The sequence below is a fragment of the Streptomyces sp. NPDC101165 genome, from assembly GCF_044768135.1.
Lineage (GTDB): Bacteria > Actinomycetota > Actinomycetes > Streptomycetales > Streptomycetaceae > Streptomyces.
In genome coordinates this window covers 1-112,500 of the sequence record NZ_JBIWPG010000014.1, presented here as the reverse complement: position 1 = coordinate 112,500, position 112,500 = coordinate 1, and the positions used below count along the sequence as shown (strand labels likewise).

Sequence of the window (112,500 nt, the reverse complement as noted above, 5' to 3'; positions counted from 1 at the left end):
AAGAACCGCCCTGGCGGGCCGAACTGCGCAGGATCGCCCAGGCGTTCGCGTATGTCGTGCACGCCCACCCCGAGATCCTCCCTGTGGTCGCCACCCGGCCGCTCGCCGTGCCCGTGGCCCGCCGCCCGCAGTCCTGGCTCCAGCTCACCGAGCACGTGCTCGCCGTCCTGGCGCGCGCCGGATTCGACGATCCCACCGTGCTCACCGTCTACCGCACCTTCGTGGCCTGGACCCTCGGCTGCCTCCTCGTGGACAAGCGCCAGGTGGTGGACGACAGCGCCGAGCCGGACCTCATGCTCCGGCTCGGCCTGCACCGGCTGCCCGCCGCCGACTACCCACGACTGCGCGCCCTCGTCCCGCACTTCGCCGAGTACGACGACGAGCGGGAACTGGCGGCCGGCCTCGACAGGCTGCTGAGCGGCCTGCCCGAGGTCCCCCTTGACGCCTTCTATCGCGGCGGAGCACCCTGAGAATACGACGTACATATATGGCGTAAATGCCATCAAACGTCATCCGGCGTTGTTCAACGTCACCGATTCAACGTCACCGATCGTCGAAATCCGCACGGTCCTCACACGCGGCACTCGCGCCGCCGGGTGGCCTTGTGGCGCGCCCGGCGGCGCCGGAAGAAGCGGTCATGTCCAGCACATCCCAACCCGTCCTTCGCGTGCGCGTCACCGCCCGGGACGAGGAAACCCTGCGCGCCCTCCTGCGCGACGCGCATCCCGACGTCGGCGGGAGCCCCCGCCGAGCCGATGACGGCAGGTGCAGCATCGACGCCTACGTCACCGCCGAACAGGCCGAGGCCCTCGAACGCGACGGGGTGTCGGTCACCACGGTCGAGAACGCCACTGCCAAGGGACTCGCCCGCCAGGCCGAAGTCGGCGAGGGGGACCGGTTCGCCCCCGACGACGCCGTGCCGCACGGGCTGGCCGTCAAGGCATAGCGCCCGGGAGGAGCGCCATGACGTACCTGAACATCACCGAGGTCGAGTCCGCCGTGACCAGCCTGGCCACCGCCTTCCCGGCCACGAGCCGACTCATCGACCTGCCCGAACCCTCGGTCGAGGGCCGCGCCGGTCACGCTCTGCGGATCGGCGCAGCCCCGGCCGGGACCCGCGACTGCGCCGTCCTGATCGGCGGCGTCCACGCCCGGGAATGGGGCAGTTGCGAGATCCTGGTCCACTTCGCCGCCGACCTGCTGGAGGCGTACGACGCGGGAACCGGCCTGATCTACGGAGGGACGAGCTTCACCAGCGACCAGGTGCACAGGATCCTGGACGAGCTGGAGATCGTCGTCTTCCCGCTGGTCAATCCCGACGGCCGGCTGCACAGCCAGACCGCCGAGCCGATGTGGCGCAAGAACCGCAACCCGGCACAGTCGGACGGCGACCCCGACCGCATCGGCGTCGACATCAATCGCAACTACGACTTCCTCTTCGACTTCCGTACCGCGTTCGACCCGGACGCGGCTCCCCGCGTCTCCGACGACCCCGGCGAACTCGTCTACCAGGGGCCCCACGCCTTCTCGGAACCCGAGACCCGCAACGTCCGCTGGCTGCTCGACACCTACCCGCGCACCCGCTGGCTCGTCGACGTGCACAGCTACTCCGAGGACATGCTGACCGTCTGGGGCGACGACGAGAACCAGTCCGCCTCCCCGGCCCAGAACTTCCTCAACCCGGACTTCGACCACCGGCGCGGATTGTCCGGTGACACGTACGCCGAGTACCTGCCGAAGTCCGACGCCGACGACGCCGTGGTGCTCGCCGAACAGTTCTGCACGGCACTGAACGGCGTACGGGGCCGTGCCTACACCCCGATGTCCGCCTTCCACCTCTACCCGACCTGTGGAACCAGCGACGACTACGCCTACTCCCGGCACCGCGCCGACGAGCACAAGGGCAAGATCCTCGGCTTCACCATCGAGTGGGGCGACGAACCCGGCGGCTTCCACCCGCCGTGGCCGGAGATGGAGCGGATCATCCTGGACGTCGACGCAGGGCTGGTCCAGTTCTGCGCCACGGCACTCGACTGACACCCCCACAGCAGGAGTCGAGGCGCCCGCCGTGCGGGTGCCTCGACCACGACCGGGTCCAGGGCCCTTCCTGCGGGCGCATGATCCGGCGGGCGGCGCTTGGCCCCCGCGTGGCCCGCCGTCCCGGGATCGGCGGGCCGGCGTCTCGAAGGACGCCGACGCGGGGTAAGCGGAACCTACTCTTTCGATTGTTGAAACGGAAGCCCCTACTCCCATTGACCCTCGACCTGCGCAGATGCAACCTGGTCCGCACGCGCAGCGAGGGAGCACAGCATGAGCCGAGCCACCGACACACATCGCGTCATCGAGTACTGGACGGACCGGGACACCCACGTGATCTTTCCCGTCGAGCGAAGCGAAGAAGTCGACCGCATGAGCGATGCCCAGTTGATCTCGAAGTACGGCAACCCCGAGGACGGGGTTGCCACGCGCATCGTCCACTAGTGCAGGGGACCGGTCACCCGAGATCTGCCTCGGCGCGGGCCACCTCTGCGTCGTACTCGTTCGCGTCGAAGTCGAATTCCAGCAGTCGGCCCTCCCCGTGGGGAACCTGCCAGCCGGACCACTGGACGACATTCGCCATGCGCTGCACGACCACGGTGGGGAAGCCGCAGCACCCCCCGGTGCACTCCGGCTCGCCCAACTGCACACGGCGCGGCTCGGACGTCGCCCGCAGCGGGCTGGGGAGCCCGACGGGAAACGCTTCCGCTGCCAGGGGCCCTCGGCCCCCAGGGCCCAGCACCTGCTCCATCACGTCCTCGCCGTTGACCCAGAAGCGCAGTTGGGCAGGGAAGCGCGGTCCCGGCGGCAGCACCGTGATCTCCAACCGATCGAACATCAGGCCACCCTATGGCTGCCTGGGCGACTTTTGTCCAAGCCTGAGTCAAGGCCACGACTGATACTCTCCGTGACAATTTCTCGAACCGGGTGGAGGGTGGCCGGAGTGCTTCGGTGGGGTCCTTGTGCCTCATGCCGGGATCGAGGTGAAGGGGGGAGGGCTCCGGCGTTCGGATCGGCCCCTCGTCGCCGTGACCACTTTTGAGCAGGTCTTTTCGATCTCTTTCGGGTCGGATCGATGAGTGTGGCACGGTTATCGGTCTGTCGTACGAAGCCTCATACCAGAGCGGGACCCTCTCCGGGTGACTTTGTCAACTGCCCACCGCACTTGATGCGCAGGCGACTACTGTGAGTGTCCGGATGGCAGCCCGACGGACCAGTACGAGGACGCAGATGTCTCACCTCCGTGCACCGGCCGCCCGCGCCGACCGCCGTGAGGGCGGCCGGCACGGACGACCGGTCGCCCGACCCGTTCCCGCACTGCCCGAGACGCACATACGGCCTCAGCTCATGCGGCTCGCCGTGCTGCCGCCCGTCGCGGTCGCGCTCAGCGCCAGTGCGGCGGTCCTGTTCAGCATCCGCTCCACCGGCGTACGCCCCGCGCCCACCCTGTGGGCCGTGCTCGCCGGAGCGGTCGCGGTGACCGTCGCGGGCATCATGATCGCCGCCGTCGCCGCGGACCGGGCCGCCCGCTCGGTCAGCGACCGTGTCGGCGCCCTGCGCCGCAGCGCCGCACGCGGCGAGGCCGATCTGCGTGCCCTTGTCGAGGCGCTGCGCCACGGCGAGACCCCGCCGCAGCGGGGGCCGCGCCGCCGGCCGCCGCAGGACGCCGACGACTTCGAGCTGCTCGCCGCCGACCTGGCCCACGCGTACGACGGCGCCGTCACCGCCGTCGTGCAGGCCAGCAAGCTCTCCAGCCAGGCGGGCAGCGAGCAGAAGCTCGAGGTCTTCGTCAACCTCGCACGGCGGCTCCAGTCCCTGGTGCACCGGGAGATCTCGATCCTCGACGACCTGGAACACGAGATCGAGGACCCCGCACTCCTCAAGGGCCTGTTCCACGTCGACCACCTGGCCACCCGGATCCGACGGCACGCCGAGAACCTCGCCGTGCTCGGCGGCGCCGTCTCCCGTCGGCAGTGGAGCAACCCGGTGAGCATGACCGAGGTGCTGCGCTCCGCCATCGCCGAGGTCGAGCAGTACTCCCGGGTCAAGCTGGTGCCGCCCATCGACGGCGAACTGCGCGGCCACGCCGTCGCCGACGTCATCCACCTGCTCGCCGAACTCGTCGAGAACGCCACGGTGTTCTCCGCCCCGCACACCCAGGTGCTGCTCCGCGCCAACCTCGTCACCTCCGGGCTCGCCGTGGAGGTCGAGGACCGCGGACTCGGCATGCCGGTCGGCGAACAGAACAAGATGAACGCCCTGCTGGCCGACCCCGACCAGGTCAATGTCGCGAGCCTGCTGGCCGACGGCCGGATCGGCCTCTACGTCGTCTCCCAGCTCGCCCGGCGCCACGGCATCGGCGTGCGCCTGCAGACCAACATCTACGGCGGTGTGCAGGCCGTACTCGTGGTCCCGGAGGCGTTGTTGGGCACGACGCGGGGTGTACCCGGGGCAGCACCGCAGCCCCAGGACACGGTGCGGAGCCCGCAGGTGCCCCAGCAGGGGCGTCCGGCATCCGTGGAGCACCGGCCGGGAACCGTGGCCGGGGCGGGCCCGGTGGGCGCGGCCGGCACGAGTGACCCGAGCAGCGCCCGGGCCGGAGGGCAGGGCGGGACAGGACCGGACCCGGCGGCCGGACGGCGGCGGCACGCGCCGTACGGATCCGAGCACAGCGGTATCCCCGCGCACGGAGGCATGCAGAACGGGGATGACCGGAACGGGGGTTCACCGGCTGCGGGCTCGCCACCCCCGCTGCCCGTGCGCGGCACGCATGAACAGCGGCCCAACATCGCCGAGGCCGTCCCCGGCGTCAACGCCGAGGACCGGTCGGTGCTCGAAGCCCACGCGGGCACCCTGCCCAGCCCGCGCACCGGTGCGGTCCGCGGCACCATGGGCAAGCCCCAACTGCCCCGCCGGCGCGCCCAGGAGCACATCGTTCCCCAACTGCGCGGCGGCCCGGTTCCCCGCCAGGACGGCGACGTCGTCCCGGGCCACGACCCCGGCCTGATGGCGGCCTTCCAGCGCGGGATCGGACTGGCCGAGGCACAGCAGAACATGGAGTCGGCATACGGGGATTCACCCCGTGCGGAGGCCGCACGCGGGGTGCCCGGACACCTGGACGCCGGCCCGGCCCACAGGACACCGGCCACGGTGTCGCCCCAGGTGCGCCCCACACACGTCGACGCAAACCCCTTGGGCACCAACCCCATGGCTGCCCACCCCATGGACGCGGCCAACCCACTGGCCCAGACGCCCATATCCCAGATGCACACGCACGCGCCCGTGTCCGAGGGCACCGGCCGGTCCGACGGGAGCGCACCGGCCGGATGACCACCCTCGTCAGTCCCGCACCACCCCCCACCCCCAGCGCTCCCGCTGACCTTCGTACCTCAAGGAGTCGATCCACCATGGCGAGCGACGCGCCGACCGCCCAGGCATCCGACCTCGACTGGCTGCTGAGCGGCCTAGTGCAGCGCGTACCGCACACCAACAGCGCGGTGCTCCTGTCGTGCGACGGACTGGTGAAGTCCGTGCACGGCCTAGACCCGGACAGCGCCGACCACATGGCGGCCCTGGCCTCAGGCCTCTACTCCCTCGGCCGCAGCGCGGGGATCCGGTTCGGCGACGGCGGGGACGTCCGCCAGGTCGTCGTCGAACTCGACTCGACGCTGCTGTTCGTCACCACCGCCGGTTCCGGCACCTGCCTCGCGGTGCTCGCCGGCCGCGAGGCCGACGCCGCCGTGCTCGGCTACGAGATGGCGATGCTGGTCAAGAGCGTCCGCCCGTACCTGGTGACTGCGCCCCGGCAGCACGCCGTCGAATCCACGGCGATGAGGCCTTGAACGTGGCCGCAGCCGGCGACGGACCCTGGCTCGACGACGCGGCCGGACGGCTGGTGCGCCCGTTCACGGTCAGCAACGGCCGCACCGAGCCCAGCATCGCCCTCGACCTGATGTCGCAGGTGATGGCCACCGGTGTCACCCCGCTCGGCTACCTCGGCCCCGAGCACGCCCAGGCGCTCGACCTGTGCCGCGCGCCCGTCTCGGTGGCCGAGGTGGCCGCGCATCTGAAACTGCCCGCCGTGGTCACCAAGGTGCTCCTCTCGGACCTCGTCGACTGCGGGGCGCTGACCACCAAGCCCCCCGCGTTCCACCACAACCCCACTGACCGGTCTCTGCTGGAGGCAGTGCTCGATGGACTACGACGACAGCTCTGACCCGTTTCCGACCGCCCTCAAGATCCTGGTGGCGGGCGGGTTCGGGGTCGGCAAGACCACCTTCGTGGGAGCGGTCAGCGAGATCGCCCCGCTCAGCACCGAGGAGCTGCTCACCACGGTCAGCGCCGCCACGGACAACCTCGACGGCATCGAGAACAAGGTCGAGACGACGGTCGCCATGGACTTCGGCCGGATCACCCTCGATCCGGAGCACGTCCTGTACCTGTTCGGCACGCCGGGGCAGGAGCGGTTCTGGTTCATGTGGGACGAGCTGTCGGAAGGGGCGCTCGGCGCGGTCATCCTCGCCGACACGCGCCGTCTGGAGGAGTGCTTCGCGGCCGTGGACTTCTTCGAGGAACGCGGCCTCGCCTTCATCGTCGCCATCAACGAGTTCGACGGCGGCTACCGGTACGACCCGCAGGAGGTGCGCGTGGCCCTCGACCTCGACCCGGAGATCCCGGTCGTCTGCTGCGACGCCCGCATCTCCAGCTCCGGTGTGCAGACCCTGCTCACCCTCGTACGCCACCTCATCGCCCACGCCCCGGCGCCCGCGCCGAGCCACGGCGCCCACATGTGATCCAGCCATACCGCCCACGGAGCCGCCCCATGCGACACGCCCACAGCGCCGGAGCCCGGCCATGAGCTACGAGCCGCCCCGACCGGTCCGGGGTCTGCTGCTCACCCCCGAGGACAGGGAGGCGCCCGCCCGCATCTCCCGACTGCGCCGACTCGGCCTGGGGGAGCGACCCGAAGCCGCTCTCGACGCCTTCGCGCATCATCTCGCCCAGCTCACCGGCGCGCCGTACGCCATGGTCAACTTCGTCGGCGAGGACCACCAGTACTTCGCCGGCCTGCGCACCCCGGTGGCCGCGCCGGTGGTCCGGGAGGACGGCAGCAGGCCCGAGGTCGGCCGTGTCCTGCCGCGCGACCACGGCTTCTGCCCGCATGTGGTGGTCCGCCGCAAGGCCCTGGTGCTGGAGGACGTCTGCGACTATCCCCGCTTCGCCGGCAACCCGGTCGTGGACGAGTACGGCATCCGCTCCTACCTCGGCGCCCCGCTCATCGACAGCTCCGGCATGGCGCTCGGCACCGTGTGCGCCTTCGACGTCGCCCCCCGGGCCTGGGGGAGGTCCGGGCTGGAGACCATCAAGGCGCTGGCCGCCGAACTCGTCGTACGCATCGAACGGTCCGAGGCCGACGGGCTGCCGATCTGAGGTGCCCGCGGGGACCGACACGACCGTGGGAATCCGGGAGGCGTGAAGGAAAGCTGAGGCCGCGGTTAAGAAAAGCTCGATGGACCCCGGCTCGCGCGTCCGGCAGATTGCAGGGTGATTCCACCCCTCTGACCTGGTGCGGGCTGCTTCGGTATGCCTGCGGCCGGGACCTCACCCACAGGAGCCGTAGCGTTGAAGGCGCTGGTCAAGGAGAAGGCGGAGCCCGGCCTCTGGCTCGCGGACGTACCCGAGCCCGAAATCGGTCCCGGGGACGTACTGATCAAGGTCATGCGGACCGGTATCTGCGGCACCGACCTGCACATTCGGGCCTGGGACGGCTGGGCGCAGCAGGCCATCAGCACTCCGCTCGTGCTCGGGCACGAGTTCGTCGGGCAGGTCGTCGAGACCGGCCGCGACGTCACCGACATCCGGGTCGGCGACCGGGTCAGCGGCGAGGGCCACCTGGTGTGCGGCAAGTGCCGCAACTGTCTGGCCGGCCGCCGTCACCTGTGCCGGGCGACCATCGGCCTCGGTGTCGGCCGGGACGGTGCGTTCGCCGAGTACGTCGCGCTGCCCGCGTCCAACGTCTGGGTGCACCGCGTCCCCGTCGACCTCGACGTCGCCGCGATCTTCGACCCGTTCGGCAACGCCGTGCACACCGCGCTGTCCTTCCCGCTGGTCGGCGAGGACGTCCTGATCACCGGTGCCGGGCCGATCGGCCTCATGGCGGCGGCGGTGGCCCGCCACGCCGGCGCCCGCAACGTCGTCGTCACCGACGTCAGCGAGGAGCGCCTGGAGCTCGCCCGCAAGATCGGCGTGAGCCTCGCCCTGAACGTCTCCCGGACCTCGATCGCCGACGGGCAGCGGGAGCTGGGTCTGCGCGAGGGCTTCGACATCGGCCTGGAGATGTCCGGCCGCGCCGAGGCCATGCGGGACATGATCGCCAACATGACGCACGGCGGCCGGATCGCGATGCTCGGCCTGCCCGCCGAGGAGTTCCCGGTCGACTGGTCCCGGATCGTCACCTCGATGATCACCATCAAGGGCATCTACGGCCGGGAGATGTTCGAGACCTGGTACGCGATGTCGGTCCTGCTGGAGGGCGGCCTGGACCTCGCCCCGGTGATCACCGGCCGGTACGGCTACCGCGACTTCGAGGCGGCCTTCGCCGACGCGGCGAGCGGCACCGGCGGCAAGATCATCCTGGACTGGACTGCGTAACCCCCTTCTTCCGCCAGCACCTTCAGAGGAGCCCCCTCATGTTCAGCTCTGTCCGTGACGACCTGCGTGCCACCCTCGACGAGATCCGTGCCGCCGGCCTGCACAAGCCCGAGCGGGTCATCGACAGCCCGCAGTCCGCGACCGTCAACGTCAGCGCCGGCGGCCGCCCCGGCGAGGTCCTCAACTTCTGCGCCAACAACTACCTCGGCCTCGCCGACCACCCCGAGGTGATCGGCGCCGCCCACCAGGCCCTGGACCGCTGGGGCTACGGCATGGCCTCCGTGCGCTTCATCTGCGGCACCCAGGAGGTGCACAAGGAGCTGGAGGCGCGCCTGTCCGCGTTCCTCGGCCAGGAGGACACGATCCTGTACTCCTCCTGCTTCGACGCCAACGGCGGTGTCTTCGAGACCGTGCTCGGCGAGGAGGACGCGGTGATCTCCGACGCCCTCAACCACGCCTCCATCATCGACGGCATCCGCCTGTCCAAGGCCCGCCGCTTCCGCTACGCCAACCGCGACCTCGCGGACCTGGAGGCCAAGCTCAAGGAGGCGACCGAGGGCGGCGCGCGGCGCAAGCTGATCGTCACCGACGGCGTCTTCTCCATGGACGGCTACGTGGCCCCGCTCGGCGAGATCTGCGACCTCGCCGACCGCTACGACGCGATGGTCATGGTCGACGACTCGCACGCCGTCGGCTTCGTCGGCCCCAGCGGCCGCGGCACCCCCGAGCTGCACGGCGTCATGGACCGCGTCGACATCATCACCGGCACCCTCGGCAAGGCGCTCGGCGGTGCCTCCGGTGGCTATGTCGCCGCCCGCGCCGAGATCGTCGCCCTGCTGCGCCAGCGTTCCCGCCCGTACCTGTTCTCCAACACCCTGGCCCCGGTGATCGCCGCCGCCTCCCTGAAGGTCCTCGACCTGCTGGAGTCGGCCGACGACCTCCGTGTCCGGCTCACGGAGAACACCGCACTGTTCCGCCGCCGGATGACCGAGGAGGGTTTCGACATCCTCCCCGGCGACCACGCCATCGCCCCCGTCATGATCGGCGATGCGGCCGAGGCGGCCCGTATGGCGGAGCTGCTGCTGGAGCGGGGCGTGTACGTGATCGGCTTCTCCTACCCGGTCGTCCCGCAGGGCCAGGCCCGCATCCGCGTGCAGCTGTCCGCCGCGCACTCCACCGAGGACGTCGACCGGGCCGTGGACGCCTTCATCGCCGCCCGCGCGGAGCTGGCGGCCTGACCAGTGCGGACACCCTGAGATAATTGGTCCCATGATCGAAGCCCGGCGGCTCCACATCCTCCGTGCGGTGGCCGACCACCGCACGGTCACGGCGGCAGCCGCCGCGCTCTATCTCACCCCGTCCGCCGTCTCCCAGCAGCTGGCGGCCCTGGAGCAGGAGACCGGGCACCGCCTGGTCGAGCGCAGCGCCAAGGGCGTACGGCTCACCCCGGCCGGCGAGATCCTGCTCGGCCACACCAACGCGGTCCTGGCCCAGCTGGAGCGGGCCGAGGCGGAGCTTGCGGCCTACGGCTCGGGGGAGGCCGGCACGGTCACCGTGGCCGCCTTCGCGACCGGCATCGCCCAGGTGGTGGCGCCCGCGGTGGCCCGCCTCGCGGCCGCCGCGCCCGGCATACGCATCCGCGTCCAGGACGCCGAGGGCGACGCCAGCCTGCCCATGGTCCTGGACCGGCAGGTGGACGTCGCGGTCGCCGTCGAGTACCGCGGGGCGCCGCCCGCCGACGACCCCCGGCTCACCCACGTGCCCCTGTACGCCGAGCCCTTCGACGCGGTCGTCCCGCTCGGCCACCGCCTCGCCGACGCCCCCGAGGTTCCGCTGGCGGAGCTGGCCAAGGACCCGTGGATCGGCCCGTACCCCGGCAACCCCTGCCACGACGTGGTGGTCCTCGCCTGCGAGAGCGCCGGGTTCCAGCCCCGCCTCGAACACTCCTCCGACGACTTCCGTGCCGTCGTCGCCCTGGCCTCGGCCGACGCGGGCGTGGCCCTCGTGCCGCGCTCGGCCCTGCGCGGCATGGACCTCACGGGTGTCGTCGTCCGCCCCGTCGACGGAGTGGCCCCGACCCGACGGGTCTTCGCGGCCGTACGGCGAGGAGCCGAGGGACACCCCCTGATCCGCCAGGTGCTGGAGGCATTGGGGGAGGCGGCGCAGGCGTGAGCCTTCCGTAACATGCGCTTCTCATATCCGGGATAGCGTCCCGGATATGAGAAGCGAAGATCCCGACCCCGTCGACGCCCGGATCGGTGCGCGGCTGGCCGAACTCCGGGCTCGACACGGCTGGTCCCTGGGGGAGCTGGCCGAGCGCAGCGGAGTGAGCAGGTCGACCCTGTCCCGGGCCGAGCGCGCGGAGATCAGCGCCACCGCGGTCGTCCTCAACCGCGTCTGCCACGTCTACGGACGCACCATGTCCCAGCTGCTCAGCGAGGTCGAGGCGGAACCGGCCCCGCTGGTGCGGGCGGCAGAGCAGCAGGTGTGGCAGGACCGCGCCTCCGGGTTCGTTCGCCGGTCCGTGTCCCCGCCGCACGCCGGCCTGCGCGGCGAACTGGTCGAGGGCCGGCTCGCCCCGGGCGCCGACATCGCGTACGACCGCCCGCCCGTGTCCGGCCTGGAACAGCATCTGTGGGTCCTGGAGGGCGCGCTGGAGGTGACCGTCGGCGACACCGGCCACCGTCTCGACGCGGGCGACTGCCTGCGGATGCGGGTCTTCGGGCCGACCAGGTTCCGCTGCGCCGGGCCGGAAGGGGCCCGCTATGCGCTGGCGGTGGTGCGACCGTGAGGGTGCTGCGCTGGAACGAGGCCCAAGTACGGGACGGCAGCGAGGAGTTGGCGGGACTGCTGGCCGACACCGTGGCCGGGGGCGCCTCGGTCGGCTTCCTCGCGCCGCTCGGGCGGGCGGAGGCGGCCGCCTGGTGGCGGGAGCGGGCCGACGCGGTGGCGACCGGGCGGCTGGCGGTGTGGGCGGCCGTGGACGACACGGACCGCGTCGCCGGCACGGTGAGCCTCGCCCTGCCCGACAAGCCCAACAGCCGCCACCGCGCCGAACTCGTGAAGCTGATGGTGCACCGGTCCGCGCGCGGGCAGGGCCTCGGCCGCAGACTCCTCACCACCGCCGAGGACGAGGCAGCCGCCACCGGCATCACCCTCCTGCACCTGGACACCGAGACCGGCAGCCCGGCCGAACACCTCTACCGCTCGGCCGGCTGGACCGAGGCCGGCACCCTCCCCGACTACGCGGCGAACCCGGCGGGCGAACTGCGCCCGACGACCCTCTACTACAAGCGGGTGGGTCCGCCGACCGGGTGACTGTCAGTGGCAGGGGCTACCGTGCGTGGCATGCCGGACGCTGAAGACGTACGCCGTATCGCCCTGTCCCTGCCGGACACCACGGAGAAGATCGCCTGGAGCATGCCCACGTTCCGGGTGGCCGGGAAGATGTTCGCCACGCTGCCCGAGGACGAGACGTCCATCGCCGTGCGCTGTCCCAAGGAGGAGCGCGACGAACTGGTCATGGCCGAGCCGGCGAAGTTCTGGATCGCCGACCACGAGGCCCAGTTCGCCTGGGTGAGAGCGAGACTCGCCGCGTTGGAGAACGAGGACGAGCTGCGCGACATCCTCGCCGACTCCTGGCGGCAGGCCGCCCCGCCCCGACTCCTGGATTCCTACCCGGAGTTGGGCCTGCCCGGCGGCAGCTGAAAATCCCTCGGCGGAGGCAGGGGCGGCGTGACATGATCCCGCGCGGCGGGGATCCCGCGGGGCAGGGACGGGGGCGTACGAGTGACGGGTACGGACGCACGGCGTGACACCGAGGGCATCGTCTCCCGGGTTCGGCGCAAGGCCGGTGCCGAGCCCCCGGCCGTCTGGTCGCGGGACTTCGCGCTGTTCTTCGTCGCCCGTGCCGTCGCCCGCCTCGGCGACACCATGCTGCCCGTGGCGCTCGCCGCCGGTCTGCTGGAGCACGGGTACGGCGCGGGCGCGGTCGGCCTCGCCATGGCCTCCTCCGTCGCTGCCTTCGCCGGACTCGTCGTCCTCGGCGGGGTCATCGCCGACCGGTTCAGCACCCGCAGACTGATGATCGGCGCCGACCTGGTCCGGCTCGTCACCCAGTCCTTCGCCGCCGGTCTCTTCTTCACCGGGCACGTGGTCCTGTGGCAGCTCTGCGCCATCGGTGTCGTCAACGGCGCGGCCGCGGCCGTCTTCCAGCCGGGCGTGGCCAGCACCGTGCCCCGTCTCGCCCCCGACGTCCAGGGGGCGAACGCCGCGATCCGCATCGCCGAGTCGTCGGCACAGCTCGCCGGCCCGGCCGTCGCCGGCGTCCTGGTCGGCTTCGTCTCGCCCGGCGGCCTGTTCGCCGTGCACGCCACCACCTACGCCACCAGCGCCCTGTGCCTGCTCCTCCTCCGGCTGCCCGCGCTCCCCGCGGCCGCCCGCGCCGCCGGCCCCGGCCTGCGCGCCTTCCGCGCCGACATGGTCGAGGGCTGGCGGGAGTTCCGGTCGCGTACCTGGCTGTGGGGCGTGATCGCCGTGTGGTGCGTGTACATGATCGCCGTCTGGGGGCCGACGGTCCCGCTCGTCGCCACCGAGGTCGTCCAGCACCACGGTCCCCGTGCCTACGGCCTGGTCAACTCGGCCCTCGGGGCCGGCACCGTGATCGGCGGACTGCTCGCCCTCAGACTGCGGCCCCGCCGCATGCTGCGGGCCGGTGCGCTCGCCCTGTTCGCCTTCTTCGGCTTCCCGGCGACCGTCGGCGCCGGCCTCGGCGTGTCGGCCATGGCGGCCGGGGCCGCGGTGGCCGGGGCCGGGATGTCGTTCTGGGGGGTGATGTGGTCGACCAGCGTGCTGACCCAGGTTCCGTCCGACGTCCTCAACCGCATCCACGCCTACGACGTGGCCGGCTCCCTGGCGATGATGCCCGTGGGCCAGGCCCTCGCCGGCCCGGCGGCCGCAGCCCTCGGCGCCGACCACGTCCTGCTGGTCTCCGCCGTGATGAGCGTGCTGGTGGCCGCGGCCCTGCTCTCGGTCCCCGCGATACGGGGCCTGGTACGAGCGGAGGCGCAGACGCCGACGCACTGAGCAGGCGCCGGGGCCGGGCTCGTGTGGCTCCGTGGGTGCTCTCGACCGGGGTGCGATGGCCGCGTTCGCGTGGCTGTCGTCCACGTACTGAGGAGGCGTCGCGGCCGGGCTCGTGTGGGCTCCTGCGCGGGTTTTGGACGAGGACGCCGTGATCTGGTTCGCATCACCGCCGTCCGCGTACCGAGCGGGGGCCACCGTGGACCGGGGTGGGCTCCCACGCGGTTCTGGACGGGGGTGCCTTGGCTGGGTTCGCATGGCTGCCGTCCGCGCACCGAGCGGGCGCCGTAGTCGGGCTCGCATGGGTTGTTGTCCGTGCCTCGAGCCGGCGCTGCAGTCGGGCTCGTGTCGGCCCTTGGCCGCGGCCCCGAGCCGGCGCCGCAGCCGGGCTCGTATCGGTCCTTGGCGCCGGCGCCGCAGTCGAGCTCGCATCGGCTCTCGTCCGCGCACCGAGGCGGCGCCAAGGTTCGGCTCGCATGGCTTCCCGCCCGGGTGCCAGAGTGCCGCCGGCCTCACGCGCGCACGGACGCCCGCCCCGCCCCCACGAAGGCTCCGATCCGCTCCCGCAGACTCCGTGCGTCGAGCCCGTGTGCGGCGACGTGCTCCGCGATCGTGCCGTACCGCCGCAGCTCACGACGTCCCACGCCGAGGCCGAGCACCCGGTGCGGGACATCCGCCAGCGCGTCGCTCACTGCTGCCGTCGACGTTCCCGCGAGGTAGGGCTCGACGAGGACCACGTCCGTGCCCGCGGAGTCCGTGGCCCGGCGCAGTCCGGCCGCGTCGAAGGGCCGTACGGTCGTCGCGTACAGCACGGTCATGTCCAGGCCCTCCGTCGCCGCGAGCACCACGTCCAGCATCGGCCCGACCGCGACGACCACACCGGCGCGCCCCTCGCGGGCCGTCAGGAAGTGCTCCCCGTCGACCGCCAGCGCCTGCTGGTTGGCCTGCGCGGAGAGCCGGACGTACACCTTGTCGTCCCCCGCGGCGACCGCGTGCCGCAGCAGCGTCTCGGCCTCGTCGGGATGTCCGGGCACGTGCACGGTCCAGCCGTCCAGGGTGTCGAGCAGCGCCACGTCGCCGGGCGCCATGTGGGTGTAGCCGCCGGCCGGCCAGTCGAAGGAGGCGGCCGCGCTCACCAGCACCGCCCCGGTGTCCTGGTGCCCGAGGTCCAGCTTGACCTGCTCGAAGGGCCGCTCCACGAGAAAGCTGGCGAAGGTGTGCACGACCGGCCTGAGCCCGGTGAGCGCGAGCCCGGCGGCGGCCCCGACCAGCAGCTGCTCGCGGATGCCGACGTTGATCACCCGGTGCGGATGGCGGCGCAGGGCCTCGGCGAAGCCGTCCTTGCCGATCTCGGCGAGGACGACCGCGACCCGCGGATCCTGGTCGAGCAGCCGGGAGACGACGGGAGCGAAACGGTCACGCATGGTGTCCATGAGGGCTGGACCCTTTCCACTGAGTTCTGACGGAACGGACGGAACGGACGGGATGGACGGGATGGACGGGACGGACGGGGGATCAGGCGTTCTTCGGCTCTACGCGGGCGACGACCACATGCGGGCGCCCGGGGTGCGGCGCGATGAACGCGGCGTACAGGGCCTCGTGGTCCCGACCGTCGACGGTCACCGCGGACCAGCCCGCGGCCTCGAACCGGGCGGCGATCCCGCCGGGCCGGGCATGGCTGGCGGAGGAGTTGTCGATCACGACGGTGTGCAGCCGTTCGAGCCCGGCGGGCCCGGCGAAGGCGATCGCCTCGTGGTTGCTGCCCTCGTCCAGCTCGGCGTCCCCGATCAGTACCCAGACGCCCGGCTCGTGCAGCCCCTGCGCGCGCAGCCCCAGCGCGCTGCCCACGGCGATCGGCAGCCCGTGTCCCAGCGAGCCGCTGCCGATCTCGGCCCCCGGCACCAGGACCCGGTCGGGGTGATGCCCGAGCGGGGAGTCGTACGCCCCGAACCCCGGCAGCCACTCGACGGGCACGAAACCCTTCGCCGCCAGCACCGCGTAGTACGCCATCGGCCCGTGCCCCTTGCTCAGCAGGAACCGGTCCCGGGTGGGATCCTCGCGCCGCTCCGGCGTGACCCGCAGAACCCGGTCGTACAGTACCCACAGCGCGTCGAGCGTGGAGGTGGCCGCGGGGCCGTGCTTCTCGTCGCCCGTCATGAGTGCCATGAGCCGGGGCAGGTCGTCGTAGCCGTAGGTGCGGATGTCGTCCGCTGCGATCTTCATGTGGAAGATCGTGCAACCTCAACCAAGCTTGAGGTCAACCGGAAAGGGTGCGCGACCACCGACCCGAGTGCGGTATTGTTTCCCTGCGCGTTTCGACCGGGGAAACCCCAGGTCAAACGGGCATCGGGACGTGGCGCAGCTTGGTAGCGCACTTGACTGGGGGTCAAGGGGTCGCAGGTTCAAATCCTGTCGTCCCGACAGTTCGATGGACTGTCATCGCAGATCAGGGCCTTGGATCACTTCGGTGAGACAAGGCCCTTGATCGTTTCTAGGTTTTCGTCTCACATTTTCTCACCCACAGATGAGCCTCTTGCCTGGAGCACGTAAGCCTCCGGCACAAGCTAAGTGTGTGGCTGGCTGCTCATGAAACGGTCACAGACGAACGACGACGAGGGCGATGTCGTCCCGGCTGCCGCCGGTGACGCCCAAGTGGGACAGCAGTGCGTCGGCGAGTTCTTCCACTGGCAGAGTGCTGTGCTGGGCGAGGGCGTCGGTCAACCGGGCCAGGCCCGTATCGATGTCTTCATCACGGCGTTCAATAAGCCCGTCGGTATAGAGCACGAGGGTGTCTCCCCGGGTGTAGGGCAGCCCGGCCTGGGGGCGGGGGACATGATCTGGTCGAGCACCCAGCGGTGGGTCGGTCGCCTGGTCCAGCAGCTCGCAACTGCCGTCTAGATGGAGCAATACCGGCGGTGGGTGACCGGCGTTGCTGTAGATGATCAGTCGGCTGCGCGGGTCGATGAGCACTTTTGCGACGGTGGTAGCCAGTGCTCCGTCGACTGCCCGGGCGTACAGGCCCAGTACCTCCAGGGCTTGCGCGGGGCTGGGAACGGCCCGAATGGCAGCGCTCAGAGCGCTGCGCAGCATGCCCATGACGGCGGCAGCATGCAGGCCGTGACCGACGACGTCTCCGATGGCGATGGAATAGCGATCGGGCGGCAGATCGACCACGTCGTACCAGTCGCCGCACACGTTGAGTGATCCAAGTGCAGGCAGGTAGCGCACGGAGATGTCCCGGTGTCTATCCAGGTCGGGCGAACGCAGCATGACCTCCTGTAGCGTGAGGGCGACTTCGCGTTCGCGGGTATGCGCCTGGCGCGACCTCGACCGCATCATGGGGCGTTGAATGGAAGCAGACGATGTTTCGAGCCGTGAGGACACCACGCCTGTTCACGTCCAGGCCGGGCTGGTCAAGCTGATTCATGTACTGGTGGGCGAGGACAAGCTTGGCGCCGTACTTTCGCCCGCCGACGAAAAGCTTGACAAAATCGCTGGTGACGAAGTTCTGGAACTCGTCCACGATCAACGTGTAGCTATCCCTCCAGTCCTTGTCCCGCTCGTCAAAGGTTGTGGCGTAGATGAGCGAGAAGAGCGCGACTCCGACAAGGCTGGCGGCCTCTCCTGTGATGTCGGCATCGACAGGGAGCTTGACGAGAAGACTCCGACGTTGCTGGACAAGCTTCGTCACATCCAAGAGTGGCCCTGGACAACACAGCAGGCGACGCAACAAGTCGTCTGAGAGGAGTCGGCCGAGCCGGTTAAGGAACGGCTCTGTCTGGATCGAGCGCTCACGGGCAGATAGTGACAAGAGGTCATGCTCCCAGAACGCGCGGGTGTAGCCGTCCTGGATCTCACGCAGGGCTGGAGCAACAGCCTCGGGTGTACGGAACCATCCAGGAACGTCAGCCAACGTGCACTCGGGGTGGTAGATGAGCGTGTTGGTGACGTGCCGGAGGATCTTCTCGGCGTACTGGCCGGTCTCGATCTCCGGCCAGATGCGGCGGAATACCCGAAGCACTCGACCACGGGTACGGGCTCGCTCTGTCTCGTCTGCGGGCTCCACGCAGTTGAAGAGGTTGAGGTGGAACGGGAAGTGGCGCGCATCTGTAAGGTCGAGGAGATACGTGTCCTGGCTACGGTCCTTGGGCATCCGGGCAATGACGTTATCGACCAGCTGTCCATGGGGATCAATCACCATGACGCTGTCGCCCTGCTCCAGACGTCGAAGGGCAATGTGCTCAAGTAGCGAGGACTTGCCCGCACCTTGCGTGCCGAGAACGTAGGTTCCTGAACACAGCTCCTCGCCGGAGACAGTGATCTGTTGGTTGGTTGTGAGATCGCGCCCGAGGACAACCGGTTCTGTCGTGACTGCTGCAATGGCCCGTTCCTCGACTTGCTCCTCTTCGAGGAGGCGAAGCCAACGCTCAAGAAACGCACGCTGGGAGCCTGAGTATCGCCCTTCGGTGATAGCCTCATGCACCTTCCCAGCAAGGAAATCTGGGGGCCGATACAGCTCGTTACACGCACTGCACTCTGCCCGCGCGCAGTCACGGCTTTTCCTCCTGCTGTCATCGCATGCCGTTATCCTCGGTGTTGCAGGAGGCGCTACTATCCCACCTGTTGTGGTGGGCAGTGTCAGGTTGGCGGTACGAAAGGTACGCCCACAGTGCTGGAAGCAGGGGACACGCTTTCGAAGATACGGCGGCAGCTCCTCATCTGGAAGAGGCGGCTTAAGTTCAAACGTGCCAGCCTTCTCGGCCTTTTGACGCGTATCAACGTAGAGGATGAGTACCGTCCCAAGCCCGAAAAGCTCACGGGTTGACTTTCTCTCCTCTTCAGTCCTGATCTGTCGCGCATGCTCAAAGATCGCCGACGACACCTTGTTAAGGGGAAGCGTGTCAAGGAAGCGAACGAGGAAGTCTGGATGTTCATCGCACCATTTACGATTCAACAGGAAGTCGTTCATGGGTTCAGACCTCGCCGGTCCGATGCGCGCTAACAGACTACAGAACCAGGCTACGAGCAGAGGGTGATGGCCGCAAGTCGAGAGAGAAAGTCGACGGACGTAATAGGTACGCGGGAGATGAATCCTTCTTACTTACGATCGGAACAGAAACCTCGGACATCGAGGTATCGAGGCTCAGCGGCGAACCACTGCCACTGAGTTGATCTCCCGCGCCGTCTTCATCTCACCGTTTCGTGCCTTGTACTCCCGCTCATGGCGGTAACCAACAACCTCAACCTCGTTGCCCTTGCCCAGCTCTTCGGCCTCAACGCGCTTCTGGATCGCAGCAGCGCGGTCGCCAAAGGCGAGGATGTCGTGCCACTCGGTCTCGCCGTTCTCAAGATGGACGGCGAGGGGGAACTTCCCAATGAGCTTGCCAGCAGCGGTCGTTCGAAAGGTGGGGGTACGGCCAAGCCGGCCGACCAGCTTCACCCGCTGAGCGTCCTCAGCTTCCTTGGCTTCGACGTCGTTCTTACGGGGCTGGTCCTGAGCTCTGATCCGTGCAGCGCGATCGAGTGGGTGCTCCTGCGCGTCCTGCGGCACCTTGGGTGCCGGCTGGACGTGGCCGTTGGTCGTCGGATCAAGCGCTTCGGTACTGACCTGCTGGATCATCGGTCGCTCGTCAGGGAAGGCACCGGGCATACGCTCCAGCTTGGTCTTCTCCGGAGGCTTGGGGCCAGCGACTACGACCGACGGGGCCTCAGGCTCCGAAGGTTCCTCGGTCGGTGTCTGGACGGCCTCGTGGTTGGTAATAATCTGCGCGGTGTCCTCAACGTCGTCGGGAAGACCGGCGACGGAGGTTGGGCCGGTGTCGACCTGGTATCCCAGCGTCAGCGCGCCATCAGAATGTAGAGCCACGGTTGAGTGCTCGTGGTCTGAGTCCTTCTGAAGAAAGACGATGCCCTCGTCCTCAACAGCAGGCAGCATCCCGCCGAACAGCTCGATCCTCGCACCCTTGGTCGTGATGCGAGAAACGCCGGCCTCAGGAAAGGTGTCCAGGCTCAGAAACGCCTTGTCGGAGCGAACTTGGAAGTGCTGCCCCTGGCCGTAGGCGGGATCGGTGACCTCTTGGGCCTTGGTCCCTAACGCCTTGGCGACTGCCTGTTCATCAAATGTAGGTCTTGCTCGTTCTGCCATATGAGGACGGATTATACGAGGCCAGAACGAGGAAAGATGTAAGACGGATTACAAAGCGAAAAAACAAAAAAAGCTCCACCTGCACGTGGAGTCCTAGGTTGTGTCGCCTCAAGTACCCTTAGACATCCCGGTAAAATATCCAGGATTCTTAAGTTTTGGGCTTATTTTGCTCGAAGGTGGAGGTTTATAAGCTTTGGACTTCGGACGCGATGACACCCGCTCCACGTACTGACGAATGTACTCACTTTCGTCAGTCTCTGCGTCGGTGGATTCGGGTGGTGGTACGGAAGTGCCAGTTTCTGTGTTTTCTTTTGAAATAGAGGGCTTTCTCGAACTTGTCGACCTATTTTCCCCAACCACGAAAATCACCACCACTTTAACTAAGTGGTCCGAAAATTCCAGCGAGGCAGCGGCCTTATCTGGCTCTTGTGACGGTATTCCTCCTTCCTTCATCCTGCCGGTCACCTATTCAGGCGTCCTTAACAGTATAACAGGGAAATGTCAAAACGCAACACGTATGAAAGGCTCCTTCTGGGTGAAAAATGAGGCCATCCAGATGCTCCACATCGACCTCCGGTTGCCAATCGAATCGGTACGTATTTCTCTGTTACTGCACCTCGGCGGCAATAAGAAAGTGACGATATGCCGTGATTCTTCCCTCAACCGACATCATGCGAGCCGAAGAAAAACAAAAGAAGGCCGTGGCTATCGATCTCTTGGATGACCCCAGATGGAGACTGCGCGCGGTGGAGCGCATCGACCTAACCAGTGCGAGTTGGACCGACCGAGCAAGATCAATCCAAGCCACCTCTCTTCGTGAGTGGGTAGAAGAAAGCGAGAATTACAGTCACGCGCAGATCTATCTTCCGATCACGAGTTTTCCCAATGGGTTATTGCTCGATTTCAGCGTCCGTGTGGCAGAAGGGCCGGCTTACCTTCTGCCACGCCTCGCGCAAGTTGAGCTGCGCGTCGAATATATGAAACTACTGGCTCGCAGAGCTGGAGTAGAAATCGAGGACAAAATTCGGGCGTTTATGCAAGCCGCCTTCGGGTTTACCACAGCACCTTGGCATGAAATTAGACTGCCGGAATTCGAAAAAGTTCCCCCCACCGATCGCGAATTGATAGATCTTTTCCATGCATACCTTAAAATCACGATGGCTGCGCCTTGGATTAACAGCCTACCCGTGAGAGTAGTTAAGGAATGGATCGAACTCGCTCGCCCGATCAAAGATGTTGCGTATCAAAGGAGTTCCCCCAGTATCGACAGTGCATGCGCGCATCCCCTTCTCGCTCTTCCGTTCGTAGACAATGTGTCATTCGATGATCCGGCAGATGTGAGCCAACTCCTCACGGAGCTTCACGACTTTCTTCATCTTACCAATAAAAGGCAAAATTACCCCCTCGTCAAGAAAAAAGAGCAGGAGGCCGCAAAGCACCTTCTGGATCGGTACGCAGTTTACGGAAACTATTGGGACGCCTTCGTGGAATGCGTCGTTCCGCTAGACGAACCATTCGTGATCAACATCAGTGAAAGACGAGGCCTTCACTTTGGAACTCCTGGCGAGGCTACTCCTAGCTACGGAACTTCTTCCGGATGGGAACTCGCGAAGAGTTCGAACCAACTCGTCGTCTTCAAGGATGCTGGCTCCAATCACGTCAACGTCCGAGTTACCGATACCAACGTGGAATTGATAGGCAGCGCATTCAACCTCAGCGATGATCGGGGTCACAAGGTACGACAACTACCGGATTTCTTTCAGTCCACATCAGAACTATTGATGTTCTCGTCGACCAAAGAAGACAGGCCGGAGCATTTATGGGTGAACATCCCCCTAAAAGCTGCGAGCACGACTGCAGTAAGCCGATGGACAACCGTAGTGATGACTAGCTCAGCACTCATCGGCTTCATCTTCCTCCTCTTTCACTGGCTGAGTGCCGGTGGCAACAAGACGGTAAATGCAGGAGATGTCGTAGTCATTCTTGTACCCACTGCGATCGCAGCATCGCTGCTCTTGGTTCGGGAATCATCGACGCTCAGTGCTCAAATTGCGAAAGAGTGGTCTCGAACCGCGGCTATCTTCTTGCTGCTGCTGTGGCTCTTCACGTTGTTCATGTTCGGCATGAACAAGGTGGATTGGGGAACTAAGCCGGAGCGCTCAACAAGGTCAGCAGAAAATCTAGAAGTTAGGACTCTTGCATCATGACCAATGTGAATCCTGCTCCTGGCAATACTGACACAGGAGAGACTGCCAGCCAAAGAACCAGGAGGGAGATGCTCCTAGCGGCAAACATTCTGGCAGCCGGGCTGCTGGCCATCCCGAGCGTCGGTGCCGTCATCTGGTTTACCCAACCCTCGACTCTGGTGGCGCTTAATAACCAGCCTTGGCGCTACCTTGTCATTGGCATCTTCGTGATCGTCGGCATCATTCTGGCAATCTTCTCTTTCTTTCAAAGTGGCGACAGTAATAGAAGTAACATTCATCAAGCAGCACTCCTAGGCGGACAAGTAGTAGCCTTCGTGGTAGCTCTGGGCATCTTCATCTCGGGGGTGGTATTCGATGGAACGAGTGGCCACCCGAACGTCGCTAACGTCTCAGTAGGGCCGGGATCCGGCACAAAGGTGTCATTCACAGTGCACGCCGATGGAGTTAAGCGCCACGACGTGATCATTGCGGAGGTTTACGGATTCAAAGGCAAGATCTCGCAATCAGAAGATGCAGTGCTCTACCGAACCCTGCTACACCCGAACGATGAGGGACTTGTAGATCAAACCGTTGAATTTTCCTTTGACTCGAAGGGATACAGTCGTCTGACGATCCAAGCACGTCCAGATCACGTAGATGACACTGTAGGCGGAGCCACCTGTAGAGCTGATGAAGCTCCAGAAAGGTTCGGTTGCGCGACAGTGCTCCTAAACCCTGGATCGAATCCATCGTCCTGAGGGTTTGGCTGGTGGCCTGCATAGTGGTGACAGACGGCCACAGAGTATTAGCAACAACAGCCACACTGAAGGCACGGGAGGTTTCACGAATGAGTGACGAAAAAGAAGCAGCGAGTGGTTGTCTCGTGGAAGCTGGGAAGGCGCTTGTACCCGGAGCAGCAGCCGGCACCATCTTCGGCTTCGTGGGTGTTGCCCTCTATGAATACAATGCCAAACTGGAATGCGCCGGAACGGGCATAGGTGATTGTCGCCGCGTCTTAACACTTCCTATCATCGGCCGCGTTGAAAGCGCGGAACAGGCTGGCACAGCGCTGGGCGTTTCCATCGCGATTGTCGTGGCTGTCATTGCGATCGCCTGGCTGTTTTGGCTATCGCACCAGGAAGCTGTACAGAAGCGCAATGAAAAGAATCGGCGGTAGGCTGAGTCGGGTGCATCGTTTCGGCCAGGCGGTCTGCCGGGCGGGCAGACAAAATCCGCACTGCGCCAGGAGACACCTCGGCGCGCCAACGGCCAAAAGGGTCTTGAGAGCCACGTAGATCCACTAAGCAGGGCTTCGCGCCTCACTGATCAACTCGTCGTCAGCTCTCCCAGACCTCGTTTACGAGGCTTAGGTGACTTGCCAACACCACTGTGAGACAGAGCGGCGTCTCACACATTTCTCACAGACCTGCCCACACCACCAGGTGCCTTAGGCCTCTGACCTGGACGTTTGCCGGACTCCCCGGACTGTGTGGACGTCCTGACCTTGGCGTCAGCTACTGGGGGTCAAGGGGTCGCAGGTTCAAATCCTGTCGTCCCGACCAGCTTTGTTGCCGGTCGGAGGCCGTCTTCTCAGAGATGAGGAGGCGGCCTTTTCCGTGTCTGCTTCCGTGTCCGCCTCTGTGTCCGCTTCCGTTTCCGTGGGGCTCTCGGCCTCCCCGTCGGGGAGCATCGGGCGGTGGTCGCCGGTGGCGATCCTGGCCGCCATCTCGGCGAGCTGCCGGCAGGCTCGCGTGATCTCCCGCTGGTCCGTGTTCCGCTCGCTGACGACCGCCGCGAGCAGCAGCGCGGTCAGCGCGGCGGAACCGTTGAACGCCTGCAGGGTGATCATGTTGGTGAGCAGGTCGCGACCGGAGAACGGGCCGGTGTGCCGGCCGGCGGAGATGATCGCGAAGGTCGACACGGCCAGTGCGCAGGGCGCGGCCCCGGCCAGCTGGAAGCGGAAGGCCGCCCAGACCAGCAGCGGGAAGCCGAGGAACAGCAGCGGCGTACGGCTGGTCTCGATGTAACCGATGGTGGCGACGGCAGCCAGGAGCAGGAGCCCCTCCACCCACCGGGCCGACGTCGCCTCCCTCGGCCAGCGTGCCGAACTCAGGACGAGCAGGACCGGCGTCACCACCAGGACACCCATCGCGTCGCCGGTCCACCACACCGACCACGTGGGCCAGAAGTCGCCGGAGGTCAGCACCCCGGACAGGACCAGGGTCCCGGTGCCCGTCGTCGCGCTGACCAGCATCCCGGTGAACGCGCCGAGAAAGATCAGAGAGAGCGCGTCCTGGAAGCTGTCCAGTTCGTTGTGGAACCCGGAACGGCGCAGCAGCCCGTAGGAGCACAGGGGCGCGAGGGTGTTTCCGGCCACGATCGCCAGCACGGCCGGGAGTGACGGCCCCAACGGGTAGTTGACCAGGAACGCGCCGAGCGCGATCCCGGGCCAGACCCGCGGGCCGCGCAGGAGAAGGCTCGCCACCGCGATACCGCTGGGCGGCCACAGCGGCGTGACCTGGCCGCGCACCAGCTGCTGGAGCAGTCCCACTTTGGCCGCGCCGAAATACAGCCCGGCGATGACACAGAACTCCAGGACGGCCAGCCCGGCGCGCCCGAGCCGTTCATGCGGTGCGACAGCCATCGGGCGACCTCCGTGTCCATCGCCCCGAAGCCCATCATCCGTCGGATCCCGCAGATCCTCCACGCCACCGCTCAGGCGTCCGGAGTGCGCAGGGCGAGGATGGCCATGTCGTCGTGACCGTCGCTGGGGTGGTGCTCGGCCAGTGCCCGGACGAACTCCGTCAGGGGCAGGGCGGCATGTTCTGCGGCGAGCTTGGCCAGCTCGGCCAGACTCTCGTCGATGGAATGGGCAGGATGTTCGATCAGTCCGTCGGTGAAGAAGACCACGGTGGAGGCCGGGGGCAGGAAGCGGGAGTGGTCGGGGCGCGTCTGCTCGGTGTCGACCCCGAGCGGCAGTCCTGGCTCGGCGAACAGGAACTCCATCTGATGCCCAGGGGTGATCAGCAGGGGCGGGACGTGGCCCGCGGTGCTCCAGCGCAGCCGCCAGCCCGATCCCTCGGGTTCGATACGGGCCAGGGTGGTGGTCGTGACGGGGTTGTTCGTGGCCTGCAGGGCCCGGTCGAGATGGGTGAGGACCGTGCCGGGCGGATTGCTCTGGTCGAACAGCAGAGCGCGCAGCATGTTGCGGGTGGAGGCCATGGCGGCCGCGGCATGCATGTCGTGCCCGACGACGTCGCCGATGACGACCGCCACGACGTTGTCGGGCAGGAGGATGGCGTCGTACCAGTCCCCGCCGAGCTGACTGGGCTGGGCAGCGGGCTGATAGATGGCGGCGGCGGTGAAGGGCCGCAGGTCGGGCAGGGTGGGCAGCAGGAGCCGCTGGAACTGCTCGGCTCCGACGCGCACCCGCTCGAACAGACGGACGTTCTCGATCGAGATGCCGGCGGCGCTGGCCAGGGCGAGGACGACGTTCTCGTCGTGCACGTCGAAGGGATGTCCGTCGTACCGCTCGGAGAGGTAGAGATCGCCGTAGATCTCGCCGCGCACGGTGATGGCGACGCCGAGCAGGGTGCGCATGCGCGGATGGCCGGGCGGGAAGCCGGCGGAGGAGGGATGGGCCGGGATGTCCTCGACCCGCAGGGGTTCGGGGTGGCGGATCAGATGGCCGAGGACACCCCGCCCCCGTGGGAGGCCGACGTTGGCCAGATCATTGCGTTCCTGCTCGGACAGTCCGGCCGTGATGAACTTTTCCAGGCGCTCCCCGGACTCGTTGAGCACCCCCAGTGCCCCGTAGCGGGCGCCGACCAGGTCCATGGCGGTGGTGACGATACGGTGCAGTACCGCGGGCAGCTCCACCTCACGGCTGATGGCCACGACCGCGTCCAGCAGGCCCTGCAGCCGGTCCATGGCGGAGAGCAGGTCGCGGAGCTGGTCGTCGATCCGGCCCAGCTCGGAGCGCAGCTGCACATGCAGGTCGGGCAGGTGCGGCTGCCTGGGCGGTCTCCCCTCCCTCTCCCTCGCCATGGTGTTCCGGCCTCCTGACACGATCCGATCAAGCGGCTGCGTCGCCTTTTGATTGTGGCATCGTTGAGCGGAATCAGGCGTTCTGGACATCCCGCCGGGACAGTGCGAGGTAGCCGACCAGCGCGAGGATGGCCACCGTCCAGGACAGCGTCACCGGGCCGAGGCCCAGTCCGAGGCCGCCCCGGTGCGGCTCCAGTGCCATCCAGTCGGCGATCGAGGCGCCGAGGGGGCGGGTGATGACGTACGCCGTCCAGAACGCGGGCACCGCGCCGAGGGTGCCCGCCCCGTGGGCGAGAGCCGGGACGCAGATCGCCACGGCGAACAGGACCGCCGAGCCGAGGTAGCCGAAGCCGATGGACGCGGTGAGGTCGCCCGCGGCCGTGCCGAGCGCGAACGTGGCGAGGACGGCCGCCCAGTAGAACGTCTCGCGGCGGCGGGTGCGGATGCTGTGGATCGACAGGGTCCGCTCGCTCGCGTACCAGAGGGCGAAGACGGCGGCCAGGGCCACCATGAAGAGGGGCGTCGAGAGGGTGTAGGGCACGCCGATGCCCACGTGCAGGACGTCGGCCGCCATCGTGCCGAACACGCTGACCATGACGATCGCCGTCCAGTAGACCCAGGCCACGTACCGGCGGACGGCGAACTGCACCGCGAGCGACGCCACCAGGGCCAGACCGCCGAGGCCGACCGCCGGGACCGGGCCGAGCAGGTGCGCCAGGAGGTCGGACGCGGTCTCGCCCATGCCGGTGGTGAGGACCTTGATGATCCAGAAGTAGACGGTGACCTCGGGCACCTTGTTCGCGCCCTCACGGATGCGGGCGCGGGCATGGTCGTGGGACCGCTGGTCGAGGACGTGCTCTGTGCTCATGGCCGCACCCTCGCACGGACAACTGCCTCTTCCCCAGACGCCTTTGCCATAGTTTTGGGGCTTCTGGTGCAGGTGTTGCCACGTGCCGCCGCAGAGCTGAACACAACCTGAACGCGTCCGGGAACGCCCTGGTCAGAGACCTGACTGGCCTGATAGGCAGGCCAGTCACCCGGGCGACCTGTGTCAGGACACGACACCCACGTGGGCCATGGCCTGCTTCAGCAGCACCCCGTGCCCGCCCGGCATCTCGCTCTGCACGGCCGGCGAGGCGGCCTCCTGCGGGCTGAACCACACCAGGTCCAGCGCGTCCTGCCGGGGCCGGCAGTCGCCGGTCACCGGGACGACGTAGGCGAGGGACACGGCGTGCTGGCGCGGGTCGTGGTACGGCGTGATGCCGGCCGTCGGGAAGTACTCGGCGACCGTGAACGGCTGCAGGGAGGCCGGCACCCGGGGCAGCGCGACCGGGCCGAGGTCCTTCTCCAGATGGCGCAGCAGGGCGTCACGGACCCGCTCGTGGTGCAGGACACGGCCGGAGACCAGGGTCCGGCTGACCGTTCCGTCCGGGCCGATGCGCAGCAGCAGTCCGATGCTCGTGACTTCGCCGCTGTCGTCCACGCGCACGGGCACGGCCTCGACGTACAGGATCGGCATGTGGGCCCTGGCCATTTCCAGCTCGTCCGTGGTCAGCCAGCCGGGCGTGGTTTCGGTCATGTCAGACATTGCTTGATCATACTTTCCGGGTGGGGCGCGCGCTCAGTCGCGGGCCGGATCGTTTGCGGGAAGTCCGTACAGGCGGCGGGCGTTGTCACGGCCCGTCCAGGCTGCGATGCGCAGGGCGTCGGGCAGGCTCAACTCGTCGGCGTCCACCCGGGATTGGAGCATTCCGGCCAGCCCCTGCCGGAAGGACAGTGCGCCCAGGTGGTGGAACTCGGCCACACCGTAGGCGTCCGAGCTGTACAGCAGTTTGCGGAACGGGGTGATCTCCAGTGCTTCCTCCAGCACTGCCCGGGAGCGGGCCGGGCCGGTGTAGTGCAGGGCCAGGCCGACGTCCAGGTGCACCTGCTCGAACACCGTGGCCAGGTAGGCCGCCTGGCGGTGATACGGCCAGCAGTGCAGCAGCAGGACCGGGATCGTGCAGGCCGTCAGGTGCAGCCAGTCGGTGAGCAGGGCGGGGTCGGCGCGGTGCAGCCGTAGGTCGGCGTCGCCGAAGCCGGTGTGCAGCTGGAGGGGCAGGCCGAGGTCGACGGCCGTCCACAGCAGGTGCCGTACGAGGACCGGGTCGGTCAGGCGTCCGCCGTCCGCTAGCCAGCGCCGGGCGGCCTCCGTCACCTCCGCCTGTGTGGGGCGCTCGGGGGCGAGCGCGAAGCCGGTGCGATAGGCGGCGACCGACTTCACCGCGACCACTCCGGGCCGCCGTACCGCCTCCTCGGCCGCCGCCGGGAACACGGCCGCGTACTCGCCCGCCTCCACGCCCCGCGCGGCCACGGCCTCGGCGACCTGTTCGAGCCGTACGACCTCGTGGGCGGCGGCGCCCGCGGCCTCGGCCAGTTCGGCGGGGGAGGTGACGGGATGCGGGGCGTAGCCGGTGTCGACGCAGAAGACCTCGGCTCCCGCGGCGGTCAGGAACCGGCGGTTGACCTCACGCCAGCCGAGTTCGGCGCGCCGGGCCAGGTAGTCGGCGGGAGGCGTGTGCCGGGGCAGGTCCAGCAGGGGTGCGCAGTGCCGGCGTACGGCCACGCCGACCGGGCTGTCGAAGGTCGAGCCGCCGGGCCAGGCCTCACCCTCGGTGATCAGCGACTCGAACTGCTCGGGCGCGAGATCGGCCGTGACGGCGCCGTGGCAGTGGTGGTCGACCAGCGGCAGCGTGGCGAGCGCCTCGTGGACGGGGCCGGGGGCGGGCATCGTCAGTACTTCCAGCGGTAGGCGGCCGCCACCTGCGCGTCGTCCAGCCCGTCCACGGTGGCCGCCTCCCCGAGCCGTACGGCGGTCACCGCGTCCGCCAGGACCGGGCCCAGCGCGGCCCGCAGGACCTGGTCGGTACGGAACTCCTCGACGGCCTGCGGCAGCGAGGTCGGCAGGCGTTCTACCCCGAGGGCGGCCGCCTCGTCCGGGCCGTACCGTACCGGGTCCCCGGTGATCTCCCCGGGCAGCGGCAGGGACGCCGTCATCCCGTCGAGGCCGGCGGCGATGACACAGCCCAGCGCGAGATAGGGGTTGGCGGCCAGGTCGACCGGCTTGATCTCCATGTTGGCGTCCCGGTCCCGGCGGCCCGCCGTGCCGGTGACGATCCGCAGCGCGGCCTCACGGGTCTCCCGGCCCCAGGCGGTGAACACGCCCGCCCACCGGGAGGGTTTGAGCCGCAGATAGCTGGCGGGACTCGGCGCGGTGACCGCCGTCAGCGCCGGCAGGTGGGCGAGCACCCCGGCCACGAACGACTCCGCCTCGGCCGTCATGCCGTACCGGCCCTCGCCGCGGGAGTGCAGGTTCACCCCGCCGCGCCAGCAGGACAGGTGCAGATGGCCGCCGTTGCCGACACTCTCGGGGAGGAACGCGGGCGCGAAGGAGACCCGCAGCCGGTGCCGCTGCGCCACCGCCCGGACCGTCTGCCGCACCAGCACGCTGCGGTCGGCCGCCGCCACCGGGTCCAGCGCGCCCACCGAGACCTCGAACTGCCCGGCCGCGTACTCGGGATGGATCTGGTCGACGTCCACACCCTGTGCCGCGAGTGCCGCCAGCAGGTCGGCGGTGTAGTCGCTCAGCTCGATCTGCCGGGCCGCGCCGTACGCCGGTCCCGAGACCGCCGGGACGAACTCCGCGGCGGGCGCCGCGTCGAGGCCGACCGCCCACTCGACCTCGACGGCCGCCTTGAAGGCGAGGCCGTGCCGGTCGGCGGCGTCGGCGACGATCCGGCGCAGAAACGTCCGGGCACAGCCGGGGTGCCGCTCACCCTCCTGCGTGATCCGGTCCACGGGCGCCCACGCCCAGCCGGGCTGCCCGGCGAGGACCACCAGCTGGTCGAGGTCGGGGTAGAGCCTGAGGTCGCCGTCGGGGGAGCCGAGGACGTCGGTGGTGACGATCGAGTCGTCTGCCAGGAACGTGTCGAACACCGGCGACATGCCGACACCCCAGGACACGGCGGCCTCCAGACGCGCCGTCGGGATCGTCTTGACCCGGCCGATGCCCGCCGTGTCCACATAGGCCAGGACGATCCCGTGCACGCCCCGGGCGGCCAGCTCGGCGGTGAGCGCGGCCACCCGCCGCAGGTCGCCGGGGCGCCCGCCGGGCACCGGGTCGGCAAGGGTGGTCATACGTCCTCCTCGGCGGGCCAGGTCCTGTCGTCAAGCTCCCGTCGTAGCCCGGAGGGCGGCCCCGCGGCGTCAGGTGCGTCGAGTGGGGGTCCCCCTGCTCGAAGAGTTTGGGGGGGAGCGCGCATGGCGTCGCGGGGCAGACGGGAGCTTGACGACAGGGCCTAAGCCCCGGTGTCGTCGGGCTCAGGGTTTCACGGCCACCGCGCCGTACTGCGGTACCACCGCGGCATCGGGCTCGGCGCGCCATCGCGAGCACGGCACCAGGCCCGGTTCGACCGGCTCCAGACCGTCGAGGAACGAGGCGATCTCGGCGCCGCTGCGGGCGGTGATCGGCGGGGTGGCGTTGGCGTTCCAGAACTCCATCGCGGCGATGTTGCCCTCGCCGCCCACCTCGGTGTCGAAGGTCGGGTGGGTGAGCACCAGGTGACTTCCGGAGGGGACCGCCGCCATGATCCGCCGCACGATGTCCCGGGCCGCCTCGGTGTCCAGGACGAAGTTGAGGATGCCCAGCATCATCACCGCGACCGGTCGGTCCAGGTCGAGCGTGTCGCCGGCCCGGTGCACGATGGTGTCCGGGTCGTGCACGTCGGCGTCGATGTAGTCGGTGACGCCCTCGGGGGAACTGGTGAGCAGGGAACGGGCGTGCACGAGCACGATCGGGTCGTTGTCGACGTACACGATCCGCGACTCGGGCGCGATCCGCTGGGCTATCTCGTGGGTGTTGTCGACCGTCGGGAGCCCGGTGCCGACGTCGAGGAACTGGCGCAGGCCGCGCTCCTCGGCCAGGAAGCGCACCGCCCGGCCCAGGAAGTCCCGGTCCGCACGGGCCACCGACCGGATCACCGGGAACATCCCGGCGACGTGGTCGCCGACCTGCTGGTCGACCTCGTAGTTGTCCTTGCCGCCGATCCAGTAGTTCCAGACCCGTGCGTTGTGCGCCACGGAGGTGTTCAGCCTCGCCGGTCCGGCCGTCGGGGAGTCGCCCGCGCTCACGTCGCCGCCCTTCTCCTGTGCGGTTGTCGTGGTCATTGTGCCGCCCGCTGATCGCGCTGTCCCGGGAAACGCGCAGCGTGAGGGCTTGGCCACCCTCCGAGGCACCCGGTCGGATGAGGAACACTGGAACCCTCGGTTCCTACCCGCTCGCCCACCGCGTATCCCGCTCCCGACCGGAAGAAGGACATGCCCGCCACGCCCGCGTCCCTGCTCGAAACCCCCGGCCTGCCCGCCGGCTCCGCCGACATCCGGCTCGTCGTCGCCGACATGGACGGCACCCTGCTGGACGACGCCAAGCGGATACCCGACGGCCTGTGGCCGATGCTCGCCGAACTACGCCGCCGCGGCGTGCTGTTCAGCCCGGCGAGCGGGCGTCAGTACGCCACGCTGGCCCGGCAGTTCACCGAGGTCGCCGAGGGTATGGCGTTCATCGCGGAGAACGGCACCTATGTGGTCCGCGACGGTGTGGAGCTGAGTTCCGACGTGCTCGACCGGTCCGTCGCCGCGGACCTCGCACGGACGGTACGGCGCCTGGTCGCGGACGGTGTCGACGTCGGCGCGGTGGTCTGCGGCAAGCGGTCGGCGTACGTCGAGCGGAGCGACGATGCGTTCCTGGCGGAGGTGCGCAAGTACTACGTCGAGCACCGGATCGTCGAGGACGTCACCGCCGTCGAGGACGACGTGATCAAGGTGGCCCTGTTCGATTTCGGTTCCGCCGAGCACACAACGGCCCCGGCCCTCGACGCGTTCACCGCCACCCACCAGGTCGTCGTCTCCGGCGAGCACTGGGTCGACGTCATGAACCGCACCGCCAACAAGGGGGCCGCCCTGCGCGGCCTGCAGCGCGAGCTGGGCATCACGCCCGCGCAGACCATGGTCTTCGGCGACTACCTCAACGACCTGGAGATGCTGGACGCCGCCGACTGGTCCTTCGCCATGTCCAACGCCCACCCGGAGGTCGTCCGCCGGGCCCGCCACCTCGCCCCGCCCAACAACGAGAACGGGGTGCTGCGGACCATCGCACACGTTCTCGGTCTCTAGCTGCACCGTAAGGCTCACCCGACGCGACATCTCTTCCCGCCGGTGGACGACGGCAACGCAGGGATGCCGCTTGCTGCCGCCACAGCACCACAACCGCATACGCGAAGCGCTCCGTCGTCGTCGGGGCCTTGGTTCGGCCGCTCGGGGGGAGGGCGGGACCGAGGAGCTCGGCACGATCATCCGTGCCGATCGACCGGCAGGAGTGCTGACGCATGGACAACGCAAGGGCCGCCCGGCTTCCGGCGATCGCCCTCGTGGTGATGTCCGCCGCGCTCGCTGCCCTGTACCGGGCGATCGGGGGCAGCGGTGGACCGTGACGGCCGCGCGCGGCTCAGTGCTTCAGGCCGACCGCGCCGTACAGCGAGACCGGTTCGTCCGGGGCGCTCTCGGGGCGCCAGTCCGCCACGGAGACGATGCCGGGATCCAGCAGCTCGAGTCCCTTGAAGAACGTGCCCACTTCGGCCTGTGAGCGGGCCACCAGGGTCACCCCGCCGGCGGCGTACGCGGCGATGCCCTTGTGGACGTTCTCCGGTTCGAAGTCGGCCGTCATCGTGGACAGCACCAGGCAGCTGCCCGGAGCCAGCGCGTCGACCAGCGTGGCGACCAGTTCGTGGGCTCCGTCGTCGTCGGCCACGAAGTGCAGCAGGGCGATCAGGGACAGGGCGACGGGACGGTCGAAGTCCAGGACGCGGGCCGCCTGTTCGAGGATGGCGCGCGGATCCCGGGCGTCGGCCTGGACGTACTCGGTGACGCCCTCGGGGGTGCCGCGCAGCAGCGCGTTCGCGTGGGCCAGCACGATCGGGTCGTTGTCGACGTAGACGACGCGGGCGTCCGGGGCGACGGACTGGGCGATCTGGTGCAGGTTGGGCTCGGTCGGTATGCCGGTGCCGATGTCCAGGAACTGGCGGATGCCGGCCTCCCGGGCCAGCGTGCGCGTGGTCCGGCGCATGAACCCCCGGTTGGCGAGGGCGGCCCGCGGGGCGCCGCCCCCGTCGATCGCCGTGATCTGGCGGCCGAGTTGCTCGTCGACGGGGTAGTTGTCCTTGCCGCCGAGGAACCAGTCGTACACCCGTGCCGGATGCGGCCGGGTGGTGTCGATCTCCTGGGCGGCCGGCTCGGTCCCCGTCACGTCCTGTTCCTCCGTTCGAGAGGCCCCCTCGCCGTCCGGGGGCGTGCGAGCAGTCTGACACGATCTTGGGCTGGGGCGGACGTGGTCTTCGGTCGCTTGTCCGTCCGGGCCTTCCGTCAACGTGCCTGTCGGCGCGGCCGGTTGGGTTCCGATCAGTGGGGGAGCGCGGGATCGACCGGGCGCGCCGGGCCGGTTCGATGCGCCGGATCCGCCGTGTGCGGCCCGCCGGGAGGCAGCTCCGCGTCGAGGAAGCCGAGCACCTGCGCGAAGACGTCCGCGCGGTCCGTCTCGTTGAACACCTCGTGCCGCGCCCCGGCGAAGATCCGCTCCGTCAGCCGGCCGCCGCTGAGGCGCTCCACCCCGACCCGGCTCCCCGGCAGCGGAACCAGCCGGTCGTCGTCCCCGTGCAGCCACAGCAGCGGCAGCGGGCCGATGTCCCCGCCCTCGGCCACGGTCTCCAGGGTGCGGACGAACGCCTGCAGCGTCGGCCGCTTCATCGGGCCGTGCCAGACCAGCGGGTCGGCGGCGTACGCGGCGCCCACCGCCGGGTCACGGGAGAGTGCGCCCGGGCTGATCGGGATGTCGGGGATCTCGGGCAGGGCCAGCAGCCGCCCAGGCAGCTCCCAGACGCCGATCACCGGCCCGGACAGGATCAGCGCGCTCAGCTCCGCGCCGTACCGCTGGGCGTGCCGGGCCGCGATCAGGCCGCCCATGGAATGGCCGACCACGACGAGCGGAAGACCCGGATGCGCGGCGCGGGCGAGGTCCGCCGCCGCGTGCACGTCGGTGACGACGTCCTCGAAGTCCTCGATCACCACCCGCTCACCCGCCGATTTTCCGTGCCCGACGTGATCGGGCCCGTACACCGCCGCCCCGTGCGCGTGGAGAACGCCCGCCAGTTCGTCGTAGCGACCGGCGTGTTCCCCGTACCCGTGCACCACGAGGGCCAGATAGCGCGGCTCCGGGTGCGGCCACTCGCGTACGACGATGCCGTCGAGGATGTGCTCGCGGACGTCGGCCATGTCTCCTCCGGCTGCCTGGGTGCAGGTTCGGGGGGATCTTCCCAGGGAGCCACCCGGAGGTCTATAGTGCAAAACTAGCAGTGCTAATTAAGTGCGCCTGGCGCACACCCGTAGATCCGTGCTGATCCACAGCGTCGTAGGTCAGGAGTCCCAGCCGTGCGTCCCGTCCACTTCGCGGCCGCCCGCCGCACCCCCATCGGCAAGCTCCGCGGAGCCCTGTCCGCCGTACGGCCCGACGACCTCGCGGCGACCGTGATCCGCCACCTGGTCGCCGATGTGCCGGCGCTCGACCCCGCCCGCATCGACGACGTCTACTGGGGCGCCGCCAACCAGGCCGGCGAGGACAACCGCAACGTCGCCCGCATGGCCGCGCTGCTGGCCGGCCTGCCCGAGTCCGTGCCCGGCGCCACCGTCAACCGGCTGTGCGCCTCAGGCCTCGAAGCGGTCACCACCGCGGCCCGCACCATCGCCGCGGGCGAGGCCGACATCGTGATCGCGGGCGGCTCGGAGTCGATGAGCCGCGCCCCCTTCGTCCTGCCCCGCCCCGACGAGGCCCTGCCGCACCGCATCGAGACCTTCGACACCCGGCTCGGCTGGCGCCTGGTCAACCCGGCCATGAAGGACCTGCACGGCCTGCTGGCCATGGGCGAGACCGCCGAGGAGGTCGCCGAACGGTACGGCGTCTCCCGCGCCCGGCAGGACGAGTTCGCACTGCGCAGCCATCAACTGGCCGCCGCCGCACGCAAGAACGGCCACTTCGACGACGAACTCCTGCCCGTGGAGCGTCCGGACGGCGTCATGGTGGAGCAGGACGAGTGCGTCCGCGAGGACACCTCACTGGAGAAGCTGTCCCGTCTCAAGCCGGTCTTCCGCGCGGGCGGCACGGTCACGGCGGGCAACGCCTCGCCGATGAACGACGGTGCGGCCGGGCTCCTGCTGGTCAGCGAGGAGGCCCTGAACGAGCTGGGCCTGGAGTCCCTCGGCCGATACGTCGCCGGTGCCTCGGCGGGCGTCCACCCCGACGTGATGGGCATCGGCCCGGTCCCCGCCACCCGCAAGGTGCTCGCCCGGGCCGGCTGGGAGATCGGCGACCTTCAGGAGGCCGAGTTCAACGAGGCGTTCGCCGCGCAGGCACTCGCGTGCGTCGACCAGCTGGGCATCGACCCCGACCTGGTGAACCCCACCGGCGGCGCGATCGCCCTCGGCCACCCGCTCGGCTGCTCCGGCGCCCGTATCCTGACGACCCTGCTGCACCGCATGCGCCGCACCGGTGGGGAGCGGGGTCTGGCGACCATGTGCGTGGGAGTGGGGCAGGGGAGCGCGGTGCTGGTCGAGAGGCACTAGCGATGCGCCGACGGGGGCTTCCCGGACGGGGAACAACGGGGGTCTGCCGGCTGGCGAACAACGGGGGCTCCGGGAGGTCGAGCACGTCCGGCGGGCCCGCTAGGGCAGCCGCTGAGCCGGGCCCGGCACCCCCGGCGTGAGGACCGCCCTGCGAGACGGTCCTTACGCCGCCGGATGCGTGCGCATAGCATCGGGTCCCGCATGAACACGATGACGCTCTGGCACATATCCGGCTGGGAGTTCGCCGCCCTCGCCTTCGCGGCCCTGCTCGTGGGCTTCTCCAAGACCGCCGTCAGCGGGGCCAACACGGTCAGCCTCGCCGTCTTCGCGGCGGTCCTGCCCGCCCGCGCCTCCACCGGCGTGCTGCTGCCGGTCCTCATCGCGGGCGACGTGCTGGCCGTCCTCACCTACCGGCGGCACGCCCACTGGCCCACGCTGTGGCGGCTGTTCCCGGCGGTGGCGGCCGGCGTGGTGGTCGGCACGCTGTTCCTGGTGTGGGCCGACGACGAGGTCGTACGGACCTCGATCGGCGCGATCCTGCTGCTGATGGCCGGGGTCACGCTGTGGCGGCGGCGCCGGGCCGAGGCGGGGGACGAGCCGGACGCGGTGACGACCCGGGCGGGCCGGATGAAGGCCCGCTCGTACGGCGTCCTCGGCGGGTTCACGACGATGGTCGCCAACGCGGGCGGGCCGGTGATGTCGATGTATCTCCTCTCGGCGGGTTTCCGGAAGCTCGGCTTCCTCGGCACGTCGGCCTTCTTCTTCCTCATCGTCAACGTGTCCAAGGTGCCCTTCAGCGCCGGACTCGGCCTGATCGACGGCCGCTCGCTGCTCCTTGACGCGGCGCTCGTGGTGTTCGTGGTGCCCGGCGCGTTGTTCGGCAAATGGGCTGTGAACCGGATCAACCAGCGGTTGTTCGAGCAGTTGGTGATCGCCGCGACGATCGTGGGCGGCCTGCAGCTGCTACTGCGCTAGCCCGAGCAGTGCCGGGAGGTCCGCGAAGGAGTCCACGACGTGGTCCGGGGTGCCGCTCGCGCTCGCGAGCGTCTCCGGCTGGTACTTCCCCGTACGGACCAGCACCCCCGTGATGCCGACGTGCTGTGCCGCGAGAACGTCCGACTCGACGTCGTCGCCGACCATCAGTGCCCGGTCCGCAGTCACACCCAGCCGGGCCAGTGCTGCCTCGAAGAACGCCGGGGACGGCTTGCCCATGACCTCCGCCTCGACCCGCGCGGCCTTCTCCAGCCCGAGCAGGAACGCGCCCGAGTCCAGCTGCAGCCCGGCCTCGGTCCGCCAGTACAGGTTGCGGTGCACGGCGAGCAGTCGCGCACCCTGCTGCAGGTACCCGAAGGCCCGGTTGAGCGCGGCGTAGTCGAACTCGGGCCCGGCACCGCCCAGGACGACCACGTCGGGACGTTCGTCGACCAGGGTGATGCCGCCGAGATCCTCCTCGATGTCCCCGCTGTTGAGGAGGGCACATCGGGCACCCGGAAAGTGCTCGGCGAGGTGGGCGGCGGTGAGCGCGGGCGCGGTGAGGACGTCCTCGGCGTCCACCTCGAAACCGGCCCCGGCCAGGGTTTCGGCGATCGACGCCCGCGTCCGGGACGTCGTGTTGGTGACCAGGGCCACGGCGAGACCGGCCGCGCGGATCCTCCGCAACGCGTCCACCGCACCCGGCAGCGGCTGCCAGGAGACGGTGAGGACACCGTCGATGTCGATCAGGACGGCACGCACGGATTCCATGGCCGGACCCTAGCGACCCGGGCGGCCAATCGGCGCGGACGACCTCGTACGCTCACCCTCATGTCCCCGCACATCCTGATCCTCGGCGGCACCGCCGAGGCCCGGCGCCTCGCCGCCGACCTCGCCGGCCGCCCCGGAGTCAGGGTCACCACGTCGCTGGCGGGCCGGGTCGCCCGCCCGGGCATGCAGGCCGGCGAGGTACGGATCGGCGGGTTCGGCGGTGCGGAGGGCCTGGCCGACTGGCTGCGCACGCACGACGTGGACGCCGTCGTCGACGCCACGCACCCCTTCGCCGAGTCGATCACGGCGAACGCGGCCCGCGCGGCCACGGCCACCGGGGTTCCCGCGGTCGTCCTGCGCCGCCCCGGCTGGCACCCGGGCCCGGGCGACCGCTGGTACGACGTCGCGTCCCTGGCCGCTGCTGCCGAGGCCCTGCCCGCCCTGGGCCGCCGGGTGTTCCTCACCACCGGCCGGCTGGGCCTCGCGACCTTCGCCCATCTGACGGACCTGCACTTCGTCGTACGGTCGGTCGACCCGCCCGAAGCGCCCCTGCCGCCGCACACCGAAGTGATCCTGGCCCGTGGCCCGTTCACCCTCGCCGAGGAGACCGAGCTGCTGCGCGCCCACACCGTCGACGTGCTGGTGACGAAGGACAGCGGCGGCGACGCCACGGCCGCCAAGCTGACGGCCGCACGGGAACTCGGGCTGCCCGTGGTCGTCGTACGACGCCCCCCGCTCCCGGCCGGCGTGACGGCGGTGCCGGACGTGGCGGCCGTACTCGACCGACTGGGGTTCGACGGCCCCTGATCGCCGAACCCGTCGGTCCCGCCGTCTCGTCCCGCCGGTCAGGCCTCGCCGGGATCGGGGTGCCTGCGCAGCAGATACGTGTCCATGATCCACCCCTTGCGCTCCCGGGCCTCGGCGCGCAGCCGCTCGATGCGCGGGGCCGTCTCGGCGAGGGGACCGGAGACCAGGATCTCGTCCGGGGTGCCCAGGTACGCGCCCCAGTAGATGTCGATGTCCTGCTCGGCGTACTTCCGGAAGGTCTGGTGCGCGTCCAGCATCACGACGACGTCGTCCACCCCCTCCGGGAAGCCCTCCGCCAGCCGCCGCCCGGTGGTGATCTGCACCGGCCGCGCCACCCGGTTCAGCCCCGTACGATGCCGGGCCACCAGCGAGGAGACGCTGCTGATGCCGGGCACCACGTCGTACTCGAACTCCACCGCGCCCCGGGCCAGCACCGCTTCCAGGATCCCCAGCGTGCTGTCGTACAGCGACGGATCCCCCCACACCAGGAACGCCCCGGTGCCGTCCTCGCCCAACTCGTCGGCGATCAGCCGCTCGTAGATGCCGGCGCGGGCACTGCGCCAGTCCTCCACGGCCGGCGAGTACGCGGCCCCGCCCGCCCCGCGGTCCCGCTCCGGGTCACGGGCCTCCACCACCCGGTACCCGCCCTCGGGCCGGTGTGCGTCCACCATGTCCCGGCGCAGCTGGGTCAGATCGCTCTTCACCTCGCCCTTGTCGAGCAGGAAGAACACGTCCGTGCTCCGCAGTGCCTTGACCGCCTGCAGGGTCAGCTGGTCGGGATCGCCCGCACCGATACCGATGACATGAATCTTTCGCACACCCCGAGTCTGCCGCATGCCACCGACAGTGAACCCACCGCCTCCACAGGGCCCCGACGGCCTCGCTCAGGAACCGAGCCGCGGCGCCTCGACCCCCGCGTCCACGGGCCCCGCTCCGTGCTCCACCCGCCCGGCCAGCTCCCGGGCCCACCCGGCCAGCCGGGCCAGATCCATCCCGTGCGGTCGCGCGTCGCCCCGCTCGGCCGCCCACCCCTCGATCGCCCCCGCGCCACGCCGCAGCAGCCGCGCCCCACCGACGCTGTTGCCGCGGGCCGCATGGGTGAGCCCCACCGCCAGCTGTGCCAGTCCCCGCCACAGCGTCCGCTCGGACTCGGGCCCCGACTTCCAGGCGTCCTCGAACACTTCATGGGCGTGGAACGGCTTTCCCGCGTCCAGCAGCGCCTGCGCCTCGGCGACCGTCTCCCGCGGGGTCCTGACGACCCCCTCCGGCTGGCGGGCCACCCCCTCCGCCCCGTACGGCAGCGGCCGCCCCAGCCCGTCCCGCGGCCGGGCACTCCGCGCCCGCCCTGCCCCGTCCCGGTCCCGGCTGCCCGCCGGCCTCCCCGCCGCTGCGCCCGTGTTTCCCATACGACCGATTGTCGCCGCCCCGCCCCGGTCCCTCTTCGGTGCACCCCCGCCGGTGGGGTAAAGTTCTGTTCGCGCGATCACGTGGGTCACCGCGAGTGAGCGCACCGGGACGTGGCGCAGCTTGGTAGCGCACTTGACTGGGGGTCAAGGGGTCGCAGGTTCAAATCCTGTCGTCCCGACTGGGAGTCTTCTCCGCAGTCGCATGTCAGAGCCCTGTTTCACCATGGTGAGACAGGGCTCTTTCGTTTCCGGACGCACGGACGCCTGACGATCCCCTCGGGTTGTGTCCGGCCCAGGCCGAGACGATCGTGTCAGAAGGTGATGGTCTGGCCCTCGCGCTGTGCTTGTCGCGCGGTGTAGGAGACGCCGTGGACCTTGAGGCCATCGGGGTCGAGGAGGGTGATGGTGCCGCCTTGGTTGCCGAGGTGGAATCCGTTGCCGGCCGGGACCGTGAGGGTGGTGCCGGGCGGGAGCGGGCCGGTGGGGAGGGGGAGGGTCTGCCGGTTCTGGTCGGCGAGGTGCCATCCCTGGAGGTCGACCGGGGCGGGGGAGGCGTTGAGCACGGTGATGGTCTCGGCCTCGGGTGCGGGGCCGACGGGATTGACCAGCGCGGCCATGATCCGTACCGGTTCCTCGTGGTCGCCGGGGCGGGGCGGTGCGGTGCCGATGGGGTGTCCGGTGGTGTTGTCGGTGTGCCAGGCCTGGGACTGGAAGGCCAGGAAGACGGCGACCCAGCGGTCTTCGGCGGGCAGGTGCAGGAGCAGGGCTCCGTCCTGCCGCACTCCGTTGTCGGAGCGGAAGCGCCCGCTGTTGCCCTGGTTCATGTGGATGTCGTGGATGCCGTCGCCGGGCTGGAACCCGAACACCTTGTCGGCGGCGCCCGTCTCGGGCCCCCATCGCTGTCCGAAGGCGTAGAGGGCGGCGGTGGGATCGGCGATGGCCCGCTGCACGTAGTGGTCGAGCAGATCGGCCAGGTCGTTGTCGGCGCCCACGAGGTCGGGCGGGAGGGTCCGCATCGAGGCGGGGTCGAAGAGGTTGCCCCGGATGAAGTCCAGGGCGGCGGTGCCCGGCTGCGACGCCAGCGCGGTCCATCCGCTGCCGGCCGGGGGAAGCATTTCCGTCACGGGGTGGCGGAAGTTGTCGTCGGCCAGGTAGAGCAGCTCCGAGGGGGCCTGCTGGGACTCGACGTTGACCGCGGCCCGGTAGTGGGTGCCGGCGTCGTCGGTGAGGTGGATCTGGTAGTGCGGGGTGTCACTGGATCCCTCCCGGCGCCGGTCGACGGCGCGGGCGGCCAGCACACCGTATTTCTTCAAGGGCATGACTCATCCTCCGAATCGGTGGGGAAGGCACGGCCACGGTTCGGAGCGTGACCATGACATCCAGATCGAATACTCAGAGTGCACATACAGTGACATTATGCGATAACGGCACCATGGCAGAGACCCTGACGGCCAAGGCCGCCGAAATCAAGATCAGCTTTTCCGGAGACGAAGCCCGAGGGGCGATCGCCGCGCTCGGGCTCCGGGGCGGCGAGGGCCGCCGTCGCACCATTCACTTCTGGGACAGTCCGAGGAAGGGCGGCGACGGCATCTCGCTGCCCTTTCTCGAGCTCGGGGTCATCTTCCGCCTGCGCACGGACGACGAGGATCACGGGGCCGAGCGTGAGATGGACATGACCGTCAAGCTGCGGCCGTGCCCGCCGCTGCCGCCCGAGTGGCAGAAGAACCTCAAGGACGAGGACGAGGACTGGGAGTTCAAGATCGAGGAGGACCGGACAGGTCCCGCCTTCAGGCCCATGCTGTCCGCGTCGCTGCAGGCCGACCGGACGGTCGATGAGGAGCTTGTCGAGTCCGCGCTCAGGCCTGAGCGCGGGGCGCTGGAGGAGCTCCTCACCAAGCCGCACCGCCACCTGTTGCGGGATGCCGTCGAATTGGAGAAGGGGGCCCTCAAGGGTCTGAGGGCGCTCGGCCCTGTCCGCGCCGTCAGGTGGAAGCAGGACTGGGACACGCTGCCCCACTCCGTGGCCATCGAGGAGTGGACCGTCAAGGACCTGCACTTTCTCGAGGTCGCGGTGCGTGCGGACATCGCCGACGCGGCCGGGACCGAGAAGCTGCTCGCGCAGGCCCTGCGCAACCGTGACGTCGACCTGCCACGAACCGGCGAGATGAAGACCCGGCTCGTGCTGACCGCCCTCGCCCGCGACCTGACGCCCTGACGTCGCCTCGATCTCCCACTCGCGCTCCGGGGAGCCTCACCGGGAGAGTGATGGTGCCGGCCCTCGAACCACTGCGGAGAATCCGGGTCCGCGCCCCGCTCAGTAGACCGAACTCAACGCGTCGACCAGCGCCTTCTGAATCTCGGGGAGCGGGCGATCGAGGGCGGTCAGATAGTCCGTGAACTTGTAGTCCACGTAGGTGATGTCCTCACCCCCGGTCCGTGCATACGGAAGGCGCATCGAGGGAATCCCGAACGACTCCGCGACCGCGATGCCGTGCAGCGACGACGAGGCGATGACCGCGCAGGAAGTGATCTGCGTGATGACCTCGTCCACCGGCTGCGTCACGTCGATCACCGTGTCCGCGTCCGGATACGGCCGACGGTCCAGCCAGTGCGGCACCACGCCGAGCCTGTGCTTCACCACCGGAGACCGTTCCCACAGTGCGCCGACCAGCAGCCCCGGGTCACCGAGCGGCACATCGACGCCCAGGTACGCGGCGGTGTGGGCGCCACGAGCCGCCAGTACCGTCCGCGGCGGAGCCCACAGGGGCAGCGGATGCATCAGACCGGAACCCCAGACCACCGTGGCCGGATTCGTCAGCTTGTGCAGGATCGACCCGCACGCCACGAGTTCCGCGTCCTGGACGGAGACTCTCCGCACGCGAAGACCGAGGCGCTCCAGGATCAGCGGACCGAGGGCGTCGCCGAAGTTCTCCCGGCTGTCCGGCATACGCCACGACCACACACCGATTGGCTCCCGCCCCATCAGCCCGCGACCTCTCGTTGCTCACGCCGTTGGAACCGTCCTCGGGATTTTCCATCAACCGGTCGGCGGCGGTGCTCTGACGCGCCCGAGGGGACGGGGCCTCCGGCTCGGGATGAAAGAACGGGGTCCGGAGGGCGCACACGCCCGACTGCGTGTGCGCCCCGGCGCCGGACGCGGTTCACCGGCCGTGCGGCTCCCGCACCACCGCCACGTCCCCGGGCGCGACCGTGACCGAACCGGCCGTCTCCTTGCCGGTGAGGAGTTCCGTGGCGCCCGGTGCGACGGGCAGGTCCGCGCCCCGGCCGGAGTGGTCGATCACGAAGACGTAGTCCGCCTCCGGGCCGCGCCTGCGGACCACTTCCACACCGGCCGGCGCGGTACGCACCGGCTCCACGCCCGCCTCGCTGCGGATCCGGTCCAGGAGGGCGGTCAGCGTGCCCGGGTCAGGCAGCGTGGCCAGGTACCAGGCGGCCCCGGTGCCATGGGCGTGCCGGGTGACCGCCGGGACGCCGGCCAGCGGGCCGTCGGTGTAGGCGGCGACCTCCTCGGCGCCCTCCAGCCGCAGCCGCTCCGACCACAGCGTGCCCGTCGCCCCGTCCGGCACCGCACCGCTCAGGGCGACCTGCTGTCCGGGCAACAGCGGGAACGGCTCGTCGGAGCGCACGCCCAGCACGTCCCGGAACGCCCCCGGGTAACCGCCCAGCCGCACATGGCAGTTCTCGTCGACCGCCCCGCTGTGGAAGCCGACGGCGAGGGTGCCGCCCCGCTCGGCGTACGCCGTGAGGTTCGCCGCGCCCGTGTCGTCGACCAGGTACAGGTTCGGCGCCAGGACCAGGCGGTAGGCGGACAGGGCTGCCTGGTCCGCGTCCGGGCGGACGAAGTCCACGGCCACGCCGGCCCGCCACAGCGGCTCGTACCAGGCCCGCACCAGGTCCAGGTACCGCAGTTCGCCACTCGGCTGGGAGGGCAGTTCCAGGGCCCAGCGGGCGTTCCAGTCCCAGACGACGGCGACCTCGGCCGGGCCGGTGCTGCCGCGGACCTCGGCCAGCGCCTTCAGGTCGGCACCCAGGCGGACCACGTCCCGCCAGATCTGGCTGTCGGTGCCCGCGTGCGGCAGCATCGCCGAGTGCCACTGCTCGGCGCCCGCCTTCGCCGCCCGCCACTGGAAGTACGCGATGCCGTCCGCCCCGCGCGCCACATGGGCCAGCGCGTTACGACGCAACTCACCAGGACTCTTGGCCCGGTTGACGGGCTGCCAGTTCACCGCGCCGGTGGAGTGCTCCATCAGCAGCCACGGGCCGCCCGCGAGCGAGCGCATCAGATCGCCGCTCAGCGCGATGTCGATCTCCGACTCGGGGTCGGCGGACATCAGGTAGTGGTCGTTGGCGACGATGTCCAGCTCCGGTGCCCAGCGCCAGTAGTCGAGGGCGTCGAAGGTGGCCATCACCATGAAGTTGGTGGTGGCCGGGATCGCAGGGGCCGCCGCCCGCAGCACGTCCCGCTCGGCCGTGTACAGCGACAGCAGTTCGTCCGAGCAGAAACGGCGCCAGTCCAGCTGGTGCGTCGGGTTGGGTACGGCGCCGGTGGCGCGCGGCGGCAGGATCTCCTCCCAGTCGTAGTACCACTGGGACCAGAAGGTCGTGCCCCAGGCGTCGTTGAGGGCGGCCAGGTCGTCGCCGTAGCGGGCCCGCAGCCAGCGGCGGAAGGCCGCCGCGCTGGTGTCGCAGTGGCAGGCCGCGTTGTGGCAGCCGTACTCGTTGTGCACGTGCCACATGGCGACGGCCGGATGACCGGCGTACCGCTCGGCCAGCGCGCCCGCGATGCGCAGCGCCGCCTCGCGGTAGGCGGGGCTGGACGGGCAGAACGTCTGGCGGCTGCCGTAGGAGAGGGTACGGCCGTCCCGGTCGACCGGCAGCGCCTCGGGGTGGGCGCGGAAGAACCACGCCGGAGGCGCCGCCGTGGGGGTGGCCAGGTCGGCGGCGATGCCGTTCTCGTGCAGCAGGTCCAGGATCCGGTCCATGCGCGAGAAGTCGAACTCGCCCTCGGACGGCTCCAGCAGGGCCCAGGAGAAGATGCCGACGCTGACCATGCTCACCCCGGCCTCGCGCATCAGGCGCATGTCCTCGGCCCACACCTCCTCGGGCCACTGTTCGGGGTTGTAGTCGCCGCCGTAGGCGAGGCCGGGGACGGACAGGGTTCGTTTCACCGGGTTTTCTTCGTTCTCTTTCAAGTGCGCGCGCCTCAGCCCTTGTTGGAACCCAGGGTGAGACCGCTGACGAACTGGCGCTGGAGCGCGAAGTACACGATCAGCGTCGGGATCGCGGTGAGCAGGGCGCCCGCGGCCACCAGGTTGGGGTCGGTGAAGTACTGGCCCGAGAGGTTGTTCAGCGCCGAGGTGATCGGCATGTTCTCACCGGTCGAGATCAGCACCAGGGCCCAGAAGAAGTCGTTGTAGATCCAGATCGACAGCAGGGTCGCCAGGGCCGCCATCGCCGGCTTGCACAGCGGCAGCGTGATCTGCCAGTACAGCCGCCAGACCGAGGCGCCGTCGACCAGCGCGGCCTCCGTCAGCTCGTGCGGCAGCGAGCGCATGTAGTTGCTCAGCACGAAGGCGCAGAAGCCGGACTGGAACGCCACATGGATCAGCACGAGCCCGAGCGCGGAGTCGTACAGCTTGCCGCTCGCCGTGATGCCGGGCAGGTTCGTGAGCAGGTACAGCCGGTACAGCGGGGTGATGATGACCTGCTGCGGGAGCAGGTTGCCGGCCGTGAAGACCAGCAGCAGCGCCAGGTTGAGCCGGAAGTCGAACCGGCTGACGTAGAACGCGACCATCGACGACAGGAACAGCGTCAGCAGCACGGCCGGTACGGCGATGATCAGCGTGTTGCCGAAGTAGTGCATCATGTCCGACTGGACGAACGCGTTCTTGAAGTTGTCGAAGTTCAGCGTGTCCGGCCAGGACACATAGCCCTTGGCGCTGGTCTCGCTGTACGGCCGCAGCGCCGAGAAGACCGCCCACAGCAGGGGCGCGAGCCACGCCAGGGCCGTGCCGGCGAGGAAGACGTGCAGCAGGACGCGGGCCGGCCGGACGGGAGTGCGCCGCTTCAGCGTGACAGTCGTGCTCATGCGCGCCGCTCCTTCCGGAAGGTGGCGATCAGATACGGGATGATCACCGCGAGGGAGATCACCAGCAGGACGACGGCGATGGCCGAGCCGTAACCGATCCGGCTGGACTCGCCGATGATGTTGTTGGTCACCAGGATCGACAGCAACTCGGTGCCCTGTGCGCCCTTGTTGAAGACGAAGACCAGGTCGAAGGCGCGCAGCGCCTCGATGATGGTGACCACCAGGACGACCGTGTTGGTCGGGCGCAGGGTCGGGAAGATGACGTTCTTGAACGTCTGCCACTCGCCCGCGCCGTCGAGCGCGGAGGCTTCCCTGAGCGACGGGTCGACGCTCTTCAGACCGGCCAGGTAAAGGATCATCATGTAGCCGGTGTGCCGCCAGGACGCGGCGATGAGGACGGCCCACAGGTTGAGCTTGGGGTCGCCGATCCAGTCGATGTAGTGGCCGGGCTTGTTGGCGCCGATGATGCTGTTGATCAGGCCCGTGTCCGGGTTGTAGACGAGCTGCCAGACGAAGCCGATGCACGCCATGGAGATGACGACCGGCAGGAAGAACGCCGTCTGGTAGACACGGCTGAACCGGATCTTCTTGTCCAGCTGCACGGCGAGGAACAGGCCGAGCGGCGTCGGGACGAGGATGAGGACGACGAACCAGATGATGTTGTGCTGGACGGCCGGCCAGAACTGCGGGTTGTCGTTGAAGAGTTGTTTGAAGTTGTCGAGGCCCACCCACTTGATCGAGTCGAACCCGATGCCGTCCCACGTGGTGAAGGCGAGCGCGATGGAGGCGAGGGCGGTGACCCAGACCAGGGCCACGTGCAGGACCGTGGGCACGCCCGCCATCAGGGCGAGCGTGAGCCGGTCACGGCGGGTCAGCAGGCGCCGGTGGTCCTGCGCGGCCCGCTTGGATGCGGAAGCAGCGCCCGGAGGCGGCACGGCGGCCGCCTCCGGTGTCTTCGTCGTCGTGTCGGTCGTCATGCCGCTGCTCACGAGGACGCGAAGATCTGCTTCTTCTGGCGCTCGATCGACGACAGCAAGCCGTCCACGCCCTTGGGGTTCTGGAGGAACTTCTGCAGTCCGGGCTGCATCACCGTCGAGGTGAAGTCCGGCCGGGAGTCGCGGTCCATGAACTGGGTGAGGCTCTTGGCGCCGCTGATCATGTCGAACGCCTTCTTCTGCAGCGCCGAGTAGGAGGAGGTGTCGGCCTTGCTGGAGGCGGCCACCACGCTCGGGTCGCCCTTGAGGTAGGTCTGCTCGGCGTCCGGGGAGCCCAGGTACTCCAGCAGCTTCACCACACCGGCGTGGTTCTTGGGGGCCTTGCTGACCATGAAGCCGTCGGTGGGCGCCTCGACGGTGTCCTGGCCGTAGGTGGGGTTGATCTCCGGGAAGGGGAAGAAGTCGAGGTCGTCCAGGTCGGCCTTGTTGGTGAACTGCTGGGCCACGAAGGAGCCCAGGAGGTACATGCCGGCCTTCTTGGACACCAGCGTCTGGGCGGCGTCCTGCCAGGTGCGGCCCATGAAGCCGTCCTGGTGGTAGGGGAGCAGCTCGGCCCAGTGGTCGAAGGCGGCTTTGACCTTGGCGTCGGTCCAGGAGGCCTTGCCCGCCATCAGCTGGACGTGGAAGTCGTAGCCGTTGAGGCGGAAGTTGATCTGGTCGAAGGTGCCCATCGCCGGCCAGGCGTCCTTGTCGCCGAAGGCGATCGGGACCAGGCCGTCCTTCTTCATCTGCTTGCACAGGGCGACCAGCTCGTCCCACTTGGTGGGGACCTTGTAGCCGTGCTGCTGGAAGACGCTCTTGCGGTAGAAGACCGCCCACGGGTACGTGGTCAGCGGCACGAAGTAGTACTTGCCGTCCTCGCCCTTGCTCAGCTTCTTCATCGCGTCGGGGAAGTTGTCCCCGATCTTGGCCCACACGTCGTCGATCGGCGTGGCCAGCTTCTTCGCCGCGAAGAACTGCATGCGGTAACCGGCGAACCAGTTGAACACGTCGTCCGGAGTGCCCTGCAGGTAGGAGTTGATCTGCTCCTGGAAGGTGTTGTGGTCCTTCGTGTTCACATCGACCGTGATGCCGGACTGCTTCTTGAAGGCTGCGTAGACATCCGTGAAGGCCTTCTTCGGCACGGCGTCGGAGGCGTTGGAGCCGAGAGTGACGGTCTTCGGGTCGGAGGACGAGCCACTGCCGCCGCAGGCGGACAGCAGGGGTATGCCGGCACCTGCGAGGAGGGCGGCACCGCCCGCTCCACGCAGCAGTGAGCGACGGCTGGGACCCGGGACCGAGAGACCGGACGGGGAGAGGCGCATGGCGGCTCCTGAGGCATACAGGGTTCGGTCAAGGGGATGAGCCGATCACCGAAAGGTCCTCGAAACCGATCAGAAACCAACTCGACCGAACATCGTGGCGTAATAACAGCCCCATGTCCGCTCATGCGTCAATAGCTCTGGTCGCACTGGGGTGTCTCTTGCCCGAAACGTAATCGTCACCGTTACCTGCAACTTTGTTGAAGGGCAGGCAGAGCAGCCCCCGCGGCAGCTGCGGCCGCGGGGGCTGTGTGAACACGAGTGATTCCGTTTCCTGGTCTGACCAGGACTGTCAGGGTCTGACCAGAAGCTGGAAGTCGAAGGCGTAGCGCGACGCCCGGTAGACATGGGTGCCGTACTCCACCGGCCGCCCGGTGTCGTCGTAGGCGGTGCGCTGCATGGTGAGCAGGGCCGCGCCCTCCTTCTCGTCCAGCAGGGCGGCCTCCTCGGCGGTGGCGCTGCGCGCCCCGACGGTCTGGCGGGCGCTGTGCAGGTTGATGCCCACCGAGCGCATCATCCGGTACAGGCCCGTCGACTCCAGCCGCTCGGTGTCGAGTTCGAGCAGCGCCGCGGGCAGGTAGTTGCACAGGAACGCCACCGGCTGGCCATGGGTGCAGCGCAGTCGCTCCAGCACGACGACCTCGGCGCCCTCCGCGATACCGAGGGACGCGGCCACGTCGGCACCGGCCGGGACGCGTTCGTTGCGCAGCACCCGGGTGGTCGGGCCCTGCCCGGCCGACTCCAGGTCGTCGTAGAGGCTGCTCAGTTCCAGGGGCCGTTTGACCTGGCTGTGCACCACCTGGGTGCCGACGCCGCGGCGGCGCACCAGCAGCCCCTTGTCGACCAGGGACTGGATGGCCTGGCGGACGGTCGGCCGGGACAGGCCGAGGCGCACGGACAGGTCGACCTCGTTGCCCAGGAGGTTCCCGGGGGCGAGGACCCCGTGCTCGATGGCCGCCTCCAGCTGCTGGGCCAGCTGGTAGTAGAGCGGCACCGGACTCGTGCGGTCCAGGTCGAAGTCCAGTGAGTCGAGCACGGAGCCGGCCACGGGACGAGCGGAGTCACCGGTCCTCGCCACGGGGCACCTCCTTCCAGAGCACGGACAGGGCAGGGCGGTTCACAGGTGCCGACGGCGGCCGGCGACCTGGCGGTCGTAGTCCTCGCGGGCGTGTACGGCCGCCTCGCGGGTCGCGGTCTCGGCCACCGGTACGTCCCACCAGGCCTCGGCCCCGGGGGCGGTGGGCGCTGGGCCCGAGGTGTCCGTCTCCACGTAGACACAGGTCGGCGTGTCGGCCGCGCGTGCGGTGGCCAGCGCCGCGTGCAGCTCCCGTACGGTCTTGGCCCGCAGGACGTCCATGCCGAGGCTGGCCGCGTTGGCGGCGAGGTCGACGGGCAGTGGAGCGCCGCTGAAGGTGCCGTCGGCCGCGCGGTACCGGTAGGCGGTGCCGAACCGCTCGCCGCCGACCGACTCGGACAGGCCGCCGATGGAGGCGTACCCGTGGTTCTGGATCAGGACCAGCTTCACCGGCAGCCCCTCCTGCACGGCGGTGACGATCTCGGTCGGCATCATCAGGTAGGTGCCGTCACCTACCAGCGCCCAGACCACGGTGTCCGGGGCCGCCTGTTGCACTCCGATCGCGGCCGGAATCTCGTACCCCATGCACGAGTAGCCGTACTCCAGGTGGTACTGGCGCCGCGAGCGGGCCCGCCACAGCTTGTGCAGATCGCCGGGGAGCGAGCCCGCCGCGTTGATGACCACGTCGTCGTCCCCGACGACCGCGTCCAGCGCGCCGAGCACCTGCGTCTGGGTGGGCACGGCGTCCTCGTCGGCGGCGCCGAAGGCGCTGTCCACGACCTGCTCCCAGCGCGCCTTGCCCGCCCGGTACTCGGCCTCGTACGCCGGGTCGACGCGGAAGCCGGCCAGCTCCTCGGTGAGCGCCTCCAGGGCGGCCCGGGCGTCGGCGACCACGGTCCGCGCGGCGAGCTTGTGGGCGTCGAAGGCGGCGATGTTGAGGTTGAGGAAGCGGACGTCGGGGTGTTGGAACAGGGTGCCGGAGGCGGTGGTGAAGTCGGTGTAGCGGGTGCCGACGCCGATGACCAGGTCGGCGCCGCGGGCGAGGTCGTCGGCGACCGCGGTGCCGGTGTGGCCGATGCCGCCGAGATCGGCCGGGTGGTCGTGCCGCAGAGAGCCCTTGCCCGCCTGGGTCGCGGCGACCGGGATGCCGGTGGCGTCCACCAGAGCCCGCAGCGCGTCCTCGGCGCGGCTGTGGTGGACGCCGCCGCCCACGACGAGGAGCGGCCTGCGGGCGGCCCGTACCGTCCGGACGGCGTCCGCCAGTTCCACCGGGTCAGGCGCGGGCCGGCGTACGGTCCACACCCGCTCGGCGAAGAACTCCTCGGGCCAGTCGTACGCCTCCGCCTGCACGTCCTGCGGCAGGGCGAGGGTGACGGCGCCGGTCTCGGCGGGGTCGGCCAGGACACGCATCGCCTGGAGCGCCGACGGGATCAGCTGCTCGGGGCGGGTGATCCGGTCGAAGTAGCGGGAGACCGGGCGCAGCGTGTCGTTGACGGAGACGTCGAACTGGCCGGGGTGTTCCAGCTGCTGCAGCAGCGGATCGGCCGGGCGGGTGGCGAAGTAGTCGCCGGGCAGGAGCAGTACGGGCAGCCGATTGACGGTGGCCAGGGCGGCGCCGGTGACCAGGTTGGTCGCGCCCGGGCCGATGGACGTCGTCACGGCCTGCGCCGAGAGGCGGTCGAGCTGGCGGGCGTGTCCCACGGCCGCGTGCACCATCGCCTGCTCGTTGCGGCCCTGGTGGTACGGCATGACATCGCCGTACTCGACCAGCGCCTGGCCGATCCCCGCCACGTTGCCGTGCCCGAAGATGCCCCAGGTGCCGGCGATCAGCCGGTGCCGTTCGCCGTCACGTGCGGTGTACTGGGCGCACAGGAATCGCACCAGTGCCTGGGCGACCGTCAGACGGCTCGTCGATGCGCTCGTCGAGTGGCTCATGCCTCACAGGTGTAGGCGGGAACGGGCATTGCTGTCAATGGTTTGTACTTACATTCGGACCTGCTTGTGAAATGATGTCTTAACAAAGTATTGACAGCGGGCTCTGCAGGGGCTTGTATCCCGTCCCAACGCAACAGCGTCCCTTCCCCCTTAGCACAGTGAGGTGCAGGACAGATGGACCGCTCTTCTCACTCCCGCCCCCGCAGACTGGCCCCCGTCGTGGCGGTGGCCGCTGCGGCAGCCTTGACTCTCGCCGGCTGCTCCAGCAGCTCCGGCGGGAAGAAGGCCGAAGAGGGAGGGTCGGGTGCCTCAGCAGGCAAGGCCAACACCCCCCGGATGACCGTCGCGCTGGTCACCCACCAGTCGCCGGGCGACACTTTTTGGGACATCGTCCGCAAGGGCGCCGAGGCCGCCGCCGCGAAGGACAACATCAAGCTCATCTACTCCGCCGACCCGAACGCCGGCAATCAGGCCAACTTCGTGCAGAACGCGATCGACCAGAAGGTCGACGGCATAGCGATCACCCTGGCCAAGCCGGACGCCATGAAGGCCGTGGTCGGCAAGGCCGGCGCGGCGAAGATCCCCGTGGTCGGCCTGAACTCCGGTCTCAGCGACTGGAAGAAGCTCGGTCTGCTGCAGTTCTTCGGGCAGGACGAGACGGTGGCGGGCGAGGCGTTCGGCAAGAAGCTGAACGAGGTCGGCGCCAAGAAGGCCGTCTGTGTGATCCAGGAGCAGGGCAACGTCGGCCTCACCCAGCGCTGCGACGGGGTGAAGAAGACGTTCTCCGGCAAGACCGAGACGCTGTACGTGAACGGCACCGACATGCCGTCGGTGAAGTCCACGATCACGGCCAAGCTGAAGCAGGACAGCGCCATCGACTACGTGGTCACGCTGGGCGCCCCCTACGCGCTGACCGCGGTGCAGTCGGTGGGCGACGCCGGCAGCAAGGCCGAGGTCGCCACCTTCGACCTCAACAACCAGCTGACCAGTGCCATCCAGAAGGGCACCATCCAGTTCGCGGTGGACCAGCAGCCGTACCTGCAGGGCTACCTCGCGATCGACTCCCTGTGGCTGTACAAGAACAACGGCAACTACAGCGGCGGTGGCGAGCAGCCGGTGCTGACCGGGCCGGCCTTCGTCGACAAGTCCAACGTCGACCGGATCGCCCAGTTCGCCGCGAAGGGCACCCGGTGATGAGCATGACTCAGCAGGCTGAGCCGGCGGTCGGGAGACCGCCGGCGTCCGGCCCCGAACAGACCGACGGCCGTACCGTCCGGCGCCCGCTGGTGATCCGGCTGCTGGCCCGCCCCGAAGTGGGCGTCTTCCTGGGCGCCGTGGCCGTCCTGATCTTCTTCCTGATCGCCGCGCCCTCGCTCCGCCAGGGCAGCTCGATGGCCACGGTCCTCTATCAGTCCTCGACCATCGGCATCATGGCCCTCCCGGTCGCCCTGCTGATGATCGGCGGCGAGTTCGACCTGTCATCCGGTGTCGCAGTGATCAGCTCCGCGCTCGTGGCGAGCATGATCAGCTACCAGCTGACGATGAACGTCTGGGTGGGCGTGCTCGTCGCGCTGTTCGCCTCGCTCGCCGTCGGCGCCTTCAACGGCTGGATGGTGGTCAAGACCGGCCTGCCCAGCTTCCTGGTCACCCTCGGCACCTTCCTGATCCTGCAGGGCGCCAACCTGGCCGTGACCAAGCTGGTCACCGACAACGTCGCCACCGACGACATCAGCAACATGGACGGCTTCGACCAGGCGAAGAAGATCTTCGCGTCCTCCGTCGACATCGGCGGGGTCGAGGTGAAGATCACGGTCTTCTACTGGATCGTCTTCGCGGCCCTGGCCACCTGGGTGCTGCTGCGCACCAAGTACGGCAACTGGATCTTCGCCGTCGGCGGCAACAAGGAGAGCGCCCGTGCCGTCGGTGTCCCGGTGAACTTCACCAAGATCACCCTGTTCATGCTGGTCGGCCTCGGTGCCTGGTTCATCGGCATGCACAACCTCTTCTCGTTCAACACCGTGCAGTCCGGTGAGGGCGTCGGCCAGGAGCTCATCTACATCGCCGCGGCGGTCATCGGCGGCTGTCTGCTCACCGGCGGCTCCGGCTCCGCGATCGGCCCGGTCTTCGGCGCGTTCATGTTCGGCATGGTCAACCAGGGCATCGTCTTCGCGGGCTGGAACCCCGACTGGTTCAAGGCCTTCCTCGGCGTGATGCTGCTCGGCGCCGTCCTGATCAATCTGTGGGTCCAGCGCACGGCGACCCGGAGGTAAGACCGATGACAAGCAACGGAACCGGAACCCACGGCGCCGTCCTCCAGGACACCGCCCCCGCCAAGGACGGCCCCCTCGTCGAACTGCGCGGCGCGGGCAAGTCCTACGGCAACATCCGCGCCCTGCACGGCGTCGACCTCAAGGTCCACGCGAGCCGGGTGACCTGCGTGCTCGGCGACAACGGCGCCGGCAAGTCCACCCTCATCAAGATCATCTCCGGGCTGCACCAGCACACCGAGGGCGACTTCCTCGTCGACGGCCGGCCGGTGCGCTTCAACAGCCCGCGCGAGGCCCTCGACAAGGGCATCGCCACCGTCTACCAGGACCTCGCCACCGTCCCCCTCATGCCGGTGTGGCGGAACTTCTTCCTCGGCTCCGAGATGACGAAGGGCCCCTGGCCCGTCCGCCGGCTCGACATCGACACGATGAAGAAGACCGCCGACCGCGAACTGCGCAACATGGGCATCGTCCTGGACGACCTGGAGCAGCCCATCGGCACGCTCTCCGGCGGCCAGCGCCAGTGCGTGGCCATCGCCCGCGCCGTCTACTTCGGCGCCCGCGTCCTGATCCTGGACGAGCCGACCGCCGCCCTCGGCGTCAAGCAGTCCGGGGTGGTGCTGAAGTACATCGCCGCCGCCCGCGACCGCGGCCTCGGCGTCATCTTCATCACCCACAACCCGCACCACGCCTACATGGTCGGCGACCACTTCAGCGTGCTGCGCCTGGGCACCCTCGAACTCAGCGCCGACCGCAGCGAGGTCAGCCTGGAGGAGCTGACCAACCACATGGCCGGCGGCGCCGAACTCGCCGCGCTCAAGCACGAGCTGGCCCAGGTCCGCGGTGTCGACGTCGAGGAACTCCCCGAGGAGGAGGACCTCACCGCACCTGTGGCGACCCCCTCGGAAGGAACCACCTGACATGGCGAACCCGACTCCGCTCGACCGCATCCGGGTCGGCTCCGCCCCCGACTCCTGGGGCGTGTGGTTCCCGGACGACCCGCAGCAGGTCCCCTGGGAACGCTTCCTCGACGAGGTGTCCGAGGCCGGCTACGACTGGATCGAACTGGGTCCGTACGGCTACCTCCCCACCGACCCGGCCCGGCTCACGGACGAGTTGGGGCGGCGGAACCTGAAGGTGTCGGCCGGCACGGTCTTCACCGGCATGCACCGCGGCCCGTCCGTCTGGGAGGAGACCTGGACCCACGTGAGCCAGGTGGCCTCCCTCACCCAGGCCATGGGCGCGCGGCACCTGGTCGTCATCCCCTCCTTCTGGCGGGACGACAAGACCGCCGAGATCCTGGAGCCGCCGGAGCTGACGGCCGAGCAGTGGGCGCACCTGACCAAGGGCATGGAGCGGCTCGGTCACGAGGTGCAGGAGACGTACGGCCTCGAACTCGTCGTGCACCCGCACGCCGACACGCACATCGACACCGAGGGGCACGTCGAGCGGTTCCTCGACTCGACCGACAGCGAGCTGGTCAACCTCTGCCTGGACACGGGGCACTATGCCTACTGCGGCGGCGACAGCGTCAAGCTGATCGAGACCTACGGCGAGCGCATCGGCTACCTGCACCTCAAGCAGGTCGACCCGGAGATCCTCGCCGAGGTCGTGGCGAACGAGGTGCCGTTCGGACCCGCGGTGCAACGGGGCGTGATGTGCGAACCGCCCTCCGGGGTGCCCGCGCTGGGGCCGGTGCTGGAGGCGGCACAGCGGCTCGGCGTGGAACTGTTCGCGATCGTCGAGCAGGACATGTACCCGTGCGAGCCGGACAAACCGCTGCCGATCGCGGTGCGGACCCGCAGATTCCTGAGGTCGTGCGGGGCCTGAGCGGTTCGGCCTCGGGCCTGCCGGGAACGAACGGTGGCGTGCGGGCGTTCTGAGCGACAACGGGGGAACGCCCGCGAGTACGGGAGGACGGACGACATGGCTCACCGCACGGAACTCCACGAGACGTCCCGGCACGCCGCCGAGGCGGCCGACACCCCCGGCCGCTTCAGCCGGCTGCCCGAGCGGATACGACCGGAGGACACGGTGGAGACGAGGCCGGCGACCCTGCCGGACCCGGCGCGGGACACGTACAACGCGGACGAGTGGCTGATCCGGTACTGCGGTTGACGGAGACGCCGTACCAGCGCGGCGCGTCCTGTGGAACGGGCCTTCCGGCCGGAGCCGGAAGGCCCGTGGTGGTGCCTGGTCAGGTGCCCGCGAGCGCAGGTTCGGGGTCGGCGGTGCCCGACGGTGGCCGAGAGCCGTCGTGACGCCTGAACAGCCCGCTGGGCCACCACATCCAGCGGCCCACGTCCAGGGTCAGCGCGGTGACCAGCACCGAGCGGACGATCACGGTGTCCAGCAGCACGCCGAACGCCACCGCGAACCCGAGCTCGGCCGCGAACACCAGCGGCAGCGAGGCCATCGCCGCGAAGGTGCCGGCCAGCACCAGACCCGCTGACGTGATCACGCCCCCGGTGGCGGACAGACCCGTCAGCGCGCCACGCCGGGTGCCGTGCAGCAGCGCCTCCTCGCGCACCCGGGTGACCAGGAAGATGTTGTAGTCGATGCCCAGCGCGACCAGGAACACGAACGTCAGCAGCGGGAAGGAGGCGTCCGCCCCGGCGAAGTGGAACACGTGATCGAACATCAGACTGCTCACGCCGAGGGCCGCCGCGAACGACAGCACCACCGTCGCCATGAGCAGCAGGGGCGCGACGATCGCCCGCAGCAGCAGCGCGAGGATGAGGAACACCATCACCAGCACGATGGGAATGATCACCGCGGAGTCGCGGGCGGCCGCTTCCCGCGTGTCGAGGATGACCGCCGTGTTGCCACCGACCTGGGCGTCCGCACCCTCGATCCGGTGGACCGCGGTTCTGGCCCGCTCGACGGTGCGCAGCGCGGCCGTACTGCTGGGGTCGTCCTCGAGTTCGCCGAGCAGGATGGCCTCACCGGCCACCACCCTCGGTGCCGACACGTCGGCGACTCCCGGCACGCCGGACAGCGCGTCCCGCACCCGCTGCGCCGAGGCGGCCCTCGCCACGACGTAGACCGGGTCGCCCGACCCTGCCGGGAAGTGCCTGGACTGGATCTCCTCGCCGACGGCCGTCTGCGGCCGGCCGGTGAACTGGTCCGTGTTGGAGAGCCCGTCCGCCCTGAGCCCGAAAAGCCCCGTCGCCATGGCCCCGAGGACGAGCGCGGTACCGATCCACACGATCCGCGGCCGGCCCGAGACGGCGGTGCCGACCCGGGTCCAGATGCCCTCGCCGGTCGCACCGGCCGATCCGTACGAAGGACGCACCGGCCAGAAGACCCAGCGGCCGCAGACGACCAGCAGGGCCGGCAGCAGGGTGACCATGGCGAGCAGCCCGACGAGGACGCCGACGGCGCAGGCAGGACCGAGCCCCTTGGTGGAGTTGAGGGTGGCCAGCATCAGCAGCGTCAGGCTGACCGCGACGGCCGCGGCGCTGGCGACGATCGCGGGACCGGAGCGGTGCAGGGCCTCCGCCATCGCCTCGTGCCGGTCCTCGTGCCGCCGCAACTCCTCCCGGTACCGCGAGACGAGCAGCAGCGCGTAGTCGGTGGCGGCGCCGAACACCAGCACCGTCAGGATGAAGCCGGTCTGCTTGTTGACGGTGAGTCCGGCGTTCTTCGCCAGCAGGTAGATCACCGCCTCCGACGCGACCAGGGCGGCGCCCACGGTCAGCAGCGGCAGCACGGGCAGCACCGGGCTGCGATAGGTGAGCAGCAGGATCACGACCACCACCGCCGCGGTGATCGTCGTCAGACCACCGCCCTTGCTGAACGCCTTGATCGAGTCCGATGCGTAGCCCGCAGGTCCGGTGACATAGAACCCGAGACCGTCCGCGTTCGCCTCGCCGACCCCGCTCATCGCGTCGACGACCTTGCCGATTCCCTCCCAGCCCGTCCTGTCCTTGCGTACCTGGACCACGGTCTGGATGGCCTTGCCGTCCTGCGCCCGCACCGGGCCCTGCGGCTGCCCCACGACGTTCCTGATGCCCTGGAAGGCCTCCGCGTCGGCTCGTGCCTTGGCCATGTCGGCAGGGGTGACGCCCCCGGGCCGGTCGTAGACCACGATCGCGGGCAGGGTGTCGGCGAGCCGGAACTGCTCGGCCCGGTCGACGATCCTGGTCGATTCCGCGTTGCCGGGCAGCCAGGCCGAGTTGTCGTTCTCCTCGACGTCACCGAGCTTGCCGGCCAGCAGGAGGGCCGGGACCAGCAGCAGTGTCCAGAGGGCCAGGACGACCCATTTCGCCACCCTGCCACTGGGCAGGGACGCCAGTGTGCGCACCATGTGGATTCCTCGGCGTTCAGTCGACGTGAGCGAGCTTGTCGGGATTGGCGACGACATAGATCCCGCACACCTGGTCGCCGTCCGGAGTGAGGTCGAGGACGAGGACGGCGTAGAGGTGCTCACCGGCGAACAGCAGTGCCGCCGGGGCGCCGTTGACGCTGCGGTAGGCGATGTCGAGGCCCTTGCCGGAGTGGGGGGCGGCAGCGGCGAGCAGTCGGGCGACCTTGTCCCGGCCGTGCAGCGGTCGCTGGCCCGCCGGTGCCCGGCCCTTGCCTCCGGCGTCGCCCCACAGGGTCACCTCCGGCGCCAGGATCCGCAGGAGGGCGTCCAGGTCACCGCCGAGGGCGGCGGCCAGGAACCGTTCGGTCACCTGCTGGCGCACCCGCGGGTCGGGCTCGTAGCGGGGGCGTCGCGCGTGGACGTGCTCCCGGGCGCGATGGGCGAGTTGGCGGATCGCCGAGGGGCTGCGGCCGAGGATGTCCGCGATCTCGGTGTGGGCGTAGCCGAACACCTCGTGCAGGACGAACACCCCGCGCTCCAGCGGAGTGAGGGTTTCCAGGACCACGAGCAGCGCCATCGACACCGACTCGGTACGCATCGCCGTATCAGCGGCGTCGTCCGGGGCGGGAGTGCCGGCGAGGGGGCCGATGACCGGTTCGGGCAGCCACGGCCCGACGTACGTCTCGCGGCGGCGGCTCACGGTGGCCTGGTGGGCGAGGGCCCGGTTCACGGCGATCCGCACCAGGTAGGCGCGCGGGTTGTCGATCGGCTCCGCGTTCGGTGCCTGCTTCCTGGCCGTCCACGACAGCCAGGTCTCCTGCAGCACGTCCTCGGTGTCGGCGACGCTGCCGAGCATGTTGTAGACGATGGAGAACAGCAGCTCACGGTGGTCGTGGAACACCTGAGTCGCGGTGTCGGACATCGCGGGGCCTCTCGTCGCGGATGCTTTCCGAACTGAGAGCGCCCCGGGCACCCGGAGTGTGACATTCACTCACGGGATGTGATCCAGATCTCACAAGTCCGTGCCCGGGGGGGCCTCGGGCACGGACGGGCCGGCGTCTGCGGCCGACGGAGGGCTGCCGTCAGGCCCCCCGCACCTCCGCGATCGTCACCGGCCGGTGCTCGTGCAGGGACAGGGTGCAGGCATCGGCGATCCAGCCCGCCTCCAGGGCGTCCTCGATGGTGCAGGGGGAGGGGCGGGTGCCGGCCACGACCTCGGTGAACGCGGTGAGTTCGGCGCGGTAGGCCTCGGTGAAGCGGTCCATGAAGAAGTCGTGCGGGGTGCCCGCCGGGAAGGTCACACCGGGTTCGACCGAGCGGAGCGGGAGCTTGTCGTCCAGGCCGACCGCGATCGAGTCGGCAAAGCCGTGGAGTTCCATGCGGACGTCGTAACCGCGGGCGTTGTGGCGGGAGTTGGAGACCACCGCGATCGTGCCGTCGTCCAGGGTGAGGACGGCGCCGGTGGTGTCGGCGTCGCCCGCCTCCTCGATGTAGTCGGCGCCCCGGTTGCCGCCCACCGCGTACACCTCGGTGACCTCGCGGCCGGTCACCCAGCGGATGATGTCGAAGTCGTGGACGGAGCAGTCGCGGAAGATGCCCCCCGAGGCGGCGATGTAGGCGGCGGGCGGCGGCGCCGGGTCCAGGGTCGTCGAGCGGACCGTGTGCAGCTTGCCCAGCTCGCCTGCCTGCACCGCGGCCCGTGCGGCGACGAAGCCCGTGTCGAAGCGGCGGTTGTAGCCGATCTGGATCGGCACGTCGCTGCCCTGCACGGCCTTGAGGACCTCGACGCCCTCCGCCATGGTGCGGGCGACCGGCTTCTCGCAGAAGACGGGCACGCCCGCCTCGACGCCGGCCCGGATCAGCGCCGGGTGGGCGTCGGTCGCGGCCGCCACCACGATGCCGTCCACGCCGGCGGCGAGCAGCGCCTCGGGCGAGTCGGCGACCTCGGCCCCGAACCGCTCGGCCGCGGCCTTGGCCGCGTCCGCGAACGGGTCGGTGACGACGAGGGACTCGACGGCGTCGAGCCCGGAGAGGGTCTCGGCGTGGAATGCGCCGATGCGGCCAAGGCCGAGGATTCCAATGCGCATGAGGGTGCAGCTCCTAAGGTGCGAGGGTGCTGAAGGAGAGAGCTAGTCGAGGCCGCCGAGCACGTTCTGGTCCCAGTCGATCACCGAACCCGTGACCACCCCGGACCGGTCGGACAGCAGCAGGACCACGAAGTCGGCGATCTCGTCCGGTCGGCCGAGCTTGCCCATCGGCAGCCGGGCGGCGGCCTGCTCCTGCCAGTCGTCGCCCGCGTCGTGGAAGGTGCGCTGGGTGGCGTCCTCGCCCTCCGTCGCGGTCCAGCCGATGTTCAGGCCGTTGATCCGGATCCGGTCCCAGCGATGGGCGTGCGCGGCGTTGCGGGTCAGGCCCACCAGACCGGCCTTGGCGGCGACGTACGGCGCGAGGAACGGCTGCCCGCCGTGCGCCGACGAGGTGATGATGTTGACGATCGTGCCGGGTGCCTTGCGCGCCACCATGTCGGCCACCGCCGCCTGCATCGCGAAGAACGGCCCCTTGAGGTTGATGGCGATGTGGGCGTCGAACAGCTCGGGTGTCGTGTCGAGCAGGGTGCCGCGTGAGGTCAGCCCCGCCGAGTTGACCAGGCAGTCGATCCGGCCGTAGGCGTCGACCACCTCGGCCACCGAGGCCTTGGCCTGGTCGGCGTCCGACAGGTCGGCCTGGACGTACATCGCCCTGCCGCCGGCCGCGGACAGTTCGGCCACCAGGGCCTCGCCCGGTTCGGGGCGGCGCCCGGTCATGGCCACCGTGGCGCCCTCACGCACGGCGGCCCGCGCGATCGCGGCGCCGACGCCCTGGCTGCCGCCGTTGACGAGGACGACCTTGTCGTCGAGAAGTCCCATGAGTTCCTTGCTCTTTCAGCTCTCGCGCCGCTCGGTGCCGGCCCGCAGTTCGTCCCGCAGTGCCCGGGGACTCCATTCCTCGCGCACCGCCCGCCGTACCACGTCCGCCTGCGAGGGCGGGCCCAGACCGCCGACCGGCGGATCGTGGTCGAGGTTGGTCGGGAACGGATAGCCCTCGGCGCTCGCCGCGATCACGTGGTCGAGCCACTCCTGACCCGCGCCCTCCGCCTTGCGCCTCAGCAGCACCGGGAAGACCGCGTTCGCCACGGCCTCCCGGTCCACGGTCTCCATCGCCCGCCCGAACGCCGAGGACACCTGGAGCAGGTTGGCCATGCGCCGGATGTCCGCCGAACGGTTCGTGCCGGCGGCGTGGAAGAGCGCCGGGTTGAAGAAGGCCGCGTCGCCCTTGGCGAGGGGAAGCTGGACGTGGTGTGCGTCGAAGTACGCCTGGAACTCCGGGAGGCGCCAGGCCAGGTACCCGGGCTCGTACCGCTGCGAGTACGGCAGGTACAGCGTCGGCCCCGACTCGACCGGCATGTCGCAGTGCGCGACCGCGCCCTGCAGCGTGAGCACGGGGGAGAGGCGGTGGACGTGCGCGGGGAAGGCGGCGGCGGCCTCGCCGGTCAGGAAGCCGAGGTGGTAGTCCCGGTGCACGGTCTGGGCGGCGCCGCTCGGGTTGACCACGTTGATCTGCGAAGTGACCTGGTAACCGGGGCCGAGCCAGGCCTCCGAGACCAGGGCCACGATGTCGTTGGCGTAGTAGTCGGCGAACGCCTCCGGGTCGTACAGCGCAGCCTTCTCCAGGGCGTTCCACACCCGGTCGTTGGTGCCCGGCTCGGCGAAGTGGTCCCCGGCGCCCGCGCCGGAGGCGCGCTGCTCGGCGATCAGCGCGTCGAACACCGCCGTCGCCCGGTCGACGACCGCCGGGTCGGGGAAGGCGCCGGCGAAGACCACGATGCCGGGTCCGTCGGTGAGTGCCCGGACCAGCTCGGCCTGCACCTCCCGGCGGTCCCCGGCGCGGAGCCGCTCGCTGTCGTAGACGAGGACGTCGCCCGCCACCGACGAGGAGTACGGGTACTCCGCGGGATCGGTGGTCCGCGCGAGCAGGACGCGGAAGGAGTCGAGGTCGCAGTCCTGCTCGGACAGCCAGGCACGGCCCTGTGCGTCGGTGAGGGACATCGTCGTCCTTCTTTCGTTCCCGGGGCGACGTCGTGCTGTCATTCTTGTCAGTACAAACCCCTCGAACAACCGGCAGCGATCCATCAAAAACCCTTCAAGGAGCCGAACCGTGGGCCACCCCTTCCCGATCCGCGAGATCGCCCGTCAGGCCGGCCTCAGCGAGGCCACCGTGGACCGCGTGCTCAACGACCGGGGAGGAGTGCGGGCCAGCACCGCGCAGGAGGTGCACCGGGCCATCGCCGACCTGGACCGGCAGCGCACCCAGGTCCGGCTCGTCGGCCGCACCTTCATGGTCGACATCGTGATCCAGGCGCCCGATCGGTTCACCACGGCCGTGCGGGCGGCCCTGGAGGCCGAACTGCCCTCCCTGCACCCGGCCGTGCTGCGCTCGCGCTTCCACTTCCGGGAGACCGCCCCGGTGGGGGAGCTGGTCAGGATCCTGGACCGGATCGCCCGGCGCGGCTCCCAGGGCGTGATCCTCAAGGCCCCGGACGTCCCCGAGGTCACGGCGGCCGTCGGCCGGCTCACCGCGGCCGGCATACCGGTCGTCACCCTGGCGACCGACCTGCCCGCGAGCGGCCGGCTCGCCTACGTGGGCATCGACAACCGCGCGGCCGGTGCCACCGCCGCCTACCTCATGGGCCAGTGGCTCGGCGACCGCCCCGGCAACGTCCTCACCAGTCTGAGCAGCGGCTTCTTCCGCAACGAGGAGGAGCGCGAGATGGGCTTCCGCAGCGCCATGCGGGCCCGGCACCCCGACCGCGTGCTCGTGGAGCTGACCGAGGGTCAGGGCCTGGACGCCACGCAGTACGACCTGGTCCGGGCCGCCCTGGAGCGCGACCCGGACATCCGGGCCGTCTACTCGATCGGCGGCGGAAACATCGCGACGCTGCGGGCCTTCGAGGATCTGGGCCGCGAGTGCGCCGTGTTCGTCGCGCACGACCTCGACCACGACAACACCCGGCTGCTGCGCGAGCACCATCTGTCCGCCGTGCTCCACCACGACCTGCGCCAGGACATGCGCGAGGCCTGCCATCTCGTCATGCGCGCCCACGGGGCCCTGCCCCCGGCGGGCCCCACCCTGCCGTCCGCGATCCAGGTGGTCACGCCCTACAACCTGCCTACGACGCAGGCAGGTTGACCCACGCCCCGGTCTCGGCCGACACCGCCATCGCGTCGAGCACGGCCGCGCTGTGCACCGCGTCGGCCAGGGTGGCGCCGTACGGCCGGCCCTCGGCGATCGAGCGCAGGAAGCGGTACGCCTCGATCACCTTCAGGTCGTCGTAGCCCATCGCGTTGGCCGCGCCCGGCTGGAACGCCGCGAACTCGCCGTCGCCCGGGCCGACGTACACCGTGCTCACCGGCTGGTCCTGGTACGTCGTACCGCGGCTGACGGCCAGCTCGTTCATCCGGCGGAAGTCCCAGAACACCGCGCCCCGGGTGCCGTGCACCTCGAAGCCGTAGTTGTTCTGCTCGCCGACCGAGACCCGGCAGGCCTCCAGGACGCCGCGGGCGCCGGAGGCGAAGCGCAGCAGGCAGCTGACGTAGTCCTCGTTCTCGACCGGGCCCGGCTCGCCGCCGGAGGCGAGCGCGTGACCGGCGGTGGCGCCCGTGGGGCGGGCCCGCTCCGGGAGGAAGATCGCCGTGTCGGCGGTCAGGGAGGCGATGTCGCCGAGCAGGAAGCGGGCCAGGTCGGCGCCGTGCGAGGCCAGGTCGCCGAGCACCCCGCTGCCGCCGCGCTCGCGCTCGTACCGCCAGGTCAGAGCGCCGTCCGGATGGGCCGCGTAGTCACTGAAAAGACGGATGCGGACATGGGTGACCGTGCCGATCCCGCCGGAGGCGATCAGGTCGCGGGCGGCCTCCACGGCGGGCGCATTGCGGTAGTTGAAGCCGACCGTGCCCTGGACCCCGGCCGCGGCGACCGCGTCGGCCACCGCGCGAGCGTCCTCCCCGGTCAGACCCACCGGCTTCTCGATCCACAGATGCTTGCCCGCCTCGGCCATCGCCACGCCGATCTCCCGGTGCAGGAAGTTGGGCGCGGTGACGCTGACGGCCCGGACCCGCGGATCGGCGGCCACCTCACGCCAGTCGCGGGTGGCGGAGGCGAACCCGAACCGCTCGGCGGCCTCCTCGGCCCGGCCCGGCACCTCCTCGGCCACTACCACCAGCTCGGGCCGGAGGGCGAGCTGCGGATAGTGGTGCCGGACGCGGGCGTAGGCCTGGGTGTGCACCCGTCCCATCCAGCCGAACCCGACGACGGCGACACCGAGAGCATCCACCATGACAGCCCCTCTTTGGACCGGTCCACATCCTGTCCGGGCCACCTTTGTACGGACATGGCGCGTGCGTCAACCCTTTGGTGAGGCAGAACGGTTCCGCATCAACCCTTTGACAGTCCGGCCCGCCGCATGGAACGGTCCATCCCATGAGACCGCCGACGATCCGCGATGTGGCCGAACGAGCCGGAGTGTCGAAGTCGCTGGTCTCGCTGGTGCTGCGGGGCTCCGGTCAGGTACGCGACGAGAAACGGGACGCCGTCCTCAAGGCCGTACGCGAGCTGGGCTACCGGCCCAACGCCGCCGCGCGCAGCCTCAGCGAGCAGCGCACCCGCACCGTCGGTGTCCTCCTCGACGACCTGCGCAACCCCTGGTTCGTCGACCTCCTCGACGGCCTGAACTCGCTGCTGCACGCGGCAGGCCTGCACATGCTGCTCGCCGACGCCCGGCTGAACCGGCGCATGGGCCACGACCTCGCCGAACCCTTCCTGGACCTGGGCGCCGACGGCCTGGTGGTGGTCGGTACGGTCCCGGACGCGGGCGGACTCGGAGGGCTGGCCCGGCGGATGCCCGTGGTCGTGGCGGGCGCCCGCGAGCCACAGCCGCCGGGGGTCGACGTCGTCGCCGGGGACGACGAACTCGGCGCGCGGCTGGCCACCGAGCACCTGCTCGGTCTCGGCCACCGCCGGATCGCCCATCTCGCGGGCCACGGTGCCGTCGGCGAGCTGCGGCGGCGCGGCTTCGAGGCGGCCATGCGGGCGCACGGCGCCGAACCGCTGGTCGAACCCGGCGACCTGACCGAGGAGGGCGGCTACCGGGGCACCGTACGGCTGCTCAGCCGCGCCGACCGGCCCACGGCGGTCTTCGCCGTCAACGACATGGCGTCCGTCGGCGCGCTCTCCGCGGCCGGGGAGCTGGGCCTCACCGTCCCCCGCGACCTGTCGGTGGCGGGGTACGACAACACCAGCATCTCCCGGCTGCGGCACGTCTGGCTCACCACCGTCGACGCCGCCCCGCACGAGGTCGGTCGGCGCGCCGCCCGGTGCCTCCTGGACCGCTTCGAGCGGCCGGACGGCGAGGCGCGACTGCACCTGGCCGCACCGACCCTGGAGATCCGGGGCACCACGGCGGCGCCGCCCGGCCTCACAGGTTGATCGCGTACGCCTTGCGCAGCGTCTCGTGGACGGTCCACGTCGTACGGTCGCCCGCGCGCAGCACCGCCATGTCCCCGGGCCCCACCCGCAGCGTCGGCCCGTCCTCGAACTCGATCGTCGCCGACCCGCTGATCACCACGAACAGCTCGTCCGCCTCGGTGTCGGTGACCACGCCCGGGGTGATCTGCCAGATCCCGCGGATCTGCCGGCCGTCCGCCGATTCCCAGACCACCTTCCCGGTCACCTCCGGGTTCCCGGAGACGATCTGCTCCGGGTCGAGGGGATCGGGTTCGAGGTCGGCGTCGGGGATGTGGAGCGCGAAGCTGTGCGTCATGGGGTGACCCTAACCAGCACCGGCATCGTCCGACCGTCGACAGAGTGTGCGGCATCGGGCCTGGTGGGAGGACACTTCGTCGGGCCGCGCGGACCGGCCGTGCGAACTGGCGGCGGCCCGGGGCGCGGGTGATCGTGGGGTGCATGGCTGACTCCCGGGCGACCGCCGCCGAGCCACACCGGCGGCACGACACCCGCGAGGCCGTCCTGTTCGGCGGGGTCTACGGCGCCGTCCTGGCCAGCTCGATGGTCGCCGCGCTCACCCAGTACGGCCACAGCTCCGCCGCCGGCCGCCGCTACGACGCCGTCTGGCTGCTGGTCACCGCATGCGCCTCCGCACTGGCCCACGGCTACGCCCACTACATCGCCGAGCGCGGGCCGCACCGCCGCTGGGACGTCCTGCGCACCCTCGTCGACGAGTGGCCGCTGGTCATGGCCGTCGTGCCGACGGTGTTCCTGCTGGCGGGCGCGGGCTGGGGCTGGTGGCCCCCGAACGGCGTCGAGTACCCGGTGTTCGCCCTGAACATCGCGATCCTCTTCGCCCTTGGCCTGGTCACCGCCCGCCGGGCGCGGCGCAGTTGGTCGGCCGCCATCGGCATCGGCCTGGTGGACGCGGTGCTCGGGGTGGTCGTGGTGGTGGCGAACGCGGTCATCAAGTAGGCGACCGGTGTGCCGCTGGGCATGGAGTCGGTATGACCACCGAAGACGCCGTATCCGCGGCAGCCGCGACCGAAGAAGCCGTGAGCGCAACAGCCGCATCCGAAGCGGCCGTCGACGCCGTGACCCGACAGGCCGTCGACAGCCTGTCCGCCACCGCCGACCCCCGGCTGCGCGACCTGCTCACCGCCCTCGTCCGGCACCTGCACGCCTTCGCCCGCGAGACCCGGCTGACACCGGCCGAGTGGGAAGAGGCCGTCGGCTTCCTCACGGCCACGGGACAGGCCTGCACGGACACCCGGCAGGAGTTCATCCTCCTGTCGGACGTCCTCGGCCTGTCCACGCTGGTCGAGACGTTGCACGGCCACAGCGCGCCCGGCACCACCGAGTCGACGGTCCTCGGCCCCTTCCACCTCACAGAGTCCCCGGCCCGCGAACTCGGCGACAGCATCGACCTGGTGGGCGACGGCGAACCCTGTGTGATCAGCGGCCGGGTCAGGGCCGCCGACGGCACCCCGCTGCCCGGCGCGGTCGTGGACGTCTGGCAGGCCGACCCGCACGGCTTCTACGACGTGCAGCGCCCCGACGCCCAACCACCCGGCAACGGACGCGGACTGTTCACCGCCGACGCCGAGGGCGCCTTCCGGTTCCGCACCTGCGTGCCCAGCCCGTATCCGATCCCCACCGACGGACCCGTGGGCACCCTGCTCAAGGCCGCCGGCCGCCACCCGTACCGGCCCGCCCACATCCACTTCATCGCGACGGCCGACGGCCACGCCCCGGTCACCACCCACATCTTCGTGGCGGGCGGCGCCCACCTCGACTCGGACGCGGTGTTCGCCGTGAAGGACAGCCTGGTCAAGGACTTCACCCCGACCGACGACCCCTGCCTGGCCCGCGAGTTCGGCGTACCGAACCCCTTCCGGCACGCCCGCTTCGACCTCGTACTGGAACGCGAGTGAGCCGACCCTCGTGCTGCGGGCCGGACGGGACGGGGGCACCCTGGAGACATGCTGGGTGCGGTGGGCCGTACGGCTTCCGACGCGGCACGGGACACGGAGGTCTCCCGGGGCGTGCGCCGGTCACCCTCGCGCCGGTCCCGTACGGCGGTCCTGTGTGCCGCCGCACTGCTCGCCGCGACGCTGCAGACGACGACGGCCGTGGCTGCCGTCCCGCCCGGGGGCAACGACTGCGTGGCCACCGAGGGCAGGCCCGCGGGCCAGGCCGGCCAGATCCTCGACATCGTGCGCAAGGCGCGCAGCGACCTCGATCTGAAGGCCGCGCTGGTCCGGGTCACGCAGGACGGGCGGGAGGTGGCCACCGTCGCGGACGGCAACTCGATGAACGGCGTGCCGGCCACCCCGGCGATGCACTTCAGGTCGGGCTCGGTAGCCATCGCCTTCATGGGCACGGCGCTGCTCCAGCTCGTCGACCAGCACCGGGTCGGCCTGGACGACCCCGTCTCCCGCTGGCTGCCGGACCTGCCGCACGGCGATCAGATCACCCTGCGGATGCTCGGCGACTCGACCTCGGGCCTGCACGACTACGTCACCGACCCGGCCTTCGTGAAGCAGCTCTACGCGGACCCGTTCCAGCACTGGACGCCGCAGGAGCTGGTCGCCTTCCCCCTCGCCCATCCCCTCTGGTACGAGCCCGGCACGGGCTGGAGTTACTCGCACGCCAACTTCGTGCTGCTCGGCCGCGCCCTGGAGAAGATCACCGGAACCCCGCTGGACAAGCTGCTGCGGGAGCGCGTCATGGATCCCCTGGGCCTCAGTGAGACCAGCAACGGCTTCACGCCCGAGATCCCGGCGCCCGTACTGCACGCCTACGACGACGAACGCGGCCCCTACGAGGACGCCACCTACTGGGACCCGTCCTGGACCACCGCGCCCGGCGCCGTACAGACCACGAACATCTGCGACCTGGCCCGCTCCGCCCAGGGCATCGGCTCGGGACAACTGCTCTCCCGCAGCTCCTACCAGGTGCAGCTGAACCCCGGCACCGTGGGCCTGGGCGCGCCGACCTCGAGCTGCCCCGCCACCGTGTGCTTCAAGCAGACCGAGGACTTCCACTTCGGGGTGGGCGTCGTCGTCAAGAACGGCTGGGTCCTGCAGAATCCGTCGTTCGCCGGGTTCGCGGCCGTACAGGCCTATCTGTCGGCACAGCGGCTGGCCATCGCCGTGTCCACGACCGTCGGGAAGAAGGCGCCCGAGGGCAACACGGCCCAGACGATCACCGAGCGCATCGCTGCGGCCCTCGCCCCCGACCACCGGCTGACCGGCTGACCTCAGCGGCCGGTGCGCACCCCGTCCAGGGCGATCGCGAGCACCCGGTCGCGCTGGGCCTCGCTCTCGAACGCCGTCGCCGTGATGCCGGCGACCATCCGCAGCAGGTCGCCGAAGTCCATGTCCGCGCGGGCCGCTCCCGCCTTCTGGGCGCGCTCCAGCATGGGGCCGCCGGCCGCGTACATCGACTCGCGGCAGGCCAGGAAGATGTCGGACTCGTCGTCCAGGGCCTCGCGAACCGCGCGCTTGGTGACCATGTAGCCCGCGAACCGGTCGAGCCAGGCCGTCAGGGCCTCCCACGGCTCCCGGTCCGCCAGCTCGACGGCGGCCCGGCACAGGGCGTTCACCTCGTCCGCGTAGACCGTCTCGAAGAGGTCGCGGCGGGTGGGGAAGTTCCGGTACAGGGTGCCGATGCCGACGCCCGCGCGGCGGGCGATGTCCTCCAGGGAGGCCTCCGCGCCGTGCTCGGCGAACGCCTCGCGGGCGGCCGCGAGCAGCGCGTCGTAGTTGCGGGCGGCGTCCTTACGATGCGGCCGGCGGGTCGCGACGATCTCGCTGACGGGGAACGGCGTGGCCGTCACTGCTGCCTCCCGGAAGGGAATCGGTTGAACCGGAGGTGAGCCTCCGGTACAGTGGAGGGGTACCTCCACTTTAGCAGTGCGGGGGTGGCTTCGCCGTGGACGGACGCGTCCGGGCGCCGGCCTCCCGCACTCCCGTGAGCACGGGCCTGCGCGTCGTGCACCGCCCGTCCCCCAAGACATCCACCCTCCGCGTCCCGATTCCGGAGAGGCCTTTTCATGCCCCGCAAGTCCACCCGCCTCACCTTCGCGGTCCTGGCGACCGGTGCCGGCGTGTTCGCCATGCTGCAGTCGCTGATCGCGCCGGCCCTGCCGACCGTCCAGCACGCGCTGCACACCTCGCAGTCCACCGCGACCTGGGTGATGACGGCGTACCTGCTGTCCGCCTCGGTGTTCACCCCCATCCTCGGCCGTGTCGGCGACCTCGTCGGCAAGAAGCGCACCCTCGTCGCGGTCCTGGTGGCCGTGCTCGTCGGCTGTCTCGTCGCCGCGCTCGCCCCCAATATCGGCGTGCTGATCGTCGCCCGGGTCGTCCAGGGTGCGGGCGGCGCGCTCTTCCCGCTCTCCTTCGGCATCATCCGCGACGAGTTCGCCGCGTCCCAGGTGAGCGGCAGCATCAGCAACCTGTCCGCCGTGATCGCCGCGGGCGGCGGCGTCGGCATCGTGGCCGCCGGGCCCATCGTCGCCGCCCTCGACTACCGCTGGCTGTTCTGGATCCCGGTGGCCATCGTCGCCGCGACCGTCCTGATCGCCCTGCGCTACATCCCCGAGTCGCCCAACAAGAGCCAGGGGAAGGTCAGTTGGCTGGGCGCCGCGCTGCTCTCCGCCTGGTTGGTGGCTCTCCTGCTCCCGCTCAGCCAGGCCGGCCAGTGGGGTTGGGGCTCGCCGAAGGTGCTCGGCCTGTTCGCCGCCGCCGTCCTGCTGTTCGCGCTGTGGCTGACCACCGAGTCCCGCTCCCGCTCCCCCCTCATCGACCTGCGGGTGATGCGGTTGCCCGCGGTGTGGACGACCAACGCGGCCGCCCTGCTGTTCGGCGCGGGTATGTACGCGATCTGGTCCTTCCTGCCGGGCTTCGTCCAGACACCGACCGCGGCCGGCTACGGCTTCGGCGCGAGCGTCACCGAGTCCGGCCTGCTCATGCTGCCGATGCTCGTCGCGATGTTCCTGTCGGGCGTCCTGTCGGGACGGCTCGAACCTCGCGTCGGAGCCAAGGCGTTGCTCACCGCGGGCGCCGCGCTCGGCGCACTTGCCTGCGGCTTCCTGACCCTCTGGCATGACGCGCAGTGGCAGATCGCCGTCGTCGCGGGCCTGTTCGGCCTCGGCATCGGACTCGCCTACGCCTCGATGGCCAACCTGATCGTGGGCAGTGTGCCGCCCGAGCAGACGGGCGCGGCCACCGGTATGAACGCCAACATCCGCACCATCGGCGGCTCCATCGGCGCGGCCCTCACCAGCGTCCTGGTCACCGCCCACCTCCAGCCCTCCGGTCTGCCCCAGGCCTCCGGCTACACCCACGGCTGGGCCCTGCTCGCCCTCCTCTGCCTGGCCGCGACCGGCGCCGCCCTCCTGGTCCCGGTCCGCCGCGCCACCCGTACGCCGGATCCCGTCGCGGCGGGGGCGACACCGGCACCCGTGCGCGTGCGGTAGGGTTGACCTGCGTGATCACGCGGGACACCCCGCGTGAACTCGCAACGGGACGTGGCGCAGCTTGGTAGCGCACTTGACTGGGGGTCAAGGGGTCGCAGGTTCAAATCCTGTCGTCCCGACTTGCGAAGTCGCAGGTCAGAGGCGGTTTGCTCACACTGAGCAGGCCGCCTCCGTCGGTTTTCGGGGACGGAGTGCCTTGAAGCCCGTCGACGAGCGAGTGAAGCGGCCGTCCGGTCATGCCCCCGGCAGGGGGCGGACGGTGAGGATCTGCTGGGCGGTTCCGACCGGGCCGTCCACGTCGTGCAGGACCGTGCCGGTGAGGCCCTGGCCGGAGGGGCCGAAGGTGACCGTGGTGTCCAACCCCGTCCATGTGCCGTGCGGTTGACGGTGGAGATGGACGGTCAGGTCGACGTTGGGGAACATCCACGCGGTGGGCGGCTGCCGGACGGCGATTCCGTTGGCGGTGTCGACGAGCGCGAGGTACGACGCGAGCGGGCTGACCGGAACACCGGCGACCAGATCGAGGGGTGTGGTGATCCAGGCGGTCGTACGGCCCGGCCGGGGCGGGGTGACCGGGCGGACGTCCAGGGAGGCGATGTAGCCACCGGGCCAGATGTCGGACATCGGCCACGCGGCGAGTGACCCGGGTGAGGGGAGACGGTCGTCGGGGCCGCCCGCGACCGCGGTGGTGTCGGCGGCCGCCAGGAGCCAGGCGCGAGCCCGGACGACCGGGCGCCCGGCGATACGGACGACCGCTTCGAGAAGTTCGATGGTCCGCCCTGGACGCACGGTCTCCACCTCGATCTCGCACTCGTCGAGGGCGAGGCGGCCGAGGATGTCGTAGCTGATCCGGGAGAGAACCAGGCCGTTGTCCGGGCCTGCCGCCCGGTGACGGTCGATGGCGTGGACGACGAGTCCGCCCAGCGGGCTGAAGTGCTGCTCGTCCGGGTCCCAGGCCCCGCCCGCGTGCGGCGTCGGCTTGTAGCGGCGGTCGTCGATGGGCTCGAAGTAGCTGCCCCGGGGCGCGGTGGGGATGAGCAAGGTTCGGTCCTCCGTGTGACAGGCTTCGAGGGGCAGCCGGAGCTGCCGTCCCGTCACCCGCTCACCACGCTACCGACGTCCAGGTGTCTCGCCGCGTGACAAAGTGCACAATGCACGTACTGCGGGGGAGGCCGGGCACCGTCCGTTCGCTTACACGGCCCGCCGGCCCCGGCCACGGTCAGTCCCGCGCCGCCCACAAGCTGCGCACATGCCCCAGATGCCGGGTCATGACCTCCAGTACGGCTTTCTCGTCGCGCTCCAGCAGGGCGTCCAGGAGTTCCAGGTGCTCCTCGGCCGAGGCGAGCAGGCGGCCCGCCTCGACCAGGGCGGTGAGGCCGTAGAGGCGGGAGCGCCCCCGCAGATCGGCGACGACCTCGACCAGGTGGGTGTTGCCTGCCAGGGCGAGGAGGCCGAGGTGGAAGCGGGTGTCGGCCTCGACGTAGGCGATCAGGTCGCCGGCCGCCGCGGCGGCGACGATCTCCCGGGCCGCCGGGCGCAGCGCCTCCAGCGAGACCCGGTCGGCCGTGCGGGCCAGGTCCACCACGGTGGGGATCTCGATCAGGGCGCGGATCTGCGTGTACTCGTCCAGCTGCCGGTCGGAGACCGCGGTGACCCGGAAGCCCTTGTTGGGCACCGTGTCGACCAGGCCCTCCTTGGCCAGGTCCAGCATCGCCTCCCGCACCGGCGTCGCCGAGACGCCGAAGCGGGCTGCGAGCGACGGCGCCGAGTAGACCTCGCCCGGCCGCAGTTCGCCCGCGACCAGCGCGGCCCGCAGCGCGTCGGCGACCCGCTCGCGGAAGCTGCTCCGCCGGCCGCCCAGCCGGGGGAGTACGGGTGCGTCCGCGTCCTGCGGTTTCTGTGCCATGTCACGCATCATCGAAGTCTAGTCGGTGGCTAGAGGACGAACCCCTCCGGGAACGGATCGGTCGGATCGAGCAGGTACTGGGCCGTGCCGGTGATCCAGGCGCGGCCGGTGAAGCTCGGCAGGACCGCGGGGACGCCGGCGACCTCGGTCGTGCCCAGTAGCCGGCCGGTGAACCGGGTGCCGATGAAGGACTCGTTCACGAACTCGGTGTGCAACGGGAGTTCGCCCCGCGCGTGCAGTTGTGCCATGCGCGCGCTCGTCCCCGTGCCGCAGGGCGAGCGGTCGAACCAGCCGGGGTGGATGGCCATCGCATGCCGGGAGTGACGGGCGGTGGCACCGGGCGCGTACAGGTGGACGTGGTGGCAGCCGCGGATGGACGGGTCCTCGGGGTGGACCGGCTCCTCCTCGCCGTTGATCGCCTCCATCAGCGCGAGCCCGGCGGCGAGGATGTCGTCCTTGCGGGCCCGGTCGAAGGGCAGGCCGAACTCCTCCAGCGGCAGGATGGCGTAGAAGTTGCCGCCGTAGGCGAGGTCGTACGTCACCGTCCGCCCGTCGGCGAGCACCGCCTTGCGGTCCAGCCCGACGCTGAAGGACGGCACGTTGCGCAAGGTGACGGCGGTGGCCGCGCCGTTCTCCACCGCTACCTCGGCGACCACGACCCCCGCCGGGGTGTCCAGGCGGATGGTCGTCACCGGCTCCACGACCTCCACCATGCCCGTCTCGACCAGCACGGTCGCCACGCCGATCGTGCCGTGCCCGCACATCGGCAGATAGCCCGAGACCTCGATGTAGATCACACCCCAGTCGCAGTCGGGGCGGCTCGGCGGCTGCAGGATCGCGCCGCTCATCGCGGAGTGCCCGCGCGGCTCGTTCATCAGCAACTGCTTGACGGGGTCGCGGTGTTCACGGAAGTACAGCCGCCGCTCGTTCATCGTCGCACCGGGTACGGTGCCGATCCCGCCGGTGATCACCCGGGTCGGCATGCCCTCGGTGTGCGAGTCGACGGCGTGCAGGACCAGCTTGCTGCGCATCTGCGGTTTCCTTCCCGTGGTCGGTTGCGGTTCCTTCCTTCCTGGCGTCCGTCACGCGAGTCCCGAGGCCGCCGCCTTTTCCGTGGCCGCGCGGACCGCCGACTCCTGCTCGGGCAGCAGCGGGACGCGGGGCGGGCGCACCGGGCCGCCGTAGCGGCCGACCACGTCCATGGACAGCTTGATGGCCTGCACGAACTCCACCCGGGAGTCCCAGCGCAGCAGCGGGTGCAGCTGCCGGTACAGGGGGAGTGCGGTGGTGAGGTCCCCGGCCACGGCGGCCCGGTACAGCTCGACCGAGGCCCGGGGGAGTGCGTTGGGATAGCCGGCCACCCAGCCCTTGGCGCCGGCCACGGCCAGTTCCAGCAGGACGTCGTCGGCGCCGATCAACAGGTCCAGCTCCGGGGCGAGTTCGGCGAGCCGGTAGGCGCGGCGGACGTCGCCGGAGAACTCCTTGACGCCGTGGATGTGGCCCTCGCCGTGCAGCCGGGCGAGGAGTTCGGGTACGAGGTCGACCTTGGTGTCGATCGGGTTGTTGTACGCCACCACCGGGACGCCCGCCCTGGCGACCTCCGCGTAGTGGGCGAGCACGGACCGTTCGTCGGCGCGGTAGGCATTGGGCGGCAGCAGCATGACGGACGCGCAGCCGGCCTCGGCCGCCTGCTCGGCCCAGCGCCGCGCCTCGGCCGAGCCGTACGCGGCGACGCCCGGCATCACCCGCTCGCCGCCGATCGCGGCCACCGCCGTCTCCACCACCCGGGCGCGCTCCTCGGGCGTGAGCACCTGGTACTCACCGAGGGAGCCGTTCGGTACGACGCCGTCGCAGCCGTTCTCCACCAGCCAGGCACAGTGCTCGGCGTACCGGTCGTGGTCCACCGAGAGGTCGGCGCGCAGCGGGAGCGCGGTGGCGACGAGGACACCGCGCCAGGGGCGGTTCTCCGGAAGGGTCATGAGTGGTCCCCAATCCAATAGAGTGTGACATATTACTGAGCTCCGAGGGCGTGTGCACGCCCCCGACGTCGGTCGGTGCGCCGGTCAGTCGGTCACTCGGTCTCCGGCTCGGGCAGGCCCGCCAGCACCCCGAGCGGCACCGGCCGGGCGAACGGCCGGCGCCCCGGTGTGAGCGGGCATCCGGTCAGCCCGGCCACCGCGGGCCCGCACATCCGGCCCTGGCACCAGCCCATCCCGGCCCGGGTGAGCAGCTTCACGGTCCGCAGGTCCCCGGCTCCGAGCGTGCCGACGGCCGTACGGACCTGTCCGGCGGTGACCTCCTCGCAGCGGCACACCACCGTGTCGTCCGTGATCCGGTCGGCCCAGCCGGCGGGCGGGGCGTACACCGTGTCGAGCGCCGCGAAGAACTCCCGCAGCCGAGTGCGGGCACGGGAGGCCGCGGCCCATCGGCGCGGGTCGGGCGTGGCGCCGCGCAGCCGGGCGGCGACGGAGCGGCCGGCGATGTGTCCCTCGGCGAGTGAGAGGGCGGCGCCGCCGATCCCGGTGGTCTCTCCTGCCGCCCAGACGCCCGGTACGTCGGTGCGCTGCTCGTCGTCGACGCGGACATCCGTACCGGACAGGGTGCAGCCGAGGGTCTCGGCGAGGTCGGTGTGCGGCAGCATGCCGTGTCCCACCGCGAGAGTGTCGCAGGGGATGCGGCGGGTGCTGCCGGGCCTGAGTCCTCCGTCCCGGTCGAGCGCGGCGACGGTGACCGCCTCCAGCCGGTCGGTGCCGTGCGCCTCCACGACGGTGTGCCGGGGCAGGGTGCGGACCCCGTGCCGTACCAACTGGCCGCCGTACCAGGCGCCTTCGGCGAGCTTCCCGGGCTGCGCGACGAGCGCCGGGGCCCGCCGCAGCAGGGCCTTCGGGTCGGCGGACTCGACCAGCGCGGCCACGCGGGCGCCCGCCGCCGCGAGTCCCGTGGCCACGGGCAGCAGCAGCGGTCCGGTCCCGGCGACCACGGCCGTACGACCCGGCAGCACGAGGCCGCCCTTGAGCATGGCCTGCGCGCCGCCCGCGGTGACGACACCGGGGAGCGTCCAGCCCGGGAAGGGCAGCACCCGCTCGTAGCCGCCGGTGGCGAGGAGGACGGCGTCGGCGCGGACGACGACGCCCTCCTCCTGCGCCGGACCACGCAGCGCGTGCACCGCGATAGAACCCGACTCGCCTTCCACACACCAGACATGGTGATCCGTCAGGTGCGTGACCCACCCGGCGGCGATGTGCCGGTCGAGTCCGTCCCGCAGCCGTTCCCAGGTGCGCCACTGGTGGTGCAGAGCCTGGGGGCGGCGGGCGCCGAGTGCCGCGGCGGGCTGCCGGTAGAACTGCCCGCCCGCCTGTTCGGCCGCGTCGAGGAGGGTCACGCGCACGCCGTGCGCGGCTGCGGCCAGCGCCCCGGCCAGCCCGGCGGGGCCCGCCCCGACGACGGCGAGATGCGGTCGCTCAGTCATCGTCCCGACCCGTCCCCTCCTGTGTGCGGATCACATCGCCCGGTCGTACCGGGACCAGGCAAGCCCGTTGGTTCGCCCGGCCGTTGACGGTCACCAGGCAGTCGAAGCACACCCCGATCCCGCAGAACACCCCGCGCGGCCGGCCCGCTCCGCGCGTACTGCGCCAGGAGGTCACGCCGGCCGCCCACAGCGCGGCCGCGACCGTCTGGCCGGGCAGTGCCTCGACGGGCCGGCCGTCGAAGGTGACGGTGAACGCGGCACCCGGCCGAGCCTCGGTCAACTCCCTCGGATTCATGGGGTGTCGTCTCCGTTCGTCCCAGGGGCGGCGGCCGCCTCGAACCGCTGCGGGCGGAAGGGCGCGAGATTCAGGTCCGGCGTCTTCCCGGTCAGTGTCTGGGCGATCGACTGTCCGGTGCCGGTGGCCAGGCCGATGCCCGCGCCCTCGTGGCCGCAGGCGTGGTACAGGCCGGGCAGTCGCGGGTCGGGGCCGATCGCCGGGAGATGGTCGGGCAGGTAGGGCCGGAAACCTGCGTACGTCCGCAGGGCGCACACCCCCTCCAGGAAGGGGAACAGCCCGATCGCGCCGACTGCCAGCGCCCGTACCGCCGGAAGGGACAACGAGCGGTCGAATCCGACCCGTTCACGGGTGGCGCCGATCAGGACCGGCCCGGCGGCCGTGCCCTCGACGACCGGCGAGGTCCTGAGCGCGGCCGAGTCGCTGGCCACGTCCGCCACGTAGTCGGCGGCGTACACCTTGTGCCGGACCATGCGCGGCAGCGGCTCGGTGACCAGGACGAAGCCGCGCCGGGGGAGGACCGGCAGGTGCACGCCCGCCAGTGCGGCGAGGTCGCCGCCCCAGGTCCCGGCCGCGTTCACCACCGCCGGGGCGTGGATGTCGCCCTGGTCGGTACGGACGCCTAGCACCGCGCCGTCCGCCGTACGCAGCACCCCGGTCACGGTCCGCCCGGTGTGCAGGCGGGCGCCGGAGGCGCGGATCAGGTGGGCGGCGGCCAGCGCGGGCATGACCTGCGCGTCCTGCGGATAGTGGACACCGCCCGCCATGCCGGGGGCCAAGTGGGGCTCGAGCTCGCGGAGTTCGGCCGCTTCGACGGGCTCGGCCGTGACACCGGCGGCGCGCTGGCCCGCGGCGAAGTCCGCCAGCGCACCGAGCGTGCCGGGCGTCGAGGCGACCACCACACCGCCCTTGGGCTCGTACTCGACCGACGGCCCCAGCTCCCCGGCGAGCTCCGCCCACAAGCGGGCCGACAGCAGGGCGAGTTCCAGCTCGGGGCCCGGCTCCTTGTCGGAGACCAGCAGGTTGCCCTCGCCGGCACCCGTGGTGCCGCCGGCCACCGGGCCCCGGTCCACCACCGTCACGTCGAGGCCGGTCCGCGCGGCGTACAGCGCACAGGCCGCGCCCACCATCCCGGCTCCGACGACCACGACATCGCAGGTCAGTCGCTTCGCCACGTCAGTACTATGTCACATGTCGCACTGTCTGAGGAGTCCCCCGCACCGTCCTGGTCACCCGCCCGGAGTCCCAGGCGTGGACGCCCCCTTGACGTCGTACGACGGCGGATCGACACTCCAGTGGAGGGAATCCTAGTGAACAGGTAGGGAAATATGGTGCGCCTCCGGACGGTGGTCGGCCGAGCGGGCCGTACGCCGTTGTACGCACCCCTTCTCACCTCCCGCCTGCACATCGACCTGCTGCGCGTCTGCAGCGCGATCAGCCCTCAGGGCTGAGCTTTCGGGGTTGAGCCCTGGGGGCTGAGTCTTCGGGGCCGTGGCAGGCCTTCTCGGCTCAGCGGGCCCGTCGTCGCACCGAACCGGGCCCGGCACCCACCCCTCCGCACCCACCGACCGACGACGCTTCCGCCGCGCGTACGTCCGCGCGCCCGTTCCAGGGGAGACGCATGTCCATCACTCCGCTCGCCGCCGTCCCGACCGCCCACCGCACCGCCCCCGCCTTCCGGGGCCGGATCGGCCGGGACGCGCGCAGCGGCCACTACGCCGTGCCCCACCGCTACCGGCTCCATCTGTCCACCGCCTGTCCCGACGGACTGCGCCTCGCCATCGGCCACAGCCTCCTAGGCCTCGGCGGCAGCTGTCCGGTCGCCCTCCTGCCCGCCGTCCCCGACCGTCCCGGCGGCGGCCACTCCGCCCTCCACCCGCTGTACGAGGCGAGCGCCCACCACTACACCGGACCGGCGCTCGCGCCGGTGCTCAGCGACGACTGGTCCGGACGCATCGTCAGCACCCACACCGCCGACATCCTGCGCGACCTGGACCGCTTCCTCCGGGACGGGCGCCCCTCCCTGTACCCGTGCGGCACGGAGAGCCAGATCGAAGCCGTCGAACGGCTCTGCGCCGAGGGGATCGAGGAGGCCGCGCAGCGCGCCGGACGGGCCGACGCCGACCCCGCCGAGCGGGCCGCCGCGCTCGATCTGCTGCTGGACACGCTCGGCCGGATCGAGCGGTACCTGGAAGGCGAGGAGTACCTCGTCGACGGCCGACTCACCGCAGCCGACGTCGAGTTGTGGGTGACGCTGGTCCAGCTGGACACCGTGCACCGCTGCCACCTCGACGCCTCCGCCGTGCACCGCATCGCCGGCCACCCGGCGCTGTGGGGCCACGCCCGCCGTCTGGCCGCCCACCCCGCCTTCGGTGTCCACCTGGACCTCGACGGGATCGCCCGCCGCCACCACGGGCACTGCCGGGGGCTGGAGGCCGCCGGAGCCGCCGTCCAGATCCTGGACTGGACGGGTCACGCGGCGGACACCTCAGGTACTTCCCGCAGGTGAGCGTCAGCGCCAAGCCCTGGCTGGCTGACCGGCAACCCTCGCATCGCGGTGGGGTGCCTCAGGTGACGACCGGACCGGACGACGATTTCGGTAAGCGCGAGGGCCCCGCGGGGCCGGAACAGTGACAGGTGACGCCATGTACGCAGCTCTCCGGACGGCCGCCGGCCGCGCCCAGAGCTGCGTACCGCCGTACGCCGGGCTCCTCGTCGCCGACCGCGCCGTCGATCTGCTCCGCGTCAACAGCGCACTGTGTACCGCGTCGGGCAGCCGTGCCCGCTGTCGGGGCTGACCTCACTTCCCAGCCCCGTACTTCCCGGCTCAGCGCTTCCCGCCCTCGCGTACCTGACGCACACCCCTGGTGCGGTGTGCCGTCGTCCGCCCAGCCCCCGGTTCCCGTGCGTTCCCGTGTGCCGCCTCGTGCCGTAGCGCCGTCGTGGCCCGTGCGTGGCCCACCGTGATCCCGGGGTGTCCGACTCCGCCGGAGCCCACCATGAGTGAACCCCCAGGCGCTGCCGTGTCCCTCGCCGCGGCACCGCCGACCGACACGCCATCAAAAAGTCTCACAGCACAGAGAGTTCAGCCGCTGCGTCGCCCCGGCCGGTGGATCGTCACCGCCGTCGTCCTCGTGCTCGTCGCGCAGATCGTGCACGGACTGGCCACGAACCCCTTCTACCAATGGGGCCGCTTCCGCTACTGGTTCCTGCGTCCCGCCATCCTCGACGGGCTCGGCATCACCCTCGAAGTGGCCGCGCTCAGTGCTGTGTTCGGCCTTCTCGGCGGCATCCTGCTGGCTCTCGGCCGGCTCTCCGGCAGCCCGGTGCTGCGGGCGGTGAGCTGGACCTACACCTGGCAGTTCCGCTCCGTGCCGCTGATCGTCGTCCTGATCTTCCTCTACAACTTCAGCGCCCTGTACAAGACGTTGAGCCTCGGCATCCCCTTCGGGCCGGCCTTCTTCACCTTCGACGAGTCCAGGCTGGCCACCGACCTGACGGTCGCCGTCGTCGGCCTGAGCCTCAACGAGGCGGCGTACGCGGCCGAGGTCGTGCGCGGCGGCGTCCTCTCCGTGGACCAGGGCCAGCACGAGGCGGCGGCCGCTCTCGGACTGCCGAAGGGCTACCAGTTCACCCGCATCGTCTTTCCGCAGGCCCTGAGATCCATCACCCCGAACTACGTCAACCAGCTCATCGGCCTGATCAAGAGCACGTCCCTGGTGTTCTACGTGTCCCTGCTCGACCTGTTCGGCTCGGTGCAGTCCATGGGCAGCACCTACCCGGGCGACATCGTGCCGCTGCTGCTCGTCGCCACCGTCTGGTACCTGGTCCTAACCAGCGTCGTGTCCGTCGTCCAGGGCGACCCGACCCGCAGCGCGGGCACCTACTCCGGTGCCGGTGCCGGTCTGCAGGGTCTGATCGCGGCGACCACGAAGAAGGGCAGCGGACTGGCCGAGCCGATCGCCGACGCCATCAACCACCTGATCAAGAGCGGGCAGTACGGCAAGTGGCTGGCGGCGTACAACCTCTCGAACGAGGCCGTGGACAAGGCGCAGGTCAACCCGCCGGGGCTGCCGCTGGACAACTCCTGACGGTCGTCGGGAACATCCCCCGGCCACGCGGGCGTTCCCAGTCATGAGGAGATCCGCCAGGCGGACGCCGCACCGGCCCGCCCTGCCCGACGGACGGAGGTGTGGGTCGTGACCCGTGTGCGCGCACCGCGCGTCCCGCAGCCGTACCGCTCCGTCCGCCTGCACTCCCGGCCGCACATAGACCTCCAGCGCGTGGCCGGCGCACTCTGTCGCCGCTGACTTCTCCCCGGCCTCAGAGGTCCCGTCGGACCCGCGCCCGGGTTTCACCCTGCCGCGCTCGCCCGCCGCCGACGCCCCGCTGTCGCGAGCCGGTGTTCTCGTACGCACATCCAGTACGGACATCCAGGAAGGCACCCACGTGTCCTCAGCCTCCCCTTCCCCTTCCCCTTCCCTGCACCTCGCCGTCGCCCTGGACGGCACCGGCTGGCATCCGGCCTCCTGGCGCGAGCCGGTGGCCCGGCCCCGGGACCTGTTCACCGCCGGCTACTGGGCCGACCTGGTCACCGAGGCCGAGCGCGGCCTGCTCGACTTCGTGACCATCGAGGACGGCCTCGGCCCGCAGTCCTCGGGCTTTCTCGAACCGGACGAGCGCACCGACCAGGTCCGCGGCCGTCTGGACGCCGTGCTGATCGCCTCCCGGGTCGCGCCGCTGACCCGGCACATAGGCGTGGTGCCGACGGTGGTGGCCACCCACACGGAGCCGTTCCACATCTCCAAGGCGATCGCCACCCTCGACCACGTGAGCAGCGGCCGCGCCGGACTGCGGGTGCAGATCACCACCCGGCCCAACGAGGCCGCCCACTTCGGGCGCCGCACGATCCCCCCGATCGACGCCTACGACAGCCCGTCCGCCCAGGAGCTGGTCACCGAGCTGTTCGACGAGGCCGCCGACCACGTGGAGGTCGTACGCCGGCTCTGGGACAGCTGGGAGGACGACGCGGAGATCCGGGACGCGGCCACGGGCCGCTTCGTCGACCGGGACAAGCTGCACTACATCGACTTTGAGGGCCGCCACTTCAGCGTCAAGGGCCCCTCCATCACGCCCCGTCCGCCCCAGGGGCAGCCCGTCGTCACCGCCCTGGCCCACGACTCGATCCCGTATCGGCTCGTCGCCCGGCAGGCCGACATCGGCTACGTCATCCCGCACCACTCCGCCCAGGCCCGCGCGATCGTCGCCGAGATACGCGCCGAGCAGGCCGCTGCAGGCCGTGCCGAGCAGACCCTGCACGTCTTCGGTGACCTCGTCGTCCTCCTCGACGACGACCCGGCCGCGGCCGTGGCCCGCCGCGAGCGCCTCGACGCCCTCGCGGGGGAGCCGTACACCAGCGACGCCCGGATCTTCGCCGGCGCCCCCGCCCAGCTCGCCGACCTGCTGGAGGAGCTGGGGGAGAGCGGGCTGACCGGATTCCGGCTGCGGCCCGCCGTACTCGGCCACGACCTGCCCGGGATCACCCGGGGACTCGTGCCCGAACTGCAGCGCCGGGGCCTGTTCCGGCACGCCTACGAGGCCGGCACCCTGCGCGGCCTGCTCGGGCTCGCCCGCCCCGCCAACCGCTACGCCGCAGCCTGAGCCGGAGGAACGCGCCACCATGAGCGAACCGCTGAAGCAGATCCACCTGGCCGCCCACTTCCCCGGCGTCAACAACACCACCGTGTGGAGCGACCCGGCCGCCGGCAGCCACATCGAGTTCAGTTCCTTCGCCCACTTCGCCCGCACCGCCGAACGCGCCAAGTTCGACTTCCTGTTCCTCGCGGAGGGACTCAGGCTGCGCGAACAGGGCGGGAAGATCTACGACCTGGACGTCGTCGGCCGCCCCGACACCTTCACCGTGCTGGCCGCGCTGGCCGCCGTCACCGACCGGCTCGGCCTCACCGGCACCATCAACTCCACCTTCAACGAGCCCTACGAGGTGGCCCGCCAGTTCGCCAGCCTCGACCACCTCTCGGGCGGCCGCTCCGCCTGGAACGTGGTCACCTCCTGGGACGCCTTCACCGGGGAGAACTTCCGCCGTGGCGGCTTCCTCCCGCAGGACGAGCGTTACTCCCGCGCCGAGGAGTTCCTCGCCACCGCCAACGAACTCCTCGACTCCTGGCGCGGCGACGAGATCCTCGCCGACCAGGCCACCGGTACCTTCCTCAGCGACGCCAAGGCCGGCGCCTTCGTGCACCAGGGGCAGCACTTCGACATCCACGGCCGCTTCAACGTCCCCCGCTCCCCACAGGGCCGTCCGGTGATCTTCCAGGCCGGCGACTCCGACGAGGGCCGCGAGTTCGCCGCCGCGGGCGCGGACGCGATCTTCAGCCGGTACTCCACCCTCGAGGAGGGCCAGGCCTTCTACGCGGACGTCAAGGGGCGTCTCGCCAAGTACGGCCGCCGGCCCGACCAGCTGCTCATCCTGCCCGCCGCGACCTTCGTCCTCGGCGACACCGACGAGGAGGCCGCCGAACTCGCGCGCGAGGTGCGCCGGCAGCAGGTCAGCGGCGCCACCGCCATCAAGCACCTGGAGTTCGTCTGGAACCGCGACCTCTCGGCCTACGACCCGGAGGGCCCGCTGCCCGACGTCGACCCGCTGGTCGGCGAGGAGCACATCTCCCGCGGGCGCGCCCAGGTGCGGATGTACCGCGACCCGATCGCCGTCGCCCGCGAGTGGCGGGAGCTGGCCGCCGCCAACGGCTGGTCCATCCGCGACCTGGTCATCCACACCGGCAACCGGCAGACCTTCGTCGGCGCCCCGGCCACCGTCGCCCGGACGATCAACGACTTCGTGCAGGCCGACGCCTCGGACGGCTTCATCCTCGTCCCGCACATCACCCCGGGCGGCCTCGACGCGTTCGCCGACAAGGTCGTACCGCTGCTGCAGGAGCAGGGGGTCTTCCGCACCGAGTACGAGGGCACCACCCTGCGCGACCACCTCGGTCTCGCCCATCCCGACGCCGTCTCCGCGGCCGAGCGGGCGGCCTCGTGAGACCGGTCAGGAGCAGAACCCGATGACACCGAACCCGGGCCGGGACTCCGCGTGCCGCATCCAGCCCAGGCACTGCATGGCGGCGTCGACGACCTCGGGTTCGAGCGGGGGAGCGTGACCGGCCGCCTTGGTCGCCTCGAACTGCTCCAGCGCCCGGGCTATCTGTCCGGGCGTCCACTGACCGCAACCCGGGATGTACGCGTACGGCAGCGGATCGGGGAGGTCGGAGTAGCTGAAGGACTCCACGGACACGGCGGTCACACGCAGCGCGGCGAGGCCCTCGTCCACCACCGACAGCCAGTCGCCCCGGAACGGCATGAAGGAGTCGTTGGGCAGGAAGGAGCCGGTCAGCTCGCAGAGCCGCCGGTACGCGTAGCCGTACTGGAAGGCGTGCTCCTTGTCCTCGCTGAAGGGCCCGCCGTGCACGACGGCCCGCAGTGCCTCGTAGGCGGTGGGGGCGCCCCGCTCGATCTGGTACCCGAAATAGTCGTCGTCTCGGGCGAGTTCATCGCCGAAGTTGTCGCGGACGACCTGGAGGAGCTGGGCGTCACCCGAACCGACCAGGGCCCGTGTCGCGGCGACGTCCAGCAGATACACGCTCAGTCCTGAACTCATGCCACGAACCTATCGGCCACCACTGACATCACGGTTCCGGCGCAGCCGCAGACGCCGTTCGCCGGGGAGGCGAACGGCGTATCCGCGTGGTCGAGGGACGTCTCCCTCCCCCGAAGGCGACGTCCCTCGACCCGCTCCCCCGGTGCCGGACTGTGGCCTGGACTGACAGCCTGCCGCCCCCCGGGGGCCGGACGCCTGAGTCGGGGGCTACTCAAGTCGCCCTGTATCAAACCTGAGTAGTCGCGCTCCAGTTTGTGTGACGACTTACGAGCAGGGCGCGAAGACGCTCGAACTGCCCTGGCCCTTCACCGGCCGCGAGGACGAACTGGAGCTGGTACGCAGGTCATTGGCGGTCGGACGGCCCGGCATCGTGGTGACCGGACCGGTGGGCTGCGGCAAGACCCGGCTGATCACGGAGGCGGTCCGGGGCATGGACTGCGCCCGGGTGACCGGGACGCCCGAGACCCGGGGACTGCGCTTCGCCGCCTTCGCACACCTGCTGCCCGACACCGTCTCGCTGCACCGCGCGGTGCACCTCCTGTCCGGGGTACGGCTCCTTGTCGTCGATGACGCCCAGCTGCTCGACGAGGCCTCCGCCGCGCTCCTCCACCAGCTCGCCGCGCACGGACGCACCCGCCTGGCCGTGACCGCCACGGACGACGCGCCGGCGCCCGGCGCGGTGTCCCGGCTGTGGACGGGGGAGCTGCTGCCCCGTCTGACGCTGGAGCCGCTGCCCCGCGAGGACACCGCCCATCTGCTCGCCCCGGCCGGTCTGGAACCGCTCACCATGGGACGGCTGCACCGGATGTGCCGGGGCGATCTACGGCTGCTGCGCGATCTGCTGGGCGCGCTGCGCCAGTCCGGCGCGCTGGCCCGGGTCCCGGGCAGCGACGAGTGGGCGTGGCGCGGGCCGGTCCCGGTCACCGCGGGCGTCCGCGACCGCCTCGCCCCCGCCCTGGAGCGCCCCGACACCGACGAGCGCGAGGCGCTCGACCGGCTCGCCTTCGCGGAGCCCTTGCCGCTCGCCCTGGACGAGCTCGACCTGGGCGTCCTCGAACGTCTGGAGTCGAACGGCCTGATCGACGTGGACGACGACGGCTCCGTCACCCTGGCCCACCCCCTGCACGGCCCGGCCCTGCGCGCCACCGCCGGCCGGCTGCGGGCCCGGCGGCTGGCCCGCACACCGGACCGGTGCGGCCCGGCACTGAAAGCCGAACAGGCTTCACTGGAGCGCGGGTTGGAGCTGCAGGACGTGCGGGCCGTACCGACCCCGGTGGGGGACTGGCTGCTGTCCGAGGGGCTGCCCGTGCCGGCCGGGTACGCGGTCGTACGGGCCCGGTACGCCCGGCTGCGCGGGGAACTGCGGGAGGCGGCGGCTTGGGCGCGGGAAGGGCTGCGGGCGGCTCCGGACGACTCCGACTGTGCCACGGAACTCGACTTAATCGCCGGTCAGTTGGGGGAGATGACGGGAGCGGGTGTGTGGGCGGCGGCGGCCCGCGGTGACATCGAGACCGCCCTGGCCACGACCACCGGGGACGATGTGTTCGCCCGCTACGACGCCGTACGCCTCGGCGCTCCCGAGCGGGTCGCAGGACGGCTGCCCGACGACGGGGTGTTCGCCCGGCATGCCGAAGCGCTCGCCCGGGGTGACGGGCCCGCGCTGGACCGAGTCGCCGAGGCGCTCGAAGGACGCGGCTTCCTGCTGTTCGCGGCCGAGGCGCACGCCCAGGCGGTACGCGCCCACCGTGACCCGCGCGCCGCCCGCCTCTCCCGGACCCGCGCGGTCGCGCTGGCCCGCCGCTGCCAGGGCGCCCGCACCCCAGCGCTGTCCGGACTCGCCCTCGGCGAACTCACCGCACGGCAACGGCAGATCGTCACCCTCGCGGCGGCCGGACTGAGCAACCGGCAGATCGCCGAGAAGCTGACGCTGTCCGTCCGGACCGTCGGCAACCATCTGTACGGCGCGTACGCCAGGCTCGGCGCCAGCGACCGTGGGGCCCTGCCGTGGCTCACGGACCTGCTGGAGGCGGAACCCGCCTGAACCGCACCATCGCTCACTGCCGAGGGGCTGTCCTCACGCCGCCCCGAACGCCGCGAACGCCCACCCCGTCGCCTGGTGGACCGGGTCGCCGGGCTGGGCGGCGCGGGCGTCGCGCAGGGCCTCGGCCAGGCTCAGGCCCGCGTCGAGGCCCTTGTGGAGGGCGAGCATCAGGGGGACCACCGCGGCGTCGTTGACGGGTGCGCTGCTCGCCACGACTCCGGCCGTGCCCAGCGGGAGCAACGCGGTGACCAGGCCGAGGAGTTCGTCGGCGCCGACCGAGGCGAGGCGGGCGGTGTCGCAGCTGGAGAGGATGATCCGGTACGGGCTGCGGGCGAGGCGCTCGAAGTCGTGCACGATCAGCGGGCCGTCGGCCATCCGGAGGGCCGAGAACAAGGGGCTGTCGGCGCGGAACGTGCCGTGCGCGGCCAGGTGCGCGAGGGTCGCGCCGTCGAGATCCTCCAGCACCTGGGGAACCTGCGCCGCCTCGCCCTCCAGGACCGTCGCCGTGCCGTACCGGTCGGCCAGTTCGGGCACCTCGGCGCCGCCCGTGGCGAGGCCGGGGCCGCGCACCAGGACGTGCCGGCCGCCGGGCGGCGGCTCGGTCTCCCGGGCCCGCAGCCAACTGCCCGCCGACGGCGACACGCTGAGCACCCGTTCCCGCAGCGCGGGCAGCAGCGCCCACGGCACCCGGTGCAGCGCGCCGGGCGGCACGATCACCACCGGGCCGGACCCGAGGTGCGGCACGGCGTCGCCCAGCAGCAGCTCCTGCAGGCGTCGGCCCGCCGCCTCCACCAGCGGCAGCCGTGCTTCTCCGCCGGGGTGCGCGAGGCGGCGCAGCCCGGCCTGTACGTGCTCGGCCTCGGCCACCGCCTCCGCGAGCCTGCCGCCCGGGAACCGTCGTACCCGGCCCTGCCCGCACAGCAGGATGTGCACCTGACCGTCCACGACGGCGAGTTCGACCAGCCGCGCGTCGCCCAGCCGGTCCAGCAGGCGGCCCGCGTCGAAGCGGTCGCCCTCGCCGGGGCCGTCGCCGCGCATATGGTGGGTGCGGGAGCGGATCTCCCGTTCCAGCCGCCGCTGTTCGCGCTCCAGGGCCGGGACCGGACGGCCCTCCCGGCGTGCCTCTCCCGCGCGGGCCGCTATCTCCCGGTAGGCGGTGAGGCTGCCGAGCAGCACCGGATCCGCGGGCGGCCGGGTCGGCGGCGCGGACAGCACGGTCGCCCGCCAGCGCTCGCTCCACTCCAGCAGCCGCCGCGGACCGCCGTTCACGAGGCTCGCCTCCTGGGCGAGCGCGGCCAGTTCGGCGCCCTGTGCGGTGGCGCGGGCCCGCAGCTCGGAGGCGCCGAGCGTCATCCGGTGGTCGTCGAGGACGTCCAGGCCGCGCCGGCAGGCCTCCAGCACGCCGCGCCCGGAACCGGCCGCCCGGGCCCGCAGCGCCTGCGCCGCCCAGCCGGTCACACGGGCCGGCGGGGGACCGGCGTGCCGGCTGCGCGCGGCGACCGCCAGGTGCCGTTCCGCCTCGGCCGTCCGGCCGAGCGCGAGCGCGATCCGGCCGGCGAGCAGCGAGGCCTCGGGCGCCACGGGCGAGCCGAAGGAGGCCAGCCGCCCGGCGACCGCCGCCGCGTCCGCGACCAGTCGCCCCGAGCCGCGCCCGGCCGCCGCCCGCGCCTCGATGAGCACCAGCCGGGCATGCGTCTCCCACCAGGTCCGCCGCTGCCCCGCGAACAGCCTTACGGCATGGGCGGCGCGGGCGATGGCGGTGTCCGGGTCCCCGGCCGAGCGGGCGGCACGGGCGGCCGCCAGCAGCAGTTCGGCCTTGCGGGTGGACTGGCCGCCCATCCGGTCCAGCAGGGCGATCGCCGTGTCCGCCTCCGCGAGCGCCTCCGGGGCGAGCCCCGCCGCCATCAGCACCTCGCAGCGCCGGATGGAGAGCATGAACGTGGGGGTGCCGAGCTTGCCGTACCGCTCCTCGGCCTCGTCCAGCAGCCGCAGCGCCGCCGGGATGTCCCCGGACCGGAACGCCGCGAGGCCCCGGCTCTCCACGGCGTCCGCCTTGTCGTGCTCCTGGCCGGTGGTCTCCCACAGCCGCTCGGCGGCCGTGAAGTCCGCGACCGCCCGGTCCACCGCGCCCTGCGCCAGATGCACCGTGGCCCGCAGGGTCAGCGCCCGCGCGGTCCAGATCCCGTCGTCGGCGTGCCGCAGCACCGGAAGCGCCCGCCGTACGTCCTCCAGGGACTCCCGGTGATGCCCCAGCACCCACCACACGTAGGCCCGCCGGTACAACACCCGTGCCCTGGTGTGTCCGCTGCCCCGCGCGACCCCCTGCTCGAACGACGCCAGTCCCTGCCGAGTGCGCCCCGCGTGCACCAGTGCGACCCCCAGCGTGGCGAGCACGTCCGCCTCCCGCTCGGCCGACTCGGCGCGCGCGGCGAGGTCCCGGGCCCGGCGCAGATGCCGGAGGGCGATCTTCAGGTCGCCGAAGTCCCGCTGCCAGATGCCGAGTACCTGATGCGCGACGCTGGCGTGCAGCGGCGACGGATCGGTGTGCAGTACCTGATCCGCGCGTGCCCGGGCCTCGCCCGGGTCGGCGAACACCATCGGCAGCAGCTGAAGAACCGACTCGCTTCCCGCTGTCACCCCTCGCATGGTAGTGGCCTGGGCAAACTCGTCACACGGGTTCGCCGTGGTCTCCTCGGGCTGTACCGGACCTGCTTGCGGGCTGTATCAATCGGTCGACGGGCGACTCTGACTGTCGGAGCATTGCCTCAGGGGGAGGACACACCATGGCACCACAGCGATTCCACGAGCAGTTCCACCACATCCAGCGCTCGATGCCCGACGTTCCCCTGGCCATGGGCCCGGACGACGACGCCCACTTCCTCTACGAGAAGGGTGTCGTCCTCGCCCGCGACGGCGAGGAGGCCCGCCTGGTCGAGGACACCGTGCGCACCCACTTCACCGACACCCGGGGCCTGGTCCCCGACCACGTGCGCCGGACCGGCCCGGACACCAACCGCACCGGCGTCACCCGCATCCGGGTCGGCGACCCCACCCAGGGCGACGACGCCGTCCCGCACGCCCTGCGCGCCCTCACGGAGGCCGAGGGGCGCCAGGGACGCCGGCTGGTCCGCCGCAACCACGTGATCCACATCGCCCCGGTCAACGCCTGCCCCGGTGACGAGCCCGTGCCCGCGCCGCGCAGCGAGCCGCCCAACCCGGCGTCCCAGGAGGGCCTGCACGACCCGGGCACCGCCGTCGGCGTCCTCGTCATCGACACCGGTCTGGTGCACGACTACCGGTCCTACCCGCTCCTCGCCCACACCACCGGCGATCCGCAGGTGACCGAGACCGGCCCCGACGGAGTGCTCCGGCAGTACGTCGGCCACGGCACGTTCATCGCCGGGATCGTCGCGGCGGTCGCGCCCAACACCGACGTCACGGTGCGGGGCACGCTCAGTGACGTGGGCGCCATGCTGGAGTCGGAGTTCGGCGCGAAGCTGTTCGAGGCCGTCGACGAGGGCGGCTGGCCCGACATCATCAGCCTCTCCGCGGGCACCACCACCGGGTCGGGTGAAAGCCTCATCGGTCTCGAGGCGTTCATGCGTGAACTCCGCGCGCAGCGCACGCTGCTGGTGGCCGCCGCGGGCAACAACGGCAGCGACGCCCCGTTCTGGCCCGCCGCCTACGGGGCCCTGCCGGAGTACGCGGACAGCGTGCTGTCGGTCGGCGCGCTGCGCGGGGACGGCGAGTCGGGCGCCTGCTTCAGCAACCACGGCCCCTGGGTGCAGGTCTACGCCCCGGGCGAGCGCCTGACCAGTGCCCTCACCGGCTTCGACATCCCGGTGCCGTACGTGTACCAGCACTCCACCTACGACGCCTGCCGGTTCGGCTCCACCTACGCCTGCACCTGCCAGTACCCGCCCCACACCGGCGTGTTGAGCGAGCCGGGCGAGAACAGCGCGGCCAAGCCGGACCAGGTGATGTTCGACGGTCTCGCGCAGTGGAGCGGCACCTCCTTCGCCACCCCGGCCGTCGCCGCGCTCGTCGCCGCCCACATGACGGCGCACAAGGAGCGCGACCCGCGCTCGGCCCGCGCACAACTGCTCGCTTCCCTCACGGAATCCGCCGAGGTGCGCGGGGCGCACGTTCCGGCGCTCCGGCCGCCCACCTGGCGCCCGGTTCCGGTCGCGATCCCGGCCCGGCCCGCATGAGGGCCGGAACCCTCCGCTCCACGGCGTACGATGACGTGCCGTACACGAGGGGTGGAGCCGTGGACCGTACAGAGGTCGGGGCGCTGGTCGGGTCTGCCGTCGACGGCGACGCCGCGGCCTGGAAGGCGCTGGTGGAAGGGATGAGTCCGCTGGTGTGGTCGGTGGTGCGCGCACACCGGCTCTCGGACGCGGACGGGCACGAGGTCTACCAGACCACGTGGTTCCGTTTCGCCCAGCACCTCGGCCGGATCCGGGAGCCCGACAAGGCGGGGTCCTGGCTGGCCAGCACGGCCCGGCACGAGTGCCTGAAGGTGCTCAAAGGGCTGACGCGGCTGACGCTGACGGACGATCCGCAGGTGCTGGACCGGGCGAGCGAGGAGCGGACGCCCGAGCAGACGCTGATCGACGCCGAAGAAGAGGCGGACCAGGCCGAGCGGATCCGCCGGCTGTGGCAGGAGTTCGAGGCGCTCGGCGAGCGGTGCAGGCAGCTGCTGCGGGTGCTGATCGCCTCGCCGCCGCCGAGCTATCTGGAGGTGTCGGCCGCGCTCGGTATCGCGGTCGGCAGCATCGGGCCCCTGCGCCAGCGCTGTCTGCGCCGGCTGCGGGCCCGGTTGGACGCACGGGGGGCGGCGTGAGCGGCGTGAACGGGAACGGATTTCCCGAAGAGGACTTCGACGACGCCGGGTTCGACGGTGATCTGCTGGAGGAGGAGCTGCGCCAGGCGGCCGCCGTGCTGGACCCCGTCCCCGTTGAGCTGCGCCAACTGGCGCTCGAAGCCTACGCGTTGCACGACCTGGACGCCCAGATCGCCGAGCTGACCTTCGACTCGCTCGTGGACGCGCTGCCGGTCAGGGGAGTACCGGACGCCCCGCGGATGCTGACCTTCCGCGCGGGCGAGCTGACCGTCGACGTCGAGGTCACCGGGGAGGGGCTGATCGGCCAGGTGCTGCCGCCGCAGTCGGCGCGCATAGAGGTGCTGGGCGGCCCGCAGACGACCCGGCCGGTCGCGGTCGACACCCTCGGCCGCTTCACCAGCGAGCAGCCACCCACCGGTCCGTTCGCCCTGCGGCTGCGGACCGGCGGCGAGGTGATCGTCACGGAGTGGCTGCGGGCCTGAGCCGGATCACCAGGTGACGGGCAGCGTCTGCGGCCCGCGGATCATCGTCCTGTGCCGCCGGCCCATCTGCCCGGGCTCCACCGCGAGGCGCAGCCCGGGCAGCCGGTCCAGCAGCTCGGCGAAGTTCGGGGCGAGCCGGGTCACCTGACGGCGGGTCACCTAGGCCTGGCCGCGGAGGTCTACAGGGTGTTGACGAGCGCGGCCAGTGCGGTGGCGAGCTGCTCCAGACCCGGCCCGGGCGGGCCGCCCGGCTCGGTCATGTACGTGTCCCGTCGGATCTCCACCATCAGCGCGCTCACCCGGCGGTCACACCCGTAGTACTCCAGCGGTACGTAGGTCCCGCCGAAGGGACTGTCCAGCCCGGTCTCCCCGAAGGCGGAGAACGCCTCCCGTGCCGCCTCCCGCAGCTCGGGCGGCGTGTGGAAGGCGTCCGTGCCGAGGCACACGGGCGGCCGCGGACCCGTCCCGTGCAGCTCGTACGGCAGCGCCTGGCTCGGGTAGGAGTGGACGTCGATCACGACCGCCCGCCCGGTCGCGGCGAGCCGCCCGGCCACCGCCGCGGTCATCGCCCGCGCGTAGGGCCGGAAGTACCGCTCGACCAGCGGCTCGGGGTCGGTGTCCGCGGCCCGCAGCTCGTCCCGGTGCGTGGTGCGCGTGTACACGGCCCCCATTCCGACGGCGAGCATCTCCTCCCGCTCGTCGGGGAACCGCTCCGGGTCCACGACCAGCCGCGACAGCCGGTTGACGAATCGCCAGGGGGTGAGCCCGGCCAGCCCCGCCGCCCGCTCGGCGATCCGCGCGGTGTGCGCGTCGGTGATGTGGTCCAGCTCCAGCCCGAGCGCCGTGTCGTCGAGCAGGATCCCCTTGCGCACGTCCTCCGGGATCGCCCGCGCGGAGTGCGGCACGTGCAGCAGCACGGGCGACTCGGCGGCGCCGGGGAGGAGTTCGAACGAGGGGGCGTACTCGGTCACGGGCTGCTCCAGGGGCGTTGTCGGTGGCGCGGTGCAGGATCAAGGTGTCACACCGGCACCGGCGCCGGACACGCCTCCGCCCCGGCCGGGGGCAACCCGACCGGGGCGGAGTCCGCTCACAGCTGCGGCTCAGGTGCCGCGGGCGTCAGCTCAGCGAGGCGAGGGCCTCGTTCCAGGTGGCCGACGGGCGCATCACCGCGTCCGCCTTGGCCTTCTCGGGCTGGTAGTAGCCGCCGATGTCGGCCGGGGAGCCCTGGACCGCGAGCAGCTCGTCGACGATCGTCCGCTCGTTCGCCGCGAGGGTCTCGGCGAACGCGGCGAACGCCTTCGCCAGGTCGGCGTCGTCGGTCTGCGCGGCCAGCTCCTGCGCCCAGTACAGGGACAGGAAGAAGTGGCTGCCGCGGTTGTCGATGCCGCCGACGCGACGGGTCGGGGACTTGTCCTCGTTGAGGAAGGTCGCCGTGGCGCGGTCGAGGGTGTCGGCGAGGACCTTGGCGCGGTTGTTGCCGGTGGCCGCCGCGTACTGCTCGAAGGCGGGCACCAGGGCGAAGAACTCACCGAGCGAGTCCCAGCGCAGGTAGTTCTCCTTGACCAGCTGCTGGACGTGCTTCGGCGCGGAGCCGCCGGCGCCCGTCTCGAACAGGCCGCCGCCCGCCATCAGCGGGACGACCGACAGCATCTTGGCGCTGGTGCCCAGCTCCAGGATCGGGAACAGGTCGGTCAGGTAGTCGCGCAGCACGTTGCCGGTGACCGAGATGGTGTTCTCGCCGCGGCGGATGCGCTCCACCGACAGCTTGGTGGCCTCGACCGGGGACAGGATCTTGATGTCCAGGCCCTCGGTGTCGTGCTCCGGCAGGTACTGCTTCACCTTGGCGATCAGGTTGGCGTCGTGGGCGCGGCCCTCGTCCAGCCAGAACACGGCCGGGTCGCCGGTGGCGCGGGCGCGGGTGACGGCCAGCTTGACCCAGTCGCGGATCGGGTCGTCCTTGGTCTGGCAGGCGCGGAAGATGTCGCCCTTGCCGACCGGCTGCTCGATCAGGACGTTGCCGGCCTGGTCGAGGACGCGGACCGTGCCCGCGGCCGCGATCTCGAAGGTCTTGTCGTGGGAGCCGTACTCCTCGGCCTTCTGCGCCATGAGGCCGACGTTCGGGACCGAGCCCATGGTCGACGGGTCGTAGGCGCCGTGCGCGCGGCAGTCGTCGATGACGACCTGGTAGACACCGGCGTAGGAGGAGTCCGGGATCACCGCGAGGGTGTCGTCCTCCTGGCCGTCCGCGCCCCACATGTGGCCGGAGGTGCGGATCATCGCCGGCATGGAGGCGTCGACGATGACGTCGGAGGGCACGTGCAGGTTGGTGATGCCCTTGTCGGAGTCGACCATGGCGAGGGTCGGGCCCTCGGTCAGCTCGGCGTCGAAGGAGGCCTTGATCTCGGCGCCCTCGGGCAGGTTCTCCAGGCCCTTGAGGATGCCGCCCAGACCGTCGTTCGGGGACAGGCCGGCCGCGGCGAGCGTCTCGCCGTACTTCGCGAACGTCTTCGGGAAGAAGGCGCGCACGACGTGGCCGAAGATGATCGGGTCGGAGACCTTCATCATCGTGGCCTTGAGGTGCACGGAGAAGAGGACGCCCTCCTCCTTGGCGCGGGCGATCTGCGCGGCGAGGAACGTGTTCAGCTCCGCGACGTGCAGGACGGAGGCGTCGACGACCTCGTCCTTCTTGACCGGTACGGACTCGCGCAGCACGGTGGTGGTGCCGTCCTCGGCGACCAGCTCGATCTTCAGGGCGCCGGCCTCGGAGATCACCACGGACTTCTCGGTGGAGCGGAAGTCGTTCTCGCCCATGGTCGCCACGTTGGTCTTGGACTCGGTGGTCCAGGCGCCCATGCGGTGCGGGTGGGTCTTGGCGTAGTTCTTGACCGAGGCGGGGGCGCGGCGGTCGGAGTTGCCCTCACGCAGGACCGGGTTCACGGCGGAACCCTTGATCTTGTCGTAGCGGGCGCGGATCTCGCGCTCCTCGTCGGTCTTCGGGTCGTCCGGGTAGTTCGGCAGCGCGTAGCCCTTGCCCTGCAGCTCGGCGACGGCGGCCTTGAGCTGCGGGATCGACGCCGAGATGTTCGGCAGCTTGATGATGTTGGCTTCGGGGGTCTTGGCCAGCTCGCCCAGCTCGGACAGCGCGTCGGGGATGCGCTGGTCCTCGTTCAGGTACTCCGGGAAGACGGCGATGATGCGCCCGGCCAGCGAGATGTCCCGGGTGTCGACGGCGACACCGGCCTGCGAGGCGTACGCCTGGATCACCGGCAGGAACGAATGCGTCGCCAGGGCCGGGGCCTCGTCTGTGTAGGTGTAGAAGATGGTCGAGTCAGTCACCGGGTGCTCCGCTCCACGTCTGCAACATTGCTCGACATCAAGATATCTCGTGATCGGGCCGGGCTCGACAGGGGTCCTGGCCGGAAAACATGGCGTACGGGTGCAACCGCTTCCCCGTCTCTGTGGTCATGACAAGCGATCGCTCACTGACCATGCGCGATCCCCCACTGACCGGCTGCCGGGCCTGACCCTCCGGCCGCCCGAGCGAAGGCGGACGATGAGATATCGCACCCGAGTGACGGCCCCGGCGGCCGTCCTGATCGGCACGACGGCTGCGCTGGCCCTTGGGCTCCCCGGCCCAGGCCGCCCCGGGCAGGCGCACGGGGGACGCCGGCCCGGAGACCCTCGGCGACCCGGTCTTCCCGGCCCTCGGCAACGACGGCTACCGCGTGTCGGCGTACCACCTCGACCTGGCCTACGACCCCACGACCAGGCTGGTCGACGCCACCGCCACCCTGCGGATCCGCATGGACCGGGCGCTGACCCGCTTCTCCCTCGACGCCCTCGGCCTCGACATACGTTCCGTGTGCGTCGGCGGCCGCGAGGCCGTCTGGGAGCAGGCGGACGAGAAGCTGCGCGTCACTCCCGACCGCCCGCTCCCGGAGAAGGCGGTCGCGACCGTCCGCGTGGAGTACTCCGCCGACCCGCGCCGCACCCTCGCGCACACCGCCTGGGTCCCCACCGAGGACGGCTTCGCGATCTGCCCGCAGCCGAACTCCGCGCACACCGTCTTCCCGTGCAACGACCACCCCTCGGACAAGGCGGACTTCAGCTTCCGCATCACCGTCCCGAACGGGCTGCGCGGTGTCGCGAACGGCACGCTCACCGACACCGAGGAGCTGGACGGCGGCCGTACGGCGTACTCGTACTGCTCGGCCGCTCCGATCGCCACCGAACTCGTCCAGATCACGGTCGGCAACTATGTGATCAAGGACCGCCAGGGCCCGCACGGCCTGCCCCTGCGCGACGTCGTCCCCACCGCCCGCGCCACCGCCCTGGAACCGGCCCTCGCCCTCACCCCGGGCCTGGTGACCTGGCTGGAGGACCGCCTGGGCGCCTTCCCGTTCGAGACGTACGGTCTGCTGCCGTGCAACTCCGACGACCCGAAGGCCTTCGACTTCACCGGTCTTGAGACCCAGACCCTCACCCTGTACAAGCCGAACTTCCTGCTCCAGGAGGAGAAGAAGATCGGCGCGCACATGATGCACGAGCTGGTCCACTCCTACTTCGGCAACCTGGTCAGCCCCGCCACCTGGGCCGACCTGTGGCTGAACGAGGGCCACGCCGACTTCTACGGGCTCCTCTACCGCTACGAGCGCGGCTGGGCCGACTCCCTGGGCCTCACCGCGATGGAGGCCCGGATGAAGGACACCTACGCCCGCGGCGACCAGTGGCGCCACGACTCGGGCCCGGTGGCCGCGCCCAACGCCGTCAACCTCTTCGACAGCCAGCGCTATCTGGGCGGCGTGCTCGTCCTGTACGCCTTCCGGGAACTGGTCGGCGAGGACGCCTTCCACGCCGTCGAGCGCACCTTCCTGGAGTGCTTCCGCAACTCCTCGGCGTCCACGGACGACTACATCGCCGTCGCCTCGCAGGTCACCGGCCAGGACCAGTCCGGCTTCCTGCGTGACTGGCTCTACGGCACGAAGACCCCGCGCATGCCCGGCCACCCCGACTGGACGGTGAACCCGGTCAGCTCGTCCTTCGCGGCCCCGCACAGCGGACGCGGCGGCCACTGGCACGAGAACTCGGCGACGCTCTGACGCCCCCGTGGCGGGCGGAGCCGGGCCCGGCCCCGCCCGCCACGCGCGTGGTGTCGTGCGCCCTCCCGATGACCTCGGCCCCCGCCACGTACCACCCGGCCGCTCGTTGCACCCGTCGGGCCGGGGTGGTCACGACACCACCTGGCTGGAGGTCGCCCGCGCTCTCCGGCGCGACTCGTGCTGCCACGCCGGAGCCGGGGACACGTACTAGTCGGTCAGGGCCGAACCCGACACCGCGTCCTCCCCGCTGCGCTGCTGCGGAATCACCACCGAGCCCTGCTGCAGCGCCACCGTCCGGGTCGGGGACGGGATGCGGATGCCCTCCGCGCGGTAGCGGCGGTGCAGGCGCTTGATGAACTCGTGCTTGATGCGGTACTGGTCGCTGAACTCGCCGACGCCGAGGATCACCGTGAAGCCGATGCGGGAGTCCCCGAAGGTGTGGAAGCGGATCGCGGGCTCGTGGTCCGGGAGGGCGCCGGTGATCTCGGTCATGGTCTCGGCGATGACCTCGGTCGTGACACGCTCGACGTGGTCCAGATCGCTGTCGTAGCTCACGCCCACCTGCACCAGGATCGTCAACTGCTGCTCGGGACGCGTGAAGTTGGTCATGTTGGTCTTCGCCAGCTGGCCGTTGGGGACGACCACCAGGTTGTTGGACAGCTGGCGGACCGTCGTCTGGCGCCAGTTGATGTCCACGACGTACCCCTCCTCGCCGCTGCTCAGCCGGATGTAGTCGCCCGGCTGGACGGTCTTGGAGGCGAGGATGTGGACGCCCGCGAACAGGTTGGCGAGGGTGTCCTGGAGGGCGAGGGCGACGGCCAGACCGCCGACACCGAGGGCGGTGAGCAGGGGCGCTATGGAGATGCCCAGCGTCTGCAGCACCACCAGGAAGCCGATCGCCAGGACCAGGACCCGGGTGATGTTGACGAAGATGGTGGCCGAACCCGCCACGCCCGAGCGGGACTGGGTGACCGAGCGGACCAGACCCGCCACGACCCGGGCCGCGGACAGGGTCACCACGAAGATCAGCCACACCTGGAGGATCTGGTTGGTGTGGTGCTGGACGGTGTGCGTCAGCGGCAGTACCGCCGCGGCCGCCGCGAGCCCGCCCACGATCGCTGCCCAGGGCACGACGGAGCGCAGCGTGTCCACGATGACGTCGTCACCGCTCCACTTGGTCCGCTTGGCGTGCTTGGCCAGCCAGCGCAGTACCGTGCGGGACAGGAAGGCCAGCACCAGGCCCGCGGCCAGGGCGATGCCGGCGAGGACGAGGTCGTCCAGGGTCAGCGCGCGGTTCACCGGTCACCTCCGGGGTGCAAAGCTGCTGCGGAGAACCTGATGTGAAGTGTCGTCACGATGTCACCTGCTCGATGTCCGGAATGTGCGATCGCGCCGCCGCCGGGACAATGGCGGTCGGCGCGATCGTTCATCCTGCCGTATCCGGGGCACCGGTTCGTACCCGGACCGGTGCGGCGGGCGGACGTCTCAGACGATGCCCTCCGCGAATTCGGCCTGGTCGCGATCGTTGCCGTAGGCGGCGGTGGTGGGCGTGCCGTACGAACGGCGGGCGACGTACCACCAGATGCTGGCCAGAACCAGCACGACGACGAGGGCCACGGCCGCGTAGTTCATCGTGTCGACCGTGACCGGCGAGGACTGCGGCAGGCAGAACAGGACCGTCACACAGGCCACCCACACCACCGCGATCCAGCCGACCGGTCTGCTCCACCGGCCCAGGTGCCACGGACCCGGCTGGAAACGGTCGCCCGCGCGCAGCCGGAGCAGGACGGGGATGGCGTAGGCGGGGGTGATGCCGATGACGTTGATGGCGGTGACCGCGCCGTACGCCGTAGCCGAGTACAGGGACGGCAGGGCCAGGACGCCCGCGACGATCACCGACAGCCACACGGCCGCGACCGGGGTCTGGGTGCGGCTGCTCACCTTGCGCCACAGATGCGAGCCGGGCAGGGCGCCGTCCCGGCTGAACGCGAACACCATCCGGCTGGCCGCGGCCACCTCGGCGTTCCCGCAGAACAGCTGGGCGACGATCACGACGAGCAGCAGCGCGCTCGCGCCGTCGGTGCCGAGGCCGTCGAGCAGGATCTGCGCGGGCGGCACCCCGGTGTCGGTGGTGCGCGTGGCGTCGTAGTCCTGGATGGCGAAGGTCAGGCCGGCGAGCAGTACGAAGCCCGCGATCCACGACACCCAGATGGACCGGACGATGCCCTTCGCCGCGGACACCGAGGCGTTGGAGGTCTCCTCGGAGAGGTGGGCGGAGGCGTCGTACCCGGAGAACGTGTACTGGGCGAGCAGCAGGCCGATCGCGGCCACGTAGAGCGGGCTCGACCAGCCGGTGTCGTTGACGAACTCGGTGAACACGAAGGACGGCGACTGGTGGTGGTCCGGGACGATCGCCAGCGCCCCGACGATGAGCGCGACACCGGCCAGGTGCCACCACACGCTGACCGAGTTGAGCAGGCTGACCAGGCGGACGCCGAACAGGTTCAGCACGGCGTGCAGCAGCAGGATCGCGCAGAAGATCAGCATGGTCCTGCCCGGGGTCGGCTCGAAGCCCCACTGGAGGTTGGCGAAGGCCCCGGCGAACAGGGCGGCTCCGTAGTCGATGCCGGCGATCGCGCCCAGCAGACCGAGCAGATTCAGCCAGCCCGTGTACCAGCCCCAGCGCCGGCCGCCGAGCCGGTCGGCCATGTAGTACAGGGCGCCGGAGGTCGGATAGGCGCTGGTGACCTCGGCGAGCGCGAGGCCCACGCACAGCACGAACAGGCCGACACCCGCCCAGCCCCACAGCATCACGGCGGGCCCGCCGGCGCCCAGACCGAAGCCGTACAGGGTCATGCAGCCGGACAGGATCGAGATCACCGAGAAGCTGATCGCGAAGTTGCCGAAGCCACCCATGCGGCGGGCCAGCACCGGGCGGTAGCCCAGCTCGCGCAGCCGCCGCTCCTCGTCGTGCTGCGGCCGGGCGGGCGTGGGCGATGGATCGGGGGACATGCTGGAACCTCCGGGGGTGAGGAAGGAGAACGGGCGTCAGGCGCCTTCGGCAGCCGCGCGGCAGCGGTCCCTGGCCTGCAGGAAGACCTCCACGGCACGGCCCCGGTCCGGGGTGCGGTACATCCACGGCGGCGGCGTGACGTACGGGCCGATCGCGTCGAACACCCGGGCTGCGTCCGGGAACTGATGGGCGCCCCACAGGGCGTGTGCCACATGGTTGAGGTCCAGCAGCGAGCGTTCGGCCCGGGGCGTCTGCTCGAACCAGGAATGCAGGGCGCGCCGCGCCTCGCGGGTCGCGTCCTCCGCCACCCAGTGCAGGTCGAGCGCCGCGTCGTGCCCGCTGGAGCGCCGGTAGCGCTCGACCCGGACGTACAGCGGCAGCAGGTGCAGCGCGGACCCGGGCGGCGCCGCGCCGGCCGCCCACTGGGCGTAGCCCGCGGCCTCGGCGAGCCGGCCCGAGGAACCGATCGTGTACAGGAACTGCAGCATCCGGTGGTGGGCCTCGCGGTTGTGCGGGTCGCGCTTGCCGGCCTCGGCCAGCAGCCCCCACGGACCTGGCGGCAGCATCGGCTCCGGCGGCGGTGCCCGGTGCTCGTCCCAGCGCTGCTCCGGGTCCAGCTGGGCCAGCGCCAGCAGACAGATCCAGGGCACGGGGTCGGGCGGGGCGGTCTGGGTGGCGGACTGCGCGGCGTCCCACGCCTCGATCCACAACTCGTGCGTACGGCGGTGCCCCTCGCGCTGTGCCCTGAGGGCCCGCTCCACGCCGACCCGGGCGTGCATCACCGTGGCCGACACACTGTGCGGCTCCTCCGCGAGCCAGGCCCGCACCACGTCGGTACCGGCCGCGGCGGTCGCGAGGACCTGGGTGCGCTGGGTCCACTGCCACCAGCTCGTGGTGTCCGCGAGCAGCGCGCGCATCGCCATCCAGCGCCCCGTGCGCAGATCCTGGAGGGCGGTGCGTAAGGCCCCGTCGTGGCCGGCGGGGTCGTAGGAGGGGCGTGCTCCTTCTCTGGCCATCAGCCACCCGTCCCGGTCCGCGAGCGGACGGGCGGGGTGGCGGGGTGCGATAGCAACAGCCCTCCTCTGGGCGGTGGTCGAGCGCCTCCTGCGGGTCGGCGGTCACTATAGGGGTGTCACTTCCGCCTTGCCATTGTTGTCAACACAACTATCTGGCGGGGTAGTTGACCGAGAACCGGCCCGGCTTGACGCCGGACGCGGCCCGACGGCAGGCTGTTCGCGCCGATCTTCGAAGGGGCGTGCGGGAGGATGCGATGACGGGGCCGGTGCTCGCCGTCGACCAGGGAACGTCCGGCACCAAGGCCCTGGTGGTCTGCCCCGAACGCGGCGTCCTCGGCGCCGGGTTCGCCGAGGTGACGCCCCGCCACCTGCCCGGCGGTCTCGTCGAGGTGGATCCCGTCGAGCTCTACGCCTCGGTCGTCGAGGCCGGACACCGCGCACTCGCCGAGGCGGGCGAGGACGTCGTGGCGATGGGCCTGGCCAACCAGGGTGAGACCGTCCTCGCCTGGGACCCGGCGACCGGACGCCCGCTCACCGACGCCCTCGTCTGGCAGGACCGGCGCGCCGAGACCGTCTGCGCCGAACTCGCCGAGCACGCCGAGGAGCTGCGGCAGCTGACCGGCCTGCCCCTCGATCCGTACTTCGCCGCACCCAAGATGGCCTGGATCCGCCGCAATCTCACCCGCGAGGGCGTCGTCACCACCTCCGACGCCTGGCTGGTCCACCGCCTCACCGGCGCCTTCGTCACCGACGCGGCCACCGCCGGCCGCACCCAGCTCCTCGACCTCGACCGTGCCCAGTGGTCGCCACGGGCGCTGGAGGCCTACGGGCTCTCGGACGAACAGCTCCCGCAGGTGGTCGACAACGCCCAACCCGTCGGCACCGCCAACGCGTTCGGCCCCGAGATCCCGGTCACCGGACTCGCCGTCGACCAGCAGGCCGCCCTGCTCGCCCAGCGCATCACCGGACCCGGCGCCGCCAAGTGCACCTACGGCACCGGCGCGTTCCTGCTCGCGCACACCGGCGGCACCCCCCGGCGCGGCACCTCCGGCCTGGTCAGCTGCGTCGCCTGGCGACTCGCCGGAGACACCGCATACTGCCTCGACGGACAGGTCTACACGGCCGCCTCCGCCGTGCGCTGGCTCACCGACCTCGGCGTCATCTCCTCGGCCGCCGACCTCGACCCGGTCGGCGGCGCCGTCCCCGACAGCGGCGGCGTCACCTTCGTCCCCGCCCTCGCCGGACTCGCCGCCCCCTGGTGGCGCGGCGACCTGCGCGGCTCCCTGACCGGGCTCGGCCTCGACACCGGGCCCGGACACCTGGTGCGCGCCCTGTGCGAGGGCCTGGCGGCCCAGGTCGTCGAGCTGGCGGAGGCCGCGGCTGCCGACCTCGGCACCCCGCTCGACGCGCTGCGCGTCGACGGCGGCCTCACCCGCTCCGCCCTCCTCATGCAGACCCAGGCCGACCTGCTGCAACGCCCCGTCGAGGTCTCCGCGCTGCACGACGCCACCGCACTCGGCGCCGCCACCCTCGCCCGGCTCGGCGCGGACCCTACGCTGAGCGTGGAAGACGCCCTGCCCGACTGGAAGCCCGCCACCGTGTACGAGCCCCGCATCCCGGCCGACCAGGCCGCCGAGCGCCTGGCCGGCTTCCGCAGCGCGGTCGCCGCCCTGCTCGACGCATGACCGTCACCGCGGAGGGGCAACTGCCCCAGCAGACCTACGACGTGGCGGTCGTCGGCGCCGGAGTCGTCGGCTGCGCAGTCGCCCGCGAACTCGCCCACCACCCCCGGCTGCGCATCGCGCTGGTCGAGGCCCAGGACGACGTCGGCCAGGGCACCTCCAAGGCCAACACCGCGATCCTGCACACCGGTTTCGACGCGACCCCGGGCACCCTGGAGGCCCGGCTGGTCCGCGAGGGCCACCAGCGGCTGGCCGCGTACGCCGCCGAGTCCGGCATCCCCGTCGAAGAGGTCGGCGCCCTGCTCGTCGCCTGGGACGAGGAGCAGCTCGCCGCGCTGCCCCGGCTCGCCGAGAAGGCCGAGCGCAACGACTACCTGCACACCCGACTCCTCGGCGCCGACGAGCTGTACGCCCGCGAACCGCACCTCGGTCCCGGTGCGCTCGGCGCCCTGCACGTGCCCGGCGAGAGCATCATCTGCCCGTGGACGACGACCCTGGCGTACGCCACCCAGGCGGTCCGCGCCGGCGTCGACCTGCACCTGAACACCCGCGTGGAGCAGGTAAGTCAGGATGCCCAAGGGCACCTCCTGACCACCTCCAGAGGCATCCTGCACGCCCGCCACCTGGTCAACGCGGCCGGACTGCACGCCGACACCCTCGACCGGGCCCTCGGCCACGACGACTTCACCGTCACCCCGCGCCGCGGCCAGCTCATCGTCCACGACAAGCTCGCCCGCCCCCTGGTCCGGCACATCCTCCTCCCCGTCCCGACCGCCCTCGGCAAGGGCGTCCTGGTCGCCCCCACCGTCTACGGCAACGTCCTGCTCGGCCCCACCGCCGAGGACCTGCACGACAAGCGGGCCACCGGCTCCACCGCCGACGGCCTCGCGCTGCTGCGGGAGAAGGGCGGTCGCATCCTGCCCGCGCTGCTGCGGGAGGAGATCACCGCCGTCTACGCCGGGCTGCGCGCGGCCACCGAGCACGAGGACTACCGCATCACCGCCCACCCCGAGCAGGCGTACGTCACCGTCGGCGGCATCCGCTCCACCGGCCTGACCGCGTCCCTTTCGATCGCCGCCCACGTCGTCGGCCTGCTGACCGAGGCCGGGCTCGACCCCGGACCGGCGCGCCCCCTCGACCCGGTCCGCATGCCCAACCTCGGCGAGGCCTTCCCGCGCCCCCACCAGCGGCCCGAACTCATCGCCGCCGACCCGGAGTACGGCACCCTCGTCTGCCACTGCGAGCGCGTCTCCCGCGGCGAGATCCGCGACGCCCTCGCCAGTACGATCCCGCCGCGCACCCTGGAGGGCCTGCGCCGCCGCACCCGGGCCCGGGCCGGCCGCTGCCAGGGCTTCTACTGCGGGGCAGCGGTGCGGCAGCTGTTCGAGGAGGCGCGCACATGACCGCCGACCGCAGGGTCGACGTCCTGGTCGTCGGCGCCGGTCCCGCCGGACTCGCGGCCGCGGCCCGGCTGGCCGCCGCCGGTGCCGGCCGGGTCGAGGTGCTGGAGCGGGAGACGCAGGCCGGGGGAGTGCCCCGGCACTGCGCCCACGGTGGCTTCGGCACGTGGGCGCGGCGGCTGACCGGACCGGAGTACGCCCGACTGCTCACCGAGGGCGCCACACACACCGGGGCCGTGCTGCGGGCCGGCGTGACGGTCCTGGACTGGGCGGGCCCGCGCACACTCACGACGGTCGGCCCGCAGGGCCTGGAGACGATCGAGGCCGAAGCCGTCGTCCTCGCCACCGGCTCCCGTGAACGCCCCCGCGCGGCCCGGCTGGTGCCCGGCACCCGGCCCGCCGGCGTCTACACCACCGGCGAACTCCAGCAGGCGGTCCACCTGTTCGGGCAGCCGATCGGCACCCGCGCGGTGGTGGTCGGCGCGGAGCGGGTCTCCTACTCGGCGGCCGACACCCTCCGCACCGCCGGCGTCGCGGTCGTCGCCCTGCTGACCGAGAACCCTCGGGCCCAAGCCCCGCTGCTGCGGGCCCAGTCGGCCCGCCTCGGCCACCGCGTCCCGCTCCTCACGGACACCGCGGTCACCGAACTCCTCGGCCACGGCCGCCTGTCCGGCGTCCGCGTCCGGCACCGCGACGGCCGTACGGCCACCCTGCCCTGCGACACGGTCGTCTTCACCGGTGACTTCGTCCCCGAGAACGAACTCGCCCGCCGGGCCGGCATCACGCTGGACGGAACCCCGCACACCTCGCGGCCGGGCGTCTTCGCCGTCGGCGCCGTCCTGCACCCCGGACAGCGGGCCAGGTCGGCGACTTGGGCCGGTGCGGAGGCGGGCGGTGCGGTCCTGGAGTGGCTGGCGGGAGAGGAGTGGCCGGCGCACGGGTCCGTCCAGGACCGGTGCTCGCAAGTCCGCGTAGGACCCGTGCTCGCAGGTCCGTGCAGGACCGCTGCTCACAGGTCCGTATAAGACCCGTGCCGCCCAGCACCCCCGGCGAAGCGTGCCGCTCCCTCCAGACCCTCGGCCAGCACACCCATGCCGTAGCGCAGCTCGCCGCGCAGGGCGCTCTCCTCGTCCATGCCCTCCTGGTCCAGCACCGAGGCCCGGTCGCCGCGCATGCAGGCCTGCGGGAAGCGGGCGATCCGGGCCGCCAGCTCCTCGGCCTCCGCGCGGGCGTGGCCGGTCGGGACGAGACGGTTGGCGAGGCCGATGTCGTAGGCCTCGCGGGCCGGGACCGGGCGGCCGGTGAGGATCAGGTCCATGGCCCGGCCGGCGCCGATCAGCCGGGGCAGCCGTACCGTGCCGCCGTCGATCAGCGGTACGCCCCAGCGGCGGCAGAACACCCCGAACACGGCGTCCTCCTCGGCGACCCGGAGGTCGCACCACAGGGCCAGTTCGAGGCCCCCCGCCACGGCGTGCCCGGCGACGGCGGCGATCACCGGCTTGGACAGCCGCATCCGGGTCGGCCCCATCGGGCCGTCGCCCTCCTCGGTGACCCGGTTGCCGCGCTCGCCGCCCATCGCCTTCAGGTCGGCGCCCGCGCAGAACGTGCCCCCCTCGCCCCACAGCACCGCCACCCGCGCGTTCTCGTCGGCCTCGAACTCCCGGAAGGCGGTGGCGAGTTCGGCGGCCGTGGGGCCGTCCACGGCGTTGCGGACCTCGGGGCGGGACAGGACGATCGTGGTGACGTGTTCCTTGTGCTCCACGCGGACCGGCACGGCGGATGCTCCTTCTGAGGGGGCGGCTCGGGGCCACTCTGCCTCAGATGACCTTCAGCCGCACCAGTGCCCCCAACGTCAACGCCCCCGGCAGCAGCGGCACCCACACGGTGATGATGCGGTAGGCGAGCACCACCGCCGTGGCCACCGCCACCGGGCCGCCCGCCGCCACCAGCGCCACGATCAGTGCCGCCTCGACCGAGCCGAGCCCGCCCGGTGTGGGCACCAGCGCGACCGCGACCGTCGCGGCCAGGTACGCGAGCGCCATGTGGGCGGGCGGTACCGGCAGCCCCAGCGCCTGGCCCACCGCCACCAGGCCGGCCGCCTGGAGCGCGGGGAAGGCGAGCGAGCCGCCCCACAGCGCCAGAGCCCGGGCCGGACGCGTGTGCACCGAGCTGGCCTCGCCCAGGGCGGTGCGGACGAAGCGGAGCACGGGCGTGCGCAGGCGTCGTACGAGGGCCAGCGCGGCCACCGCCACCGCGAGCGCCGCGCCCGCGACGGCCAGCACCGGTCCGACGGCCCCGTCGGGCAGCAGGGTGCCGAGGCGCAGCGCGTCGGGGAAGGCGAGCAGCAGCGCGGCCAGCAGGCTCAGCCGGCCGACCGACTCGGCGAGCAGGTACAGCGCGAGCGCCGCGGAGGAGCGGGCCAGCGGCACCCCGCACACGCTCATGAACCGCAGGTTGACCGCGCCTGCGCCCAGCCCCGTCGGCAGCAGGTGGTTGGCGGAGCCCGCCGCGAACTGCGTGGCCAGGAGCCGCCACCGGGGCAGCTGCTGGACGACGGCTCCCTGCCGGGTGACGGCCGCGGCCACCCAGGTCAGGCAGGTGGCGCCGGCCGCCGCCAGCAGCCAGGGCCACGAGGCGGTCCGCAGCTGTCCGAAGCCCTCGGCGAGCACCGACCGGTGCCGCACCGCGACGACGGCGACGAGCAGGAGCGGAAGCAGGCAGAGGATCTGCCGCACGGGGACGCGCCGGGCGAGCCGGGGGAGGCGTCCCTCACGGAGGTCGGGGAGTCGTACCGCTGTCACATCGGGAGAGGTTTTCCGTGCCGTGCCAACGGCGGGTGGCCGAAGCGGGGCCGGCGGCTTACGGACGGGCAGCGGATGGGAGGGGAGGGTCATGGCGGCCTTCGGGTGCGAGGACGTAGATGGGGATGAAATGGCGCGGACATTGACCTCAACGAAGCTTGAGGTCCTACGTTCTCTCCCATGAGCATGGAGACCACCGCCTGGACGCAGCTGCACAGCGTGATGACCGCGCAGCAGGAACGCCGCCCCCTCGCCCGCGCCACGTTGCGCCGTATCGCCGCCTTCGCCCGCCCGCACCGTGCGGGCATCGTCCGCTTCGTCCTTCTCGGGGTGGTGACCGCACTGCTCGCCGTCGCCACGCCCGTGCTGGCCGGCAGCGTCGTCGACACGATCGTGGCGGGTCACGACTCCGGGAAGGTCGTCCGGCTCTCGCTGCTGATCGCGCTCGTCGCCCTCGCGGAGGCGGGGCTCGGCATCCTCGGTCGGCGCCTGTCGGCGACGCTCGGGGAGGGACTCATCCTCGACCTGCGCACGGCCGTGTTCGATCATGTGCAGCGCATGCCCGTCGCGTTCTTCACACGTACCCGTACGGGCGCGTTGGTCAGCCGTCTCAACAACGACGTGATCGGTGCCCAGCGGGCGTTCGCCAACACCCTGTCGGGCGTGGTGACCAATCTGGTGACCCTGGTGCTCACCCTCGCCGTCATGCTCACCCTGTCCTGGCAGATCACCCTGCTCGCGCTGGTGCTGCTGCCGGTGTTCGTGCTGCCGGCCCGCCGCATGGGCAGCCGGATGGCCCGGATGCAGCGGGAGGCGGCGGAGCTGAACGCGGCCATGGGCACCCGGATGACCGAGCGCTTCTCCGCGCCCGGCGCCACCCTGGTCAAGCTGTTCGGCCGCCCGGAGGAGGAGTCGGCCGAGTTCGCGGACCGCGCCCGCCGGGTGCGCGACATCGGCGTGCGCACGGCGACCGCCCAGTCGGTGTTCATCACCGCCCTCACCCTCGTCTCCGCCCTCGCCCTGGCCCTCGTCTACGGCCTCGGCGGCTGGTTCGCGCTGCGCGGCACCCTGGAGGCGGGGGCGGTCGTCTCCCTCGCCCTGCTGCTGACCCGGCTCTACGCCCCGCTCACCGCGCTCGCCGGAGCCCGCGTGGAGGTGATGAGCGCGCTGGTCAGCTTCGAGCGGGTCTTCGAGGTGCTCGACCTGAAGCCGCTCATCGAGGAGAAGCCGGACGCCGTCGAGGTGCCCGAGGGCCCGGTCGCGGTCGAGTTCGAGGACGTCACCTTCTCCTACCCGTCCGCCGACCAGGTCTCCCTCGCCTCCCTGGAGGAGGTCGCCGCGCTCGACACCCGCGGCGGCGCCGAGGTCCTGCACGGCATCTCGTTCCGCGCCGAACCCGGCCAGACCATCGCCCTCGTCGGCTCCTCCGGCGCCGGCAAGTCCACCATCGCCCAGCTGCTGCCGCGCCTGTACGACGTCGACGCCGGTGCCATCCGCATCGGCGGGACCGACGTCCGGGACCTGACCGCCGCCTCCCTGCGGGGCACCCTCGGCATGGTCACCCAGGACGGCCACCTCTTCCACGACACCGTCCGCGCCAACCTGCTGCTCGCCCGGCCGTCCGCCACCGACGAGGAACTGTGGGACGCGCTCGGCCGCGCCCGTCTCGCCGAGGTCGTACGGTCCCTGCCCGACGGCCTGGACACGGTCGTCGGTGAACGCGGCTACCGGCTCTCCGGCGGCGAGCGCCAGCGCACGACCATCGCCCGGCTGCTGCTGGCCCGTCAGCGCGTGGTGATCCTCGACGAGGCCACCGCCCACCTGGACAACACCTCCGAGGCGGCCGTCCAGGAGGCGCTCACCGAGGCCCTGGAGGGCCGCACCGCCGTGGTGATCGCCCACCGTCTGTCCACCGTCCGGGCCGCCGACCAGATCCTGGTCGTCGAGGCCGGCCGGATCGTGGAGCGGGGCACGCACGGCGAACTCCTCGCGGCGGGCGGCCGGTACGCGGAGCTGCACCGCACCCAGTTCGCCCGGCGGGACGACGAGGTGACCGCGGTCTGAGCCGGACGCAGGGGGTGGGCTGCTGCCCGGGATGCTTTCCGGGTCGCAGCCCACCCCCTGCTGCCCACCCTCTTGACTCCACTGGTCCGGACCTTTAACTTCACGCCTTAAACAAAGACTCCGGATGCACTCAACACCCACATGTCACACCTGTGTTGGGCGTGCGCCCGGGTATCCCCCCACGCGAAAGGCCGCCCCCGCACATGGCCAGACCACTCCCCGCAGCCGTCTCGCTCGCCGCCCTCTCCCTCGCCACCGGCCTGCTCACCGCAGCCCCGGCCCAGGCCGCCACCGGCTCCATCACCGGCCTCGCCGGCAAGTGCCTCGACGTCGCCGGCGCAAGTTCCGCCAACGGCACGGCCGTTCAGCTGTACGACTGCAACGGCACCGCCGCCCAGCAGTGGACGGCCGGCAGCGACGGCACCCTCCGCGCCCTCGGCAAGTGCCTCGACGTCACCGGGAACTCCACCGCCGACGGCGCCAAGGTCCAGCTGTGGTCCTGCACCGGCGGCGCGAACCAGAAGTGGACCGTCAGCGCCGCCCACGACATCGTCAACCCGCAGGCCGACAAGTGTCTGGACGTCACCGACAACTCCTCGGTCAACGGCGCCCGCGCCCAGATCTGGAGCTGCACCGGCGGCGCCAACCAGAAGTGGAACGCGCCCGCGGCGGACGGCGGCACCGCCCCGTCCGCACCGATGGCCGTGGCGCCGTACCTCTACAACGGCTGGGGCAGCCCGCCGAACCCGAGCACGATCACCCAGGCCACCGGCGTGAAGTGGTTCACGCTCGCCTTCGTGCTCAGCAACGGCTACTGCAACCCCCAGTGGGACGGCAGCCGCCCGCTGACCGGCGGGGTCGACCAGCAGACCGTCACCACCGTGCGGGCGAACGGCGGTGACGTGATCCCGTCGTTCGGCGGCTACAGCGGCAACAAGCTGGAGAGCTCCTGCTCCGGCGCGGGCGAACTCGCCGCCGCCTACCAGAAGGTGATCAACGCCTACGGTCTGAAGGCGATCGACATCGACATAGAGGCCGACGCCTACAGCAACCCCACCGTGCAGCAGCGCACCGTGGACGCGCTCAAGACCGTGAAGGCCGACAACCCCGGTCTGAAGGTGTACATCACCATCGGCACCGGGCAGAGCGGCCCCGACACCAGCCTCATCAACCGGGCCGCCTCCTCGGGGCTGACCGTGGACGCCTGGGCGATCATGCCGTTCGACTTCGGCGGCGCCGGACAGAACATGGGCAACCTGACCACGCAGGCCGCCGAAGGTCTGAAGAACGCGCTGAAGAACGCCTACCACTACAGCGACGACCAGGCCTACCGGGACATGGGCATCTCGTCCATGAACGGCATCACCGACAACAACGAGACAGTCACGGTGAGCGACTTCCGGACCATCCTGGCCTACGCCCAGCAGCACCACCTCGCCCGGCTCACCTTCTGGTCCGCCAACCGCGACCGCCCGTGCACCGGCGGCCCCGCCGACAGCTGCTCCGGCGTCTCCCAGTCGGCCTGGGACTACACCCGCGTCTTCGCCGGCTACACCGGCTGATCCCCGTCCGCTAGGAGAACCCGTGCTTCCCCTCACCCGCCGTCGCAGATCGACGGCCGGCGCGCTGGTCGCCGTGGCCGCCGCGTCCCTGCTCACCGCGGCGCCCGCGCGCGCCGCGACCCCCGCGGCCGCCGCCCTGCCCACCGGCCTCGCCACCGTGGTGAACGCCGCGAGCGGCAAGTGCCTGGACGCCAAGGCGGCCGGCACCGCCAACGGCACCGTCGTGCAGCAGTACACCTGCAACGGCACCACCGCACAGCAGTGGAGCTTCACCGCGACCAGCGACGGCTACGTCCGTATCGGCAACGGCAACAACACGGGCCAGGTCGTGGACGTCGCCGACGTCTCCACCGCCGACAACGCCCAGGTGCACCTGTGGAGTTACGGCGGCGGCGCCAACCAGCAGTGGCTGCCGGTGGACGACGGCGGCGGAGCCTTCCACCTCGTCAACCGGGGCAGCGGCAAGTGCCTGGACGATCCGGGCGCCTCGCTCGCGGACAGCGTGCAGTTCGTGCAGTACACGTGCAACGGCACCGCCGCCCAGCGCTTCCAGGTGGTCCCGGTGACCCAGTCCGCCGCCGACCCCGACCTCGGTCCGAACGTCGTCGTCTTCGACCCGTCGATGTCGTCCTCGGCCATCCAGAGCAAGCTGGACACCATCTTCAAGCAGCAGGAGACCAACCAGTTCGGCTCCCAGCGCTACGCCGTGCTGTTCAAGCCCGGCGCCTACAGCGCGGACGTCAACGTCGGCTTCTACACCCAGGTGCTGGGCCTGGGCCTCACCCCCGACGCGGTCTCCGTCAACGGCGCGGTGCACGCGGAGGCGGACTGGTTCCAGGGCAACGCCACACAGAACTTCTGGCGCGGCGCCGAGAACCTGTCGGTCAACCCCAGCGGCGGCAGCGACCGTTGGGCGGTCTCGCAGGCGGCGCCGTACCGGCGGATGCACCTGCGGGGCAAGCTGGCCCTGGACGACGGCGGCTGGTCCAGCGGCGGCTACCTCGCCGACAGCAAGGTCGACGGGCAGGTCGACTCCGGCAGCCAGCAGCAGTGGCTGACCCGGAACTCCCAGCTGGGCAGCTGGACCGGCGCCAACTGGAACCAGGTCTTCGTCGGCAGCCAGGGCGTACCGTCCACCAGCTTCCCCAAGCCCCCGTACACGACGGTCGCGCAGAGCCCGGTCAGCCGGGAGAAGCCGTTCCTGTACGTCGACGGCAACGGCGCCTACCAGGTGTTCGTGCCGTCGGTGCGGTCCAACTCCACCGCGACCAGTTGGGCCGGCTCCAGCCCGGCGGGCAGCTCGCTGTCCCTTGACACCTTCTACGTGGTCAAGCCGGGAGCGACCGCCTCCCAGATCGACTCCGCGCTCGCCGCGGGCAAGAACCTCCTGGTCACCCCGGGCGTCTACCACCTGGACCAGACCCTGAAGGTGACCCGCCCCGACACCGTCGTCCTCGGCCTGGGGCTCGCCACCTTCGTCCCGGACAACGGCATCACCGCGATGACCGTCGCTGACGTCGACGGCGTGAAGATCGCGGGCCTGCTCTTCGACGCCGGCACCACCAGCTCGAAGACCCTGCTCGAGGTCGGGCCGACCGGCTCCGCAGCCTCCCACGCGGCCGACCCGACCTCCCTGCACGACGTCTACGTCCGCGTCGGCGGCGCGGGCGTCGGCAAGGCCGCCACCAGCATCGTCGTCAACAGCGACAACGTCATCGGCGACCACATGTGGATCTGGCGCGCCGACCACGGCAGCGGCGTCGGCTGGACCAGCAACACCGCCGACACCGGGCTCGTGGTCAACGGCGACGACGTGACCATGTACGGGCTGTTCGTCGAGCATTTCCAGAAGTACCAGGTGCTTTGGAACGGCAACGGCGGCCGCACCTACTTCTTCCAGAACGAGATGCCGTACGACCCGCCGAACCAGGCGGCCTGGATGAACGGCTCCACCCAGGGCTACGCCGCCTACAAGGTCGCCGACTCGGTCACCAGCCATCAGGCCTACGGCCTCGGCAGCTACTGCTACTTCAACGTCAACCCCTCCGTCACCGCCGCGCACGCCATCGAGGCACCGAACACCCCCGGCGTCCGCTTCACCAGCATGGTGACCGTGTCCCTCGGCGGCACCGGCACCATCAGCCACGTCGTCAACAACACGGGAGGCGCCTCCAACTCGGCCGGCAACGTGGCCGACCTCGTCAGCTACCCCTGACCGGTGCGACGGGCGAGGACAGGGGGACCTCGCCCCGCGCCCCCCCACCCCCCGCCCCACGACCCACCCCCCGGCCCCCTGGACCCCGGAGGGCGGGAGGACCGCCAAGGTGACGGGGC

104 protein-coding genes, 3 tRNA genes, 1 pseudogene and 1 riboswitch (1 of these 109 only partly in view) are annotated in these 112,500 nt (G+C 70.9%); of the genes and pseudogenes, 57 read left to right on the top strand and 51 right to left on the bottom strand.

Annotation, left to right across the window (positions count from 1 at the left end; genetic code table 11):
- From ACIRVH_RS28815 to ACIRVH_RS28800, 4 genes are all read left to right on the top strand, one after another.
- Positions 1-470 carry the 3' portion of a TetR/AcrR family transcriptional regulator gene (locus tag ACIRVH_RS28815; RefSeq protein ID WP_403958851.1) on the top strand. The gene continues 223 nt to the left of window position 1, outside the view, so only the last 470 of its 693 coding nucleotides appear in the window; its start codon lies off the left edge, out of view; the stop codon is at positions 468-470.
- 167 nt (positions 471-637) lie between these two features.
- Positions 638-946 (top strand): hypothetical protein, encoded by a 309-nt coding sequence (locus ACIRVH_RS28810; RefSeq protein ID WP_403958848.1) that lies wholly within the window; start codon positions 638-640, stop codon positions 944-946.
- Between the two features lie 17 nt (positions 947-963).
- Complete coding sequence (locus ACIRVH_RS28805; RefSeq protein WP_403958845.1) at positions 964-2,037, top strand: M14 family metallopeptidase; 1,074 nt, start codon at positions 964-966, stop codon at positions 2,035-2,037.
- A gap of 273 nt (positions 2,038-2,310) precedes the next feature.
- Positions 2,311-2,481, top strand: a complete 171-nt coding sequence (locus tag ACIRVH_RS28800) for a hypothetical protein (protein WP_403958842.1) — start codon at positions 2,311-2,313, stop codon at positions 2,479-2,481.
- Positions 2,482-2,494: 13 nt separating this feature from the next.
- On the opposite strand, the gene ACIRVH_RS28795 is transcribed toward ACIRVH_RS28800, so the two are convergent.
- On the bottom strand, positions 2,495-2,875 hold the full coding sequence (locus ACIRVH_RS28795) for a hypothetical protein (RefSeq protein WP_403958840.1): 381 nt from the start codon (positions 2,873-2,875) through the stop codon (positions 2,495-2,497).
- Between the two features lie 392 nt (positions 2,876-3,267).
- Between ACIRVH_RS28795 and ACIRVH_RS28790 the strand changes: the two genes are divergently transcribed.
- From ACIRVH_RS28790 to ACIRVH_RS28735, 12 genes are all read left to right on the top strand, one after another.
- On the top strand, positions 3,268-5,367 hold the full coding sequence (locus tag ACIRVH_RS28790) for an ATP-binding protein (RefSeq protein ID WP_403958837.1): 2,100 nt from the start codon (positions 3,268-3,270) through the stop codon (positions 5,365-5,367).
- A gap of 77 nt (positions 5,368-5,444) precedes the next feature.
- The gene (locus ACIRVH_RS28785; RefSeq protein WP_403958834.1) at positions 5,445-5,879 is read left to right on the top strand and encodes a roadblock/LC7 domain-containing protein; all 435 of its coding nucleotides are present in this window, start codon (positions 5,445-5,447) and stop codon (positions 5,877-5,879) included.
- A 2-nt stretch (positions 5,880-5,881) separates the two neighbouring features.
- Positions 5,882-6,253 (top strand): DUF742 domain-containing protein, encoded by a 372-nt coding sequence (locus ACIRVH_RS28780; RefSeq protein WP_393470319.1) that lies wholly within the window; start codon positions 5,882-5,884, stop codon positions 6,251-6,253.
- Positions 6,231-6,830 carry a GTP-binding protein gene (locus ACIRVH_RS28775; RefSeq protein ID WP_403958830.1) on the top strand — a complete coding sequence of 200 codons (600 nt, stop codon included), beginning with the start codon at positions 6,231-6,233 and terminating at the stop codon, positions 6,828-6,830. The genes ACIRVH_RS28780 and ACIRVH_RS28775 overlap by 23 nt, the downstream gene beginning before the upstream one ends.
- A gap of 61 nt (positions 6,831-6,891) precedes the next feature.
- A complete protein-coding gene (locus ACIRVH_RS28770) occupies positions 6,892-7,467 on the top strand; it encodes a GAF domain-containing protein (RefSeq protein ID WP_403958827.1) in 576 nt (191 codons plus the stop codon).
- A 192-nt stretch (positions 7,468-7,659) separates the two neighbouring features.
- Positions 7,660-8,688 carry an L-threonine 3-dehydrogenase gene (tdh, locus tag ACIRVH_RS28765; protein ID WP_403958825.1) on the top strand — a complete coding sequence of 343 codons (1,029 nt, stop codon included), beginning with the start codon at positions 7,660-7,662 and terminating at the stop codon, positions 8,686-8,688.
- Positions 8,689-8,726: 38 nt separating this feature from the next.
- Positions 8,727-9,926: a glycine C-acetyltransferase gene (locus ACIRVH_RS28760; RefSeq protein ID WP_403958821.1), complete on the top strand. Its 1,200-nt coding sequence runs from the start codon at positions 8,727-8,729 to the stop codon at positions 9,924-9,926.
- Between the two features lie 31 nt (positions 9,927-9,957).
- Entirely contained in the window at positions 9,958-10,860 is a 903-nt protein-coding gene (locus tag ACIRVH_RS28755) for a LysR family transcriptional regulator (RefSeq protein WP_403958818.1), read from the top strand.
- A gap of 46 nt (positions 10,861-10,906) precedes the next feature.
- Positions 10,907-11,479 (top strand): helix-turn-helix domain-containing protein, encoded by a 573-nt coding sequence (locus ACIRVH_RS28750; RefSeq protein ID WP_403958816.1) that lies wholly within the window; start codon positions 10,907-10,909, stop codon positions 11,477-11,479.
- Positions 11,476-12,006, top strand: coding sequence for a GNAT family N-acetyltransferase (locus tag ACIRVH_RS28745; protein ID WP_403958813.1), 531 nt, complete (start codon positions 11,476-11,478; stop codon positions 12,004-12,006). Before ACIRVH_RS28750 ends, ACIRVH_RS28745 begins: the two co-directional genes overlap by 4 nt.
- Before the next feature lie 30 nt (positions 12,007-12,036).
- Positions 12,037-12,396: an MmcQ/YjbR family DNA-binding protein gene (locus ACIRVH_RS28740; protein WP_403958811.1), complete on the top strand. Its 360-nt coding sequence runs from the start codon at positions 12,037-12,039 to the stop codon at positions 12,394-12,396.
- 117 nt (positions 12,397-12,513) lie between these two features.
- A complete protein-coding gene (locus ACIRVH_RS28735) occupies positions 12,514-13,773 on the top strand; it encodes an MFS transporter (protein WP_403959163.1) in 1,260 nt (419 codons plus the stop codon).
- A 509-nt stretch (positions 13,774-14,282) separates the two neighbouring features.
- Here the strand turns inward: ACIRVH_RS28735 and ACIRVH_RS28730 are convergent.
- Complete coding sequence (locus ACIRVH_RS28730) at positions 14,283-15,203, bottom strand: transketolase family protein (RefSeq protein WP_403958809.1); 921 nt, start codon at positions 15,201-15,203, stop codon at positions 14,283-14,285.
- 82 nt (positions 15,204-15,285) lie between these two features.
- The gene (locus ACIRVH_RS28725) at positions 15,286-15,993 is read right to left on the bottom strand and encodes a transketolase (protein ID WP_403958807.1); all 708 of its coding nucleotides are present in this window, start codon (positions 15,991-15,993) and stop codon (positions 15,286-15,288) included.
- 124 nt (positions 15,994-16,117) lie between these two features.
- Between ACIRVH_RS28725 and ACIRVH_RS28720 the strand changes: the two genes are divergently transcribed.
- Positions 16,118-16,191, top strand: a tRNA-Pro gene (locus tag ACIRVH_RS28720).
- A gap of 174 nt (positions 16,192-16,365) precedes the next feature.
- Here ACIRVH_RS28720 and ACIRVH_RS28715 read toward each other — a convergent pair.
- The 3 genes and pseudogenes from ACIRVH_RS28715 to ACIRVH_RS28705 all read right to left on the bottom strand — a co-directional run.
- Positions 16,366-17,091: pseudogene (locus ACIRVH_RS28715) on the bottom strand (PP2C family protein-serine/threonine phosphatase); the annotation flags it as partial.
- Entirely contained in the window at positions 17,015-18,739 is a 1,725-nt protein-coding gene (locus ACIRVH_RS28710) for a type IV secretory system conjugative DNA transfer family protein (RefSeq protein ID WP_403958805.1), read from the bottom strand. The gene ACIRVH_RS28710 and the pseudogene ACIRVH_RS28715, both read right to left, overlap by 77 nt.
- Before the next feature lie 174 nt (positions 18,740-18,913).
- Entirely contained in the window at positions 18,914-19,915 is a 1,002-nt protein-coding gene (locus ACIRVH_RS28705; RefSeq protein ID WP_403958803.1) for a single-stranded DNA-binding protein, read from the bottom strand.
- Positions 19,916-20,150: 235 nt separating this feature from the next.
- Here ACIRVH_RS28705 and ACIRVH_RS28700 point away from each other — a divergent pair, with 235 nt between their 5' ends.
- The 4 genes from ACIRVH_RS28700 to ACIRVH_RS28685 all read left to right on the top strand — a co-directional run bounded on the left by ACIRVH_RS28700 (position 20,151) and on the right by ACIRVH_RS28685 (position 23,278).
- Entirely contained in the window at positions 20,151-20,639 is a 489-nt protein-coding gene (locus tag ACIRVH_RS28700) for a hypothetical protein (protein ID WP_403958800.1), read from the top strand.
- A 22-nt stretch (positions 20,640-20,661) separates the two neighbouring features.
- Positions 20,662-22,122, top strand: coding sequence for a hypothetical protein (locus tag ACIRVH_RS28695; RefSeq protein ID WP_403958798.1), 1,461 nt, complete (start codon positions 20,662-20,664; stop codon positions 22,120-22,122).
- The gene (locus ACIRVH_RS28690) at positions 22,119-22,859 is read left to right on the top strand and encodes a hypothetical protein (protein ID WP_403958796.1); all 741 of its coding nucleotides are present in this window, start codon (positions 22,119-22,121) and stop codon (positions 22,857-22,859) included. Before ACIRVH_RS28695 ends, ACIRVH_RS28690 begins: the two co-directional genes overlap by 4 nt.
- 89 nt (positions 22,860-22,948) lie before the next feature.
- A complete protein-coding gene (locus ACIRVH_RS28685) occupies positions 22,949-23,278 on the top strand; it encodes a hypothetical protein (protein WP_403958793.1) in 330 nt (109 codons plus the stop codon).
- A 363-nt stretch (positions 23,279-23,641) separates the two neighbouring features.
- Here ACIRVH_RS28685 and ACIRVH_RS28680 read toward each other — a convergent pair whose 3' ends face one another.
- The 7 genes from ACIRVH_RS28680 to ACIRVH_RS28650 form a co-directional block, all read right to left on the bottom strand.
- Complete coding sequence (locus ACIRVH_RS28680; RefSeq protein WP_403958790.1) at positions 23,642-24,745, bottom strand: MASE1 domain-containing protein; 1,104 nt, start codon at positions 24,743-24,745, stop codon at positions 23,642-23,644.
- Positions 24,746-24,816: 71 nt separating this feature from the next.
- Positions 24,817-26,148: a PP2C family protein-serine/threonine phosphatase gene (locus tag ACIRVH_RS28675; RefSeq protein ID WP_403958787.1), complete on the bottom strand. Its 1,332-nt coding sequence runs from the start codon at positions 26,146-26,148 to the stop codon at positions 24,817-24,819.
- Between the two features lie 73 nt (positions 26,149-26,221).
- Positions 26,222-27,016, bottom strand: a complete 795-nt coding sequence (locus ACIRVH_RS28670) for a hypothetical protein (RefSeq protein WP_403958785.1) — start codon at positions 27,014-27,016, stop codon at positions 26,222-26,224.
- Between the two features lie 183 nt (positions 27,017-27,199).
- The gene (locus tag ACIRVH_RS28665; RefSeq protein ID WP_403959160.1) at positions 27,200-27,727 is read right to left on the bottom strand and encodes an NUDIX hydrolase family protein; all 528 of its coding nucleotides are present in this window, start codon (positions 27,725-27,727) and stop codon (positions 27,200-27,202) included.
- A gap of 42 nt (positions 27,728-27,769) precedes the next feature.
- Positions 27,770-28,918, bottom strand: coding sequence for an amidohydrolase family protein (locus tag ACIRVH_RS28660; RefSeq protein WP_403958782.1), 1,149 nt, complete (start codon positions 28,916-28,918; stop codon positions 27,770-27,772).
- Between the two features lie 2 nt (positions 28,919-28,920).
- Complete coding sequence (locus ACIRVH_RS28655) at positions 28,921-30,324, bottom strand: glutamine synthetase (protein ID WP_403958779.1); 1,404 nt, start codon at positions 30,322-30,324, stop codon at positions 28,921-28,923.
- 183 nt (positions 30,325-30,507) lie between these two features.
- Complete coding sequence (locus tag ACIRVH_RS28650) at positions 30,508-31,353, bottom strand: SAM-dependent methyltransferase (protein ID WP_403958776.1); 846 nt, start codon at positions 31,351-31,353, stop codon at positions 30,508-30,510.
- Between the two features lie 150 nt (positions 31,354-31,503).
- Between ACIRVH_RS28650 and ACIRVH_RS28645 the strand changes: the two genes are divergently transcribed.
- Positions 31,504-32,358 (top strand): Cof-type HAD-IIB family hydrolase, encoded by an 855-nt coding sequence (locus tag ACIRVH_RS28645; protein ID WP_403958773.1) that lies wholly within the window; start codon positions 31,504-31,506, stop codon positions 32,356-32,358.
- A 331-nt stretch (positions 32,359-32,689) separates the two neighbouring features.
- Here the strand turns inward: ACIRVH_RS28645 and ACIRVH_RS28640 are convergent, their stop codons facing one another.
- Entirely contained in the window at positions 32,690-33,487 is a 798-nt protein-coding gene (locus ACIRVH_RS28640; RefSeq protein WP_403958770.1) for an SAM-dependent methyltransferase, read from the bottom strand.
- A 152-nt stretch (positions 33,488-33,639) separates the two neighbouring features.
- Positions 33,640-34,509, bottom strand: a complete 870-nt coding sequence (locus ACIRVH_RS28635) for a lysophospholipase (RefSeq protein WP_403958767.1) — start codon at positions 34,507-34,509, stop codon at positions 33,640-33,642.
- Positions 34,510-34,665: 156 nt separating this feature from the next.
- On the opposite strand from ACIRVH_RS28635, the gene ACIRVH_RS28630 reads away from it, so the two are divergent.
- Together ACIRVH_RS28630 and ACIRVH_RS28625 are read left to right on the top strand one after the other, a co-directional pair.
- Positions 34,666-35,853 carry a thiolase family protein gene (locus ACIRVH_RS28630; RefSeq protein WP_403958764.1) on the top strand — a complete coding sequence of 396 codons (1,188 nt, stop codon included), beginning with the start codon at positions 34,666-34,668 and terminating at the stop codon, positions 35,851-35,853.
- 201 nt (positions 35,854-36,054) lie between these two features.
- Complete coding sequence (locus ACIRVH_RS28625; protein WP_403958761.1) at positions 36,055-36,828, top strand: sulfite exporter TauE/SafE family protein; 774 nt, start codon at positions 36,055-36,057, stop codon at positions 36,826-36,828.
- Here ACIRVH_RS28625 and ACIRVH_RS28620 read toward each other — a convergent pair.
- Complete coding sequence (locus ACIRVH_RS28620) at positions 36,817-37,596, bottom strand: TIGR01458 family HAD-type hydrolase (RefSeq protein ID WP_403958759.1); 780 nt, start codon at positions 37,594-37,596, stop codon at positions 36,817-36,819. The two genes, ACIRVH_RS28625 and ACIRVH_RS28620, sit on opposite strands and share 12 nt — an antisense overlap.
- A gap of 60 nt (positions 37,597-37,656) precedes the next feature.
- On the opposite strand from ACIRVH_RS28620, the gene ACIRVH_RS28615 reads away from it, so the two are divergent.
- On the top strand, positions 37,657-38,403 hold the full coding sequence (locus tag ACIRVH_RS28615; RefSeq protein ID WP_403958758.1) for a cobalt-precorrin-6A reductase: 747 nt from the start codon (positions 37,657-37,659) through the stop codon (positions 38,401-38,403).
- A 38-nt stretch (positions 38,404-38,441) separates the two neighbouring features.
- On the opposite strand, the gene cobF is transcribed toward ACIRVH_RS28615, so the two are convergent.
- Complete coding sequence (gene cobF / locus ACIRVH_RS28610; protein WP_403958756.1) at positions 38,442-39,221, bottom strand: precorrin-6A synthase (deacetylating); 780 nt, start codon at positions 39,219-39,221, stop codon at positions 38,442-38,444.
- 66 nt (positions 39,222-39,287) lie between these two features.
- Positions 39,288-39,809 (bottom strand): DUF309 domain-containing protein, encoded by a 522-nt coding sequence (locus tag ACIRVH_RS28605; protein WP_403958753.1) that lies wholly within the window; start codon positions 39,807-39,809, stop codon positions 39,288-39,290.
- 105 nt (positions 39,810-39,914) lie between these two features.
- On the opposite strand from ACIRVH_RS28605, the gene ACIRVH_RS28600 reads away from it, so the two are divergent.
- Positions 39,915-39,988, top strand: a tRNA-Pro gene (locus ACIRVH_RS28600).
- A gap of 132 nt (positions 39,989-40,120) precedes the next feature.
- On the opposite strand, the gene ACIRVH_RS28595 is transcribed toward ACIRVH_RS28600, so the two are convergent.
- Positions 40,121-41,128 carry a DUF2278 family protein gene (locus ACIRVH_RS28595; protein WP_403958749.1) on the bottom strand — a complete coding sequence of 336 codons (1,008 nt, stop codon included), beginning with the start codon at positions 41,126-41,128 and terminating at the stop codon, positions 40,121-40,123.
- Positions 41,129-41,241: 113 nt separating this feature from the next.
- Between ACIRVH_RS28595 and ACIRVH_RS28590 the strand changes: the two genes are divergently transcribed.
- The gene (locus ACIRVH_RS28590) at positions 41,242-42,024 is read left to right on the top strand and encodes a hypothetical protein (RefSeq protein ID WP_403958746.1); all 783 of its coding nucleotides are present in this window, start codon (positions 41,242-41,244) and stop codon (positions 42,022-42,024) included.
- Between the two features lie 99 nt (positions 42,025-42,123).
- Here the strand turns inward: ACIRVH_RS28590 and ACIRVH_RS28585 are convergent, their stop codons facing one another.
- From ACIRVH_RS28585 to iolD, 7 genes are all read right to left on the bottom strand, one after another.
- A complete protein-coding gene (locus tag ACIRVH_RS28585) occupies positions 42,124-42,756 on the bottom strand; it encodes a hypothetical protein (RefSeq protein ID WP_403958744.1) in 633 nt (210 codons plus the stop codon).
- A 214-nt stretch (positions 42,757-42,970) separates the two neighbouring features.
- A complete protein-coding gene (locus ACIRVH_RS28580; RefSeq protein WP_403958741.1) occupies positions 42,971-44,998 on the bottom strand; it encodes a beta-galactosidase in 2,028 nt (675 codons plus the stop codon).
- Between the two features lie 35 nt (positions 44,999-45,033).
- Positions 45,034-45,918, bottom strand: coding sequence for a carbohydrate ABC transporter permease (locus tag ACIRVH_RS28575; RefSeq protein ID WP_393470440.1), 885 nt, complete (start codon positions 45,916-45,918; stop codon positions 45,034-45,036).
- A complete protein-coding gene (locus ACIRVH_RS28570) occupies positions 45,915-46,895 on the bottom strand; it encodes a carbohydrate ABC transporter permease (protein ID WP_403958739.1) in 981 nt (326 codons plus the stop codon). The genes ACIRVH_RS28575 and ACIRVH_RS28570 overlap by 4 nt, the downstream gene beginning before the upstream one ends.
- Before the next feature lie 8 nt (positions 46,896-46,903).
- Positions 46,904-48,217, bottom strand: a complete 1,314-nt coding sequence (locus tag ACIRVH_RS28565) for an ABC transporter substrate-binding protein (RefSeq protein ID WP_403958736.1) — start codon at positions 48,215-48,217, stop codon at positions 46,904-46,906.
- Positions 48,218-48,506: 289 nt separating this feature from the next.
- The gene (locus ACIRVH_RS28560) at positions 48,507-49,292 is read right to left on the bottom strand and encodes a GntR family transcriptional regulator (protein WP_403958733.1); all 786 of its coding nucleotides are present in this window, start codon (positions 49,290-49,292) and stop codon (positions 48,507-48,509) included.
- Positions 49,293-49,331: 39 nt separating this feature from the next.
- Positions 49,332-51,224, bottom strand: coding sequence for a 3D-(3,5/4)-trihydroxycyclohexane-1,2-dione acylhydrolase (decyclizing) (gene iolD, locus ACIRVH_RS28555; RefSeq protein WP_403958730.1), 1,893 nt, complete (start codon positions 51,222-51,224; stop codon positions 49,332-49,334).
- A gap of 174 nt (positions 51,225-51,398) precedes the next feature.
- On the opposite strand from iolD, the gene ACIRVH_RS28550 reads away from it, so the two are divergent.
- From ACIRVH_RS28550 to ACIRVH_RS28530, 5 genes are all read left to right on the top strand, one after another.
- A complete protein-coding gene (locus ACIRVH_RS28550; RefSeq protein ID WP_403958727.1) occupies positions 51,399-52,418 on the top strand; it encodes a sugar ABC transporter substrate-binding protein in 1,020 nt (339 codons plus the stop codon).
- Positions 52,418-53,494 (top strand): ABC transporter permease, encoded by a 1,077-nt coding sequence (locus ACIRVH_RS28545; RefSeq protein WP_403958725.1) that lies wholly within the window; start codon positions 52,418-52,420, stop codon positions 53,492-53,494. Before ACIRVH_RS28550 ends, ACIRVH_RS28545 begins: the two co-directional genes overlap by 1 nt.
- Positions 53,495-53,499: 5 nt before the next feature.
- A complete protein-coding gene (locus ACIRVH_RS28540; RefSeq protein ID WP_403958722.1) occupies positions 53,500-54,411 on the top strand; it encodes an ATP-binding cassette domain-containing protein in 912 nt (303 codons plus the stop codon).
- Between the two features lies 1 nt (position 54,412).
- Positions 54,413-55,321 (top strand): sugar phosphate isomerase/epimerase family protein, encoded by a 909-nt coding sequence (locus ACIRVH_RS28535; RefSeq protein WP_403958719.1) that lies wholly within the window; start codon positions 54,413-54,415, stop codon positions 55,319-55,321.
- A 96-nt stretch (positions 55,322-55,417) separates the two neighbouring features.
- Positions 55,418-55,609, top strand: a complete 192-nt coding sequence (locus ACIRVH_RS28530) for a hypothetical protein (RefSeq protein ID WP_403958716.1) — start codon at positions 55,418-55,420, stop codon at positions 55,607-55,609.
- Between the two features lie 79 nt (positions 55,610-55,688).
- Here ACIRVH_RS28530 and ACIRVH_RS28525 read toward each other — a convergent pair whose 3' ends face one another.
- The 5 genes from ACIRVH_RS28525 to ACIRVH_RS28505 all read right to left on the bottom strand — a co-directional run bounded on the left by ACIRVH_RS28525 (position 55,689) and on the right by ACIRVH_RS28505 (position 61,885).
- Entirely contained in the window at positions 55,689-57,800 is a 2,112-nt protein-coding gene (locus tag ACIRVH_RS28525) for an MMPL family transporter (RefSeq protein ID WP_403958713.1), read from the bottom strand.
- 16 nt (positions 57,801-57,816) lie between these two features.
- On the bottom strand, positions 57,817-58,722 hold the full coding sequence (gene sigJ / locus ACIRVH_RS28520; RefSeq protein WP_403958711.1) for an RNA polymerase sigma factor SigJ: 906 nt from the start codon (positions 58,720-58,722) through the stop codon (positions 57,817-57,819).
- 160 nt (positions 58,723-58,882) lie between these two features.
- On the bottom strand, positions 58,883-59,887 hold the full coding sequence (locus tag ACIRVH_RS28515; RefSeq protein WP_403958708.1) for a Gfo/Idh/MocA family oxidoreductase: 1,005 nt from the start codon (positions 59,885-59,887) through the stop codon (positions 58,883-58,885).
- Between the two features lie 42 nt (positions 59,888-59,929).
- Complete coding sequence (locus ACIRVH_RS28510) at positions 59,930-60,706, bottom strand: SDR family oxidoreductase (RefSeq protein WP_403958705.1); 777 nt, start codon at positions 60,704-60,706, stop codon at positions 59,930-59,932.
- Positions 60,707-60,721: 15 nt separating this feature from the next.
- Complete coding sequence (locus tag ACIRVH_RS28505; protein WP_403958703.1) at positions 60,722-61,885, bottom strand: phytanoyl-CoA dioxygenase family protein; 1,164 nt, start codon at positions 61,883-61,885, stop codon at positions 60,722-60,724.
- Between the two features lie 109 nt (positions 61,886-61,994).
- Between ACIRVH_RS28505 and ACIRVH_RS28500 the strand changes: the two genes are divergently transcribed.
- The gene (locus tag ACIRVH_RS28500; protein WP_403958700.1) at positions 61,995-63,026 is read left to right on the top strand and encodes a LacI family DNA-binding transcriptional regulator; all 1,032 of its coding nucleotides are present in this window, start codon (positions 61,995-61,997) and stop codon (positions 63,024-63,026) included.
- Here ACIRVH_RS28500 and ACIRVH_RS28495 read toward each other — a convergent pair.
- Positions 63,007-64,167, bottom strand: coding sequence for a Gfo/Idh/MocA family protein (locus tag ACIRVH_RS28495; RefSeq protein WP_403958697.1), 1,161 nt, complete (start codon positions 64,165-64,167; stop codon positions 63,007-63,009). The two genes, ACIRVH_RS28500 and ACIRVH_RS28495, sit on opposite strands and share 20 nt — an antisense overlap.
- A 143-nt stretch (positions 64,168-64,310) precedes the next feature.
- On the opposite strand from ACIRVH_RS28495, the gene ACIRVH_RS28490 reads away from it, so the two are divergent.
- Positions 64,311-65,315 (top strand): LacI family DNA-binding transcriptional regulator, encoded by a 1,005-nt coding sequence (locus tag ACIRVH_RS28490; protein WP_403958694.1) that lies wholly within the window; start codon positions 64,311-64,313, stop codon positions 65,313-65,315.
- Here the strand turns inward: ACIRVH_RS28490 and ACIRVH_RS28485 are convergent.
- The gene (locus ACIRVH_RS28485; protein ID WP_403958691.1) at positions 65,305-65,649 is read right to left on the bottom strand and encodes a cupin domain-containing protein; all 345 of its coding nucleotides are present in this window, start codon (positions 65,647-65,649) and stop codon (positions 65,305-65,307) included. The genes ACIRVH_RS28490 and ACIRVH_RS28485 overlap by 11 nt on opposite strands.
- A 143-nt stretch (positions 65,650-65,792) precedes the next feature.
- Here ACIRVH_RS28485 and ACIRVH_RS28480 point away from each other — a divergent pair, with 143 nt between their 5' ends.
- The 3 genes from ACIRVH_RS28480 to ACIRVH_RS28470 are packed head-to-tail and all read left to right on the top strand — an operon-like array spanning position 65,793 to position 68,593.
- Positions 65,793-66,308 (top strand): hypothetical protein, encoded by a 516-nt coding sequence (locus ACIRVH_RS28480; RefSeq protein WP_403958689.1) that lies wholly within the window; start codon positions 65,793-65,795, stop codon positions 66,306-66,308.
- A 32-nt stretch (positions 66,309-66,340) separates the two neighbouring features.
- Complete coding sequence (locus ACIRVH_RS28475) at positions 66,341-67,267, top strand: dioxygenase (protein ID WP_403958686.1); 927 nt, start codon at positions 66,341-66,343, stop codon at positions 67,265-67,267.
- Positions 67,268-67,315: 48 nt separating this feature from the next.
- Positions 67,316-68,593 carry a serine hydrolase domain-containing protein gene (locus ACIRVH_RS28470; RefSeq protein WP_403958684.1) on the top strand — a complete coding sequence of 426 codons (1,278 nt, stop codon included), beginning with the start codon at positions 67,316-67,318 and terminating at the stop codon, positions 68,591-68,593.
- A gap of 2 nt (positions 68,594-68,595) precedes the next feature.
- Here the strand turns inward: ACIRVH_RS28470 and ACIRVH_RS28465 are convergent, their stop codons facing one another.
- Positions 68,596-69,174: a TetR/AcrR family transcriptional regulator gene (locus ACIRVH_RS28465; RefSeq protein ID WP_403958681.1), complete on the bottom strand. Its 579-nt coding sequence runs from the start codon at positions 69,172-69,174 to the stop codon at positions 68,596-68,598.
- 216 nt (positions 69,175-69,390) lie between these two features.
- Here ACIRVH_RS28465 and ACIRVH_RS28460 point away from each other — a divergent pair, with 216 nt between their 5' ends.
- Together ACIRVH_RS28460 and ACIRVH_RS28455 are read left to right on the top strand one after the other, a co-directional pair.
- Complete coding sequence (locus ACIRVH_RS28460) at positions 69,391-70,818, top strand: MFS transporter (protein ID WP_403958678.1); 1,428 nt, start codon at positions 69,391-69,393, stop codon at positions 70,816-70,818.
- Positions 70,819-70,863: 45 nt separating this feature from the next.
- Positions 70,864-70,937: transfer RNA gene (locus ACIRVH_RS28455), tRNA-Pro, on the top strand.
- 115 nt (positions 70,938-71,052) lie between these two features.
- On the opposite strand, the gene ACIRVH_RS28450 is transcribed toward ACIRVH_RS28455, so the two are convergent.
- From ACIRVH_RS28450 to ACIRVH_RS28420, 7 genes are all read right to left on the bottom strand, one after another.
- Complete coding sequence (locus ACIRVH_RS28450) at positions 71,053-71,859, bottom strand: thioesterase family protein (protein ID WP_403958675.1); 807 nt, start codon at positions 71,857-71,859, stop codon at positions 71,053-71,055.
- Between the two features lie 178 nt (positions 71,860-72,037).
- Positions 72,038-72,736, bottom strand: coding sequence for a GntR family transcriptional regulator (locus ACIRVH_RS28445; RefSeq protein ID WP_403958673.1), 699 nt, complete (start codon positions 72,734-72,736; stop codon positions 72,038-72,040).
- 17 nt (positions 72,737-72,753) lie between these two features.
- The gene (locus tag ACIRVH_RS28440) at positions 72,754-73,755 is read right to left on the bottom strand and encodes a proline racemase family protein (RefSeq protein ID WP_403958671.1); all 1,002 of its coding nucleotides are present in this window, start codon (positions 73,753-73,755) and stop codon (positions 72,754-72,756) included.
- Between the two features lie 51 nt (positions 73,756-73,806).
- Entirely contained in the window at positions 73,807-74,703 is an 897-nt protein-coding gene (locus ACIRVH_RS28435) for a dihydrodipicolinate synthase family protein (protein ID WP_403958669.1), read from the bottom strand.
- Positions 74,704-74,795: 92 nt separating this feature from the next.
- Entirely contained in the window at positions 74,796-76,193 is a 1,398-nt protein-coding gene (locus ACIRVH_RS28430; RefSeq protein ID WP_403958666.1) for an NAD(P)/FAD-dependent oxidoreductase, read from the bottom strand.
- Complete coding sequence (locus ACIRVH_RS28425; protein ID WP_403958663.1) at positions 76,186-76,488, bottom strand: (2Fe-2S)-binding protein; 303 nt, start codon at positions 76,486-76,488, stop codon at positions 76,186-76,188. Before ACIRVH_RS28425 ends, ACIRVH_RS28430 begins: the two co-directional genes overlap by 8 nt.
- Positions 76,485-77,663: an NAD(P)/FAD-dependent oxidoreductase gene (locus tag ACIRVH_RS28420; RefSeq protein ID WP_403958661.1), complete on the bottom strand. Its 1,179-nt coding sequence runs from the start codon at positions 77,661-77,663 to the stop codon at positions 76,485-76,487. The genes ACIRVH_RS28425 and ACIRVH_RS28420 overlap by 4 nt, the downstream gene beginning before the upstream one ends.
- A 153-nt stretch (positions 77,664-77,816) precedes the next feature.
- Between ACIRVH_RS28420 and ACIRVH_RS28415 the strand changes: the two genes are divergently transcribed.
- The 7 genes from ACIRVH_RS28415 to ACIRVH_RS28385 all read left to right on the top strand — a co-directional run bounded on the left by ACIRVH_RS28415 (position 77,817) and on the right by ACIRVH_RS28385 (position 83,545).
- The gene (locus ACIRVH_RS28415) at positions 77,817-77,939 is read left to right on the top strand and encodes a putative leader peptide (protein ID WP_403958659.1); all 123 of its coding nucleotides are present in this window, start codon (positions 77,817-77,819) and stop codon (positions 77,937-77,939) included.
- Positions 77,940-78,109: 170 nt separating this feature from the next.
- On the top strand, positions 78,110-78,997 hold the full coding sequence (locus ACIRVH_RS28410) for a glutathione S-transferase C-terminal domain-containing protein (RefSeq protein WP_403958656.1): 888 nt from the start codon (positions 78,110-78,112) through the stop codon (positions 78,995-78,997).
- Positions 78,993-79,100: riboswitch (SAM riboswitch) on the top strand. (Overlaps the previous gene by 5 nt.)
- Positions 79,101-79,133: 33 nt before the next feature.
- The gene (locus ACIRVH_RS28405; RefSeq protein ID WP_403958653.1) at positions 79,134-79,286 is read left to right on the top strand and encodes a hypothetical protein; all 153 of its coding nucleotides are present in this window, start codon (positions 79,134-79,136) and stop codon (positions 79,284-79,286) included.
- Positions 79,287-79,487: 201 nt separating this feature from the next.
- A complete protein-coding gene (locus ACIRVH_RS28400; protein WP_403958651.1) occupies positions 79,488-80,579 on the top strand; it encodes an ABC transporter permease subunit in 1,092 nt (363 codons plus the stop codon).
- A 99-nt stretch (positions 80,580-80,678) separates the two neighbouring features.
- Positions 80,679-80,798: a putative leader peptide gene (locus ACIRVH_RS28395; protein WP_403958648.1), complete on the top strand. Its 120-nt coding sequence runs from the start codon at positions 80,679-80,681 to the stop codon at positions 80,796-80,798.
- Positions 80,799-80,937: 139 nt separating this feature from the next.
- A complete protein-coding gene (locus ACIRVH_RS28390) occupies positions 80,938-82,149 on the top strand; it encodes an LLM class flavin-dependent oxidoreductase (RefSeq protein ID WP_403958646.1) in 1,212 nt (403 codons plus the stop codon).
- A 19-nt stretch (positions 82,150-82,168) separates the two neighbouring features.
- The gene (locus ACIRVH_RS28385) at positions 82,169-83,545 is read left to right on the top strand and encodes an NtaA/DmoA family FMN-dependent monooxygenase (RefSeq protein WP_403958643.1); all 1,377 of its coding nucleotides are present in this window, start codon (positions 82,169-82,171) and stop codon (positions 83,543-83,545) included.
- A 6-nt stretch (positions 83,546-83,551) separates the two neighbouring features.
- On the opposite strand, the gene ACIRVH_RS28380 is transcribed toward ACIRVH_RS28385, so the two are convergent.
- Positions 83,552-84,160, bottom strand: a complete 609-nt coding sequence (locus ACIRVH_RS28380) for a hypothetical protein (protein ID WP_403958640.1) — start codon at positions 84,158-84,160, stop codon at positions 83,552-83,554.
- A gap of 256 nt (positions 84,161-84,416) precedes the next feature.
- Here ACIRVH_RS28380 and ACIRVH_RS28375 point away from each other — a divergent pair, with 256 nt between their 5' ends.
- Positions 84,417-86,201: a LuxR C-terminal-related transcriptional regulator gene (locus ACIRVH_RS28375; protein WP_403958637.1), complete on the top strand. Its 1,785-nt coding sequence runs from the start codon at positions 84,417-84,419 to the stop codon at positions 86,199-86,201.
- Between the two features lie 33 nt (positions 86,202-86,234).
- On the opposite strand, the gene ACIRVH_RS28370 is transcribed toward ACIRVH_RS28375, so the two are convergent.
- Positions 86,235-88,847, bottom strand: a complete 2,613-nt coding sequence (locus ACIRVH_RS28370; protein ID WP_403958634.1) for a CHAT domain-containing protein — start codon at positions 88,845-88,847, stop codon at positions 86,235-86,237.
- Between the two features lie 137 nt (positions 88,848-88,984).
- Between ACIRVH_RS28370 and ACIRVH_RS28365 the strand changes: the two genes are divergently transcribed.
- From ACIRVH_RS28365 to ACIRVH_RS28355, 3 genes are read left to right on the top strand one after another with little or no spacing between them, the layout of a single operon-like run.
- Positions 88,985-90,412, top strand: coding sequence for a S8/S53 family peptidase (locus ACIRVH_RS28365; protein WP_403958632.1), 1,428 nt, complete (start codon positions 88,985-88,987; stop codon positions 90,410-90,412).
- Entirely contained in the window at positions 90,409-91,047 is a 639-nt protein-coding gene (locus tag ACIRVH_RS28360; protein ID WP_403958629.1) for an RNA polymerase sigma factor, read from the top strand. The genes ACIRVH_RS28365 and ACIRVH_RS28360 overlap by 4 nt, the downstream gene beginning before the upstream one ends.
- A gap of 5 nt (positions 91,048-91,052) precedes the next feature.
- The gene (locus tag ACIRVH_RS28355) at positions 91,053-91,529 is read left to right on the top strand and encodes a hypothetical protein (RefSeq protein ID WP_403959158.1); all 477 of its coding nucleotides are present in this window, start codon (positions 91,053-91,055) and stop codon (positions 91,527-91,529) included.
- A 6-nt stretch (positions 91,530-91,535) separates the two neighbouring features.
- Here ACIRVH_RS28355 and ACIRVH_RS28350 read toward each other — a convergent pair whose 3' ends face one another.
- The 3 genes from ACIRVH_RS28350 to ACIRVH_RS28340 form a co-directional block, all read right to left on the bottom strand.
- A complete protein-coding gene (locus ACIRVH_RS28350) occupies positions 91,536-91,688 on the bottom strand; it encodes a hypothetical protein (RefSeq protein ID WP_403959183.1) in 153 nt (50 codons plus the stop codon).
- Positions 91,689-91,708: 20 nt separating this feature from the next.
- Positions 91,709-92,500 carry an N-formylglutamate amidohydrolase gene (locus ACIRVH_RS28345; RefSeq protein WP_403958626.1) on the bottom strand — a complete coding sequence of 264 codons (792 nt, stop codon included), beginning with the start codon at positions 92,498-92,500 and terminating at the stop codon, positions 91,709-91,711.
- A gap of 145 nt (positions 92,501-92,645) precedes the next feature.
- Positions 92,646-94,865 carry an NADP-dependent isocitrate dehydrogenase gene (locus ACIRVH_RS28340; protein WP_403958624.1) on the bottom strand — a complete coding sequence of 740 codons (2,220 nt, stop codon included), beginning with the start codon at positions 94,863-94,865 and terminating at the stop codon, positions 92,646-92,648.
- A 284-nt stretch (positions 94,866-95,149) separates the two neighbouring features.
- Between ACIRVH_RS28340 and ACIRVH_RS28335 the strand changes: the two genes are divergently transcribed.
- Positions 95,150-96,628: a M1 family metallopeptidase gene (locus ACIRVH_RS28335; RefSeq protein WP_403958622.1), complete on the top strand. Its 1,479-nt coding sequence runs from the start codon at positions 95,150-95,152 to the stop codon at positions 96,626-96,628.
- A gap of 207 nt (positions 96,629-96,835) precedes the next feature.
- Here the strand turns inward: ACIRVH_RS28335 and ACIRVH_RS28330 are convergent, their stop codons facing one another.
- The 3 genes from ACIRVH_RS28330 to ACIRVH_RS28320 form a co-directional block, all read right to left on the bottom strand.
- Entirely contained in the window at positions 96,836-97,927 is a 1,092-nt protein-coding gene (locus tag ACIRVH_RS28330; protein WP_403958619.1) for a mechanosensitive ion channel family protein, read from the bottom strand.
- A 186-nt stretch (positions 97,928-98,113) separates the two neighbouring features.
- Positions 98,114-99,640: an amino acid permease gene (locus ACIRVH_RS28325; protein WP_403958616.1), complete on the bottom strand. Its 1,527-nt coding sequence runs from the start codon at positions 99,638-99,640 to the stop codon at positions 98,114-98,116.
- Between the two features lie 36 nt (positions 99,641-99,676).
- Positions 99,677-100,657 carry a hypothetical protein gene (locus tag ACIRVH_RS28320; RefSeq protein WP_403958613.1) on the bottom strand — a complete coding sequence of 327 codons (981 nt, stop codon included), beginning with the start codon at positions 100,655-100,657 and terminating at the stop codon, positions 99,677-99,679.
- A gap of 254 nt (positions 100,658-100,911) precedes the next feature.
- Here ACIRVH_RS28320 and ACIRVH_RS28315 point away from each other — a divergent pair, with 254 nt between their 5' ends.
- From ACIRVH_RS28315 to ACIRVH_RS28305, 3 genes are read left to right on the top strand one after another with little or no spacing between them, the layout of a single operon-like run.
- Positions 100,912-102,342: an FGGY family carbohydrate kinase gene (locus ACIRVH_RS28315; protein WP_403958611.1), complete on the top strand. Its 1,431-nt coding sequence runs from the start codon at positions 100,912-100,914 to the stop codon at positions 102,340-102,342.
- Entirely contained in the window at positions 102,339-103,742 is a 1,404-nt protein-coding gene (locus ACIRVH_RS28310) for an FAD-dependent oxidoreductase (protein WP_403958608.1), read from the top strand. Before ACIRVH_RS28315 ends, ACIRVH_RS28310 begins: the two co-directional genes overlap by 4 nt.
- Positions 103,739-104,764: an FAD/NAD(P)-binding oxidoreductase gene (locus ACIRVH_RS28305; RefSeq protein WP_403958605.1), complete on the top strand. Its 1,026-nt coding sequence runs from the start codon at positions 103,739-103,741 to the stop codon at positions 104,762-104,764. Before ACIRVH_RS28310 ends, ACIRVH_RS28305 begins: the two co-directional genes overlap by 4 nt.
- On the opposite strand, the gene ACIRVH_RS28300 is transcribed toward ACIRVH_RS28305, so the two are convergent.
- Positions 104,749-105,513, bottom strand: a complete 765-nt coding sequence (locus ACIRVH_RS28300) for a crotonase/enoyl-CoA hydratase family protein (protein WP_403958602.1) — start codon at positions 105,511-105,513, stop codon at positions 104,749-104,751. The genes ACIRVH_RS28305 and ACIRVH_RS28300 overlap by 16 nt on opposite strands.
- Positions 105,514-105,556: 43 nt before the next feature.
- On the bottom strand, positions 105,557-106,540 hold the full coding sequence (locus ACIRVH_RS28295; protein ID WP_403958600.1) for a YbhN family protein: 984 nt from the start codon (positions 106,538-106,540) through the stop codon (positions 105,557-105,559).
- Between the two features lie 186 nt (positions 106,541-106,726).
- On the opposite strand from ACIRVH_RS28295, the gene ACIRVH_RS28290 reads away from it, so the two are divergent.
- The 3 genes from ACIRVH_RS28290 (at position 106,727) to ACIRVH_RS28280 (ending at position 112,381) form a co-directional block, all read left to right on the top strand.
- Positions 106,727-108,604: an ABC transporter ATP-binding protein gene (locus ACIRVH_RS28290; protein WP_403959155.1), complete on the top strand. Its 1,878-nt coding sequence runs from the start codon at positions 106,727-106,729 to the stop codon at positions 108,602-108,604.
- 203 nt (positions 108,605-108,807) lie between these two features.
- Positions 108,808-110,166, top strand: coding sequence for a lectin (locus ACIRVH_RS28285; RefSeq protein ID WP_403958597.1), 1,359 nt, complete (start codon positions 108,808-108,810; stop codon positions 110,164-110,166).
- A gap of 22 nt (positions 110,167-110,188) precedes the next feature.
- Complete coding sequence (locus ACIRVH_RS28280) at positions 110,189-112,381, top strand: RICIN domain-containing protein (protein ID WP_403958594.1); 2,193 nt, start codon at positions 110,189-110,191, stop codon at positions 112,379-112,381.
- Positions 112,382-112,500: the final 119 nt, after the last annotated feature.

Bases quoted from the DNA above. Each gene is read 5' to 3' on its own strand.
- ACIRVH_RS28810 (WP_403958848.1), top strand. From the start codon at position 638: ATGTCCAGCACATCCCAACCCGTCCTTCGCGTGCGCGTCACCGCCCGG.
- ACIRVH_RS28805 (WP_403958845.1), top strand. From the start codon at position 964: ATGACGTACCTGAACATCACCGAGGTCGAGTCCGCCGTGACCAGCCTG.
- ACIRVH_RS28800 (WP_403958842.1), top strand. From the start codon at position 2,311: ATGAGCCGAGCCACCGACACACATCGCGTCATCGAGTACTGGACGGAC.
- ACIRVH_RS28795 (WP_403958840.1), bottom strand. From the start codon at position 2,875: ATGTTCGATCGGTTGGAGATCACGGTGCTGCCGCCGGGACCGCGCTTC.
- ACIRVH_RS28790 (WP_403958837.1), top strand. From the start codon at position 3,268: ATGTCTCACCTCCGTGCACCGGCCGCCCGCGCCGACCGCCGTGAGGGC.
- ACIRVH_RS28785 (WP_403958834.1), top strand. From the start codon at position 5,445: ATGGCGAGCGACGCGCCGACCGCCCAGGCATCCGACCTCGACTGGCTG.
- ACIRVH_RS28775 (WP_403958830.1), top strand. From the start codon at position 6,231: ATGGACTACGACGACAGCTCTGACCCGTTTCCGACCGCCCTCAAGATC.
- ACIRVH_RS28770 (WP_403958827.1), top strand. From the start codon at position 6,892: ATGAGCTACGAGCCGCCCCGACCGGTCCGGGGTCTGCTGCTCACCCCC.
- ACIRVH_RS28760 (WP_403958821.1), top strand. From the start codon at position 8,727: ATGTTCAGCTCTGTCCGTGACGACCTGCGTGCCACCCTCGACGAGATC.
- ACIRVH_RS28755 (WP_403958818.1), top strand. From the start codon at position 9,958: ATGATCGAAGCCCGGCGGCTCCACATCCTCCGTGCGGTGGCCGACCAC.
- ACIRVH_RS28750 (WP_403958816.1), top strand. From the start codon at position 10,907: ATGAGAAGCGAAGATCCCGACCCCGTCGACGCCCGGATCGGTGCGCGG.
- ACIRVH_RS28740 (WP_403958811.1), top strand. From the start codon at position 12,037: ATGCCGGACGCTGAAGACGTACGCCGTATCGCCCTGTCCCTGCCGGAC.
- ACIRVH_RS28730 (WP_403958809.1), bottom strand. From the start codon at position 15,203: ATGGACACCATGCGTGACCGTTTCGCTCCCGTCGTCTCCCGGCTGCTC.
- ACIRVH_RS28725 (WP_403958807.1), bottom strand. From the start codon at position 15,993: ATGAAGATCGCAGCGGACGACATCCGCACCTACGGCTACGACGACCTG.
- ACIRVH_RS28710 (WP_403958805.1), bottom strand. From the start codon at position 18,739: ATGAACGACTTCCTGTTGAATCGTAAATGGTGCGATGAACATCCAGAC.
- ACIRVH_RS28705 (WP_403958803.1), bottom strand. From the start codon at position 19,915: ATGGCAGAACGAGCAAGACCTACATTTGATGAACAGGCAGTCGCCAAG.
- ACIRVH_RS28700 (WP_403958800.1), top strand. From the start codon at position 20,151: ATGTACTCACTTTCGTCAGTCTCTGCGTCGGTGGATTCGGGTGGTGGT.
- ACIRVH_RS28690 (WP_403958796.1), top strand. From the start codon at position 22,119: ATGACCAATGTGAATCCTGCTCCTGGCAATACTGACACAGGAGAGACT.
- ACIRVH_RS28685 (WP_403958793.1), top strand. From the start codon at position 22,949: ATGAGTGACGAAAAAGAAGCAGCGAGTGGTTGTCTCGTGGAAGCTGGG.
- ACIRVH_RS28680 (WP_403958790.1), bottom strand. From the start codon at position 24,745: ATGGCTGTCGCACCGCATGAACGGCTCGGGCGCGCCGGGCTGGCCGTC.
- ACIRVH_RS28675 (WP_403958787.1), bottom strand. From the start codon at position 26,148: ATGGCGAGGGAGAGGGAGGGGAGACCGCCCAGGCAGCCGCACCTGCCC.
- ACIRVH_RS28670 (WP_403958785.1), bottom strand. From the start codon at position 27,016: ATGAGCACAGAGCACGTCCTCGACCAGCGGTCCCACGACCATGCCCGC.
- ACIRVH_RS28665 (WP_403959160.1), bottom strand. From the start codon at position 27,727: ATGACCGAAACCACGCCCGGCTGGCTGACCACGGACGAGCTGGAAATG.
- ACIRVH_RS28660 (WP_403958782.1), bottom strand. From the start codon at position 28,918: ATGCCCGCCCCCGGCCCCGTCCACGAGGCGCTCGCCACGCTGCCGCTG.
- ACIRVH_RS28655 (WP_403958779.1), bottom strand. From the start codon at position 30,324: ATGACCACCCTTGCCGACCCGGTGCCCGGCGGGCGCCCCGGCGACCTG.
- ACIRVH_RS28650 (WP_403958776.1), bottom strand. From the start codon at position 31,353: ATGACCACGACAACCGCACAGGAGAAGGGCGGCGACGTGAGCGCGGGC.
- ACIRVH_RS28645 (WP_403958773.1), top strand. From the start codon at position 31,504: ATGCCCGCCACGCCCGCGTCCCTGCTCGAAACCCCCGGCCTGCCCGCC.
- ACIRVH_RS28635 (WP_403958767.1), bottom strand. From the start codon at position 34,509: ATGGCCGACGTCCGCGAGCACATCCTCGACGGCATCGTCGTACGCGAG.
- ACIRVH_RS28625 (WP_403958761.1), top strand. From the start codon at position 36,055: ATGAACACGATGACGCTCTGGCACATATCCGGCTGGGAGTTCGCCGCC.
- ACIRVH_RS28620 (WP_403958759.1), bottom strand. From the start codon at position 37,596: ATGGAATCCGTGCGTGCCGTCCTGATCGACATCGACGGTGTCCTCACC.
- ACIRVH_RS28615 (WP_403958758.1), top strand. From the start codon at position 37,657: ATGTCCCCGCACATCCTGATCCTCGGCGGCACCGCCGAGGCCCGGCGC.
- ACIRVH_RS28605 (WP_403958753.1), bottom strand. From the start codon at position 39,809: ATGGGAAACACGGGCGCAGCGGCGGGGAGGCCGGCGGGCAGCCGGGAC.
- ACIRVH_RS28595 (WP_403958749.1), bottom strand. From the start codon at position 41,128: ATGCCCTTGAAGAAATACGGTGTGCTGGCCGCCCGCGCCGTCGACCGG.
- ACIRVH_RS28590 (WP_403958746.1), top strand. From the start codon at position 41,242: ATGGCAGAGACCCTGACGGCCAAGGCCGCCGAAATCAAGATCAGCTTT.
- ACIRVH_RS28585 (WP_403958744.1), bottom strand. From the start codon at position 42,756: ATGCCGGACAGCCGGGAGAACTTCGGCGACGCCCTCGGTCCGCTGATC.
- ACIRVH_RS28575 (WP_393470440.1), bottom strand. From the start codon at position 45,918: ATGAGCACGACTGTCACGCTGAAGCGGCGCACTCCCGTCCGGCCGGCC.
- ACIRVH_RS28570 (WP_403958739.1), bottom strand. From the start codon at position 46,895: ATGACGACCGACACGACGACGAAGACACCGGAGGCGGCCGCCGTGCCG.
- ACIRVH_RS28565 (WP_403958736.1), bottom strand. From the start codon at position 48,217: ATGCGCCTCTCCCCGTCCGGTCTCTCGGTCCCGGGTCCCAGCCGTCGC.
- iolD (WP_403958730.1), bottom strand. From the start codon at position 51,224: ATGAGCCACTCGACGAGCGCATCGACGAGCCGTCTGACGGTCGCCCAG.
- ACIRVH_RS28550 (WP_403958727.1), top strand. From the start codon at position 51,399: ATGGACCGCTCTTCTCACTCCCGCCCCCGCAGACTGGCCCCCGTCGTG.
- ACIRVH_RS28545 (WP_403958725.1), top strand. From the start codon at position 52,418: ATGAGCATGACTCAGCAGGCTGAGCCGGCGGTCGGGAGACCGCCGGCG.
- ACIRVH_RS28540 (WP_403958722.1), top strand. From the start codon at position 53,500: ATGACAAGCAACGGAACCGGAACCCACGGCGCCGTCCTCCAGGACACC.
- ACIRVH_RS28535 (WP_403958719.1), top strand. From the start codon at position 54,413: ATGGCGAACCCGACTCCGCTCGACCGCATCCGGGTCGGCTCCGCCCCC.
- ACIRVH_RS28530 (WP_403958716.1), top strand. From the start codon at position 55,418: ATGGCTCACCGCACGGAACTCCACGAGACGTCCCGGCACGCCGCCGAG.
- ACIRVH_RS28525 (WP_403958713.1), bottom strand. From the start codon at position 57,800: ATGGTGCGCACACTGGCGTCCCTGCCCAGTGGCAGGGTGGCGAAATGG.
- sigJ (WP_403958711.1), bottom strand. From the start codon at position 58,722: ATGTCCGACACCGCGACTCAGGTGTTCCACGACCACCGTGAGCTGCTG.
- ACIRVH_RS28515 (WP_403958708.1), bottom strand. From the start codon at position 59,887: ATGCGCATTGGAATCCTCGGCCTTGGCCGCATCGGCGCATTCCACGCC.
- ACIRVH_RS28510 (WP_403958705.1), bottom strand. From the start codon at position 60,706: ATGGGACTTCTCGACGACAAGGTCGTCCTCGTCAACGGCGGCAGCCAG.
- ACIRVH_RS28505 (WP_403958703.1), bottom strand. From the start codon at position 61,885: ATGTCCCTCACCGACGCACAGGGCCGTGCCTGGCTGTCCGAGCAGGAC.
- ACIRVH_RS28495 (WP_403958697.1), bottom strand. From the start codon at position 64,167: ATGGTGGATGCTCTCGGTGTCGCCGTCGTCGGGTTCGGCTGGATGGGA.
- ACIRVH_RS28490 (WP_403958694.1), top strand. From the start codon at position 64,311: ATGAGACCGCCGACGATCCGCGATGTGGCCGAACGAGCCGGAGTGTCG.
- ACIRVH_RS28485 (WP_403958691.1), bottom strand. From the start codon at position 65,649: ATGACGCACAGCTTCGCGCTCCACATCCCCGACGCCGACCTCGAACCC.
- ACIRVH_RS28480 (WP_403958689.1), top strand. From the start codon at position 65,793: ATGGCTGACTCCCGGGCGACCGCCGCCGAGCCACACCGGCGGCACGAC.
- ACIRVH_RS28475 (WP_403958686.1), top strand. From the start codon at position 66,341: ATGACCACCGAAGACGCCGTATCCGCGGCAGCCGCGACCGAAGAAGCC.
- ACIRVH_RS28470 (WP_403958684.1), top strand. From the start codon at position 67,316: ATGCTGGGTGCGGTGGGCCGTACGGCTTCCGACGCGGCACGGGACACG.
- ACIRVH_RS28460 (WP_403958678.1), top strand. From the start codon at position 69,391: ATGCCCCGCAAGTCCACCCGCCTCACCTTCGCGGTCCTGGCGACCGGT.
- ACIRVH_RS28445 (WP_403958673.1), bottom strand. From the start codon at position 72,736: ATGATGCGTGACATGGCACAGAAACCGCAGGACGCGGACGCACCCGTA.
- ACIRVH_RS28440 (WP_403958671.1), bottom strand. From the start codon at position 73,755: ATGCGCAGCAAGCTGGTCCTGCACGCCGTCGACTCGCACACCGAGGGC.
- ACIRVH_RS28435 (WP_403958669.1), bottom strand. From the start codon at position 74,703: ATGACCCTTCCGGAGAACCGCCCCTGGCGCGGTGTCCTCGTCGCCACC.
- ACIRVH_RS28430 (WP_403958666.1), bottom strand. From the start codon at position 76,193: ATGACTGAGCGACCGCATCTCGCCGTCGTCGGGGCGGGCCCCGCCGGG.
- ACIRVH_RS28425 (WP_403958663.1), bottom strand. From the start codon at position 76,488: ATGAATCCGAGGGAGTTGACCGAGGCTCGGCCGGGTGCCGCGTTCACC.
- ACIRVH_RS28415 (WP_403958659.1), top strand. From the start codon at position 77,817: ATGGTGCGCCTCCGGACGGTGGTCGGCCGAGCGGGCCGTACGCCGTTG.
- ACIRVH_RS28410 (WP_403958656.1), top strand. From the start codon at position 78,110: ATGTCCATCACTCCGCTCGCCGCCGTCCCGACCGCCCACCGCACCGCC.
- ACIRVH_RS28405 (WP_403958653.1), top strand. From the start codon at position 79,134: ATGTACGCAGCTCTCCGGACGGCCGCCGGCCGCGCCCAGAGCTGCGTA.
- ACIRVH_RS28400 (WP_403958651.1), top strand. From the start codon at position 79,488: ATGAGTGAACCCCCAGGCGCTGCCGTGTCCCTCGCCGCGGCACCGCCG.
- ACIRVH_RS28385 (WP_403958643.1), top strand. From the start codon at position 82,169: ATGAGCGAACCGCTGAAGCAGATCCACCTGGCCGCCCACTTCCCCGGC.
- ACIRVH_RS28380 (WP_403958640.1), bottom strand. From the start codon at position 84,160: ATGAGTTCAGGACTGAGCGTGTATCTGCTGGACGTCGCCGCGACACGG.
- ACIRVH_RS28370 (WP_403958634.1), bottom strand. From the start codon at position 88,847: ATGCGAGGGGTGACAGCGGGAAGCGAGTCGGTTCTTCAGCTGCTGCCG.
- ACIRVH_RS28365 (WP_403958632.1), top strand. From the start codon at position 88,985: ATGGCACCACAGCGATTCCACGAGCAGTTCCACCACATCCAGCGCTCG.
- ACIRVH_RS28360 (WP_403958629.1), top strand. From the start codon at position 90,409: ATGAGGGCCGGAACCCTCCGCTCCACGGCGTACGATGACGTGCCGTAC.
- ACIRVH_RS28325 (WP_403958616.1), bottom strand. From the start codon at position 99,640: ATGTCCCCCGATCCATCGCCCACGCCCGCCCGGCCGCAGCACGACGAG.
- ACIRVH_RS28320 (WP_403958613.1), bottom strand. From the start codon at position 100,657: ATGGCCAGAGAAGGAGCACGCCCCTCCTACGACCCCGCCGGCCACGAC.
- ACIRVH_RS28315 (WP_403958611.1), top strand. From the start codon at position 100,912: ATGACGGGGCCGGTGCTCGCCGTCGACCAGGGAACGTCCGGCACCAAG.
- ACIRVH_RS28310 (WP_403958608.1), top strand. From the start codon at position 102,339: ATGACCGTCACCGCGGAGGGGCAACTGCCCCAGCAGACCTACGACGTG.
- ACIRVH_RS28305 (WP_403958605.1), top strand. From the start codon at position 103,739: ATGACCGCCGACCGCAGGGTCGACGTCCTGGTCGTCGGCGCCGGTCCC.
- ACIRVH_RS28290 (WP_403959155.1), top strand. From the start codon at position 106,727: ATGGAGACCACCGCCTGGACGCAGCTGCACAGCGTGATGACCGCGCAG.
- ACIRVH_RS28285 (WP_403958597.1), top strand. From the start codon at position 108,808: ATGGCCAGACCACTCCCCGCAGCCGTCTCGCTCGCCGCCCTCTCCCTC.